Source organism: Spirillospora sp. NPDC048911 (assembly GCF_043198015.1).
Taxonomy (GTDB): Bacteria; Actinomycetota; Actinomycetes; order Streptosporangiales; family Streptosporangiaceae; genus Spirillospora.
In genome coordinates, this window is record NZ_JBICUD010000005.1 from 509,486 (window position 1) to 622,352 (window position 112,867).

Annotated in this window: 105 protein-coding genes (2 of these 105 cut by a window edge); 46 read left to right on the forward strand and 59 right to left on the reverse strand. The window is 71.4% G+C overall.

Going from position 1 to position 112,867, the window contains the following annotated elements; all coding sequences use genetic code 11:
• On the reverse strand, window positions 1–532 hold the 5' portion of the coding sequence (locus tag ACGFNU_RS25150; protein WP_392597288.1) for a hypothetical protein. The gene continues 497 nt to the left of window position 1, outside the view; the window shows 532 of its 1,029 coding nt (coding positions 1–532); it begins with the start codon at window positions 530–532; its stop codon lies beyond the left edge, outside the window.
• 234 nt (window positions 533–766) lie between these two features.
• Between ACGFNU_RS25150 and ACGFNU_RS25155 the strand changes: the two genes are divergently transcribed.
• From ACGFNU_RS25155 to ACGFNU_RS25200, 10 genes are all read left to right on the forward strand, one after another.
• Window positions 767–1,888: a glycosyltransferase family 4 protein gene (locus tag ACGFNU_RS25155; RefSeq protein ID WP_392597290.1), complete on the forward strand. Its 1,122-nt coding sequence runs from the start codon at window positions 767–769 to the stop codon at window positions 1,886–1,888.
• Window positions 1,889–1,988: 100 nt separating this feature from the next.
• Entirely contained in the window at window positions 1,989–2,579 is a 591-nt protein-coding gene (locus tag ACGFNU_RS25160; RefSeq protein ID WP_392597292.1) for an HD domain-containing protein, read from the forward strand.
• Window positions 2,580–2,601: 22 nt separating this feature from the next.
• Complete coding sequence (locus ACGFNU_RS25165; RefSeq protein ID WP_392597293.1) at window positions 2,602–3,087, forward strand: SRPBCC family protein; 486 nt, start codon at window positions 2,602–2,604, stop codon at window positions 3,085–3,087.
• 50 nt (window positions 3,088–3,137) lie between these two features.
• On the forward strand, window positions 3,138–3,833 hold the full coding sequence (locus tag ACGFNU_RS25170; RefSeq protein ID WP_392597295.1) for an acetoacetate decarboxylase family protein: 696 nt from the start codon (window positions 3,138–3,140) through the stop codon (window positions 3,831–3,833).
• Window positions 3,830–4,675, forward strand: coding sequence for an SDR family NAD(P)-dependent oxidoreductase (locus tag ACGFNU_RS25175; RefSeq protein ID WP_392597297.1), 846 nt, complete (start codon window positions 3,830–3,832; stop codon window positions 4,673–4,675). The genes ACGFNU_RS25170 and ACGFNU_RS25175 overlap by 4 nt, the downstream gene beginning before the upstream one ends.
• Window positions 4,676–4,749: 74 nt before the next feature.
• On the forward strand, window positions 4,750–7,263 hold the full coding sequence (locus ACGFNU_RS25180) for a HelD family protein (protein WP_392597299.1): 2,514 nt from the start codon (window positions 4,750–4,752) through the stop codon (window positions 7,261–7,263).
• A gap of 97 nt (window positions 7,264–7,360) precedes the next feature.
• Window positions 7,361–8,002: a TetR/AcrR family transcriptional regulator gene (locus ACGFNU_RS25185; protein ID WP_392597300.1), complete on the forward strand. Its 642-nt coding sequence runs from the start codon at window positions 7,361–7,363 to the stop codon at window positions 8,000–8,002.
• A 101-nt stretch (window positions 8,003–8,103) separates the two neighbouring features.
• Window positions 8,104–8,946, forward strand: a complete 843-nt coding sequence (locus ACGFNU_RS25190) for an endo alpha-1,4 polygalactosaminidase (protein ID WP_392597302.1) — start codon at window positions 8,104–8,106, stop codon at window positions 8,944–8,946.
• Window positions 8,947–8,970: 24 nt separating this feature from the next.
• Complete coding sequence (locus ACGFNU_RS25195) at window positions 8,971–9,408, forward strand: nuclear transport factor 2 family protein (RefSeq protein WP_392597304.1); 438 nt, start codon at window positions 8,971–8,973, stop codon at window positions 9,406–9,408.
• 55 nt (window positions 9,409–9,463) lie between these two features.
• A complete protein-coding gene (locus ACGFNU_RS25200; RefSeq protein WP_392597305.1) occupies window positions 9,464–9,955 on the forward strand; it encodes a metallophosphoesterase family protein in 492 nt (163 codons plus the stop codon).
• 4 nt (window positions 9,956–9,959) lie between these two features.
• On the opposite strand, the gene ACGFNU_RS25205 is transcribed toward ACGFNU_RS25200, so the two are convergent.
• From ACGFNU_RS25205 to ACGFNU_RS25230, 6 genes are all read right to left on the reverse strand, one after another.
• The gene (locus tag ACGFNU_RS25205) at window positions 9,960–10,814 is read right to left on the reverse strand and encodes a glycosyltransferase family 2 protein (protein WP_392597748.1); all 855 of its coding nucleotides are present in this window, start codon (window positions 10,812–10,814) and stop codon (window positions 9,960–9,962) included.
• A 138-nt stretch (window positions 10,815–10,952) separates the two neighbouring features.
• Window positions 10,953–11,903, reverse strand: coding sequence for a CDP-alcohol phosphatidyltransferase family protein (locus ACGFNU_RS25210; protein WP_392597306.1), 951 nt, complete (start codon window positions 11,901–11,903; stop codon window positions 10,953–10,955).
• A gap of 7 nt (window positions 11,904–11,910) precedes the next feature.
• A complete protein-coding gene (locus ACGFNU_RS25215) occupies window positions 11,911–12,984 on the reverse strand; it encodes an iron-containing alcohol dehydrogenase family protein (RefSeq protein WP_392597307.1) in 1,074 nt (357 codons plus the stop codon).
• Window positions 12,985–13,111: 127 nt separating this feature from the next.
• Window positions 13,112–13,843: a sugar phosphate nucleotidyltransferase gene (locus ACGFNU_RS25220; RefSeq protein ID WP_392597308.1), complete on the reverse strand. Its 732-nt coding sequence runs from the start codon at window positions 13,841–13,843 to the stop codon at window positions 13,112–13,114.
• Between the two features lie 2 nt (window positions 13,844–13,845).
• The gene (locus ACGFNU_RS25225) at window positions 13,846–14,502 is read right to left on the reverse strand and encodes a DUF5941 domain-containing protein (RefSeq protein WP_392597309.1); all 657 of its coding nucleotides are present in this window, start codon (window positions 14,500–14,502) and stop codon (window positions 13,846–13,848) included.
• Window positions 14,499–16,157: a CDP-alcohol phosphatidyltransferase family protein gene (locus tag ACGFNU_RS25230; protein ID WP_392597311.1), complete on the reverse strand. Its 1,659-nt coding sequence runs from the start codon at window positions 16,155–16,157 to the stop codon at window positions 14,499–14,501. Before ACGFNU_RS25230 ends, ACGFNU_RS25225 begins: the two co-directional genes overlap by 4 nt.
• Before the next feature lie 126 nt (window positions 16,158–16,283).
• On the opposite strand from ACGFNU_RS25230, the gene ispD reads away from it, so the two are divergent.
• Window positions 16,284–17,003, forward strand: coding sequence for a 2-C-methyl-D-erythritol 4-phosphate cytidylyltransferase (ispD, locus tag ACGFNU_RS25235; protein WP_392597313.1), 720 nt, complete (start codon window positions 16,284–16,286; stop codon window positions 17,001–17,003).
• A complete protein-coding gene (locus ACGFNU_RS25240) occupies window positions 17,000–17,809 on the forward strand; it encodes a glycerophosphodiester phosphodiesterase (RefSeq protein ID WP_392597315.1) in 810 nt (269 codons plus the stop codon). Before ispD ends, ACGFNU_RS25240 begins: the two co-directional genes overlap by 4 nt.
• Window positions 17,810–17,816: 7 nt before the next feature.
• Here the strand turns inward: ACGFNU_RS25240 and ACGFNU_RS25245 are convergent, their stop codons facing one another.
• Window positions 17,817–18,668, reverse strand: a complete 852-nt coding sequence (locus ACGFNU_RS25245) for a hypothetical protein (RefSeq protein WP_392597316.1) — start codon at window positions 18,666–18,668, stop codon at window positions 17,817–17,819.
• A 115-nt stretch (window positions 18,669–18,783) separates the two neighbouring features.
• Complete coding sequence (locus tag ACGFNU_RS25250; RefSeq protein WP_392597318.1) at window positions 18,784–19,782, reverse strand: glycosyltransferase family 2 protein; 999 nt, start codon at window positions 19,780–19,782, stop codon at window positions 18,784–18,786.
• A 292-nt stretch (window positions 19,783–20,074) separates the two neighbouring features.
• Between ACGFNU_RS25250 and ACGFNU_RS25255 the strand changes: the two genes are divergently transcribed.
• Window positions 20,075–21,748: an LCP family protein gene (locus tag ACGFNU_RS25255; RefSeq protein ID WP_392597320.1), complete on the forward strand. Its 1,674-nt coding sequence runs from the start codon at window positions 20,075–20,077 to the stop codon at window positions 21,746–21,748.
• A gap of 87 nt (window positions 21,749–21,835) precedes the next feature.
• Here ACGFNU_RS25255 and ACGFNU_RS25260 read toward each other — a convergent pair whose 3' ends face one another.
• Genes ACGFNU_RS25260 through ACGFNU_RS25275 form a run of 4 tightly spaced genes read right to left on the reverse strand, consistent with a single transcriptional unit; the run spans window position 21,836 to window position 23,808 of the window.
• Window positions 21,836–22,207 (reverse strand): hypothetical protein, encoded by a 372-nt coding sequence (locus ACGFNU_RS25260; protein ID WP_392597322.1) that lies wholly within the window; start codon window positions 22,205–22,207, stop codon window positions 21,836–21,838.
• A 14-nt stretch (window positions 22,208–22,221) separates the two neighbouring features.
• Window positions 22,222–22,620 carry a roadblock/LC7 domain-containing protein gene (locus ACGFNU_RS25265; protein ID WP_392597324.1) on the reverse strand — a complete coding sequence of 133 codons (399 nt, stop codon included), beginning with the start codon at window positions 22,618–22,620 and terminating at the stop codon, window positions 22,222–22,224.
• A 47-nt stretch (window positions 22,621–22,667) separates the two neighbouring features.
• The gene (locus tag ACGFNU_RS25270; RefSeq protein WP_392597325.1) at window positions 22,668–23,426 is read right to left on the reverse strand and encodes a hypothetical protein; all 759 of its coding nucleotides are present in this window, start codon (window positions 23,424–23,426) and stop codon (window positions 22,668–22,670) included.
• A gap of 1 nt (window position 23,427) precedes the next feature.
• Complete coding sequence (locus tag ACGFNU_RS25275) at window positions 23,428–23,808, reverse strand: hypothetical protein (RefSeq protein ID WP_392597327.1); 381 nt, start codon at window positions 23,806–23,808, stop codon at window positions 23,428–23,430.
• A gap of 343 nt (window positions 23,809–24,151) precedes the next feature.
• On the opposite strand from ACGFNU_RS25275, the gene ACGFNU_RS25280 reads away from it, so the two are divergent.
• The 8 genes from ACGFNU_RS25280 (at window position 24,152) to ACGFNU_RS25315 (ending at window position 34,060) form a co-directional block, all read left to right on the forward strand.
• Window positions 24,152–25,513 carry an aromatic acid exporter family protein gene (locus ACGFNU_RS25280; RefSeq protein WP_392597329.1) on the forward strand — a complete coding sequence of 454 codons (1,362 nt, stop codon included), beginning with the start codon at window positions 24,152–24,154 and terminating at the stop codon, window positions 25,511–25,513.
• Window positions 25,514–25,639: 126 nt separating this feature from the next.
• On the forward strand, window positions 25,640–27,079 hold the full coding sequence (locus ACGFNU_RS25285; RefSeq protein WP_392597331.1) for an MFS transporter: 1,440 nt from the start codon (window positions 25,640–25,642) through the stop codon (window positions 27,077–27,079).
• Window positions 27,080–27,083: 4 nt separating this feature from the next.
• Complete coding sequence (guaD, locus tag ACGFNU_RS25290) at window positions 27,084–28,472, forward strand: guanine deaminase (protein ID WP_392597332.1); 1,389 nt, start codon at window positions 27,084–27,086, stop codon at window positions 28,470–28,472.
• A gap of 55 nt (window positions 28,473–28,527) precedes the next feature.
• Window positions 28,528–29,124 carry a 2Fe-2S iron-sulfur cluster-binding protein gene (locus tag ACGFNU_RS25295; protein ID WP_392597334.1) on the forward strand — a complete coding sequence of 199 codons (597 nt, stop codon included), beginning with the start codon at window positions 28,528–28,530 and terminating at the stop codon, window positions 29,122–29,124.
• Window positions 29,121–30,092, forward strand: a complete 972-nt coding sequence (locus tag ACGFNU_RS25300) for an FAD binding domain-containing protein (protein WP_392597336.1) — start codon at window positions 29,121–29,123, stop codon at window positions 30,090–30,092. The genes ACGFNU_RS25295 and ACGFNU_RS25300 overlap by 4 nt, the downstream gene beginning before the upstream one ends.
• Entirely contained in the window at window positions 30,089–32,101 is a 2,013-nt protein-coding gene (locus ACGFNU_RS25305; RefSeq protein WP_392597338.1) for a xanthine dehydrogenase family protein molybdopterin-binding subunit, read from the forward strand. Before ACGFNU_RS25300 ends, ACGFNU_RS25305 begins: the two co-directional genes overlap by 4 nt.
• Window positions 32,102–32,247: 146 nt before the next feature.
• Window positions 32,248–32,544: a hypothetical protein gene (locus tag ACGFNU_RS25310; protein ID WP_392597340.1), complete on the forward strand. Its 297-nt coding sequence runs from the start codon at window positions 32,248–32,250 to the stop codon at window positions 32,542–32,544.
• Window positions 32,545–32,581: 37 nt separating this feature from the next.
• Entirely contained in the window at window positions 32,582–34,060 is a 1,479-nt protein-coding gene (locus ACGFNU_RS25315) for a hypothetical protein (RefSeq protein WP_392597341.1), read from the forward strand.
• A 32-nt stretch (window positions 34,061–34,092) separates the two neighbouring features.
• On the opposite strand, the gene ACGFNU_RS25320 is transcribed toward ACGFNU_RS25315, so the two are convergent.
• The 4 genes from ACGFNU_RS25320 to ACGFNU_RS25335 all read right to left on the reverse strand — a co-directional run bounded on the left by ACGFNU_RS25320 (window position 34,093) and on the right by ACGFNU_RS25335 (window position 36,937).
• Window positions 34,093–34,926, reverse strand: a complete 834-nt coding sequence (locus tag ACGFNU_RS25320; protein WP_392597343.1) for a hypothetical protein — start codon at window positions 34,924–34,926, stop codon at window positions 34,093–34,095.
• 21 nt (window positions 34,927–34,947) lie between these two features.
• A complete protein-coding gene (locus tag ACGFNU_RS25325; RefSeq protein WP_392597344.1) occupies window positions 34,948–35,226 on the reverse strand; it encodes a hypothetical protein in 279 nt (92 codons plus the stop codon).
• On the reverse strand, window positions 35,223–35,645 hold the full coding sequence (locus ACGFNU_RS25330; RefSeq protein WP_392597346.1) for a hypothetical protein: 423 nt from the start codon (window positions 35,643–35,645) through the stop codon (window positions 35,223–35,225). Before ACGFNU_RS25330 ends, ACGFNU_RS25325 begins: the two co-directional genes overlap by 4 nt.
• Before the next feature lie 122 nt (window positions 35,646–35,767).
• Window positions 35,768–36,937: an acyl-CoA dehydrogenase gene (locus tag ACGFNU_RS25335; protein ID WP_392597348.1), complete on the reverse strand. Its 1,170-nt coding sequence runs from the start codon at window positions 36,935–36,937 to the stop codon at window positions 35,768–35,770.
• 65 nt (window positions 36,938–37,002) lie between these two features.
• On the opposite strand from ACGFNU_RS25335, the gene ACGFNU_RS25340 reads away from it, so the two are divergent.
• From ACGFNU_RS25340 to ACGFNU_RS25355, 4 genes are all read left to right on the forward strand, one after another.
• The gene (locus ACGFNU_RS25340) at window positions 37,003–38,346 is read left to right on the forward strand and encodes a UDP-glucose dehydrogenase family protein (RefSeq protein WP_392597350.1); all 1,344 of its coding nucleotides are present in this window, start codon (window positions 37,003–37,005) and stop codon (window positions 38,344–38,346) included.
• A gap of 84 nt (window positions 38,347–38,430) precedes the next feature.
• Entirely contained in the window at window positions 38,431–39,081 is a 651-nt protein-coding gene (locus ACGFNU_RS25345; RefSeq protein ID WP_392597352.1) for a DUF2975 domain-containing protein, read from the forward strand.
• A 23-nt stretch (window positions 39,082–39,104) separates the two neighbouring features.
• The gene (locus ACGFNU_RS25350) at window positions 39,105–39,332 is read left to right on the forward strand and encodes a helix-turn-helix domain-containing protein (protein ID WP_392597750.1); all 228 of its coding nucleotides are present in this window, start codon (window positions 39,105–39,107) and stop codon (window positions 39,330–39,332) included.
• A gap of 25 nt (window positions 39,333–39,357) precedes the next feature.
• Window positions 39,358–39,780 carry a CoA-binding protein gene (locus tag ACGFNU_RS25355; RefSeq protein WP_392597751.1) on the forward strand — a complete coding sequence of 141 codons (423 nt, stop codon included), beginning with the start codon at window positions 39,358–39,360 and terminating at the stop codon, window positions 39,778–39,780.
• A 164-nt stretch (window positions 39,781–39,944) separates the two neighbouring features.
• Here ACGFNU_RS25355 and purE read toward each other — a convergent pair whose 3' ends face one another.
• Both purE and ACGFNU_RS25365 read right to left on the reverse strand, forming a co-directional pair.
• Entirely contained in the window at window positions 39,945–40,439 is a 495-nt protein-coding gene (purE, locus tag ACGFNU_RS25360; protein WP_392597354.1) for a 5-(carboxyamino)imidazole ribonucleotide mutase, read from the reverse strand.
• The gene (locus tag ACGFNU_RS25365; RefSeq protein ID WP_392597752.1) at window positions 40,436–41,623 is read right to left on the reverse strand and encodes a 5-(carboxyamino)imidazole ribonucleotide synthase; all 1,188 of its coding nucleotides are present in this window, start codon (window positions 41,621–41,623) and stop codon (window positions 40,436–40,438) included. Before ACGFNU_RS25365 ends, purE begins: the two co-directional genes overlap by 4 nt.
• Before the next feature lie 276 nt (window positions 41,624–41,899).
• Between ACGFNU_RS25365 and ACGFNU_RS25370 the strand changes: the two genes are divergently transcribed.
• Entirely contained in the window at window positions 41,900–42,511 is a 612-nt protein-coding gene (locus ACGFNU_RS25370) for a GtrA family protein (RefSeq protein WP_392597356.1), read from the forward strand.
• A gap of 33 nt (window positions 42,512–42,544) precedes the next feature.
• Here the strand turns inward: ACGFNU_RS25370 and ACGFNU_RS25375 are convergent, their stop codons facing one another.
• From ACGFNU_RS25375 to glgX, 5 genes are all read right to left on the reverse strand, one after another.
• Window positions 42,545–43,822 (reverse strand): ATP-binding protein, encoded by a 1,278-nt coding sequence (locus ACGFNU_RS25375; RefSeq protein ID WP_392597358.1) that lies wholly within the window; start codon window positions 43,820–43,822, stop codon window positions 42,545–42,547.
• Window positions 43,823–43,928: 106 nt separating this feature from the next.
• A complete protein-coding gene (locus tag ACGFNU_RS25380; RefSeq protein WP_151558558.1) occupies window positions 43,929–44,600 on the reverse strand; it encodes a response regulator transcription factor in 672 nt (223 codons plus the stop codon).
• A gap of 262 nt (window positions 44,601–44,862) precedes the next feature.
• A complete protein-coding gene (gene treZ / locus ACGFNU_RS25385) occupies window positions 44,863–46,761 on the reverse strand; it encodes a malto-oligosyltrehalose trehalohydrolase (protein ID WP_392597360.1) in 1,899 nt (632 codons plus the stop codon).
• Between the two features lie 4 nt (window positions 46,762–46,765).
• Window positions 46,766–49,027 (reverse strand): malto-oligosyltrehalose synthase, encoded by a 2,262-nt coding sequence (gene treY / locus ACGFNU_RS25390; protein WP_392597361.1) that lies wholly within the window; start codon window positions 49,025–49,027, stop codon window positions 46,766–46,768.
• The gene (gene glgX / locus ACGFNU_RS25395) at window positions 49,020–51,140 is read right to left on the reverse strand and encodes a glycogen debranching protein GlgX (protein ID WP_392597362.1); all 2,121 of its coding nucleotides are present in this window, start codon (window positions 51,138–51,140) and stop codon (window positions 49,020–49,022) included. The genes treY and glgX overlap by 8 nt, the downstream gene beginning before the upstream one ends.
• Before the next feature lie 166 nt (window positions 51,141–51,306).
• On the opposite strand from glgX, the gene ACGFNU_RS25400 reads away from it, so the two are divergent.
• Window positions 51,307–51,615 (forward strand): bacterioferritin-associated ferredoxin, encoded by a 309-nt coding sequence (locus tag ACGFNU_RS25400; protein WP_392597364.1) that lies wholly within the window; start codon window positions 51,307–51,309, stop codon window positions 51,613–51,615.
• Between the two features lie 106 nt (window positions 51,616–51,721).
• Window positions 51,722–52,219 carry a bacterioferritin gene (bfr, locus tag ACGFNU_RS25405; RefSeq protein WP_392597366.1) on the forward strand — a complete coding sequence of 166 codons (498 nt, stop codon included), beginning with the start codon at window positions 51,722–51,724 and terminating at the stop codon, window positions 52,217–52,219.
• 183 nt (window positions 52,220–52,402) lie between these two features.
• Here the strand turns inward: bfr and ACGFNU_RS25410 are convergent, their stop codons facing one another.
• Window positions 52,403–53,392, reverse strand: a complete 990-nt coding sequence (locus ACGFNU_RS25410) for an adenylate/guanylate cyclase domain-containing protein (RefSeq protein WP_392597368.1) — start codon at window positions 53,390–53,392, stop codon at window positions 52,403–52,405.
• Between the two features lie 105 nt (window positions 53,393–53,497).
• A complete protein-coding gene (locus tag ACGFNU_RS25415) occupies window positions 53,498–54,343 on the reverse strand; it encodes a biotin--[acetyl-CoA-carboxylase] ligase (RefSeq protein ID WP_392597369.1) in 846 nt (281 codons plus the stop codon).
• Between the two features lie 89 nt (window positions 54,344–54,432).
• Here ACGFNU_RS25415 and ACGFNU_RS25420 point away from each other — a divergent pair, with 89 nt between their 5' ends.
• Window positions 54,433–55,212 (forward strand): enoyl-CoA hydratase/isomerase family protein, encoded by a 780-nt coding sequence (locus ACGFNU_RS25420; protein ID WP_392597370.1) that lies wholly within the window; start codon window positions 54,433–54,435, stop codon window positions 55,210–55,212.
• Here ACGFNU_RS25420 and ACGFNU_RS25425 read toward each other — a convergent pair whose 3' ends face one another.
• Complete coding sequence (locus ACGFNU_RS25425; RefSeq protein WP_392597754.1) at window positions 55,213–57,861, reverse strand: phosphoenolpyruvate carboxylase; 2,649 nt, start codon at window positions 57,859–57,861, stop codon at window positions 55,213–55,215.
• Window positions 57,862–58,016: 155 nt separating this feature from the next.
• Between ACGFNU_RS25425 and ACGFNU_RS25430 the strand changes: the two genes are divergently transcribed.
• The 4 genes from ACGFNU_RS25430 to ACGFNU_RS25445 all read left to right on the forward strand — a co-directional run bounded on the left by ACGFNU_RS25430 (window position 58,017) and on the right by ACGFNU_RS25445 (window position 62,480).
• Window positions 58,017–59,618, forward strand: a complete 1,602-nt coding sequence (locus ACGFNU_RS25430; protein ID WP_392597371.1) for an acyl-CoA carboxylase subunit beta — start codon at window positions 58,017–58,019, stop codon at window positions 59,616–59,618.
• Window positions 59,619–59,674: 56 nt separating this feature from the next.
• Window positions 59,675–59,926, forward strand: a complete 252-nt coding sequence (locus ACGFNU_RS25435; RefSeq protein ID WP_392597756.1) for an acyl-CoA carboxylase subunit epsilon — start codon at window positions 59,675–59,677, stop codon at window positions 59,924–59,926.
• Window positions 59,927–60,067: 141 nt separating this feature from the next.
• On the forward strand, window positions 60,068–61,120 hold the full coding sequence (locus ACGFNU_RS25440; protein ID WP_392597373.1) for an NYN domain-containing protein: 1,053 nt from the start codon (window positions 60,068–60,070) through the stop codon (window positions 61,118–61,120).
• An 88-nt stretch (window positions 61,121–61,208) separates the two neighbouring features.
• Complete coding sequence (locus ACGFNU_RS25445; RefSeq protein ID WP_392597375.1) at window positions 61,209–62,480, forward strand: YncE family protein; 1,272 nt, start codon at window positions 61,209–61,211, stop codon at window positions 62,478–62,480.
• An 18-nt stretch (window positions 62,481–62,498) separates the two neighbouring features.
• On the opposite strand, the gene ACGFNU_RS25450 is transcribed toward ACGFNU_RS25445, so the two are convergent.
• From ACGFNU_RS25450 to ACGFNU_RS25500, 11 genes are all read right to left on the reverse strand, one after another.
• On the reverse strand, window positions 62,499–65,600 hold the full coding sequence (locus tag ACGFNU_RS25450; RefSeq protein ID WP_392597377.1) for a BTAD domain-containing putative transcriptional regulator: 3,102 nt from the start codon (window positions 65,598–65,600) through the stop codon (window positions 62,499–62,501).
• Window positions 65,601–65,730: 130 nt separating this feature from the next.
• Window positions 65,731–66,189, reverse strand: coding sequence for a TadE family protein (locus tag ACGFNU_RS25455; RefSeq protein WP_392597378.1), 459 nt, complete (start codon window positions 66,187–66,189; stop codon window positions 65,731–65,733).
• Window positions 66,186–66,635, reverse strand: coding sequence for a TadE/TadG family type IV pilus assembly protein (locus ACGFNU_RS25460; RefSeq protein ID WP_392597380.1), 450 nt, complete (start codon window positions 66,633–66,635; stop codon window positions 66,186–66,188). Before ACGFNU_RS25460 ends, ACGFNU_RS25455 begins: the two co-directional genes overlap by 4 nt.
• The gene (locus ACGFNU_RS25465; RefSeq protein WP_392597382.1) at window positions 66,632–67,021 is read right to left on the reverse strand and encodes a TadE/TadG family type IV pilus assembly protein; all 390 of its coding nucleotides are present in this window, start codon (window positions 67,019–67,021) and stop codon (window positions 66,632–66,634) included. The genes ACGFNU_RS25460 and ACGFNU_RS25465 overlap by 4 nt, the downstream gene beginning before the upstream one ends.
• 26 nt (window positions 67,022–67,047) lie before the next feature.
• Window positions 67,048–67,254: a hypothetical protein gene (locus tag ACGFNU_RS25470; RefSeq protein WP_392597384.1), complete on the reverse strand. Its 207-nt coding sequence runs from the start codon at window positions 67,252–67,254 to the stop codon at window positions 67,048–67,050.
• 33 nt (window positions 67,255–67,287) lie between these two features.
• Entirely contained in the window at window positions 67,288–68,205 is a 918-nt protein-coding gene (locus tag ACGFNU_RS25475) for a type II secretion system F family protein (protein ID WP_392597385.1), read from the reverse strand.
• Window positions 68,202–69,182 (reverse strand): type II secretion system F family protein, encoded by a 981-nt coding sequence (locus tag ACGFNU_RS25480; protein WP_392597387.1) that lies wholly within the window; start codon window positions 69,180–69,182, stop codon window positions 68,202–68,204. The genes ACGFNU_RS25475 and ACGFNU_RS25480 overlap by 4 nt, the downstream gene beginning before the upstream one ends.
• Before the next feature lie 16 nt (window positions 69,183–69,198).
• The gene (locus ACGFNU_RS25485) at window positions 69,199–70,500 is read right to left on the reverse strand and encodes a CpaF family protein (RefSeq protein WP_392597389.1); all 1,302 of its coding nucleotides are present in this window, start codon (window positions 70,498–70,500) and stop codon (window positions 69,199–69,201) included.
• Window positions 70,501–71,466: a hypothetical protein gene (locus ACGFNU_RS25490; protein ID WP_392597390.1), complete on the reverse strand. Its 966-nt coding sequence runs from the start codon at window positions 71,464–71,466 to the stop codon at window positions 70,501–70,503.
• 2 nt (window positions 71,467–71,468) lie between these two features.
• Complete coding sequence (locus ACGFNU_RS25495) at window positions 71,469–72,401, reverse strand: hypothetical protein (protein WP_392597392.1); 933 nt, start codon at window positions 72,399–72,401, stop codon at window positions 71,469–71,471.
• Window positions 72,402–72,634: 233 nt separating this feature from the next.
• Window positions 72,635–73,336 carry a TetR/AcrR family transcriptional regulator gene (locus ACGFNU_RS25500; RefSeq protein WP_392597394.1) on the reverse strand — a complete coding sequence of 234 codons (702 nt, stop codon included), beginning with the start codon at window positions 73,334–73,336 and terminating at the stop codon, window positions 72,635–72,637.
• Window positions 73,337–73,468: 132 nt separating this feature from the next.
• On the opposite strand from ACGFNU_RS25500, the gene ACGFNU_RS25505 reads away from it, so the two are divergent.
• Entirely contained in the window at window positions 73,469–74,386 is a 918-nt protein-coding gene (locus ACGFNU_RS25505; protein ID WP_392597396.1) for an NAD-dependent epimerase/dehydratase family protein, read from the forward strand.
• Between the two features lie 120 nt (window positions 74,387–74,506).
• On the forward strand, window positions 74,507–79,216 hold the full coding sequence (locus ACGFNU_RS25510) for an FtsK/SpoIIIE domain-containing protein (protein ID WP_392597398.1): 4,710 nt from the start codon (window positions 74,507–74,509) through the stop codon (window positions 79,214–79,216).
• 184 nt (window positions 79,217–79,400) lie between these two features.
• On the opposite strand, the gene sigJ is transcribed toward ACGFNU_RS25510, so the two are convergent.
• Both sigJ and ACGFNU_RS25520 read right to left on the reverse strand, forming a co-directional pair.
• Window positions 79,401–80,279, reverse strand: a complete 879-nt coding sequence (gene sigJ, locus ACGFNU_RS25515) for an RNA polymerase sigma factor SigJ (RefSeq protein ID WP_392597399.1) — start codon at window positions 80,277–80,279, stop codon at window positions 79,401–79,403.
• A gap of 222 nt (window positions 80,280–80,501) precedes the next feature.
• Complete coding sequence (locus ACGFNU_RS25520) at window positions 80,502–81,209, reverse strand: TetR/AcrR family transcriptional regulator (RefSeq protein WP_392597401.1); 708 nt, start codon at window positions 81,207–81,209, stop codon at window positions 80,502–80,504.
• Between the two features lie 87 nt (window positions 81,210–81,296).
• Here ACGFNU_RS25520 and ACGFNU_RS25525 point away from each other — a divergent pair, with 87 nt between their 5' ends.
• Both ACGFNU_RS25525 and ACGFNU_RS25530 read left to right on the forward strand, forming a co-directional pair.
• Window positions 81,297–82,763 (forward strand): MFS transporter, encoded by a 1,467-nt coding sequence (locus tag ACGFNU_RS25525; protein WP_392597402.1) that lies wholly within the window; start codon window positions 81,297–81,299, stop codon window positions 82,761–82,763.
• The gene (locus ACGFNU_RS25530; protein WP_392597404.1) at window positions 82,760–83,110 is read left to right on the forward strand and encodes a nuclear transport factor 2 family protein; all 351 of its coding nucleotides are present in this window, start codon (window positions 82,760–82,762) and stop codon (window positions 83,108–83,110) included. The genes ACGFNU_RS25525 and ACGFNU_RS25530 overlap by 4 nt, the downstream gene beginning before the upstream one ends.
• A gap of 50 nt (window positions 83,111–83,160) precedes the next feature.
• On the opposite strand, the gene ACGFNU_RS25535 is transcribed toward ACGFNU_RS25530, so the two are convergent.
• Window positions 83,161–84,360 carry a pyridoxal-phosphate dependent enzyme gene (locus ACGFNU_RS25535; RefSeq protein ID WP_392597406.1) on the reverse strand — a complete coding sequence of 400 codons (1,200 nt, stop codon included), beginning with the start codon at window positions 84,358–84,360 and terminating at the stop codon, window positions 83,161–83,163.
• 80 nt (window positions 84,361–84,440) lie between these two features.
• Here ACGFNU_RS25535 and ACGFNU_RS25540 point away from each other — a divergent pair, with 80 nt between their 5' ends.
• Window positions 84,441–84,905, forward strand: a complete 465-nt coding sequence (locus ACGFNU_RS25540; protein ID WP_392597408.1) for a VOC family protein — start codon at window positions 84,441–84,443, stop codon at window positions 84,903–84,905.
• A 19-nt stretch (window positions 84,906–84,924) separates the two neighbouring features.
• Here the strand turns inward: ACGFNU_RS25540 and ACGFNU_RS25545 are convergent, their stop codons facing one another.
• From ACGFNU_RS25545 to ACGFNU_RS25560, 4 genes are all read right to left on the reverse strand, one after another.
• A complete protein-coding gene (locus tag ACGFNU_RS25545) occupies window positions 84,925–85,686 on the reverse strand; it encodes an MOSC domain-containing protein (RefSeq protein WP_392597410.1) in 762 nt (253 codons plus the stop codon).
• A 657-nt stretch (window positions 85,687–86,343) separates the two neighbouring features.
• The gene (locus tag ACGFNU_RS25550; RefSeq protein WP_392597412.1) at window positions 86,344–88,359 is read right to left on the reverse strand and encodes a hypothetical protein; all 2,016 of its coding nucleotides are present in this window, start codon (window positions 88,357–88,359) and stop codon (window positions 86,344–86,346) included.
• A gap of 10 nt (window positions 88,360–88,369) precedes the next feature.
• The gene (locus tag ACGFNU_RS25555) at window positions 88,370–88,612 is read right to left on the reverse strand and encodes a hypothetical protein (protein WP_392597414.1); all 243 of its coding nucleotides are present in this window, start codon (window positions 88,610–88,612) and stop codon (window positions 88,370–88,372) included.
• A gap of 149 nt (window positions 88,613–88,761) precedes the next feature.
• Entirely contained in the window at window positions 88,762–89,034 is a 273-nt protein-coding gene (locus ACGFNU_RS25560; RefSeq protein WP_151558621.1) for a WXG100 family type VII secretion target, read from the reverse strand.
• A 524-nt stretch (window positions 89,035–89,558) separates the two neighbouring features.
• Here ACGFNU_RS25560 and ACGFNU_RS25565 point away from each other — a divergent pair.
• Window positions 89,559–90,344 carry an SAM-dependent methyltransferase gene (locus ACGFNU_RS25565; RefSeq protein ID WP_392597416.1) on the forward strand — a complete coding sequence of 262 codons (786 nt, stop codon included), beginning with the start codon at window positions 89,559–89,561 and terminating at the stop codon, window positions 90,342–90,344.
• On the opposite strand, the gene ACGFNU_RS25570 is transcribed toward ACGFNU_RS25565, so the two are convergent.
• Complete coding sequence (locus ACGFNU_RS25570; protein WP_392597418.1) at window positions 90,341–90,880, reverse strand: hypothetical protein; 540 nt, start codon at window positions 90,878–90,880, stop codon at window positions 90,341–90,343. The two genes, ACGFNU_RS25565 and ACGFNU_RS25570, sit on opposite strands and share 4 nt — an antisense overlap.
• Window positions 90,881–91,075: 195 nt before the next feature.
• Between ACGFNU_RS25570 and ACGFNU_RS25575 the strand changes: the two genes are divergently transcribed.
• Window positions 91,076–91,330 (forward strand): type B 50S ribosomal protein L31, encoded by a 255-nt coding sequence (locus ACGFNU_RS25575; protein WP_392597420.1) that lies wholly within the window; start codon window positions 91,076–91,078, stop codon window positions 91,328–91,330.
• Window positions 91,331–91,379: 49 nt separating this feature from the next.
• Here the strand turns inward: ACGFNU_RS25575 and ACGFNU_RS25580 are convergent, their stop codons facing one another.
• Together ACGFNU_RS25580 and ACGFNU_RS25585 are read right to left on the reverse strand one after the other, a co-directional pair.
• Complete coding sequence (locus tag ACGFNU_RS25580) at window positions 91,380–91,676, reverse strand: hypothetical protein (RefSeq protein WP_392597421.1); 297 nt, start codon at window positions 91,674–91,676, stop codon at window positions 91,380–91,382.
• Between the two features lie 4 nt (window positions 91,677–91,680).
• Window positions 91,681–92,715, reverse strand: a complete 1,035-nt coding sequence (locus ACGFNU_RS25585; RefSeq protein ID WP_392597423.1) for an SPFH domain-containing protein — start codon at window positions 92,713–92,715, stop codon at window positions 91,681–91,683.
• 204 nt (window positions 92,716–92,919) lie between these two features.
• Here ACGFNU_RS25585 and ACGFNU_RS25590 point away from each other — a divergent pair, with 204 nt between their 5' ends.
• From ACGFNU_RS25590 to ACGFNU_RS25600, 3 genes are all read left to right on the forward strand, one after another.
• Window positions 92,920–94,695, forward strand: a complete 1,776-nt coding sequence (locus ACGFNU_RS25590; protein ID WP_392597425.1) for an acetyl/propionyl/methylcrotonyl-CoA carboxylase subunit alpha — start codon at window positions 92,920–92,922, stop codon at window positions 94,693–94,695.
• Between the two features lie 164 nt (window positions 94,696–94,859).
• Window positions 94,860–96,173, forward strand: a complete 1,314-nt coding sequence (locus ACGFNU_RS25595; protein WP_392597427.1) for a hypothetical protein — start codon at window positions 94,860–94,862, stop codon at window positions 96,171–96,173.
• A 57-nt stretch (window positions 96,174–96,230) separates the two neighbouring features.
• Window positions 96,231–96,539: a DUF5313 family protein gene (locus ACGFNU_RS25600; protein WP_392597429.1), complete on the forward strand. Its 309-nt coding sequence runs from the start codon at window positions 96,231–96,233 to the stop codon at window positions 96,537–96,539.
• Window positions 96,540–96,580: 41 nt separating this feature from the next.
• Here the strand turns inward: ACGFNU_RS25600 and ACGFNU_RS25605 are convergent, their stop codons facing one another.
• Window positions 96,581–97,966, reverse strand: coding sequence for an NAD(P)H-quinone dehydrogenase (locus tag ACGFNU_RS25605; protein WP_392597431.1), 1,386 nt, complete (start codon window positions 97,964–97,966; stop codon window positions 96,581–96,583).
• 149 nt (window positions 97,967–98,115) lie between these two features.
• On the opposite strand from ACGFNU_RS25605, the gene ACGFNU_RS25610 reads away from it, so the two are divergent.
• Genes ACGFNU_RS25610 through ACGFNU_RS25620 form a run of 3 tightly spaced genes read left to right on the forward strand, consistent with a single transcriptional unit; the run spans window position 98,116 to window position 101,088 of the window.
• A complete protein-coding gene (locus ACGFNU_RS25610) occupies window positions 98,116–98,568 on the forward strand; it encodes a gamma-glutamylcyclotransferase (protein ID WP_392597433.1) in 453 nt (150 codons plus the stop codon).
• 34 nt (window positions 98,569–98,602) lie between these two features.
• Window positions 98,603–99,403 (forward strand): purine-nucleoside phosphorylase, encoded by an 801-nt coding sequence (locus ACGFNU_RS25615; protein ID WP_392597435.1) that lies wholly within the window; start codon window positions 98,603–98,605, stop codon window positions 99,401–99,403.
• A complete protein-coding gene (locus ACGFNU_RS25620; protein WP_392597437.1) occupies window positions 99,400–101,088 on the forward strand; it encodes a phospho-sugar mutase in 1,689 nt (562 codons plus the stop codon). Before ACGFNU_RS25615 ends, ACGFNU_RS25620 begins: the two co-directional genes overlap by 4 nt.
• Before the next feature lie 73 nt (window positions 101,089–101,161).
• Here ACGFNU_RS25620 and ACGFNU_RS25625 read toward each other — a convergent pair whose 3' ends face one another.
• From ACGFNU_RS25625 to ACGFNU_RS25670, 10 genes are all read right to left on the reverse strand, one after another.
• Window positions 101,162–101,815 (reverse strand): PH domain-containing protein, encoded by a 654-nt coding sequence (locus tag ACGFNU_RS25625; protein WP_392597439.1) that lies wholly within the window; start codon window positions 101,813–101,815, stop codon window positions 101,162–101,164.
• Between the two features lie 35 nt (window positions 101,816–101,850).
• On the reverse strand, window positions 101,851–102,924 hold the full coding sequence (locus tag ACGFNU_RS25630; RefSeq protein WP_392597441.1) for an adenosine deaminase: 1,074 nt from the start codon (window positions 102,922–102,924) through the stop codon (window positions 101,851–101,853).
• A gap of 77 nt (window positions 102,925–103,001) precedes the next feature.
• On the reverse strand, window positions 103,002–104,300 hold the full coding sequence (locus tag ACGFNU_RS25635) for a thymidine phosphorylase (RefSeq protein ID WP_392597442.1): 1,299 nt from the start codon (window positions 104,298–104,300) through the stop codon (window positions 103,002–103,004).
• A gap of 13 nt (window positions 104,301–104,313) precedes the next feature.
• A complete protein-coding gene (locus ACGFNU_RS25640; protein WP_392597444.1) occupies window positions 104,314–104,751 on the reverse strand; it encodes a cytidine deaminase in 438 nt (145 codons plus the stop codon).
• 116 nt (window positions 104,752–104,867) lie between these two features.
• Entirely contained in the window at window positions 104,868–106,190 is a 1,323-nt protein-coding gene (locus ACGFNU_RS25645) for an ABC transporter permease (protein ID WP_392597445.1), read from the reverse strand.
• The gene (locus ACGFNU_RS25650; protein ID WP_392597447.1) at window positions 106,187–107,299 is read right to left on the reverse strand and encodes an ABC transporter permease; all 1,113 of its coding nucleotides are present in this window, start codon (window positions 107,297–107,299) and stop codon (window positions 106,187–106,189) included. The genes ACGFNU_RS25645 and ACGFNU_RS25650 overlap by 4 nt, the downstream gene beginning before the upstream one ends.
• Window positions 107,296–108,840, reverse strand: a complete 1,545-nt coding sequence (locus ACGFNU_RS25655) for an ABC transporter ATP-binding protein (protein ID WP_392597449.1) — start codon at window positions 108,838–108,840, stop codon at window positions 107,296–107,298. The genes ACGFNU_RS25650 and ACGFNU_RS25655 overlap by 4 nt, the downstream gene beginning before the upstream one ends.
• Before the next feature lie 127 nt (window positions 108,841–108,967).
• Window positions 108,968–110,014, reverse strand: a complete 1,047-nt coding sequence (locus tag ACGFNU_RS25660; protein ID WP_392597451.1) for a BMP family protein — start codon at window positions 110,012–110,014, stop codon at window positions 108,968–108,970.
• Window positions 110,015–110,390: 376 nt separating this feature from the next.
• Window positions 110,391–111,926, reverse strand: a complete 1,536-nt coding sequence (locus ACGFNU_RS25665) for a M20 family metallopeptidase (protein WP_392597453.1) — start codon at window positions 111,924–111,926, stop codon at window positions 110,391–110,393.
• A protein-coding gene (locus ACGFNU_RS25670) for a glutamate--cysteine ligase (protein WP_392597455.1) crosses the window boundary here: on the reverse strand, window positions 111,913–112,867 show its 3' portion. It continues 212 nt past the right edge of the window; the window shows 955 of its 1,167 coding nt (coding positions 213–1,167); its start codon lies beyond the right edge, outside the window; its stop codon occupies window positions 111,913–111,915. The genes ACGFNU_RS25665 and ACGFNU_RS25670 overlap by 14 nt, the downstream gene beginning before the upstream one ends.

Sequence of the window (112,867 nt, forward strand, 5' to 3'; positions counted from 1 at the left end):
CGGGGACCGGCAGCGCGGTGAAGACGATCACGCGGCCCGCCCGGCCGAGGGCGCGCAGGCGGGTGGCGGCCGCCAGCCCCAGCGCCTGCCGCGCCACCGTGGGCTGCGCGCGGGCCCGGACCAGCGGCCGCGGGTCCGGCGCGGCGAGCAGTTCGAGCAGATGGATGGTGGCCAGGCCGTCGTCGGCGATGATCAGGCCCTGCGCGCGGAGCGTCAGCAGGCGCCGCTGCACGGTGCCCGAGAAGGCGTCGCCGATCACCAGCGTCCCCGTGCCCGCCGGCACCGGCACCCGCGAGCCGGCGTGCAGGCCCGCCAGCCCCTCGTGCGGTCCGAGGCGTTCGACCTCGGCGGCCGTCGCCACGAGCGGGTCGACGCCCGACCGCAGCACGACCTCGGTGCCGTGGCCGAGCAGGCCGGCGTGGTGGGCCTCGAACGCCGACAGCAGCTGCAGCGGCGACTCGGCCCAGACCTTGGTCACGGGCGGCCGCCGGAGCGCGGGCGGCGACGGTGCTGGTGCGGACACTCTGCGCATTGTGGTTCGGCTTCGCAACGGGAAGGTGAACCTCCGTACAACGGCACGGGGACATTCCCGCAAAGCGGCTTCCTTCCGACGAGCGGCCGACGTTCACCCGAGGTCACCCTCCCGTACGGCCGGAATTCGCACGGCGCGCCCACAATCGCCCAGAAGAACAGCGTCTTCCTCGATCGTCCCCAGTCTTCCTCGATCTTCCCCAGTCTTCCTCGATCTTCCCCCAGGAGAGAGCCAATGCGGGTCTGCGTGTGCACCATCGCACGTCATCCCGAGGACGCCCGGGTCCTGCACCGCCAGATTCGTGCCCTGCTCGACGCGGGCCACGAGGTCACCTACATCGCGCCGTTCCGCGCGTGCAACGTGACGCCCTGGCGGGAGATCAGCCCGGTGGACGTGCCGCGGGCGACGGGCCGGCGGCGGCTGCACGCGCTCCGCGCCGCGCGCCGCGCGCTGGCCGAGCACGCCGCGTACGCCGACGTGGTGCTGCTGCACGACCCGGAGCTGCTGATCGCGCTGCCCCGCGCGGTGCGGCGGCGGACCGTGGTCTGGGACGTCCACGAGGACACCATGGCCGCCCTGACCGAACCCGGGCATCTGCTCCGCCCCGCGCGGCCGCTGCTGCGCCCGTTCGTGCGGCGGCTGGAGGCGCGCGGCGAGCGCCGGCACCGGCTGCTGCTCGCGGCGGAGGGCCACCGGTCGCGGTTCGGCAGGCCGCACCCGGTGGTGCCGAACACCGCGTACGTCGCCGCGGAGCCGCCCCCGCCGCCGGCCGCCGGCCGCGCCGTATACGTCGGGCGGCTCTCGCCCGGACGCGGCGCCCACGAGATGATCGGCCTGGCCCGGCTGCTGGCCGCCGCGGGCGTCATGGTCGAGCTGATCGGCCCGGCCGACCCGCAGGTCAGGCCCGCGCTGCGGGAGGCGCAGCGGGAGGGCGTGCTGCGCTGGTACGGCTTCGTCCCCAACGACCGGGCCCTGCGGATCGCCGAGGGCGCCACCGCCGGGCTCGCCCTGCTGCGCGACGAGGGACAGAGCGGCGGCACGGTGCCCGCCAAGGTCATGGAGTACATGGCCCACGGCGTGCCGGTGGTCGCCACGCCGCACCCCGCGACGGTGTCCGCGGTGGAGCTCTCGGGCAGCGGGATCGTCGTCCCGTTCGGCGATCCGCGGGCGGCGGCGGACGCCGTCCTCGAACTCTCCAAGGACGCGAGCCTCCGCGCCGAGATGGGCAAGCGGGGCTACGAGACGGCCCGCGCGCGCTTCCACTGGGCCGTTCACGCTCAGGAGTTCGTCTCCCAGCTGGAGGCCTGGGCCGGGCGATCCCCCACCCCGGCCCCCGTCTCCGAACCGCTCGGCTGACCGCAGGCCCGCAAGCCGCAGGCCCGCAGGCCGTGAGCGCTTCCGGCATGCCCTGTGTAAGGCTGGAGGCCGGCTGCAACAGGCGGAACGGAGCGCACGAGTGGAGACCTTCACCTCCTGGCGGACCTGGGACGAGGCCCGGGTGGACCTGGCGGAGCTGCCCGTGGACCTGCCCGCCGTCGAGAAGGCGGCGGTGGCGGCGCAGCGCTGGCACGGCGATCAGCAGCGGCCGACGGGCGTCCCGTACGTCGAGCACCTGCTGGAGGCCCTCGAAGTGCTCGTCCGCGGCCGCGGGGTGACCTCCACCGAGCTGCTCGCCGCGGTCCTGCTGCACGACGTCGTCGAGGACACCGAGGCGACCACCGGCGACGTGGAGGCCGAGTTCGGGCCGGTCGTCGCCGAGCTGGTCGACTGGGTCACCAAGCCTCCGACGGCGGGCGCGGGGCGGCAGCAGAAGCGCGCGGCCAAGGCTGCGTACCTGCGGCGGCTCGGCGAGGCGCCGCCCGAAGCGGTGCTGGTCAAGCTCGCCGACCGCGTCAGCAACGTGCAGCGCCTCTACCAGATCGCGCCCGACAAACAGCGGAGCTACTACGCCGAGACGGTGACGTACATCCTGCCGCTGGCCGCGGCCGATCCCTGGTTCGCGCGCTGGTACGGCGAATGGCGCGAGCGGTTCGCCCATCTGCGCTGACCGTCCTGAGATGATCGGGCCCATGGACAGGGAATGGGTGGTCGAGGAGAGCGTGGCCATCAAGGCCGAGCCCGCGCAGGTGTACGCGGCGATCTCCGACCTGCGGCGCATGCGCGAGTGGAGCGAGGAGACGTTCGCCCTGTGGGTGCGCGGGCGCTCCGTCGAGACCGGCACCAGGTTCGTGGGCTTCAACCGGATCGGCTGGCGGGTCTGGTTCACCAACTGCCAGGTCAGCGCCGCCGTTCCGGGAGAGGTCTTCGCGTTCCGGGTGGCGACGTTCGGCATGCCGGTGGCGCTGTGGGGCTACCGGATCGAGGGCATCGGCGACGGCTCGACCCGGCTGACCGAGTACTGGGAGGACCTGCGGCGCGACAACCGCGCCGCAGGCGTGGTCTCCCTGCTCGGCAAGGTCTTCACGGGCGTCGCCGCCGAGAAGCGTGCCTCGGTCAACCGGGCGGGCATGCGCGCCACCCTGGACCGGTTCAAGGCGGCGCTCGAATCCGCGTGATCGACACCCCTGTAGTGACAGGAAAATAAGAACCTGTTCTACTTATCGGTGTGAGCCATGTGATTCAGGGTGAGCGCGTCACCATGCCCGTGCGCATCCGGGACGCCGCGGTCGCCTCGGCCATGTTCGCCGTGCCCGCGACCTCGGCGCAGGCCGTCATCGACTACTCCGGCCTGCGGGTGGCCACACCGATCCCGGCCGGCCGCCGCCGCGCCATCTGCTCGCTGGCCTTCATCCGCTACGCGGACGGCGATCTGGGCCCGTACCACGAGTTCGCGGTGGCGTTCCTCGTCCAGGGCGAGGAGCGGATGGGCGCGTTCATCCACTGGCTGCCGGTGAACCAGGAGTTCACGCTCGACGCGGGCCGGACGATCTGGGGTTTCCCCAAGGAGCTCGCCGACATCCCCATGGATCTCACCGGCCGGATCAAGCGCTGCGCCGTGCGCCTGGGCGGCCGTACCGCACTCGAACTGGCCGTCAAGCCCGGCCTGCCGACGCCGAGCGGGGCCGGGGCACCGAAGGTCGACGCATACTCCTGCCTGGACGGGATCACCCGCCGGACGCCCTGGACGATGTCGCCTTCCGGAGTCCGGCTCCGGCCCGGCGGCGCGAGGCTCACCCTGGGCGATCATCCGGTGGCCGGCGAACTCCGCGGGCTCGGGCTCCACCGCGCCCGCGCGCTGAGCAGCAGCACGGTCGCGCACCTCACGATGGAGTTCGCGGACGCCGAGGAGGCAGGGCGATGACAGAGGACGGCGAAGCCGCGCGGGGGGTGTGGGGGGTCGTCCCCCCTCGGACGGCACAGGCTACGCGGACGGCGCTGGTCACAGGGGCGGGCAGCGGGCTGGGGGCGCTCGCGGCGCAGCGCCTGGCTGCCGCGGGCTGGGACGTCGTCGGCGTGGACGTGGACGAGGCGGGTCTCGGCCGTACGGCGGCGCGCTCCCCCAACATGCACACGCGCATCTGCGACGTCGCGGACCCGAAGGCCGTCGAAGCCGTCGTGGCCGAGACGGGCGAGCCGCACCGGGTCGTGCACGCGGCCGGTATCAGCCCGCTCGGACCTGCCCTGGAACAGCCCCTGGACGAGGTCGAACGCGTCATCCGGATCAATTACCTGGGCACCGTCCACGTCGTCCGGGCGACGCTGCCGGGCATGCTGGCCCGGGGCCACGGCGAGCTGATCCTCTTCTCGTCGCTCGCCGGCTGGCTGAGCGTCCCCCTGACCTCGGCGTACGCGGCGGCCAAGGCGGCGGTGAACGCCTACGCCGAGACGCTCGTCCACGAGCACGGCGACAGCGGCGTGAAGATCCGCTGCGTGTGCCCCGCCCAGGTGGACACCCCGATGCTCCGCCGGATCGTGGCGCGGTACCCGGCGGTCGGCCGGACCCGGATCATGGAGCCCCGGCTGGTCCTGGACGAGATCGACCGGTCGCTGGCCCGGCCGGCCCGTGACCTCTACGTCCTGCCCGGCGGCCGGGCCAAGGCCGCGGTGTTCGTCCAGCGGCACGCTCCCCGGCTGCTGGGGCTCGCGCTGCGGCAGGCCGCGGGCCGGGCCGGCGGCACGCCCGAGGCCGCCCGAACCGCATAAGCTGTCTCTTTCGCCCCTGCGTGGGGTACGGGGATGAATCACCCCGAGGAGCACAGTCGCGAGGAGCAGCCTGCATGTCGTCCCCGGTCACGGGCCGGCCGGCCACGGCGAAGGACACGGCCAAGGCAACGGTCAAGGACCAAGAGATCGCCACCGAGCAGCGGTACGTCGACGTCGCCTACGAACGGCTCGACGAGATGCGCGCGGACGCCCAGGCCATGATCCGCGAGGGCTACCGGCAGGCCCTCGCCGGCACCAAGGGCTCGCTCGTCGACCGGGACGCCATGGTCCACCAGGCCGCGCTGCGCGCCCAGGCGCTCGACATCGCCGACGACGGCCTGGTGTTCGGCCGGCTCGACCTCGCGAGCCGCGAGATCCGCTACGTCGGGCGCATCGGCGTCCGCACGCCCGAGCACGACTCGCTCGTGATCGACTGGCGGGCCCCCGCCGCCGAGGACTTCTACCGCGCCACCCCCGAAGACCCGCGCGGCGTGGTCCGCCGCCGGGTCCTGCACTCGCGCGGCCACGCCGTCGTCGACCTCGAGGACGACCTGCTCGATCCGGAGGCCGCCGACGGGCTCACGATCGTCGGCGACGGCGCGTTCCTCGCCTCGCTCGCCCGCACGCGCGAGGGCGCGATGCGCGACATCGTGGCCACCATCCAGCGCGAGCAGGACGAGGTGATCCGCGCGCCCGCCGACGGCACGGTGCTCGTCCGCGGCGCCCCCGGCACCGGCAAGACGGCCGTGGCCCTGCACCGCGTCGCCTACCTGCTCTTCCGGCACCGCCGCCGGTTCGGTTCCCGCGGCGTGCTGATCCTCGGGCCCAACCGCCGCTTCACCGCCTACATCGAGCGGGTCCTGCCGTCGCTCGGCGAGGGGTCGGCGAGCCTGCGCTCGCTCGGCGACCTGGTCGAGGGCGTGACGGCCACCGGCCACGACTCCCCCGCGCTGGCCCGGCTCAAGGGCGCCGAGAGCATGGTGCGGGTGTTGCGCCGCGCCGTCGCCGACCAGGCGCCCGGCGCGCCCGACGAGCTGCGCGTCGTCTACCGGGGCGTGGTCGTCCGGCTGGATCGGCAGCGGCTCGACAAGCTGCGCAACGAGGTGCACCGGCGCAGCAGGGGCAGCGTCAACGCCGCCAGGGGCCGTGCCGCCGAGCTGCTGCTGGAGGCCCTGTGGCAGCAGTACACCGACATCGGCGGGCACGAGGAGCCCGCGCCACCCGGCCAGGAGAACCTCGCGCTCTGGAACGACCTGCTCGCCGCCGACGGCCTCGGCGAACTCGACGCGGCAGGCGGCAGTGACAACGGCAACGGCTCCGGTCCGGCCAAGAAGCCGGAGGGCAAGCAGGGCGAGTTCACCGCGCGCGTGCGCGAGCAGCGGGCGTTCACCGACTTCCTGATGGCGTGGTGGCCGATCCGCCGCCCGTCCGACGTGCTGGCCGCCCTCGGCGACGACGACCGGCTGCGCCGTGCGGCCGCGCGCGACCTCGACCGCGACGCCGTCACCCTCCTGGCGGCCTCATGGGCCGACCCCGGCACGCTCAGCTACCAGGACGTCGCGCTCCTCGACGAGATCGACGCGCTGCTCGGCTCGCCGCCCCGGCCCGCCCGCCGCAAGGCCAAGAAGGCCGACGACGACCCGTACGTCGTGGACGGCGTCAACATCCTCACCGGCGAGGAGGTCGCGGACGACGACTGGGAGCCGGAGATGCGCGAGCTCACCACCTCGATCGAGCGCCTCGAACAGGCCCGCCGCGTCGACGACGGCGTGGTCGAGGAACGTCCGGAGTACGCGCACATCGTGGTCGACGAGGCGCAGGACCTGTCGCCGATGCAGTGGCGCATGCTCGGCCGCCGCGGCCGGCAGGCCAGCTGGACGATCGTCGAGGACCCGGCGCAGAGCGCCTGGGAGGACCTCGACGCCGCCCGCACGGCGATGGAGGCCGCCCTCGGCACCGCCCAGCCCGGCGGCGCCCGCTCCGCCCGGTCGCGCCGGGGCAAGGGCCGGTCCCGCAAGCCGTCCACCGCCCAGCGGGCGCGCTACGAGTACGAGCTGACGACCAACTACCGCAACTCGACCGAGATCGCCGCGGTCGCCACCCGCGTGCTCGCCCTGGCCCTGCCCGAGGCCCGCCCGGCCCGCGCTGTGCGCACGTCCGGCATCGACCCGGTCGTCCGCGCCGTACCGGAGCGCGAGCTCGCCACGGCGGCCCGCGCGGCGGTCGAGGAGCTCCTCGACCAGGTCGAGGGCACGATCGGGCTGATCGTCCCGCTGCCCACGGCGCCGCCCCGGCCGGGCGGCGCGCAGCCCGACCTCTTCTCGCCGGACGGCGGGGCCGAGGGGGCCTGGAGCGCCGCCGAGCGTGACCGGCTCGCCGCGGGCCTGCCCGAACGGGTCCAGGTGCTGGACGTGCTGGAGGCCAAGGGCCTGGAGTTCGACGCGGCGGTGATCGTCGCGCCCGAGACCGTGGCGGCCCAGTCGCCGCGCGGCCTGCGCGTCCTCTACGTCGCCGTCTCCCGCGCCACCCAGCGCCTGACGGTGCTCACCGGCGACCCCAAGTGGACGTCGATCCTGACCACCGGCTGACGATCCTGCCCACCGGTTGACACTGTGGGAATCGCGGGGCGGCGGTTAGGCTGACAAGAGACCTGACCGCTTTGTGGCATGCGACGACCGGAGATGTATGAGCGGCCGCAATCCCGCCCCCCGGCGCAGTTACGGAGGCCGCACGGCGGAAGAGCGCCGCGCTGAGCGGCGGGAGCGGTTGCTGGGCGCGGGTCTGGAGCTCTTCGGCAGCCAGGGGTACGCCGCGACGTCCATCGAACGGCTGTGCTCGGCCGCGAGCGTGTCCACACGCAACTTCTATGAGGAGTTCAGCGGCCGCGAAGAGCTGCTCGCGGCGCTCCACCTCCGGCTGAACGAGCGCGCTCACGCCGCGCTGACCGAGGCCTACGCCGCCGCGGCGGACGAGGATCTGGCCACCCGGATCGAGACCGCGGTGCGCGCCTACGTCTCGGTCACGGCCAGCGACCCGCGCTGGGCCCGGGTCAGCTTCGTCGAGGTCATCGGGGTCAGCTCCGACCTGGAGGCGCTGCGGCTGGAGTGGCGGGAACGCTGGGCCGACATGATCGTCGGCCTGGCGGACGAGGCGGTCGCGCGGGGCGAGGCCGTCGCCCGCGACTACCGGCTGACCGCCATGGCGATCATCGGTGCGGTCAACAACCTGGTCCACCACTGGTCGGTGCGCGGCCAGGACATCCCGCTGGACGCCATCACCGCCGAGCTCACCCATCTGATCTTCGCGGTCGCCACCGCCCCCGCCTGACGCGCTCGTCCGGACGCCCCGGCCTGCCATGATCTTTGATCTTGCGCGGGAGCCGGGCGGCATCTGCCATGCTCGGCATTCCTTGGACGACGGGAGTGACGATGGCTCGGAACGTTGTACGGCTCGGTGCCGCGATGGTCGGCTTGGTGGCGGCGGCCTCGGCGTGCAGCGGATCGGGGGGCTCGGCGCGGCCGGTGTCCGCGCCCGCGTCGGCCACGGCGACCGGAACGGCGGCGGCGAAGACCTGGTGGAAGCCGAAGGCACGGCTGACATGGCAGTGGCAGCTCAGCGGCAAGGTCAACACGTCCGTCAAGGCCCAGGTGTACGACGTGGACCTATTCGAGACGTCCGCGGCGACCGTGGCGACGCTGCACAAGGCCGGCCGCAAGGTCATCTGTTACACCGCGATCGGATCCGCGGAGACCTGGCGACCCGACTTCAAGGAGTTCCCCAGGTCCGCGCTGGGCAAGAAGGTGCAGGGCTGGGAGGACGAGCGCTGGGTGGACATCCGCCGGATCGAGGTCGTCCGCAAGATCTGGGGCGCGCGCCTCGACCAGTGCAAGAAGAAGGGCTTCGACGGGGTCGAGCCGGACTGGATGGACGGCTACAAGCACGACACCGGGTTCAAGCTGACCGCCAAGCAGCAGCTCGCGTTCAACCGGATGCTGGCGCACGAGGCGCACAGGCGCGGCCTGGCCATCGGGCTGAAGAACGACCTGGACCAGATCCCGCAACTGGTGAACGTGATGGACTTCGCGGTGAACGAGGAGTGCGCGCAGTTCCGCGAGTGCCACCGCCTGACGCCGTTCATCAAGGCGAACAAGCCGGTCTTCCACGCCGAGTACGAGCTGCCGCTGAAGAAGTTCTGCGCCCAGTCGAAGAAGCTCGGCCTCAGCTCCATCCGCAAGCACGTCGACCTGCCCGCCGCCCGTCAGGCTTGCTGACCAAGCGCTTGCTATAGTCACGGCATGCCCATGTCGCCCGTGGAGCTCTCCGACCGCTTCGAGATCGGCGAGGTTCTGGCCCGCTACGCGCTGGCGGTCGACTCCGGCCGCTGGGAGCTGCTGGACACCGTCTTCACCGAGGACGCCACGCTCGACTACAGTTCCGCTGGCGGCATCACCGGCTCGCTGGCCGAGGCGAAGGACTGGCTGGCCAAGATGCTCCCGAGCTGGCCCGGCCGCCAGCATCTGATCGGGCCGCCGCTGATCGCGTTCGACGATGACCGCGCCGAGGTCACCGCCCCGTTCAGCGACACCCTCGCGCCGAGCCGCGACACGATCAGGGCGGACACCAAGGGCCTCGTCCAGGGCGGCGGCTGGTACCACCACCGGATGGTCCGCACCGCGGGCGGCTGGCGCAGCCGCGCGCTCGTCCTGGAGCAGCTCTGGCGCACCATGCAGTGAGCGGGCGCTCCGGGCGGGGCAGCATGCCCTGACGAGACGTGGGCAGAATGCCCTGATGAAAGTCGTCGCGATCTCGGACACGCACGCGCCGCGCCGCTGGAAGGCCTGCCCGCCCGCGGTCGCCGAGCACCTGCGGGACGCCGACCTGATCCTGCACGCCGGTGACGTCTGCACGGCCGGTGTCCTCGACGAACTCGCCGCCTACGCCCCCGTCCACGCCGTGCTGGGCAACAACGACGGCCCGGACGTGGCGGCATGGGGCGCCCCCGAGACCCTCCGGCTCGACCTGGACGGCCTGAAGGTCGCGATGATCCACGACAGCGGCCAGGCCCAGGGCCGCACCGCCCGGATGCGGCGACGGTTCCCGGACGCCGACCTGGTGGTCTTCGGCCACTCGCACATCCCCATGGACGAGACCGGCGACGGGATCCGCGTCTTCAACCCCGGCTCCCCCACCGACCGCCGCCGCCAGCCGCACGGCACCATCGGCCTTCTCGACATCGAGGACGCCCGCCTGCTGAAGGCCGAGATCGTCCCGGTGACCTAGCGGCTCAGATGATCGGAGGACGGCCGGTGCGGGTCATGCGCCAGGCGGTGCGCCAGGAGATGGGGCGGCGGGGGCCGGCGGGCTTGCGCCAGCCCTCGACGAAGCCCCTGAACCACGGCTTGAGCGCGCTCGGCTTGCGCTCGCGCAGCAGGGTCATGCCGACCCAGACCGCGAGGTAGGTGAACGCCAGGAGCCACGGCAGGTTGCGCCGGGCCAGCCAGACGCGGTTGCGCGCGTTGTAGCGGTAGAACATGTCGTGCCGGGTGGGCAGCACGGCCGGGTGGAACATCACGGCGGACGCGTCGTACACGATCCGGTAGCCGGCGTTGAGCACCTGCCAGGCCAGATCGGTCTCCTCGTGCGCGTAGAAGAAGTCCTCCGGGAGGCCGCCCGCGGCGTCCCAGGCGGCGCGGCGGACCGCGCAGGCGCCGCCGAGGAACGTGGTGACCTCGGAGGAACGCTCGGGGTCGCCCGCGCGGAGCCGCGGCACGTGCCGGCGCTCGCCGCGGCCGCCCTCGGGGTCGCGGACGCGGAAGGAGATGATGCCGAGGCCCGGGTCGGCGGAGAACCGGTCGCGCAGGTGGACGCCCAGCCGCGTCGACCGGTACCAGCCGTCGTCGTCCAGGAAGAGGATCACGTCGCCGCAGGAGGCCTCGACGCCGCGGTTGCGCCCGGCGGGAATGCCGACGTTCTTGGGCAGGTGGATGGGGATGACGCGCTCGTCGTCGAAGGGGGCGACGCCGGCGCGGTCGCCGACGGGATCGACGCCGTTGCCGACCAGGACGACCTCGACGTCGACGTGCTCCTGTTCGAGCGCGCTGCGTACGGACCTGGCCAGTTCTTCCGGGCGGTTACCCATCGTCAGGACGACGACCGACAGCTTCAACGAGTTGCTCCCTGCCACTCCACGATCATGCACAAGTCTGTCACTGGAAATACACCTTTGTGCAAGATCGCATTAGGCGTACCGCGATCTCCCGTTCACGGACGGGAGATCTCACTTGAGTCTCCGCGACGCCAGGATGCTGACCAGGTGCAGCAGCGTCTGCAGCACGGCGACGAGGGCGACCGCGACGGTCAGCACCCGGATCGCGGCGGGCGTGTCGTTGCCCATCACCACGTCGAGCGCGGCGGCCGCGAGGATCAGCAGCGACAGCTCGACGGCGCCGATGATGCGGTGGAAGCGCAGCATGGACGCGGCCTGGCGGGCCAGCGCGATGCCCGTGGAACGGGGGCGCAGCGCCCGGTCGCCGCCGACGGGGTCGGCGGGCAGGCCCGACTTGGCCCGGGCGACCACGACGTTGTCGGTCTCGGCCTTGATCAGCGCGGCGCCGAGGGCGGCGAGCAGCCCGAGCTCGGCCCAGCCGCCGTTCTCCCAGCCGCCCTGGGCGGCGAAGCCGAGGCCGATGAGCAGCGACACCTCGGACAGGTAGTGGCCGATGCGGTCGAGGAAGACCCCCGCCACCGAGGTCTGCCGCAGGTAGCGGGCGACCTCGCCGTCGACGCAGTCGAGCAGCAGGTAGACCTGGATCAGCACGGCCCCGCCGAGCGCCGTCCAGAGCGTGGCGGTGCCGGCGACCGGCAGCGACACGACGGCGCCCGCGACGATGCCGCTCAGCATCATCAGATAGGTGAGCTGGTTGGGGCTGAGCCCCAGCCGGAGGAAGATCCACGCGAAGTACGGGGAGAGCGTCCGCATGTAGAGGCGGCCCGCCCAGTGCTCCTCGTTGCGCCGGTCCTTGAGGCCGGGCGGCTGCCCGTACCGGCGGATGTCGGCGACCTTGGCGGACCGGCGCGAGGGCCGGTGGTCCTGATCGCCGGGCTGGGCCTGCTCGGGCGGGGCCTGCTCGGCCGGGACGCGCTCGGGCGGCAACTGCTCGAACGGGACCTGGCCGGGCGGGAAGGGGCCGGGCGAACCGTGGTCGCCGGGCGAACGCGTGTCGGCCATGGACCGCTCAGCCTCCGTGGGCTTGGACAAACTCTTCCACCGCCTTGCGGATCTCACCCTGGTCCAGGGCGAGATGCTCCAAGATCGTATAGCGGCCCGGCCGTGTCTGCGGGGCGTACAGCACGGCCTCGGTGAACTGGTCGACCGACAGCCCCACATCGCCCGGCCCCTTGGGCAGGCCGTGCCGGTCGAGGCACGCGATGATCTCGGCCAGCCGCTCGGCGCCCATGCCGAGCCGGGTCGCGCGCAGGTGGTAGCAGAACGCGGCGCCGATGCCGGCCAGCTCGCCGTGGTTGGCGGTGCCCGGATAGAGCTGGTCGATCGCGTGCAGGATCTCGTGGTCGCCGCCGCTGGCCGGCCGCGAGTCGCCGGCGAACGACATCGCCATGCCCGAGAGCACCAGGCTCTCGGCCAGCACCGTCAGGAACCGGTCGGACTCGACCGACTCGGGCTGGTGCAGCAGCGCCTCGCCCGCCGTGCGCGCGACCGTGAGCGCCATGCGGTCGACCGTCTCGCCGACCTCCTCGGAGGCCAGCAGCCAGTCGTCGACCGCGGAGAAGTTGCTCACCACGTCGCCGATGCCCGCGCGGACGAGCCGTTCGGGCGCCGCCCGCACGTAGTCCAGGTCGACGATCATGGCGAGTGGCATCACCACGCCGAACGAGCCCTTGCCCTTGTCATGGGTGAGCGAGGCGACCGGGGAGCAGATGCCGTCGTGCGACAGGTTGGTGGCCACCGAGACCATCGGGATGCCCGACAGCGTCGCCGCGTACTTGGTCGCGTCGATCGTGCGCCCGCCGCCGATGCCGACGACCGCCTCGTACGAGCCGGCCCGCAGCTTGGAGCCCAGGCTGACCGCCGCGTCGACGGTGCCGCCGTCCACGTGGAACACCTCGCAGGCCGCCAGCGACGGCCGCACGTGCTCGGTGATCTGGTCGCCCTGCCCCGGGCCGACCGCGATCGCCACCCGCCCCTCGGTGGCGATCCGCTTGTCGGCCAGCAGCTCGCCGAGGGCCGCGATGGCACCGCGGCGGACGTCGATGGACAGCGGCGCGTTGAGCATCCGCGTCAGCAGGGGCATATGCCTTCCTTTTCCGGCGGGCGCGGCGGTGACGCGGGGGCGCCGCCGCCGGCCCCGGCGCCGGAGCGCCGGACGGGCCGGAGGTCGGGTGTCCGATCAGGGCAATGAAGCGGGCGAAGCGGGCGTATCAGTACGTCTTGGCGATCCGGCGAGCCTTCTCCAGGTCGTCGTGATTGTCGACCTCCACCCAGTCGACGGCGCCGATGGGGGCCACGGAGATCGTGCCGCCGCGGTTGACCAGTTCCTGGTAGCCGTCCTCGTAGTAGAGGTCGGGGTCGCGCTCGAAGGTGGCCTTGAGCGCGTCGGCGAGGGGCTCGGCGGCGGCCGGCTCGATGAGCGTGGCGCCGATGTACTCGCCGGCCGCGCTGGCCGGGTCCATCAGCTTGGTGATGGTCGCCAGGTTGCCGGTGTCGTCGAGGATGACCTTCATCTCCTCGTCGGCCAGATTTTTCACGTTGTCCACGGCGAGGAGGATGTCCGGGCCGCGGTTGCTCAGTAGCGTCTTCTCCACGCTCACCGGATGCACGGTGTCACCGTTGACCATGAGGACGCCCTTGGAGAAGTGCTCGCGCGCCAGCCACATGGAGTAGGCGTTGTTCCACTCCTCGGCCTTGTCGTTGTGGACGAGGGTGATGGAGACGCCGTAGCGCTCCTCCAGGGCCGCCTTGCGCTCCTCGACCGCGCCCGCGCAGTAGCCGACGACGATGACGACGTCGGTCAGCCCGACCTCGGCCAGGTTGCCCAGCGCGATATCGAGGATGGTCGTCTCACCGTCGACCGGAACCAACGCCTTGGGCAGCGTGTCGGTGTACGGCCGCAGCCTTCTGCCCGCGCCCGCCGCCAGCACCATCCCGATCATGCTTAATCTTCCTCCAGGTCGACGATCACGCCACTACCGCGTCCGGTCCGCAGCCACGTCGTGACGCTCTCGATGCCGAACAACACGCCAAGGTAGGCGGCCAAGGCAGCGTACGCGAACGGGAGAAACCCGGAGAGGCCCACGAACGCCACAATGAGCATGCGGCCCTCCCAGCCGAGGCCGGCCCGGAAGACCCAGTCCTGTGGCCAGAGCCGCTGGCGGGTGCGGTACACGGTGTCGTAGTGGTGGTACGCGAGCACGGCGATCAGCGCGAAGATCAGTGGCGCCGGCACGCCCTGTGCGAACCCCAGTACGGCGAGGTAACCATACTCGATCGTGCGGATGATCGGCGGGACAAGCCAGTCAAGTCGCCCGTTGTGCGGGTGGCCGCTCGCGGGCCCGGTCAGCAGCAGCGCCGCCACCGGCGCGAACAGCGTGCGGGTGTCGCCGGCGCCGGCACCCGCCACCAGCAGGACGCCGGTGACCACCAGCGCGATCACTGCGCCAGGCAGCGGCGGCAGGTGGCCGCGCACCGGCCGGCCCAGGCCCATGGCGATCGGCCCGTCGTCGCGGTAGGCCCGCAACTGCCGGGTGGCGAACGCGCGGGCGCCCCGGGCGCCGGCGTCCTGGATCATCGATTCCTCGGCCACGGCGGTCATCGCGCGATCGACCTCATCACCCGTCCGGTCAGCGTGTACATGGCGGCGACCCCGCCCCACAGGAGCAGCGCGAGGAAGGTCACCCGGGCGTCGAACAGCGCGGCGGTGATCGCGATCAGCGCGAACCGCTCGCCGATGGGCAGGACGATGATCTTCTTGGCCCAGTGCAGCAGCCGGACCTGCGACGTGCTCCCGGACAGCCGCGCCACGAACCCCCCGGGCCGGGCCGTCGCCTTCTGTCCCGTCGCGTTCGGGGCCGCCGCGTTCGCGACGACGGGCTGCTCGGCGGACGCCGGCGCGGGTGGCGGCGCGGCCGGGGGCGCGCCGTCGTCCACCGAGGTGAGGGGCACCTCGGGCAGCGGCCGCACCGCCCGGACGCGGTTGCTCGCGCCGTACGCGAAGTCGATCATGTGCCGGATGGTCTGCAGGGCCAGGGCGGCCACCGCGAGCCCCCAGACGTCGCCACCGTGCACGCCGCTGCCGGCCGCGGCGGCGGTGGACCCGACCGCCAGCCCCGCGAACACGACGTACTCCTTGGCCCGGTCGAAGACGGCGTCGAGCCACGCCCCGAGCGTGCTGAACTGCCGGGTGTAGCGGGCCAGCTGCCCGTCCACGCAGTCGAACACGAAGGCGAAGTAGAAGAGCACGCCGCCGACGACCATGCCGGTGCGGGTGCCCGCGGCGAACCAGACGGCCGCCACCACGGCGACGCCCATCGAGATCGACGTCACCATGTTGGGCGTGAGCCCGCGCCGCGCCGCCCAGCGGGCGATGTGGCGGGAGTAGGTGCTGACCGCGAACGTGGTGAAGAAGCCGTCGTTGCTCTTGACCGCGGCCGCGAGCCGGACCTCGTCCTCGTCCACGGCGTCGAGCGCCGACACGGCGGCGGCCACGCCCTCCTCGCTGTCGGCGCGCACGCAGACCAGCTGCGAGTCGCCGCACCGGGTCACCGGAACGCCGCCGCGCACCAGGCCGACGAGGAGCAGCTCGATCGCCTCCGGCGCCCGCACCGGCGCCGGGCCGGCCAGCGCGGGACCGCCCCGCGCCGGACAGCCCGGCACCGGCTCGGGGAGCGGGCGTCCGGGCGCCTCGGGATCACCCAGGAACAGCACCAGGCTCTCGACGATCTCCGCGAGCGCGGCGGTGCGCGGCGGGGAGACCCGCAGCGCGCCCGGGAACCCGGCGTCCGGCTCGGTCACCCGGTGGTACGGGGAGCCCGCGGAGGCGATCCGGCCGCGTTCGGACCGGACCGGGGTGGCCGCGCCGGCGAGCGGGCCGGTCAGCGCGGCGACGGACCCCTTGGCGTCGATCAGCAGCCGGGCCAGCGGCTCGTCCCCGGTGACGAGGTCGCCCGCCAGCACCACGACCGGCCCCCGCGCCCGGCCGGCCAGCCGGGCGATCTCGTGCAGGTCGCCGGCGGTGTCGTCGGACTCGATGACGTCGTGGCCGTCCTTGCGCAGCGCGGGCGCCAGCTCCGGCCGGGTGATGACGTGGTGGTCCGGTACGTTGAGCGTGGCCAGCTGGGCGCGCAGCCGCGCCAGCAGCGTCGGCCGCTCGGCCTCACCGGTCGCTCCGGGACGGGGCAGGACCGCGGCGGGGCACGGATCGTGGCTCCCGGCGATCCGCCCGGTCGCGAGGATTACCGCTACGGTCATCGGCGCCTCCGGCGGCGTGGTACGGGGTGTGCGATGGGTGGCGCCCAGGGCCGTGCGGACGGCACCATGGGACGGTTGCCCAGCGTAGCGGCTTGACGACAATTTGAAGTGGAAAGGGGAACGGCGATGCGGACGATCGCGGTGGTCCTCGCGGGCGGCACCGGGCAGCGCATGGGCGCCGCACGGCCCAAGCAGCTCATCGAGGTCGGCGGGCGGCCGATCCTGGCGTACGCGATCGAGGCGTTCAACGGCCATCTGGGCGTGGACGAGGTCCTCATCGTCATGGCCGCCGGGCACGTGCGCACGGCCGCCATGATCGCCGCTCCGTTCCACAAGGTGACGGGCCTGGTGGAGGGCGGTGACACCCGTACCGCCTCGACCGTCGCGGCGCTGACGGCGCTGGCCGGGCGGTCCGGCGACACCCGCGTGCTCTTCCACGACGCCGCCCGCCCGTTCGTCGACCACGGCGTGATCGACCGGGTGCTGGAGGCGCTGGTGACGCACGAGGCGGTCGCGGTGGGCGTGCCCTCCGCCGACACGATCGTCGCGGTCGAGGACGGCGTGGTGCTGTCGATGCCGCCGCGCGAGTCGCTCGCGCGGTTCCAGACCCCGCAGGGCTTCCGGCTCGGCACGATCCGCAAGGCCTACGAGCTCGCCCTGGCCGATCCGCTGCTCGCCGCCACCGACGACTGCGGGATCGTCCACCGCTACCTGCCGGACGTGCCCATCCGGGTGGTGGCGGGCAGCGAGCGCAACCTCAAGGTCACCCATCCGCTCGACGTCGTCATCGCCGAGCATCTCGCCGCCGAACCCGACGGCGCCGCCGACTCCCCGGAGAGCAGATGATTTTCGAGAACGCGCCCGCCGTCATCGGCCACCGCGGCTTCGGCTCGGGCTACGTCCCCCGCCCCCGCCAGGAGCCGTCCCTGGCCGGCCGGCGAGAGCAGGAGGAGGCCGACGGCGAGACTCTCGCCGAGAACACGATCCCCTCGATGCTGGCCGCGCTCGACGCGGGCGCGTCGTGGATCGAGATCGACGTGACCCGGACGGCCGACGACGATCTCGTCCTGCGCCACGACCCCACCCTTCCGGACGGCGCCTTCCTGATCGACACCGCGGCGGCGGACAGCGGCCTGCCGCGGCTGGTGGAGGTGTTCGACGCGCTTCCCGCCGGGGTTCCGGTCGACGTCGACGTGAAGACGATCCTCGAGGACGCGGTGGACGCCCCGTCCAGGCGTACCGGAGCACTGCTGGCGCCCCTCCTGCGCCGTGAGGCCGGCCGCCGGCCGCTTCTCGTGACCTCGTTCGACCCCTCCTTGTTGCTCTACCTGCAGGAGGAGTTGCCAGGCGTGCCGCTCGGGCTGCTCACGTGGCTGCGCTTCCCGTTGTGGCATGGCGTCCCGGCGGCGGCGGGCCTCGGCCTGCAGGCGATCGGCGTGCACACGGAGTCGTGCGGCTTCGGCCACCCCGACACCCGCCTCCGCCCGCTGGAGCAGATCGTGAACGTCGCGCACAAGGCGGGCCTGGAGTTCATCGCCTGGTGCCCGGCGCCGCAGGACGTCCACGCCTACGCGGAGGCGGGCGTGGACGCGCTCGTCGTCAACGACGTTCCCGGAGTCGTCGGCGCCCTCGAAGGAGCGCCGAAGTCGTAGGGCGCCCCTAGCGGGAGCCTCCGCCGTCCTTGAGATCGTCTCCGCCGTACATCCGGGTCCACTCCCCGGGCTCGTCGTCCGAGGGCTGCTGAGAGGACTGAGACGGCTTCGGCGGGGGCGGCGGGGGCGGCTGCGACGGGCCCGGCGCGGGGATTCCGCCGAAGCCGGGGCCGGCGCTCGGACTCGGGGTGGGGATCCCGCCCGGGCCGGGGCTGGCACTCGGGCTCCCGCTCCGGCCGGCGCCGGGACTCTGGTGCTGCCCGTACGGCGACGGAGGCCCGGCCGGGCCGCGGCCGTACTGCTGCTGCTCGCGCCCGTACTGCTGCTGCTCGCGTCCGTACATCGGGCTCGGCGCCCCGGGCATGGCGGGCGGCGGTCCGCCCGGTGTCCCGGGCGGCGGTCCGGCCGGGTGACGGGGCGCCGCCGTCGCGGGCGTGCGCGCGCGCCAGCGCGACGGCACCAGCGAGCCGGCCAGGAGCACCACGCCGATGAGGAACGGCACGCCGAAGACCGACATGGTGATGACCGAAAGCCGGTAACGGTCGGGCAGGCCGTCGACGTGGTCGCCGGCCCAGATCGGCTTCAGCAGCCAGAGCAACCCGTACGCGGTGAGGACCGCTCCGGGGATGAGCGAGGCCAGCGGCGACAGCCGCGAGCCCACCAGCACCGCGACCACCACGGCGGTGAAGGCGAGGACCGCGCCCGCGACCAGGCCCGTGGACGTCGTCGAGGCGAACTGCACGTAATGCCGGCGGTACTCATCGATCCGTTCGAACCCGAGCGTGAGTCCCGCGCCGACCAGGGGCGTGGCGATCACCCCCGCCACGACACCCAGGCCGTGACGCGCACCGTTCGACATGGCCACCTCCTCATCCGGCCGGCGGCATGATCCGCCAACCTAATCCTGAGACGTGGCTTTATCTACCCGGGTTCACCCGTTAGGTCTGGTTCCTCCGAATTTCGGTACGGCCGGTTCAGGGCTTGGCCGGGGTGGGCTGGCCGAGCCCGGGAGGACTCGTCAGGAACCCGACCCCCCACGAGACGTGCATGGTGGCGAACACCAGCGGCAACCGGATCCAGGCCGAGACCGGCAACCCGCGTCCCTCGACGGCGGCACCGGCCACCATCGCGAGCGCGTACCCGCCGGGCAGGAGCCAGCCCGGCCAGATGCCGAACGCGCCCGCCACGGTGCCCGCGGCCATCGCCAGGACCGCCAGCGGCGGCGCCAGGTAACGCAGGTTGAGCGTGCCCTGGTGCTCGCGGCCCACGACGCGGCGCCAGCGGCCGGTGTGGAAGTACTGCTTGGCCAGCGCGCGCAGGCTCGGGCGGGGCCGGTAGGTGACACGCATCCGCGGGGTAAAGAAGACCTTGCCGCCGCTCTGCCGGATGCGGTGGTTCATCTCCCAGTCCTGGGCGCGGACGAACGTCTCGTCATAGCCGCCGACGCGCTCCAGGGCGCTGCGCCTGAACGTGCCGAGATACACCGTCTCGACCTCGCCCGCCTCACCGCCGGTATGGAAACGTGCGTTGCCGACGCCCAGCTTGGAGGTCATCGCGCGGGCGACGGCCTGCTCGAACGGCGTGATGCCCTCGGCCGCCATGATGCCGCCGACGTTGTCCGCGCCCGTCTCCTCCATCGTCTCGACCGCGGCCCGCACATAGTCGGCGGGCAGCAGCGAGTGGCCGTCCACCCGGACGATGATGGAGTACTGGGACGCCTTGATGGCGATGTTGAGGCCCTGGGGGGTGCGCCCGGTCGGATTGGCCACCACGACGATGCGGGGATCCTCGGTCGCCAGCTTGGCGGCGATCTCCTCGGTCCGGTCCCGGGACGGTCCGATCGCGAGGACGAGTTCGAGCTCGCCGGGGTAGTCCTGGGTCACGATGCGCCGGACGGCGTCGGTCAGATGCCGTTCTTCGTTGAGCACGGGCATCACGACCGACACCGCGGGCCAGGTGCGGTCTTGTGTCATCTGCTGGGCGCCGTTCATTGGGCTGTGCGCGTGGGGAGACGGATTCATACAGTGATCTGGGCCGGTTCGGCTGGCCGGAGGGCCCTTCCTCTCTCTTGCTGGCTCCGGTCTATGACGCAGCTCACGACACCCTGGCCGGGTGTGGCCGCCTGGGAGGGAGGTCAAGACGGCGCCACGTTACTCCAAGGACACGAGTCCGAGGTAGCGAACGGACGGGTGTTCCCCACTTTAAGGTGGGGACGACGCGCGTCAGAAGGCGCCGAATCGGTCTCGGGAGGGGGCGGCGGCCAGCATGGCTGACGGTCACGACGCCGGCAAGGACGCCGGCAAGGACGCCGATCCGTTCGAGCGGTACTTCCGGCCCCGCCCCGGCGACGGTCCGGCGGGCGGCGACGACGGGACGGACGACGACGGCATCGAGGGCGTCACCGTCGACGGTTCGCCCGCGCCCCGGGTCGCGGTGCGCGCCCCGCGCGGGCCGCGCCGGCCCGGGCCGAGCCTGAGCCCCCGCGCCGCCATGAGCGCCCGGCGGCAGCGCCGCTTCCTCATGCTGACGGGCACCATGTCGGCGTTCGTGCTGCTGACCTCGGGCGGCGCCTGGGGTTTCCAGAACTACGTCACCGGCGCCCTCGACAAGGTGAAGGTCGACGGGCTCGGCAAGGACAAGGACGCACCCAAGGGCGCCATGAACATCCTCGTGGCGGGCGTCGACCGCCGCGAGGGGCTCACCCGGGCGCAGCAGAAGGCCGCGCGCCTCGGCCACGAGCCGGGCGAACGCTCCGACACGATGCTGCTGGTCCACGTCTCGCGCGGCCATGACCGCGTCACCGTCATCAACCTTCCGCGCGACTCGTACGTCATGATCCCGTCGCACAAGTCGAACGGGTCGGAGGGGGCGAAGGGCAACCGGGTGCCGGCCCGCTACGGCAAGCTGACCTGGGCCTACCAGTTCGGCGGCCGCGACCTGATGGTCAACACGATCAAGCAGGCCACCAACGTCTCGATCGACCATCTCATCGAGGTCAACTTCTACGGCTTCGTGAGCATGGTCGACGCGCTCGGCGGCGTCGACGTCTGCACCGAGGAGCCCGTCAACGACCCCAAGAGCGGCCTCAAGCTCGCCGCGGGCAAGTCCCATCTGGGCGGGCTCGAGGCACTGAGCTTCGCCCGCGCGCGCTACTCGCTCACCGGCGGCAGCGACCTCGGCCGCATCGACCGGCAGCAGCAGTTCATGTCGGCGATGATGAAGCAGGCCCTCAGCAGCAAGACGCTGAGCGACCCGGTGAAGTCCACCAAGTTCCTCAACGCGGCGCTCAAGTCGCTCACGGTGGACGAGAAGCTCGCCAAGGACCTGCCCAAGCTGGCCGACCAGATGAAGGACCTGTCCACCGACAGCCTCACCTTCGCCAAGCTCCCGCTGTCCAACCCCGGCTACAACGCGATGTTGTGGAACGCCGCGTCCCCGCAGTCGACCGTGCTGTGGGACCAGAGCCGGGCCCGGGACCTGTTCGGCAAGATCAAGCGCGACCAGCCGCTCGTCGAGCCGCCGAAGCCCGCGCCGAGCGCCTCCCCGCAGGACAAGAACGCGCCGACGGTGCCGCCCGGCGACATCCAGGTGCTGGTCCGCAACGCCGTCGGCACGCCGGGGCTCGCGCGCCGCGCCGGCCGCGATCTGGAGGGCGCCGGCTTCGACGTGACGGTCGTGTCGGGCATCGCGCGGCGCGGCCTGGCGAGCACGGTGATCCAGTACGGGCCGGGCCGCAAGGACTCCGCCAGGACTTTGGCCGCGGCCATCCCGGGCGCCAAGATCAAGCAGCTCGACGGGCTCGGCTCCCGGATCCAGGTGCTCGTCGGCGAGAACTGGAAGGGCGCCGACAAGGTCAAGGTGAGGAAGCCCGCCTCGACCGGCGGCTCCGGCGGCCCCGCCCTGGAGACCGGCACCGCCACGTCCAAGCTGTGCAAGTGAGCTGTGCTCTGCCTGCGAAGGGGCCGGACATGCCTGTGCCGCCGGCCCGGGGAAGAGGGACGACGCCACAGACGCTCAGGGGAAGGGTCAGACCTCCAGGTTCTCCTCGATGCCCTTGAGGTTGTGCCGGGCCAGCGCGAGGTTGGCGCGGGCGCGGTCGAGGGCCAGGTAGAGGAAGAGGCCCTTGCCCTTGCGGCCCGTCACGGGCCTGATCACGTGGTACTGGCCGGACAGGCTGATCAGGATGTCCTCGATGTCTTCCTTGAGGTTGAGCTGCTCCATGGTCCGCATCTTCGCCCGGACGACCTCGGTGTTGCCCGCCGCGGCGACCTGGAGGTCGAGGGCCTTGGAACTGCCCAGATGCCCCAGCGCCATGCCGCTGTTGTAGTCGACGACGGCGGCCCCGATCGAACCGTCGATCGTCATCATGTCCTTGAGCGCGAGCTCCAGGTTGGACATGCCTGCTCCTTTCACTAGCGATGGAGGATCTCTGCGATCCTGCGTGCCACCGGCCGCGACTCCAGGTGGAGCCGGCCGACGTTGACACCGGGTCCGGCCAGCACGGTGAGGGAGGCCGTGGCCCCGGCGGAGTAGATGACCACGTAGCCGTCCACGCTCCTGATCACCACCTCGTGGAAGGCCCCGCCGAGCGTCGTCTGCGTGATGCGGTGCGACAGGGCCAGCGCGGAGGCGGTCAGCGCCGCCATGCCCGCCGGCTCGATCTCGGCCGGCAGGTCGCAGGCGATGATCAGCCCGTCGCAGGAGGCGACCAGGCAGCCGGTGATGCCCGCGGTGCGCCCGCGCAGGATCGGCAGGGCGGCCGCCACCTCCGGGTCGGCCGAGGAGTTCGCTGGAGCTTCCGAGACCGTCACCTTCGCCAACCTTTCGATCAGAGTGCCCAGCCGTCCGCGTTGCGCCGTCACGTCAGGTCCTCGAGTGCCGCCCGCAACCTGGTGAGCAGGGCGAGGTCAGGCGGCTCCCAGTCAGGCCCGCCCCTGCCGGGACCCGCGCGTTCGAGCACCGCACGGCCGGGCTCGGCATGGTGGGGCTCGGAATGGTCTGGCACCGCCGTGCCGAATCCGCGCCCGGCACGGCGGTGGCATGTCGCCGGTACCGCCTCGCCCTGGAGGAGCGAGGCGGCGGCGAGATCGTGGACCGCCAGCAGGCAGGCGAAGGCGGGACGGCCGAGGTGGTGCGCCAGGTCGACGGGCGTGCGCCGCCCGTCGGCGTTCAGCAGGATCTCCGCCTCCAGCCCGGTCAGGATCACCCGCTGGCGCCGGACCCGGTGGACGGGGATCACCGGGACCCGGTCGAGCGGCTCGTGCGGCCAGCGGCTCGTGAGCAGCTCCCGCCGCCGGTCGCACTCGTGGACCAGCGTCGCCACCGTGAGCCGGCAGGGCGCGGCGGAGTCGAGCCGTTCCCCGGGGACGAACTCGGGCTCGGCGGCGGAGGCGACCAGGAAGTACGCGGCGTCGAAGGCGGCGATCAGCGCCAGCATGTCGGGGCTCGGCGCGCGGGCCTCCCCGGCGAGCCGTTCGGCGCCCGGCGCGTGCGGGCTCTCGGCGAACGTGACGACGCCGTTCACGACCTCGAACGCCCCGTCGTCCCCCACCCGGAGGACTCCGGTGGTCCGTTCCCGCTCCAGCAGCCGCAACCGCCGTGGAATCGCGCGCGACATGTCACGGACCGGCCATTTCACCGACGAGGCACTGGACGCTGCGCCGCGCCAGAGCAAGATTGCCCTTGTCGCGGTCCAGCCACAAATGGACGCAGAGCAGGCCGTCGATTTCCTCGTCGACCAGGGCCAGCAGATGATATCCCCGCGTTCCGCAAATAATGATCTCTTCGATGTCGTCGCCGGTGCGGGTCGCGCTCAGCGCGGGGCTGCCGAGCACGGCGCGGACCACCTCGGTCGACCCGGCGGCGTCCTCGTGCTGGTCGACGAGATCCTCGCGGCCGGCCGCGGCGACCGCGAGCCCGCTCGCGCAGTCCACCAGCGTCACGCCCTGGGCCCCGGGAATGGTCATCATCCGGGCCAGGCAGCCGTCAATGCCGAGCACCCATTTCCTCCGGGAATGTGAGCTGCAGGAAGTACGGACGCTACACCGGGCCAGGCGAACTCGATAGCCACATGTTGGAAAACATCCGGCATTTAAGAATGGAGTGCATAAATACCCTTCGGTATTCTTGAATGAGGCGCTCGTGGAGCAGATCCTGGACCTTGCCAAAGGGATCTCTGCGTGTCCCGGCTCACACCGTCCGCGGCCCGGCCGAAGCGCTTTGCCGAAGGTTTGCTTGAGGCTGGAATTTGTGCCCGTGGGATCGCATTGGCACAGGTCTATGGCTTTGCGATCGTTCCAGACCCTCTTGCCCCGTTCCGTCCGCTCGTCCCGTACCGTCCGCATGCCCCGTACCGTCCGGCCGCCGCTGCGCGTGGCCACCGAGACCCGGTCCACCGCCTACCGCATCACCCGGCTCACGCTCACGGCCGTCGGCGCCTACCTGCTGGCGCTCTGGCTCCTCCCCGCGGGCAGCCCGGCGCCGCTGCTGGCGCCGCTGACCGCGCTGCTCGTCGTCCAGCACTCGGTCTACGAGACGATCAAGTCGGGCATCGCCCGGGTGGCGGCGGTGACCTCGGGCGTGGTGATCGCGCTGCTCTTCGCCGGGCTCGTCGGCTTCTCGTGGTGGAGTCTCGGGCTGAGCATCCTGGCGGCCCTGGTGATCGGCCAGGTGCTGCGCCTGGGCGACCACATGCTGGAGGTGCCGATCTCCGCGATGCTGATCTACGCGCTGGGCGCGGCGACCGGCGCGGGTGCGGCCGACCGGGTCGTGGAGACGCTGATCGGGGCCGCCATGGGCCTGGTGGCGACCGTCGCGGTCCCGTCGATCCGGGTGCGCCCCGCCGAGGAGGCCGTCGGGGACCTCAGCCGACGGCTGTGCGCGCTGGTCACGACCATGGCCGACGACCTGCGGCGGGAGCCTTCGGCGGCGGACGCCGAACGCTGGCTCAAGGACGCCCAGGTGCTGTTCCGGGACATCGGCCGCACCGACCAGGCCCTGGACGCCGCCGAGGAGAGCGTCCGGCTCAACCCGCGCGCCCGCCGCCTGATCGACGCGGGCGTGGCCCTGCGCAACGCCGTCGAGACGATGGAGCACTTCACGCTCTCGCTGCGCGGGCTCGCCCGTGCCCTGGTGGACAGCGCGAAGGTCGAGAGCGGCGACCAGCTCGTCCGGGACGCCGAGATCCGCGTCCAGCTGGCCGACACCCTGGGCGAGGTCGCCGCGAGCATCGCCGCGTACGGCCGGCTGGCCCGCTCCGACCTGCGGCGCGACGCCCAGCCCGTCGACGCCGAGCGCGAGCTCGAACGGCACGTCGCGTCCGCGCGCGGGCTCCGCGACCAGCTGTTCGCGCTGCTGCGCCGGCGGCCCGTGAGCGATCTGCAGTGGCCGCTGTACGGGGAGGTCGTCACGCAGCTCGACCGCCTCACCGACCAGCTGCGCGCCGAGCACCGCTCGCGCGCCCGCGAGCAGTGGCGGCGGCAGCGCGGCGCCGCGCGGCACCTGGCCCCGCGCCAGGCCGACGCCCTCCGCCAGGCGCGGGCCCGGCTGCGCCGCGCCGCCGGGATCGCCTCCCGGGTCACGCCCGTCAACGCCGGCGGCCGTGGCGAAATTCGCCGCGAGAACGGTCGCGAACACGGCCATCGGCAGGGAGCGGGACACGTCCGGCGGAAAGCCCTCTACCTGGACGGATACCGCCGCCGTTAGGCCGTCCGGCAGGGGTCAAAGGTCGTTAACCAGACAGCCCGCACCCGGTCAGAGGATGTTTGATCCGCGCTGAATCGACGAAATTACGACCGCCCGTATGTCGTCGAGCGAGCGTGGAGGTTCGGTGTGACCGACGTGATGACCGACCGCGTCCGGACCAGGATTCCGGCGAGGCTGGACCGGCTGCCCTGGGCACGCTGGCACCTCATGATCGTCATCGGGCTCGGGACCGTCTGGATCCTGGACGGGCTCGAGGTCACCATCGTCGGCAACCTGGCCCCGCAGCTGGCCAAGTCCGGCAGCGGTCTGGACATCACGGCGCAGCAGGTCTCCGGGCTCGGCGCCGCCCTGTACGTGGCCGGATCCTGTACCGGCGCGCTGTTCTTCGGGTGGCTCACCGACCGGTTCGGCCGCAAGAAGCTCTTCATGCTCACGCTGGCGGTCTACCTGATCGGCACGGCGCTCACCGCGCTGTCGTGGACGCCCTGGTGGTTCTTCCTGTGCCGGTTCATCACCGGGCTGGGCATCGGCGGCGAGTACGCCGCGATCAACTCGGCGGTGGACGAGCTGATCCCGAGCAAGCACCGCGGGCGCATCGACATCATCATCAACGGCAGCTACTGGCTCGGCGCCGCCGGTGGCGCGCTGCTCACGGTGCCGATCCTCACGATGCTCCCGGTCGGCGTGGGCTGGCGTGCCGCGTTCGGGCTGGGCGTCGTGCTCGGGCTGCTGATCCTCGTCGTCCGCCGGCACGTGCCGGAGAGCCCGCGCTGGATGATCATCCATGGCCGGACGGAGCAGGCCGAGAAGCTGGTCGACAGCGTGGAGCACGAGGTCGAGAAGGAGACCGGGAAGCCCCTGCCGGAGCCGGACCGCAGCATGGTCATCCAGCAGCGCACGAGCGTGGGCTTCGGCGAGATCGCGGCCACGCTCTGGCGGCACTACCCGCGGCGGGCGATCCTCGGCTTCGCGCTGTTCATCGGGCAGGCGTTCCTCTACAACGCGATCACGTTCGGCTACGCGGACATCTTGAAGGCGTTCTACGACATCGACACCACGTCCGGCTACTTCTACGCGGTGATCGCGTTCGGCAACTTCCTCGGGCCGCTGCTGCTGGCGCCGCTGTTCGACTCGGTCGGCCGCAAGCCCATGATCAGTGGTTGTTACATCGGGTCCGGCGTCCTGCTGCTCGGCACGGCCTGGCTGTTCAACGCCGGGGTGCTGACCGCGGTGACACTGACCGCCTGCTGGTGCGTGGTGCTGTTCTTCGCCTCGGCGGGCGCGAGCTCCGCGTACCTGACGGTCAGCGAGATCTTCCCGATGGAGACCCGCGCGCTCGCCATCGCGTTCTTCTACGCGATCGGCACCGCGGCCGGCGGCATCAGCGGCCCGCTGATCTTCTCCACGCTGGTCGGCAGCGGGGCGCCCGGCGACACCGCGCTCGCCTTCTGCATCGGCGCCGTGCTGATGATCGCGGCCGGGCTGGTCGAGGCGTTCCTCGGGATCAAGGCGGAACGCAAGAGCCTGGAGGAGATCGCCGAACCGCTCACGGCCCGGGCGGAGTGACGGCGTGCGGGCGTACCGCGGGACCGTCCTCCACTTCAGCGGAGACCCGGCCGCCGGCAGCGGGAACGTCCATCTGCTCGACGACGGCGCGCTGGTCGTCAACGACCAGGGGCTGGTCGACCAGGTGACGCCGTGGGCGGACCTGCCCGACGACCTCCGCGACGAGGCGGTCCACGACTACCGGGACGACCTGATCCTCCCGGGCTTCGTCGACGCGCACATCCACTCGGGCCAGATCGACGCGATCGCCAGCCCCGGCGGCGATCTGGAGGAGTGGCTGAAGAGCTACGTCTATCCGGCCGAACGCAGGTTCACCGACGAGGAGTACGCGCGCCAGGCGGCCGGGGATTTCCTGGACACGCTGCTGGCGGCCGGGACGACGACCGCGTGCGTGCACACGACGACGTTCGCGTCCTCCACCGACGCGTTCTTCGCCGAAGCACACGAACGCGACCTGCGGATGGTGGCGGGCAAGGTCCTCATGGATGCGGGCGGCAAGTCGGAAGGCGGCCCCGTCCCGGATGACTACCTGGACGCCGACGTACAGCAGGCAGAGGAAGCCTGCCGCGAGCTGATCGACGCCTGGCACGGCAAGGGTCGCGGCCTGTACGCGATTACGCCGCGCTTCGGGCCGACCTCGACCGTCGAGGCGCTGCAGATGGCCGGTCGGCTCTTCCAGGAGTACGCGGATCGCGGAGAGCCCATCTGGGCACAGGCTCATCTAGCGGAGACGCGGGACGAGGTCGACTCGGTGCTCGAACGGTTCGCCGAACTCAAGCCGCGCTCCTATCTGGACGTCTACGACAAGTGCGGGTTGGTCGGGCCACGAAGCGTCTGGGCGCACTGTCTCTGGCTGGACGACGCCTACCGGTCCGGTGTCGGCGGTGGACGGGACTTGCAGGTGCTGAGCGAACGTCAGGCCGGCGTCGCGTTCTGTCCCACGTCCAACCTCTTCCTTGGGAGCGGCCTGTTTCCGCTGGAACGGACACGTGAGGCGGGTGTCCGGGTCGGGCTCGGAACAGACGTGGGGGCCGGTACCAGCTTCTCGATGCTCGAAACCCTGAACGAGGCGTACAAGGTGATGGCCCTGCAAGGCGACGCCCTGTCTGCCCTCCGTGGTTTCTATCTGGCCACCCGAGGCGGCGCGGAGGCTCTGCGTCTGGAGGACCGGATCGGCGGGTTCCAGCCCGGCGGCGAGGCGGACTTCGTGGTGCTGGATTTCACCGCGACTCCCCTCCTCGAACGCCGGACGAACACGGCCGGCGATCTCGTCGAGCGGCTCTTCGCCCTGGCGATGCTGGGCGACGAACGCGCCGTGAAGGCGACCCACGTGCTGGGCCGCAAGGTTCCAGCAGCTCAAGGTCACGACCGTCCACCCAGGTCAAAGCCTTGATCACGAACATCGGAGCGAGTGACTCGGAGCCGTGATCCGGGGTAGGAGGCCTCCCATGGACAGCGCGAAGATCTCCGGCGGGCCGCCGCCGCGCGCCGAGATCACCTTGATCGTCAACGGCCGCGAGCACCGGCTCGCCGTCGACACGCGGGCGTCCCTGCTGGACGTGCTCCGCGAGCGGCTCGGGCTCACGGGATCCAAGAAGGGCTGCGACCACGGCCAGTGCGGCGCGTGCACGATCCTGGTCGGCGGGCGGCGCGCGAACGCCTGCCTCGCGCTCGCGGTCGCCCACGACGGCGCCGAGATCACGACCGTGGAGGGGCTCGCCGACGGCGACGAGCTGAGCCCGCTCCAGTCCGCGTTCATCGAGCGGGACGCCTTCCAGTGCGGCTACTGCACACCGGGCCAGCTGTGCTCGGCGACGGCGATGCTCGACGAGGCGGCGCGGGGCTGGCCGAGCGTGGTCACCCGGGACGTGGCCGCCGAGCCGGAACTGGACGAGACCGAGATCCGCGAACGGATGAGCGGCAACGTCTGCCGCTGCGGCGCGTACGTCAACATCGTCGCCGCCGTCCAGCAAGCCGCGGGGCAGGCGGCTGCAGGGCGCGGGATCGCTGGGCACACGGTCGCCGGGCGCGAGGCGGCGCGATGAGGCCCTTCGTTTACGAGCGCGCACGGAGCGCGGACGAGGCCCTCGCCCTCCACGACGGCGAGACGCACTACCTGGGCGGCGGCACCAACCTCGTCGACCTGATGCGGCTCGGCGTCGAGACCCCGGCCAAGCTCGTGGACGTCACGCGGTTGCCGTACGACCGGATCGAGGAGAGCGGCGGCGGCCTGCTCATCGGCGCCGCGGTCCGCAACAGCGATCTGGCCGCCGACCGGACCGTTCGCGAACGCTGTCCCGTGCTGGCGGAGGCGATCCTGGCCGGCGCGTCCGGCCAGATCCGCAACCAGGCGACCGTCGGCGGCAACCTGCTCCAGCGCACGCGCTGCTCCTACTTCCAGGACGTCGCCAAGCCCTGCAACAAGCGCGAGCCCGGGAGCGGCTGCCCGGCGCGCGAGGGCGAACACCACAATCTCGCGATCCTCGGCCACACGCCGGACTGTGTCGCCACCCACCCGTCCGACATGGCGGTGGCACTGGCGGCGCTGGACGCGTCCGTACGAGTGCAGGGTGAATCAGAGGTACGCAGCATTCGCCTGGACGACTTCTACCGGCTGCCCGGCGACGACCCGTCCCGCGACACCACGCTCGATCCCGGCGACCTCATCACCGGGGTCGAGGTGCCGCCGCTCGGCATGGCGTCGCGCTACCGCAAGGTCCGCGAACGCGCCTCGTTCGCGTTCGCGCTCGTCTCGATCGCCGCCGCGCTGGACGTCGTGGACGGAACGGTCCGCGACTGCCGGGTGGCGCTCGGCGGGGTCGCCCACCGGCCATGGCGGGCGCGGCGCGCCGAGGAGATGCTGCGCGGCGCCCCGGCCACCGAGGAGAGCTATCTGCGCGCCGCCCAGGCCGAAATGGATCTGGCGCAACCACTGCGCGACAACGGTTTCAAGGTGCCGCTCGCGACGAACCTGATCGTACGCACGCTGTCGGAGCTGGGGGATGGGTCATGAGGTCGCTGGAACGCGTGGAGGCCCGTGCCAAAGTGACCGGCACGGCCCATTACGCGGTCGAGCATCCGGTCGAGGGGGCCGCGTACGCGGTGGCCGTCCAGGCGACCGTCGGCCGCGGCGAGATCGAGTCCGTGGGCACCGACGAGGCGCGGGCGCTGCCCGGCGTCCTGGCCGTGCTGTCGTGCGAGAACGCGCCGAAGCTGACGCCGGTCGACGACGCCGAACTGGAGGTCTTCCAGTCCCGCCGGGTCGCCTACCACGGTCAGCTGGTCGCGGCCGTGGTCGCCGAAACGCTGGAGACGGCGCGCGCAGCCGCCGCGCAACTGAGGATCATGTACGACACCGACGACCACAACGTGCTCCTCAAGGACGAACACGCGGACAATCCAGACTTCTCCATCGATCACGAGCAGGGTGATCCGGAGACCGCGTTCGCCGAAGCGCCCGTCTCGCTCGACGTGACCTACACGACCCCCGCCGAGCACAACAACCCGATGGAGCCGCACGCCACGCTCGCCGCATGGGACGGCGACGAGCTGACCGTCCACGACTCCAACCAGGGCCCGACGAGCGTGCGGGACACCCTCGCCCAGGTCTTCGACCTCGCCCCGTCCCGGGTGCGCGTCATCTCGCCGCACGTGGGCGGCGGCTTCGGGTCCAAGGGCACGCCGCGCCCGACCGTCGTCCTGGCCGCGATGGCCGCCCGCGCGGTGGGACGGCCGGTCAAGCTGGCGTTCACCCGGCAGCAGATGTTCGCGATGACCGGCTACCGGACGCCGACGATCCAGCGGATGCGGCTCGGCGCGAACACCGACGGCACGCTCACCGCCATCGTGCACGAGGTGATCCAGCAGTCCTCCACGATCCGCGACTTCGACGAGGGGACGACCAAGGCCACGCCGATCATGTACGCGGCGCCGCACCGGCGGGCCGCGCACCGCATCGTCCGGCTCGACGTGCCCTCACCCTCGTGGATGCGCGCGCCCGGCCACTGCCCCGGCATGTGGGCCCTCGAATCGGCGATGGACGAGCTGGCCGTCATGACCGGGATCGACCCCATCGAGCTGCGCGTCCGCAACGAGCCGGAGACATCCCCCGAAGACGGATCGCCGTGGAGCTCCCGAAACCTCCTGGCATGCTTGCGCGAAGGCGCCGAACGCTTCGGCTGGGCCGACCGCGACCCCCTGCCCTGTGCCCGCCGCGAGGGCCGCACCCTCGTCGGCACCGGCGTCGCGTCCGCCACCTACCCGGTGAACCGCGAGCCCAACAAGGCCACGGCGCACGCCGAGCCGGACGGCCGCTTCACCGTCCGCATCGCCGCCGCCGACATCGGCACCGGCGCCCGCACCGCCCTCACCCTGATCGCCGCCGAGGCGCTCAAGACCGACCCGGACCGCGTCACGGTCGAGATAGGCGACAGCCACCTGCCCAAGGCGTCCCTCGCGGGCGGTTCGACGGGCACCATGAGCTGGGGCACCGCCGTCCACCGCGCCTGCGAGGCCCTCCTCGACGGCGCCGAGGCCACCGTCGACACCGAGGACGAACTCGCGGCCGAGGAGAAGTACGCCCGCCACGCGTTCGGCGCCCACTTCGTCGAGGTCCGCGTCGACATCGACACCGGCGAGATCCGCGTCCCCCGCATGCTCGGCGTCTTCGCCGCCGGCCGGATCATCAACCCCCTGACCGCCCGCTCGCAGTTCCTCGGCGGCATGACCATGGGGCTGGGCATGGCGCTCATGGAGGAGAGCACCATGGACCGCCGGTTCGGCGACTACCTCAACCACGACCTAGCCCAGTACCACGTCCCGGTCTGCGCCGACGTCGCCGACCTCCAGGCCGTCTGGCTGGACGAGGAGGACCCGCACCTCAACCCGATGGGCGCGAAGGGCATCGGCGAGATCGGCATCGTCGGCGCCGCCGCGGCCGTCGCCAACGCCGTCCACCACGCCACCGGCGTCCGCGTCCGCGACCTCCCCATCACCCCGCCCCGCCTCCTCCCCCTGCTCTGACACCGGGACACGCCACCGCCCTGTCCTGATCCGTGGGGTGCGTGGCGCACATGACCTTCGCGGAGACGCACGTCCACTATCGTGCCGACCAGAAACCGGGCCACAGCACGCCCTAAAGGATCGCTCCCTCCCGAAAGCGGTGACACGTGACTCCCAAGCACGCCGACCCCCAGCGGATCCAGGCGCACGCCAACGACCTCCAGGCCGACGTCATTCCGAAGATCAAAGCCGCCGGCGACAAACTCAACGGCGACGGGGTCTACAACCTGGAGGGCGGCGACTTCAGCATCGCCTGCGTCATGGCCGGCTCCGCGTACCCCATCGCCCTCCAGTTCGCCTTCGAGGACATCAAGATGCTGATGAGGACCGTTCAGGGCTTCTCGGAGAAGGTCGACCAGGCCGGTGTCACCTATCTGAAGTCCGAGCAGAACAGCACCATCTGACCCGGATCGACGACGACGAACGAAAGGACGAGAAGCAGTGGGCAACGGCACCGGAGACGGTCCGGGCGGTCAGGGTTCAGACACGGGCGGCGCCCAGGGGCCGGGACGGAGCGCGGGCGGCCAGAGCCCGGGATCGGCCGGCGGGCAGAGCCCGGGAGCGACCGGCGGGCAGAGTCCAGGCGCGGGAAGCGGACCGAGCCCGGCGTCGGAAGCGCATCTCCCCGCGTCGCAGCGCACCGAGACGGCCAACGCGGGCGGTTCCAAAGGCATCAAGCAAGGCGTCGGCGCGGGTGCGCTCGGGGGCCTCGGCGCGCTCATCGCCGGCGCGTCCGGCGGCTCGGTCGTGGGCACGCACGAGAGCCTGATGTCGATCGCCACGGCCATGGCCCAGGGCGCAGGGATCGACCTTCCGCCCGCGCTCATGGTCACCTTTCTCTACAAGCAGTCCACCGGCAAGACGACCAAGCTCGAAAAGGCCGCTCAGACCTGGGACGAAGCCGCCAAGCAGCTGACGGAAGCGGTCCAGCAGCTCAACCGGCTCGTGCGGGAAATCCCCGGCGAGGCCTGGACGATGGACGACCGACCGCTCTACGAGAGCGCCGTGCAGGACTTCAGCGCGCAGGTCGACGCTCTCTCCGCCTACCTCGACGCCGTCCAGATCTCGATCATGGTGGTGGCCTGGGCCCTGTTCACCTACTCGGTGTTCGCGATGGGCATGGCGGTCTATCTGGACGCCCTCGCGATCATCGCTGCCGCCGCCCTCCTCGCCTCGGCGACCGGAATCGGCGCGCTCGGCGGCGGCCCGGCCTACGCCCAGTGCCTGGCTCTCGCCGGCACCGGCCTCACCATCACCGCGGTGGCGACCGGCATCCTCGCCACCGCCGGCACGATCGCGGCGGCGACCATGGGCGCGGGGGCGCTGATGACGGCCAACTCCCAGGAGAACAACGGGGCCACGGGCGCCTTCGACGCGTTCCAGAAGGGCGTGGCCACAGGTGCCGCGGGAGCGGCGGCCAACCTCGCGCAGGCCGGCGTCAACTCCGGTCTCAACTTCCTGAACAGGTCTGGCAAGGGCATGTTCCCCGCAGCCGAACTCGACTTCGACGCCGACCGCGACATCGACAAGACCTGGAACGTCGGAGGCGGCGCCAAGCTCACCACTCCCGGGGGCATGGGCGAGTTCGAGGGCGGCTACCACGCCAAGATCAGGAACGGCGAGGTGCAGGGGCAGGAGGTCGAAGGCAAGATCAAGGGCACCACGCCCGGCGGGATGGCCAGCGGGAGCCTCGGCGGCAAGCTCGAGTGGGACGAGAACGAGAAGCTGAAGAACAAGTCGTTCAACGCCGGAGTGGAAAGCGGCCCGCTCGGCTCCAAGGCCGAGTACGAAGGTAACTGGGACGACCAGAACAAATACAGCGACAAGTACAACATCAACACGCCGGGCTTCAACAGGACGGACGGAAGCATCCAGAAGAAGGCCGACGACCAGCCCCCGCCCTGGGAACAGAACCTGTGAGCTGAGCCGGGGGCGGTGGTCGCCGCCCCCGGCTAAGCGCTGCCGAGCCGGTGCACCCCTCGCATTTCCTTCTTGTACCAGGCGATGAATTCCTCCTGATAGCGCATGTAGAAGGAATGTACGTCGCCATATCCCGGATAGGGCTCACCCGCCAGCGGCTCCGGCGGATCAAAGGAACCCTGGATCAGGGGCAGAAGAAGCCGCTCGCCGAGCCGCCCGGCGAGCAGAATGGCGGCCAGCAGCATCCTGTGGTGTCGCGGGACCTGCGGATTGACCTCCATGACGGGTCCGATGCCCTGCCGGTCCAATCTCGCCCAGATGCTCTGGTCACGTCCCACGACGAGCACGCCTCCGTCCCCCACGGCCCCCCGGCTCGCGGCCGCCTTGTCGAGAAGGCCGACGACGTCACAAAGAACCTCATGGTCGCGGTCCCGCAGATGCTCCCGCCCGCTGATATGCGTCATGCCATTGCCGTCGACCGGCCCTTCGAACGACCGGTCGAAGAATTTGTAGTGGTCATTGGTGAAATACCCCACCACCCCACCCGCCGGGTCGACCACCGCACATTCGGGCACACCCCCGTGCCCGACCACTCTTTCCGCCCGGTCAACATAAAAAAGCGTCGCCCCGTGCCCGTCCACCACTCGAAGGGTGACACGAGGAACGGCCTGAGTCTCGCCGGGCATATGGCCGGGCGTCGACCGGAAGAACCGTTTCATTCCCGCCGGCTGCCGTACCTCTCCCACCGCCACGGGCATCGCCGTGGCCAAGACCTCACCCGCCTGCGGATCGCGCAGCACATAGTGCAGATCACCGGCCGCCTGATCAGCCTGCAGCCGCGGAGCCTCGAACAGGTTCGCCACCATCATCGGGACGCTACACCGCCCTCACAAAGTGCCCGCGGCAGCACCGATCGCCCCCTTGTTGATGTGCTTCCTGTACCACTCCACGAACTCCTCCTGGTAGGTCATGTAGAAGGAGTGAACATCGGCATACCCCGGATAGGGCTCGGTCGGCGGCGCCAGCGGATCCGGCCGCCGGTACCCGGACGTGATGAACGACGTGAGAAGCCGCTCGTCCAGGCACCCGGCGACGACCGTCATGATCACCAACGCGCGAACGTCCCGCGGGGTGCCCGGCTGGACCTCCATGACCCGATCGGTCATCCTGCCCCAAACCGTCCCGTCGGCCCCCGCGACCTGAAGTCCCCCGGCCTCCCATCCGAGATCGCCCACGACCTCATGGTCGGGATCACGCAGATGTTCCCGCTGCGCATGGGCTCGAAGATCTTGTAGTGGTCATGGGCCTTGTAGCCGATGACGCGGCCGGAAGGGTCGATGGCGGCGCACTGCGGCGTGCCTCCGTGCCCGACCACTCGTTCCGACCGGTCAACGAAAAAGAGCGTCTCGCCGTGGAGGTCCATCACCTCGACGGTGACGCGGGGAATGCGTTCGGACTCCCCGGGAAGGCTGCGCCCGGCCGACAAAGAAGATCGTCTGCCCGTCCGCGGGTCGGTCAACTGGTAATGCAGATCCGTCGGCAACTCGTCGATCCCGAGCTGGGCGACCTCGAACTGGTTCGGCACATCAATCCCAACATGCGGCGACACGGCCCCTCCGGAGGGTACATCGCCCGTCCCAGGCCGTGACCGTATGCGAGCCCCCGTCCGGACTTCGGACGGGGGGCTCGGCCGCGCGCATCACGGGCCTACTTCAGGAGTTGGCGGGCCATGACCATTCGCTGGATCTGGTTGGTGCCCTCGTAGATCTGCGTGATCTTGGCGTCGCGCATCATGCGTTCTACGGGGAACTCGCGGGTGTAGCCGTAGCCGCCCAGGAGCTGGACGGCGTCGGTGGTGACGTCCATGGCCACGTCGGAGGCCAGGCACTTGCAGGCGGACGAGACGAAGGTCAGGTCGGGGATCTTCGCGCCGTGCATGGCGCGCTCGGACTTGATGGCCGCGTGGTAGGTGAGCTGGCGGGCGCCTTCGAGGCGCATGGCCATGTCGGCGAGCATGAACTGCACGCCCTGGAAGTCGCCGATCGCCTTGCCGAACTGCTTGCGCTCCTTGACGTAGCCGACGGCGTAGTCGAGGGCGCCCTGGGCGATGCCGAGGGCCTGGGCGGCGATGGTGATGCGGGTGTGGTCGAGGGTGGCCAGCGCGGTCTTGAAGCCGGTGCCCTCGGCACCGATGATCCGGTCCAAGGGGATGCGGACGTTCTCCAGGATGACCTGGCGGGTCGGGGAGCCCTTGATCCCCAGCTTCTTCTCCTTGGGGCCGAACGAGACGCCGGCGTCGGACTTCTCGACGACGAAGGCGGAGATGCCGCGGGCCCCGGCGGCGGGGTCGGTGACGGCCATCACCGTGTAGTACTCCGACTCACCGGCGTTGGTGATCCACATCTTGGCGCCGTTGAGGACCCAGTGGTCGCCGTCGCGGACGGCCCTGGTCTTCATGCCCGCGGCGTCGGAGCCCGCCTCGGCCTCCGAGAGGGCGTAGGAGAACATGGCTTCGCCCTTGGCCACCGGAGTCAGATACTTTTTCTTCAGCTCGTCCGAGCCCGACAACAGGACCGGCACCGTGCCAAGCTTGTTGACGGCTGGGATCAGCGAGGAGGACGCGCACGCGCGGGCGACCTCCTCGATCACGATCACCGTTGCCAGGGCGTCGGCACCGGCTCCCCCGAACGCCTCCGGGACGTGCACCGCGTGCAGCTCGTTCTGCACCAGCGCGTCCAGGGCCTCCTGGGGGAAGCGGGACTCCTCGTCGACCTCCGCGGCATGCGGGGCGATCTTGGCATCGGCGAGCTCGCGGACCGTCTGGCGGAGGAGTTCGTGCTCCTCAGACGGGGCGTACGCAGGAAAGTCGGCACTCATAACACGCATGCTACCGGCCGGTACACTTCGCCGGCCTGAGCAGGTAGAAGTCGAGAGGAGACACCGTGGCCCACCGCCTCACGGTGATCGGAACCGGGTATCTGGGTGCCACCCACGCGGCCTGCATGGCCGACCTGGGCTTCGAGGTCATCGGTCTCGACATCGACAGACGCAAGATCGAGTGTCTCGCCGCCGGCGATCTCCCGTTCTACGAGCCCGGGCTGGAGCCCGTGCTGAGGCGGAACCTGGAGAACGGGCGGCTGCGCTTCACCACGTCGTACGACGAGATCGCCGAGTTCGGCGACGTGCACTTCGTGTGCGTGGGGACGCCCCAGAAGGTCGGCGAGTACGCGGCCGACCTCACGTATGTGGACGAGGCGATCGACCAGCTGGCGCCCCGGCTCCGGCGGCCGTGCCTCATCGTCGGCAAGTCCACCGTGCCGGTGGGCACCGCGGCGCGGCTGGCGGAGCGCATCGCCCGGCAGGCCCCGGCGGCGGGCGACGCGGTGCTGGCGTGGAACCCGGAGTTCCTGCGCGAGGGCTTCGCCGTCCAGGACACCCTGCACCCGGACCGGATCGTCATCGGCGTGCCCGGCGACCAGGGCGCCGCCGACCACGCCGAGAAGGTGCTGCGCGAGGTCTACACGCCGATGCTGGCCGAGGGCACGCCCTTCATCGTGGCCGACTACCCGACGTCCGAACTGGTCAAGGTCTCCGCCAACGCCTTCCTCGCCACCAAGATCTCCTTCATCAACGCGATGGCCGAGGTCTGCGAGGCGGCGCACGCCGATGTGACGAAGCTCTCCCAGGCGCTGTCCTACGACGACCGCATCGGCGGCAAGTTCCTGGGGCCGGGCCTGGGCTTCGGCGGCGGCTGCCTGCCCAAGGACATCCGCGCGTTCATGGCGCGCGCCGGCGAGCTCGGCGCCGACCAGGCCCTGACGTTCCTGCGCGAGGTGGACGAGATCAACATCCGCCGCCGGATCCGCATGGTCGACCTCGCCCGGCACCAGCTCGGCGGCTCGTTCATCGGCCGCACGGTCGGCGTCCTCGGCGCGGCGTTCAAGCCCAACTCCGACGACATCCGCGACTCGCCCGCGCTCGACGTGGCCGCGTCCATCCGCGGCCAGGGCGCGACGGTCACCGTGTACGACCCGCAGGCGATGGACAACGCCCGGCGCGCCCAGCCCGACCTGATCTTCGGCGACTCCGCCCTGGAGGCGGCCAAGGGCGCCCACGTGGTGCTCCTCCTGACCGAGTGGGCCGAGTTCCGTGACATGGACCCGATCGAGCTCGGCGCCGTCGTGGCGGAGAAGAACATCGTGGACGGCCGCAACGCCCTCGACCCCGAACGCTGGCGCGCCGCGGGCTGGAGCTACCGCGCCCTGGGACGTCCCCAGGTCCCCTAGCCCCCGGCCGCACCCGGCCATTGACATATCGATAGTCGTTGTTATCGAATAACGATACCAACGAATCTCGATATGGAGGTCGTCATGCGCCTGAAGACCGGCCGCAAGCAGCTCAGTCCCTTCGAACCGTTCGCCACGATCATCAGCGCCGTCTTCGGCCTGACGGTCGGCTTCCTGGTGCTCGCCGCCGTGATGGCCCCGTTCAGCGACAACGTGTCCTTCGCCGGCTCCGGGGACGGCAAGGCCTGCGTCGAGGATCGGCTGGGAAATACGTACGGTGTGTTCGAGGCGGCCCAGCTCAAGCCGGGCGTCAAGGTGGCTGGCGACAGCGCGGTCGAGATCTGCATGGAGGACGCGGACATCGGGCTCCTGACCCTGGACGTCCTGACCGGCCTGCCGGCGTTCGTCCTCTATCTGGGCGCGATGGCGCTGCTGTGGCGGCTCGTGCGCGGCGCCGCGGCCCTCGGCCCGTTCCACCGCACCAACGCCCGGCGGCTGCGGTTCACCGGCTGGTGGCTGCTGGCGGGCGGCGTCCTGGCCCACACGTGCGAGTACGTGGCCGAGACGTGGCTGGTCCACGAGATGTACCGGCCCGGCAAGGCACCGGACCTCCGCCTTGAGATCACCGCGCTCCTCCCCTGGAGCCTGCTGCTCACCGGCATCGGCCTGCTGACCGTGGCGCGGATCCTGGAGGTCGGCGTCCGGATGCACGAAGATCTCGAAGGCACGGTGTAGGAGTGAGCGGGGAACGCGAGACCATGGACGAGCACGCCGTCGAGGTGCATCTCGACACGATGCTGGAGCTGCGCGGGATGACGCTCGCCGAGCTGTCCGCGCAGGTGGGGGTCACCGTGGTGAACCTCTCGATCCTCAAGAACGGGCGGGCCAAGGCGATCCGCTTCACGACGCTGACGCGGATCTGCGAGGTCCTCGGCTGCCAGCCGGGCGATCTGCTGACGGTCCGCTCGGTCCCCCCGGAATCCTGATGACCAAGGAGCTGTTGTCGTGGACATGGCTGACGCGTACGCGGACCTGACGGTGATCCGGCGGCTCCTGAACGAGACGAAGACGTGGGCGTTCGTGGGGCTGGGCGACAACCCCGACCGCGAGGTCCACAACCAGGCACGGCTCCTCCAGCAGCGCGGCAAGAGGATCATCCCGGTCCATCCGGACGGACGCACCGTCCTGGACGAGCAGGGATACGCCTCGCTGGCCGACATCCCCGTCTCCGAGGGGCCCATCGACGTCGTCGGCGTCTACCGGCGAACCGAGTTCGCCGGTGCCGTCGTGGACGAGGCGATCGCCGCCGGGGCCAAGGCCGTCTGGCTGCCCCTGGACGTGATCGACGAAGCCGCCGCCAAACGGGCCCGGGAGGCGGGCCTGGACGTGGTCATGGACCGCTGCCCAGCCGTCGAATGGGCGCTGCGTAGATAGCTCTTACGGCCTCGGCCCCTCGCCTGGCGGCTCGGGACCGAACCGCAAAAGCGGCGAGCGCGACATCGCTTCGCGATCTCTCGTGAAGCTTCGCCTTCGGCTCGTTCCACGACCCGCTAGCGCGCTCGCGGTGCAGCTTGAGACGGGTGCTGAGAGGCGGCGTCTCAGAGGTTGTCGCGGAGGCGGGCGCCCTTGGCCTTCGCCTGGTCGTACAGGTCTCGCTGGAAGTCCCGCATCTTGGCCTGGAGGGCCTCGTCGGACGCGGCCAGGATCCGTACGGCCAGCAGGCCCGCGTTGCGCGCGGCGCCCACCGCGACGGTCGCGACCGGGACGCCGGCGGGCATCTGGACGATCGACAGCAGCGAGTCCATGCCGTCGAGGTACTTCAGCGGCACGGGCACGCCGATGACGGGCAGCGGGGTCACCGAGGCCAGCATGCCGGGCAGGTGGGCGGCCCCGCCCGCCCCGGCGATGATCGCGCGGAGGCCCCGATCGGCCGCGGCCTCGCCGTACTGGATCATGTCGTGCGGCATCCGGTGCGCGGAGACGACGTCGGCCTCGTACGCCACGCCGAACTCCGCCAGCGCCTCGGCGGCGGCCTTCATGACCGGCCAGTCCGAGTCGCTGCCCATCACTACCCCGACCAGCGGCGTCGTCATGCGTCTCCCTTGGTTTCCGGTCCCCGCGGGCCCCAGCGGAGGTAGTCGGCGGCGTGGCGGGCGCGTTGGCGGACCTCGGCGAGATCGTCGCCCAGCGCGGTGACGTGGCCGATCTTGCGGCCCGGGCGCGACTCCTTGCCGTAGAGGTTCACCTTCACGCCCGGATCGTGCGCCATCACGTGGATGTAGCGGGAGTAGACGTCGGGGTCGTCGCCACCGAGCACGTTGGCCATCACCACGTAGGGCGCCGTGGGCCTCGTCTCGCCGAGCGGGAGGTCCAGGACGGCCCGCAGGTGCTGCTCGAACTGCGAGGTGCGCGAGCCTTCGATCGTCCAGTGGCCGGAGTTGTGCGGGCGCATGGCCAGTTCGTTCACCAGCAGGCCCCGGTCGCCCTCGAACAGCTCGACCGCCAGCAGGCCGGTCACGCCGAGGCTCTCGGCGATCTCCAGGGCGAGCCGCTGGGCCTCCGCGGCGGTCTCCTCGTCCAGGCCGGGCGCGGGCGCGATCACCTCGACGCAGATGCCGTTCTCCTGGACGGTCTCGACGATCGGGTACGCGGCGCCCTGGCCGTGCGGCGAGCGGGCCACCAGGGCGGCGAGCTCGCGGCGGAACGGGACGTGCTCCTCGACCATCAGGCTCAGGCCGCGCGCGAGCAGGTCGCGCACCAGGCCCTCGTCCGGCCCGTCGAGCACCCAGACGCCCTTGCCGTCGTAGCCGCCGCGGGTGGCCTTCACCACCACCGGCCACCCGGTCTCCCGGCCGAACGCCTCGATGATCGCCAACGGGTCGTCCCCACCGACGGCGGCGTAGCGCGGGCAGGGCGCGCCCAGCGCGCTCAGCCGCTCGCGCATGACCAGCTTGTCCTGGGCGTGCAGCAGCGCGGCGGCCCCGGGCCTGCACGGGATCCCGGCGGCCTCGAGGGCCTCGATGTGGCTCCCGGGCACGTGTTCGTGGTCGAACGTGACGACGTCGCAGCCCTTGGCGAACGCCCTCAGATCATCCAGGGAACGGTCGTCGCCGATCCGCGTGTCGGCGATGACCTTCGCGGCCGACTCGTCCGGCGCGCCCGCGAGCACCCGCAGGGTGACGCCGAGCCCGATCGCGGCCTGCTGGGTCATCCGGGCGAGCTGCCCGCCCCCCGCCATCCCCACCACAGGCCATGTCTTCTGGGGGACGCCCCCCAGACCCCCGCGATCTCCCCAGGATTCCTCGCTTCGCTGCGGATCCTGGGGCCCCTGAGCTGGATCTCTCACGAGGAGAAGGTTATCGGCCGCCCGCGAGTGAACGAACGGGGTGCCTCGCGCGTCGGACAGGGTGTGGCCGTCTTAACGATGGGCAGGGAATCGCCCAGGTAGTGTGAAACGTTCATGTTCTGGCGCCACGGGGGCACCATACGTCTATTCTCGTTGTGCCTCCGCCGCCATCGTGCACCAGTCGCAAGCCCGGAAGGACTCCCCTTCGTGAGCCTCGTCGCCAACCTTTATCGCCGTTTCGCGCACCTTGTGCACGAACTCATGAAGTTCGGCAGCGTCGGCGCCATCGCGTTCGCCATCACGATCGGGCTCAGCAACGCCCTGCACTCCGACTCCGGCCTCGGCATGGGCCCGCTGTCGTCCAACGCGATCGCGACTGTGATCGCCACCACGTTCGCCTACCTGGCCAACCGGTTCTGGACGTTCCGGCACCGCGACCGCACCGGCCTGGGCCGCGAGTACGTGCTGTTCTTCGCGCTGAACGGCGTCGGGCTGGTGATCACCCAGCTGTTCATCGGGTTCACCCACTACGTGCTCGACCTGACCGGCGCGATCGCCTACAACGCCGCGCTGATCGTCGGTACCGGCGTGGCCACGCTGTTCCGCTTCTGGTCGTACAAGAAGTGGGTGTTCCTCCCCGTCACCGCGCCGCACGTCGACCCCGCGTCCGGCCTGCCCGAGGCGGACCACGACACCCCGGCGCCCGAATCCACGGCGCCCGCCCCCCAGCCGGTCAACGGGCACTCGCTGCAGCCGCTCGGCCGCCCGATCGACGCCCGCCAGGCCGAGGACCTCGCCGAGTTCACGCAGAGCCACTGACGCCCCGGTCAGGGAGCCGCTGAGGCCCCCGGGTCAGGTCGGGCCCACCACCACGCGCTGTTCGGCCAGTTGCGCCTCGGCGGTCTGGCGCAGGAAGACGCCGAAGGCCGCGGGCCGCGGCGAGATCAGCTCCAGCCGGCCGCCGTCCACCACCGCGAGCGACCGGGCCAGGTAGAGCCCGAGACCCGTGCCCGATCCGCCGGTGACGCTGCGCTCGAAGATCCGGGGCTCCAGATCGGGCGGGATGCCCGGCCCCTCGTCGCCGACCTCCACCAGCACCGAGCCGACGCCGGGCCTGGTGTTGATCGTGACGGTGCCCCCGCCGTGGACCAGCGAGTTGTCCAGGAGGGTGGCGATGATCTGGGACAGCCCCTCGGGATTGGTCATGCCGATCAGGCCCCGGTCGCCGAGCACCCGGATGTCGCGGCCGTCCCGGCGGAAGATCGGCCGCCACTCCTCGACCTGCTGGGCGATGACGTCGTCGATGGGCAGCGCCACGGCGCCGCCGGTGCGGTCGTGCCGGGCGCGGGCCAGCAACTGCTCGACGACGGCGACGAGGCGTTCGGTCTGGGCGACGGCCGCGGCGCCCTCCTCGCGGACCACGTCCGGGTACTCGGCCGCCTCGATCATCTCCTCCAGCCGCATCGACAGCGCGGTCAGCGGCGTGCGCAGCTGGTGGCTGGCGTCGGAGGCGAACTCGCGGCTGGCGGCCAGCAGATCGGCGATCCGGACGGCGCTGCGGTCCAGGACCTCGGCCACCCGGTCGACCTCGGGGATCCCGTACCGCCGCCGCCGCGGCCGGGCGTTGCCCGAGCCGAGCCGGTCGGCCGTCTCGGCGAGATCGATGAGCGGCAGGGTCAGCTTGCGGGCCTGGAACATGGCCAGGCCGACGGTCACGGCCATGCCGAGCGCGGCGAGGCCGCCGATGAGCAGCAGCTGCCGGAGCGCCTCGTCCTGCACCTCCACCGCCGGTCGCGAGACCTGGACGTGCACGCCCGACTGGGTGCGCGAGTCGGTCAGCAGGGAGGCGCCGTCCGGCGGCTTGGTCCCGGCGGTTATGACCTTGTTGTCCGGCAGGGTGATGACGATGTAGCGGCCGTGGTACTCCTGCGAGATCTTCTGGCTGGTGATGTCCTGCCGGGACTCGAGGCTGAAGAGCACGCCGCCGAGGATCGACGAGGCCTCGCGCTCCAGCGACTGCTGGGCCTCCTCGTAGATGAGCTTGCGCGTCGCGTACGCGAGGGGGATGCCGAGCAGCAGGATCGCGACGACCGCCACCGCGAGCGTCGAGAAGAGCAGTCGACGCCTCATCAGGGCTCCTTAAGGGGTACGGCCAGTGAGGTCATGACCGTGCAGTCCTGCACCCTCACCGCTTACGGCGGCTCGGTGCAGGACTGCTGGACCATGTCGGATCGTGCTAGTCGCCCCGCTCGAACCGGAACCCGACACCCCGCACGGTCGTGATGTAGCGCGGGCTGCCGGCGTCGTCGCCGAGCTTGCGGCGCAGCCAGGAGATGTGCATGTCGAGCGTCTTGGTGGAGCCCCACCAGTTGGTGTCCCACACCTCGCGCATGATCTGTTCGCGGGTCACCACCTTGCCGGCGTCCCGGACGAGCACGCGCAGCAGGTCGAACTCCTTGGTGGTCAGCTGGAGTTCCTGGTCGCCCATCCAGGCCCGGCGCGACTCGGCGTCGATCCGCACCCCCTGGACGATCGGGGTCTCGGTGCTGCCGCGGCGCAGCAGGGCCCGGACCCGGGCGAGCAGCTCGGCCAGCCGGAACGGCTTGGTGACGTAGTCGTCGGCGCCGGCGTCCAGGCCGACGACCGTGTCCACCTCGTCGGCCCGGGCGGTCAAGATGAGGATGGGCACCCCGTGGCCCTCCGAACGGACCCGGCGTGCCACCTCGAGCCCGTCGAGCTCGGGCAATCCAAGGTCGAGGACAATGAGGTCCACGCCGCCGCCGAGCGCCCGCTCCAGGGCCTGCGGCCCGTCCGGGCTCACTTCGACGGTGTAGCCCTCCCGCCGCAGCGCGCGGGCGAGAGGCTCGGAGATGGACGTGTCGTCCTCGGCGAGCAGTACTGAGGTCATGGGACCGATCGTATGGCCATTCATGAACGTTTCCTGGCTACCGCCGCGCTCTTGACCTGCGGTTTGCCACTCGTAGTACATCCTCGAATACGCACATACGGCGAAGAAACAGGAGGTAGTCGCCACTCTGGCCCCACCAGACCCCGTGGTTACGACCATGATCGCGGCTGCGATGTCCACCGCCGAGCCCGCCGGACCACGTCCAAATTTGTCGGGAATCGCATTAAACGCTGCGTCACGTCCGCCTTGAGCCAGGTTTCCGTTAAGCGACGATCGCGACCGAGGTGCCGGGCAGGGTCAGCCCCGCTCCGGCGGCTCCCGAGCCCGAACGATCGAGGTGGACGGCGGGATCGGAGGCGAGGATCACCCGCGTGCCGGTGACCGGTGGACGGGCCGCTCCGGTGCCGAGGTTCGCGGCGACGGTGAGCCGGCCCCGGCGGACGACCAGCCAGCGCGCCTCCTCGTCATAGGTGACGCTCATCTCGGCGAGGCGGGGGTCGGTCAGGTCCGGCCAGGTGTGCCGCAGAGCGATCAGGGAACGGTGCCATTCGAGCATCTCGCGGTGCGGGGGCTTGCCCGGCTCCGCCCAGTCGAGGATCGACCGCCGATAAGTATCCACAGCCTGTGGATCGGGAACCTCGTCCGCCCAGCCGTGCCGGCCGAACTCGCGCCGCCGTCCCTCGCTGATCGCACGGCCCAGCTCCGGTTCGGCGTGGTCGGTGAAGTAGCACCAGGGCGTCCCGGCCGCCCATTCCTCCCCCATGAACACCATCGGCGTGAACGGCGACGTCAGCACCAGCGCCGCGCCGATCTTGAGCAGGCCGGCCGGCACGGTGGCGCTGATCCGGTCACCGGTGGCGCGGTTGCCCACCTGGTCGTGATCCTGGAGGTACGCCAGGAAACGGTGGCCGGGGATCCTGTCCACGTCCACGGGACGCCCATGGTGGCGCTCGCGGAACGTCGACCACGTGCCGTCGTGCACGAACACCCGCGTGAGGGCCTTGGCGAGCGTCTCCATCGACCCGAAGTCGGCGTAGTAGCCCTGCGTCTCCCCGGTCAGGGCGGCGTGCAGGGCGTGATGGAAGTCGTCGTTCCACTGCGCGTCGAGCCCGTAGCCGCCCGCCTCCCGGGCGCTGACCAGCCGCGGGTCGTTAAGGTCGGACTCGGCGATCAGGAACAGCTCGCGGCCGAGGCTCGCGCGGAGCCCGTCCACCGCGATCGCCAGCTCCTCCAGGATGTGCACGGCCTGGTCGTCGGCGATGGCGTGCACCGCGTCCAGGCGCAGCCCGTCGATGTGGTGGTCGCGCAGCCACATCAGCGCGTTGCCGACGACGAACGCGCGGACCTCGTCCGCGCCCGCCCGGTCGAAGTTCACCGCGTCGCCCCAGGGCGTGGCGTAGAAGTCGGTGAAGTACGGCCCGTAGCTCGTCAGCCGGTTGCCGCTCGGGCCGAGGTGGTTGTAGACCACGTCGAGCACGACGGCCAGCCCGCGCCCGTGGGCCGCGTCGACGAAGCGTTTGAGCGCGTCCGGACCTCCGTACGGCTCGTGCACCGCCCACAGATGGACGCCGTCGTATCCCCAGCCCTGCTTGCCCGGGAACGAGGCCATCGGCATCAACTCGACGGCGTCCACGCCCAGGGAAACGAGGTGGTCGAGCTTGCCGATGGCGGCGTCGAGTGTGCCCTCCGAGGTGAACGTGCCGACGTGCAACTCGTACAGGACGCTTCCACGCAGCGGCCGTCCCCGCCATCCCTGGTCGGTCCAGGAGAAGCGGTCGTGCTCGTACACCCGGCTCACACCATGCGCCCCGTAGGGCTGCCAGAGCGAACGGGGGTCAGGCAGTACCTCGTCTGCGTCGTCCAGGACGAATCCGTAGTCGGTGCCGTGTCCGGCGTCCGCGATGTCGGCCGTCCAATAACCCGGCTTTCCCGGCACCGGCCGCATCGCATGCCGTTCGAGCCCCTCACCACGACGCACCGCGTCGGCGCCAAGTGCCGCGCCGCCACCGCCAGACCCTGCGCCGCCACCACCGGCCACCTCGCCGCTCGCGACCACTTCGACGCTGCTATCCGTTGCCCCGGTGCCGCCACCAGTCTCGTTGGCTCCGATTGCTACCTGCACTCGGTCGGCGTCCGGTGCCCACACCTCGAAGGTCGTCATTCGCTCACTCACTCGCGGGGAGTCGGTCAGGGATCAGCAGGGCCACCGGCAGCGGATCGAGCACCTCGGAGAGAGGCAGCCGCGGCCCCTGGTGGACCACGCCGGTGAAGACGTCGCGCCAGGCCTCGGCGGCGACCTCGACGGCGGTGCCGCCCCAGCCGCCGCGCCGTTCCAGGCCCGCGGGCAGCCGGGTCACCACGGTCACCGCCTCGCCGCGCCGGAACGCGACCGCGTGATCGGCGGCGGGACCGGCGACGGTCACCGGGTCGTACGCGCCGCCGAACCACTCCGGGTGGTCCCGGCGCACCCGCAGCGTCCGCGCCGTCACCAGGAGCTTCTCGTCGTCGGTGTCGCTCGGGGCGCGGCCGCTGTCGAGACGGGTGAGCCGCGCGCGCCGGCGGCCGTAGTCGACGGGACGCCGGTTGTCGGGATCGACCAGCGCCAGGCCGCTCAGCTCGCAGCCCTGGTAGACGTCCGGCACGCCCGGCATGGTCAGCTGGACGAGCTTCTGCCCGAGGCTGTTGGCATGGGCGTGCGGCGCGAGCCGTCCCACGAAGTCCGTGATGTCCTTGACCAGCCCCGCGTCGGCCAGGACCCGGCGGGCGAACGCGAGGACCGCCTCCTCGTACGCGGGATCACCGTCGACCCAGGACGTGCGGGTCTTGGCCTCGCGCATCGCCTTGGTCAGGAAGCCCGCCAGCCGTTCCTCGGTGATCGGCCAGGCCCCGGCGAGCGTCTGCCACAGCAGGTATTCGAGATCGGGCTCCAGCGGGACGCCCTCCGGATACCAGGTGTGCCAGTGCCGCACGGCCTCGGCCCATGCCTCGGGCAGCTCCGCGAGCACCGCCAGCCGGGCCCGCACGTCCTCCTGCCTCTTGGTGTCGTGCGTGGAGAGCGTCGTCATCGTGGCGGGCCAGTCGCGCGCGATCCGGCGGCAGTACGCGTGGAAGTCGGCGGCGCCCACCGAGAACCGCTCAGGGTCACCGCCCACCTCGTTCAGCGCCGCCATCCGCGACCAGCGGTAGAACGCGGTGTCCTCCACGCCCTTGGCCGCCAGCGGCGCCGACGTCTGCTGGAAGCGCACCGTGAACTCGCCGTCGTCCGAGGTCGGTGATTCCAACCCGAGAACGACTCGGACGACCGTTTCCAACAGTCCGTGCAGTTCGTCAGGCAGGTGTGCCCTCGCTCTGCGAGCCGCCTGTTCCATGACGTGCGCCGCCTGCGCGGGCGCCTCCTCGCCGGGAACCACGTACGCCCGGTAGACCGGCACCGCGATCAGCAACTCGGTCAGCACCCGTTCCAGGGCCTCGGGCGGCTCCGACGGCAGCGTGCGGCACAGCACCTTGTGCAGGCGCACCATCTCGGGACGCAGCGCGTGCTCCGCCACGTACCGCCGCGACGCGTCCTCCACCTCGGCGAACCCGGCCGGTCCCTCGGTGAACGCGACATAGGCGTCGGTCAGGGGCTTCTCCCCGTCAGGGTCGATGAACAGCCCGCCGACCATGCCGAGCGCGTCGTAGCCGGTCGTGCCCGCGCAGCGCCAGTCGCCGGGGAGTTCCTCCTCCCCAGTGGTGATCTTCTCGACCAGCACCCAGGCCGTGGCCGCCCGCGAGCTCAGCCGGTCCAGATAGCCGCGCGGATCGGCCAGCCCATCGGGATGATCGACACGAAGCCCGTCGATGAGCCCTTCGTCCACCAGCCGGAGCGTCAGGTCGTGGGTTCGCTCGAAGACCTCGGGGTCCTCCTGGCGTAGTCCGATCAGGCCGGAGATGTCAAAGAACCGCCGGTAATTGACCTCGCCCTCCCACGGCAGCACGACCCGGCCGCCGCCCGCCTCCCAGTCGATGTCGAACCACTTCGCCCGGGACGAGGACGGCCCCTCCGCCAGCACCGAGGCCAGCGGCCGGTTGAGATCGGCCGGCATCGGCACGGCCATGTGGTTGGGGACGATGTCGACGAGCACCTTGAGGCCGTGCGAACGGAACCGCGCCGCCATGGCCCGGAACCCGTCCTCGCCGCCCAGTTCCGCCGCGAGCCGTTCGTGATCGACGACGTCGTACCCGTGCGTCGATCCGGGCGCCGCCTGCAACACCGGCGACAGGTAGACGTGCGAGACGCCCAGCGCCACGAGATAGGGGGCGAGCGCGGCCGCCTCGCGGAACCCGAACCGCTGCCCGGGCTCGTCGCCGACCCCGCACAGTTGCAGCCGGTACGTGCCGGTGGGGAATTCGTGCGGGCCACTGGGGGGAACGGGGGCCTCAGACACGGCGCAACACCTGCACCGAGCGCTGCTCGACCAGGACCGACTCGCCGGCCTTGACCGCGGCCCCCTGGCCCTCGGCGAGCATCGGATCGGCGGTGTCGATCACCTTGATCCACATCCCGCCGTACCGTCCCGGCGGCAGCGCGAAGTCCAGGTCCTCGTGGTGGGCGTTGAACATCAGCAGGAAGGAGTCGTCGCGGATGTGCTCGCCGCGCCGGCCGGGTTCACTGATCGCGTTGCCGTTCAGGAAGACCTGCATCGACTTGGCGAACCCTGCCGACCAGTCGGAATCGGACATCTGACTGCCTCCTGGGGTGAACCAGACCAGGTCATGCAGTTCCGTCTCCGACCGCATGACGCGCTTGCCCTGGAAGAAACGGCGGCGCCGGAACACCGGGTGCTCGGCGCGCAACCGGGCCAGCCGCTGCACGAAGTCCTGGAGCGGGAAGTGGACGAGCAGGTCGTCCCAGTTGATCCAGGCGAGCTCGTTGTCCTGGCAGTAGGCGTTGTTGTTGCCGCGCTGTGTACGGCCGAGCTCGTCGCCGTGCGACAACATCGGGATGCCCTGGGACAGGAACATGGTCGCGAGCAGGTTGCGCTTCTGCCGTTCGCGCAGGGACAGGACGTCCAGATCCTCGACCATGCCCTCGTAGCCACAGTTCCAGGACCGGTTGTCGTCGGTGCCGTCCCGGTTGGCCTCGCCGTTGGCGTCGTTGTGCTTGACGTTGTAGGAGACGAGGTCGGTGAGCGTGAAGCCGTCGTGGCAGGTCACGAAGTTGATCGAGGCGAACGGCTTGCGGCCGTCGTCGGCGTAGAGGTCGCTCGACCCGGCCAGGCGCGACGCGAACTCGGGCATCATCGCGGGCTGCCCGCGCCAGAAGTCGCGGACGGTGTCGCGGTACTTGCCGTTCCACTCGGTCCACAGCGGCGGGAAGTTGCCGACCTGGTAGCCGCCCTCGCCCACGTCCCACGGCTCGGCGATCAGCTTGACCTGCGAGACCACCGGATCCTGCTGGACGAGATCGAAGAACGCCGACAGCCGGTCGACCTCGTGGAACTGCCGGGCCAGCGTGGCCGCCAGGTCGAACCGGAACCCGTCCACGTGCATCTCGGTGACCCAGTACCGCAGCGAATCCATGATCATCTGAAGCACGTGCGGGCTGCGCATGAGCAGGCTGTTGCCCGTGCCCGTGGTGTCCATGTAGAAGCGCGGATCGTCGTCGACCAGCCGGTAGTACGAGGCGTTGTCGAGCCCGCGGAACGACAGCGTCGGCCCGAGGTGGTTGCCCTCGGCGGTGTGGTTGTAGACGACGTCGAGGATGACCTCGATGCCCGCCTCGTGCAGGGCCTTGACCATCGCCTTGAACTCCAGCACCTGCTCGCCGCGCTGACCGCCGGCGGAGTACTCGTTGTGCGGGGCGAAGAAGCCGATCGTGTTGTAGCCCCAGTAGTTGCGCAGCCCCCGTTTGAGCAGGAAGTCGTCGTGCACGAACTGGTGCACCGGCATGAGCTCGACCGCGGTGACCCCGAGATCCTGGAAATACTTGATCATCACCGGATGGCCGAGCGCCGCGTACGTGCCGCGCAGCTCTTTCGGGATCTCGGGGTGCCGCATCGTGAGGCCCTTCACATGGGCCTCGTAGATCACCGTCTCGTGGTACGAGGTGCGCGGCGGCCGGTCGTCCCCCCAGTCGAAGTAGGGGCTGACCACCACCGACCGCATGGTGTGCGGCGCCGAGTCGAGATCGTTGCGCGACCAGGGATCGCCGAAGTCGTAGCCGAAGCAGGACTCGTGCCAGTCGACCGCGCCCTCGATGGCCAGCGAATACGGATCGACCAGCAGTTTGGCCGGATTGCACCGATGGCCCTCGGCCGGCTCGTACGGCCCGTGCACCCGGTAGCCGTACCGCTGCCCCGGCATGATCCCCGAGAGATAGCCGTGCCAGACGAACGCGTCCACCTCCGGCAGCGGAACGCGCTTCTCAGCGCCTCCCCCGGCATCGAACAGGCAGAGTTCGACCTGGTCGGCGGCCTCCGCGAAGACGGCGAAATTGGTGCCCGCGCCGTCGAAATGGGCCCCCAGCGGATAAGCATCACCAGGCCAGACATCCGCCATGTTCCTTCGCCTTCCGAGCCGGGGGTCCTCGTCGCGAACGGATGCTTCCCCTTGAGGGTTGGCTCACACCGAACGGGAGCCTACTGGCCAGATCGGACATTCCTAGGTACCGTTAGGCTTGCCTAACCTTATTGAGGCTGCCCTAACGAGAGAGGCCCCCCAGCTCATGTACGTCTGCGTCTGCAACGCCGTCACGGAGGACGACGTGCGCGGCTGCATGGCCGACGGTTGCATGACCACCAGGGACGTCAAGACCGCCTGCGGCATGAAGCCGGGTTGCGGCTCCTGCACCAAGCGGCTGTCCGCGATGGTCAGCGAGTACCGGACGGCCAGTGACCTGGTGGACGCCCTCACCGGCGGGCCGCTCCCGCTGGAGATCGTTCAGGAGCAGCCGGACAAGCCTCTCGCACCACCGGTTCCGGTGGCCGCGACGGAGCTCGCCCAGAGAGGAAACACCGCCACGACCGCCGCCTGAGAGCCCAGCCGCAGGGCACCCGTTCGGGGAACGTGATCGAGAAGACACGCGCCGGACGGGCCCCAGTGCTGTCCACAGGGCCTCCGACATGGAAGCATGGGGCGATATGGAAGGCGACAAGGACATCATCGCGCTGCTCAACGAGCAGCTCACCGCGGAGCTCACCGCGATCAACCAGTACTTCCTGCACGCGAAGATGCAGGACAACTGGGGCTTCACCCGCCTGGCCAAGCACACCCGCGAAGAATCCATCGAAGAGATGAAGCACGCGGAGCGCCTGACGGACCGCATTCTCTTCCTCGAGGGACTGCCGAACTACCAGAAGCTCAACACCCTCAAGATCGGCCAGACCGTCGTCGAGACGCTGAAGGCCGACCTGGAGCTGGAGCTGGAGGCGGTCACCCGGCTGCGCCCCGGCATCGAGCTCATGCGCTCCCGCGGCGACGTCACCTCGGCCCGGATCTTCGAGGACATCCTCGCCAACGAGGAGGAGCACGTCGACTATCTCGAGACCGAGCTGGCCCTGGTCCAGTCCCTCGGCGAGCAGAACTACCTGCTCCGCCTCACCGAAGGCCCCGGCGAGAGCATCTCCGAGCCTGTCTAGTCTCAATCGCTTTCGCGGCCCCGGGCCCTCGCCTGGCGGCTCGTTCCAGCTCAGGTAGCGCGTTCGCGGCGACACTCGGCCTTGCCGGTTACGTGGGACGACAGCCGAGCTCCATGGGCGATGAGCCACCCTCGCTTCGGCCCCTTGCCACCAATGGTGGCAAGGGGCCTCTGCTTGGGCGGGTCATGGGGCTCGGCGGAGGACGAATGGCTGGATGATTCCGAGGCCTCGGACGGGGCGGCGGACTATGCGGGTGATCTCGAACGCGGGGTCGTCGGTCAGTTCGGTGGCGAGGGCGTCGTCGATCACGACCGAGCCGGGGCGGGCGAGTGAGGTGAGGCGGGCGGCCAGGTTGACCGTGGTGCCGAAGACGTCGCCCATCAGGGGGAGGACGGGGCCGTAGGCCACGCCCACACGGACGTCGGGGACCTCGGTCTCGTCCTTGATCGCTTCGGCGATGGTGAGGGCGATCTCGCCGCCGAGGCGGGGCGAGTCGGCGCTGAAGAGCACCTCGTCGCCGAGGGTCTTGACCAGGCGGCCGCCGCTGGCGGCGACGATGTCGGCGGCGGTCTCCTCGAACCGCTCGACCACGCGGGCGAGTTCGAGCTCTTCGAGTTCGCGGCTCATCTGGGTGAACGAGACCATGTCCGCGAAGCCGACCGTGGTCTGCTGGCGCGCGGTGGACGACCCGTCCCGGGTGGCGACCGAGGCCATCGCGCGGGTGCCCGCGGCGGCCAGCTGGCGGCGCCAGGCGTGCACGACGAGGGGCTCGAAGTCGTCGATGTGCTTCTCGGCGATCTCGACGAGGGTCCGGACGGCGTCGTTGCCGGGGGGTTCCTGCGGATCGCTGCTGATCATGCTGCTCAGCAGGTTGACCTGCCATTCGGCGAGCCGGGTCATGGTCTGGCCGAACGCCCGGACGAGCCGGATCACGCCGTCCTCGTCGAGCACGCCGTCGTCCATGAGGCGCCTGATGCGGGTGAGCGCCGCGACGTCGCCCTCGGTGTAGGCGATGGCCTCGTCCGGCATGGAGGGATAGCCGAAAGCCCGCCAGAGGCGGGCCGAGAACTCCTTCGTCACGCCCGACAGGCGGACGGCGTCGACCCGGGTGTAGCGCAGCGCGCCGCCGAGCAGGAGTTCCTCGATCTCCTTCGGGTCTGGCAACTCGGCCATCTCCCTGCACCTCCTCCCCCGCGACATATCGTGGCAGATTAGACATCACTGGGGCATCGGTGTCCGAAACCCCACCTGCCGTTCACATGCCGTCAACCTCCATGTTCACCGCACATGCACCACGTCCCCGGCGCTCACCGGGCGGTCGCCGACGACCAGGCGGCCGGCCCCGTCGACGTCGCTCGCCACGCCGCTCAGCGTCTCGTCGCCGGGGAGGTCGATCCGGACCGTCCGGCCGAGCGTGGCGCAGAGATCCTTGTAAGCGGTGCGCAGCCCGCTGGTCTCCGGATCGCCGCCCAGCTCCGTCCATTCGCGGTACCAGCCCTCGAAATGGCGCAGGATCGCGCGGAGCAGCGGCGCCCGGTCGCTGAGGGGCGCGCCCTCGATCGCCAGGGAGGTGGCGGTGGGCACGGGCAGCTCGTCCTCGCGGAGGCCCACGTTGAGCCCGACGCCCACGACCACGGCGTCGTCCACCTTCTCGGCCAGGATCCCGGCGAGCTTGCGTTCGCCGACGAGCAGGTCGTTCGGCCATTTCAGGCGGACGTCCACGGCGACATCGCCGCGCGCCTCGCCGAAGTGGCCGGCCTCGACCCGCGCGGTCATCCGCCGTACGGCCGAGGCCACCGCCACCCCGGTCAGCAGCGGAATCCAGCCCAGCCGTTCGACGGGCAGGGCGGGCCGCAACAACATCGAGAACATCAGGCCCGACCGCGCGGGCGCCGTCCACTGCCGGCCCTGCCGGCCCCGGCCGGCCGTCTGCAGCTCGGTGGCCAGCACCGTCCCCGCCGGGGCGCCCTCGCGCGCCGCCGCCGCGAGGTCGGCGTTGGTGGACCCGGTCTCGGCCACCACGCGGACGTCCCGCCAGAGCCCGCCGGCCCTGACGAGCGCGCGCCCCAGCGCCGTCTCGTGCAGCGGCGGCCGTTCAAGATCGCCATACGCTGACTCGTTCACCCGTCTATCCAACCCCACGGCCGGTTTGCGGCGATGCGCCGCCCCTCCCCCGATGGCGGGCGGCCGAGGGCGTGCCTAGAGTGGCTGGCGTGGATGGAGTGACGCTGCGGCGCGACGACCAGAACGACCATGTCGCCGAGATCGTGCTGGACCGGCCGGAGGCGCTGAACGCGCTGTCGACGGCGATGGCGCGGCGGCTGGCCGATGTCTGCGCGGAGATCGCGTCCGAACGTTCGGTGCGGGCGGTCGTGCTGAGCGCGGCGGGTGAGAAGGCCTTCTGCGTCGGGGCTGACCTCAAGGAACGCAACTCCATGAGCGACGACGAGCTCATGGCACAGCGCCCGGTGTTCCGAGCCGCGTTCGGTGGGGTGCTGGGCCTGCCGCAGCCGGTCGTGGCCGCGGTGCACGGCTACACGCTCGGCGGCGGCTGCGAGTTCGCGCTGTCCTGCGACCTGATCGTGGCCGACGAGACCGCGGTGTTCGGGCTGCCCGAGGTGGGGGTGGGCCTGGTGCCGGGCGGTGGCGGCACGCAGCTGGCGACGCGGCGGCTCGGGCCCGGCCGGGCGGCCGATCTGGTGCTGACCGGCCGCCGGCTGAGCATCGACGAGGCGGAGTCGTACGGGCTGGTCGACCGGCGCGTCCCGGCCGGCACGGCCCGCGAGGCGGCGCTGACGCTGGCCGGAGTGATCGCGCGCAACTCCCCGGCCGCCGTCCGGGCCGCCAAACGCGCCATGCGCCTGGGCGCGGGCAAGGATCTCCCCTCGGCGCTGGACCTGGAGGAGAACGCCTGGCGCACGGTCGCGTTCTCGCCCGACCGCCGCGAGGGCATCGCCGCGTTCAACGAGAAGCGCCCGCCGAACTGGCCCTGATCAGCCCGTGTTCTGGAGGCCCGCCGCCACGCCGTTCACCGAGAGGAGCAGCAGCTCTTCGAGGCGGCCGCGTTCTGCCTCGTCGGTGACGCCGTCCCGCAGGGCGGACAGGGCGCGGAGCTGGAGGTGCGAGAGCGCGTCCACGTACGGGTTGCGCAGCTCGACCGCCCGCGACAGCACCTTGCGGTTCTCCAGCAGGCGCTGGTGTCCGGTGACGGCGAGAACGAGCGATCGCGTGCGGTCGTACTCGGCGAGGACGGTCTCGGCCATCTCGGGACGCCCGCCGAGCGCGAGATAGCGCTCGGCGATGGCACGGTCGGACTTGGCCAGGCTCATCTCGGCGTTGTCGAGCAGGGTGGCGAACAGCGGCCACGCCTCGTACGCCTCCTGGAGCTCGGCCAGGTCCGCGCCGTCGCCCGAGACGGCCGCGAGCCCGCTGCCCAGGCCGTACCAGCCGGGCAGGTTGACGCGGGTCTGCGTCCAGGCGAACACCCACGGGATGGCGCGCAGGTCCTCCAGGCCGCGGGCGGCCTTGCGCCGGGCCGGGCGGGAGCCGATGCGCAGCTCGGCGATCTCCTCCAGCGGGCTGACGCGGGCGAACCACTCCGCGAACCCCTCGGTCTCGATCAGCGTGCGGAACGCGGTGCGGGCGGCGTCGCTGATCTTGTCGGCGAGCGGCCGGAACCGGGCGGCGGCCTCGCGGGCACGGTCCTGCACGGCGTCGGTGGACGCCAGCAGCACGGCGTTGGTGACCTGCTCGACGTGCCGGCGGGCGATCTGCGGGTGCCCGTACCGGGCGAAGATGACCTCGCCCTGCTCGGTGACCTTGAACCGGCCCGCGACCGAGCCCGGCGCCTGGGCCAGGATCGCCCGGTTGGCGGGCCCGCCGCCGCGGCCGAGCGAGCCGCCCCGGCCATGGAACATGGTCAGCTTGACGTCGTTGCGGGCCGCCCAGGCGGTCAGCGCCTCCTGCGTGTCGTAGAGCCGCAGGGTGGCGCTCGTCGGGCCGAGCTGCTTGGCCGAGTCGGAGTAGCCGAGCATGACCTCCAGGCGCCGCCCGGTGCCGTCCAGCCGCCGCTGCACGGCGGGGATCGCCAGCATGCCCTCGAGGACGGCGGGCGCCCGCTCCAGGTCCTCGCCGGTCTCGAAGAGCGGGATCACATCGAGCACGGGCGCGTGGTCGCCGAGCGAGGCCGCCAGCTCGTGGACGTTGGCGATGTCCTGCTCGGAACGGGTGAACGAGACGACGTAGCGGCTGCAGGCCCGCACGCCGAAGCGCTGCTGGATCCACGCCACCACGCGCAGGGTGTCGAGGATCTCCTCGGTCATCTCGCTGCGCTCGCCGCCGCCCTTGAGCTCGGCGAGAGCCTTCTCGTGGAGCTCGCTGTGCTGGCGGATCTCCAGCTCGGCCAGGTGGAAGCCGAACGTCTCGACCTGCCAGATGAGGTCCTGGACCTTGCCGTACGCCTGGCGCTCGGCCTTGGCCTCGACCAGGGAGTCCTGGACGAGGCGCAGGTCGGCGAGCAGGTCGTCGGGGGTCGCGTAGGCCAGGTCGGCGTCGCGGCGGCGGGTCGCGGCGATCCGTTCCGCCGCGTACAGCAGGAACTGCCGGTGCGGCTCCTCCGGCGACCGCTTGGCGATCTCGCCGATCCGGCCGGGCTGGCCCGTCCGCGCCGCCGCGAGCGCGGTGCGGAGCATGGCCGAGGCCGGCGTGGTCGACTCGTGCGCGGTCAGCTCGCGGCCGATCCGGACGCAGGCGCTCTCCAGGCCGAGCAGCACGTGGTCCGCCTGGATCATCATGGCCTTCTGGGTGACCTGCGCGGTCACGTACGGGTTGCCGTCGCGGTCGCCGCCGATCCAGCTGCCGAACCGCAGGTAGGCGGGGGCCACCGGCGGGCGGGCCCCGGTGTCGGGCGCCATCGCGGCGTCCAGCGTCCGGTAGATGTGCGGGACGACCCGGAAGATCGTCTCGTCGAAGGCCGCCATCGCCGTCCGGACCTCGTCGAGGGGGTCCATCTGCAGGTGGCGGCGGAGGGCCGTGCGCCAGAGCAGGTCGATCTCCTCGCGCAGCCGCCGTTCGAGCTCGGCCTCCTCGCTCGTGCCGGGCCCGGCGTTCAGCCGCGCCAGCAGGTCGCTGATCCGCTGGATGGCGGTGACGACCGCGCGCCGGCGGGCCTCGGTGGGATGCGCGGTGAAGACCGGCCGGAACTCCAGCCCGGCCACCGCCTCGTAGACCCGCGTGTCGGGGTCGTCGGCCCCCTCGGATCCGCCGGGTGCGCCGGGAGCGCCGGGAGCGCCGGCCCGCGCGGACCGGAGGGCCTCGACCGCGGCCTCGACCGAGCTGCGCACCGGCTCGGCGTCGCGGGTGTCGCGGTCGCGGAGGGTGCGGATGCGGTGGTGCTCCTCGGCCAGGTTGGTGAGGTGGAAATACACGGTGAACGCCCGCGCGACCTGCTCGGCACGTTCCAGCGACCAGCCGTCGACGAGGGCCGCCACGTCCTCGATGCCGGTCTCGCCGCGGCGGGCCGCGATCACGGCGTGCCGCAGCCGCTCGACGTCGTCGAGCAACTCCTGGCCGCCGTCCTCGACCAGGCTGTCGCCGAGCATGGCGCCCAGCAGCCGGACATCGCGGCGGAGCGGTTCGGGCATGTCCTGCCGGAGGGTGTCGCGCGTGTTCGTAGCCACGCGGCCAGCCTAGTGAGGAGCGGGAACGCCACCCGACACCGCGTCCGCCGCCGCGCCGCCGCCGCGACTCAGCCACCCGGGAGACGACCTGGAATCAGCGGGCGGTTACTCTGACCCGCATGGCGATGGAAGCTCCTGAACCCGCTGTGGACATCGACATCCACACGACGGCCGGAAAGATCGCGGATCTGGAACGGCGCCGGTATGAGGCCGTGCACGCGGGCTCCGCGCGCGCGGTCGAGAAGCAGCACGCCAAGGGCAAGATGACCGCCCGGGAGCGGATCGACGCGCTGCTCGACCCCGGCTCGTTCGTGGAGTTCGACGAGCTGGCCCGGCACCGCTCGACGACCTTCGGCATGGCGAAGAACCGCCCCTACGGCGACGGCGTGGTGACCGGGTACGGCACCGTCGACGGCCGGCCGGTGGCGGTCTTCAGCCAGGACTTCACCGTCTCCGGCGGGTCGCTCGGCGAGGTCTTCGGCGAGAAGATCTGCAAGGTCATGGACCATGCCCTCAAGACCGGCTGCCCGATGATCGGGATCAACGACTCCGGCGGCGCGCGGATCCAGGAGGGCGTGGTGGCCCTCGGCCTCTACGCCGAGATCTTCAAGCGGAACGTGCACGCCTCCGGCGTGATCCCGCAGATCTCGCTGGTCCTCGGCCCCTGCGCGGGCGGCGCGGTGTACTCTCCCGCGATCACCGACTTCATCGTCATGGCCGACCAGACCTCGCACATGTTCATCACCGGGCCGGACGTGATCAAGACGGTCACCGGCGAGGAGGTGACGATGGAGGAGCTGGGCGGCGCGCACTCGCACAACTCCCGCTCGGGGGTGGCGCACTACCAGGGTTCCGACGAGGACGACGCGATCGAGTACGTCAAGGCGCTCCTGTCGTACCTGCCGTCCAACAACCTCGGCGACGCGCCGGTCTTCGACAACCCGGCCGACCCGAACGAGGTGTCGGACGAGGACGCCGCGCTCGACTCCCTGATCCCCGACTCGCCCAACCAGCCGTACGACATGCACACCGCCATCGAGCACGTGCTGGACGACGGCGAGTTCCTGGAGGTGCAGGAGCTCTTCGCGCCCAACATCATCGTCGGCTTCGGCCGGGTGGAGGGCCGTTCGGTCGGGGTGGTCGCCAACCAGCCGATGCAGTTCGCCGGCACGCTCGACATCGACGCCTCGGAGAAGGCGGCGCGCTTCGTGCGCACCTGCGACGCGTTCAACATCCCGGTGCTGACGTTCGTGGACGTGCCCGGCTTCCTGCCCGGCACCGACCAGGAGTGGAACGGGATCATCCGGCGCGGCGCCAAGCTCCTGTACGCCTACGCCGAGGCGACCGTGCCGCTCGTCACGGTGATCACCCGCAAGGCGTACGGCGGCGCGTACGACGTCATGGGCTCCAAGCACCTCGGCGCCGACATCAACCTGGCCTGGCCGACCGCGCAGATCGCCGTCATGGGCGCGCAGGGCGCGGTCAACATCCTCTACCGGCGCGAGCTGGCCGCGGCCGACGACACCGACGCCCGCCGCGCCGAACTGATCACCGAGTACGAGGACACGCTGGCCAACCCCTATATCGCGGCCGAGCGCGGCTATGTCGACGCGGTGATCAAGCCGTCGGAGACGCGCGGCCAGGTCGTCAAGGCACTGCGGTCGCTGCGCGACAAGCGCAGGAACCTGCCGCCCAAGAAGCACGGGAACATCCCGCTGTGAGCGCCGCCGCAGAGGACCGCACCGCGGAGAGCCACGCCGCCGGAGGGAGCCACGCCGTGGAGCGGGCCGCACCACCGTTCCTGCAGGTCGTCAAGGGTGAGCCGACGGCCGAGGAGATCGCCGCGCTGGTCGCCGTCCTCACCGCCCGGGCACAGGCCGCCGCGGTCGCCCGGGCCCGGGCGGCGGAGGGCGGCGCGGGGCGGGCCTCGCGCTGGGCGGACCGGTCCCGGCAACTGCGCGGGCCGGGGACCGAGGCCTTCCGTGAACGCGGCCCGGGGGCGTGGCGGGCGAGCGCCCTCCCGCGCTGACGCGGCCGGCGCCGGCGCTCACCTGGCGGCCCCATGGGCGGGACGACCAGGTGTGCCGAACGGGTTAACGGAAATCATCCGAGGACATGTAACCGTGGTTCACACCCTCGAACGGCCTCTGCACGAATAAGGTGAAAGGCCATGGCCACCTCGGAGTTCGTCCCTCAGCCCGCTCGATACGCCGTCTTCGTCGACGCGGGGTACCTCTACGCGGCCTCCGGTGCGCTGCTGCTCGGTTGCGGTTCCAGACGCGAGTACCGGGTGGCCGCCGAGAAATTGATCAAGGCATTGACGACCCATGCCGACGACAAGTTGCTGGGCGAACTGTTGCGCGTCTACTGGTTCGACGCGGCGCCCAAGCGGCAGCCGACGGTCGACCAGCGCGTGATCGCCAACCTGCCGCTGGTGAAGCTGCGGCTGGGCAATCTGAACGCGCAGGGCCAGCAGAAGGGCGTGGACGCGCAGTTGCGCGCCGACCTGGAGGCCCTGGCGCGGCATCGTGCGATCACCGACGCGGTGTTGCTGGCCGGCGACGAGGACATGCTCCCCGCGGTGGAGGCGGCGCAGCGCTACGGCGTGCGCGTCCACCTCTGGGGCGTGGAGCCGACGCACGGCTCCAACCAGGCCGAATGGCTGGTCTGGGAGTCCGACACCGTCGAGGTCCTGCCGGCCGATTTCTTGCGCCCGTACTTCACTAAAGCCAAGGTGCTGTCCGTTCCCACCGCCGCGGCCGCTGCCGCCGCCGTCCGCGACGCCGCCGCCGTCGCGCAGGTCGGCGCCCGCACCGCTCCGGTGCCGTCGCCCTCGCAGGTGTTCGCCGGCCGTGCCCCGGCGGTCAAGCCCGTCCCCGCCGCGGCCATGAAGAACGCGGTGCCGCACGCCGGGCACCATGTGATCCCTGCCGCCACGACGTCCACGACCGACGGCAAGCTGGGGCCCGACCGCGACCACATGCTGGAGATCGGCGAGCATGTCGCGCAGAAGTGGATCTTCGAGCGGGGCCGGGACAACATCCGCGACCTGCTCCCCGGCCCGATCCTGCCGCCCGTCATCGACAAGGAACTGCTGATCGAGGCGGAGAAGGAGCTGGGCAGCTCGCTGCGCCCCTACCAGGAGGCCCGGACGTGGCTGCGGGACGGCTTCTGGGAGCGCGTCTACCGCGAGTTCGGCATCGGGATCGGCAAGTCCGACTGATCCGGCTGTCCGGACGTACCAGGGCAACTCGAAGACTTTTTGTGATGAGTCCGACACGCGGAGTGGGGAAACCGATACAGTCCCGGCCGTGAGAAAGGGACACCGCACCGCCTCCGCGACCATGGCCGTCATGGTGGTCGCCGGGCTGCCGGTCGCGGCCTGCGAGTCACCGGTGCCGTTCTATCCGCCGGGCCAGGGCTCACCGGACGATCCGGTGGTCGGCCTCGGCGGGCACGCCCCGTACCTCCAGAGCCCCTCTCCGCACCGCCGGTCGGCACCCGACTCGGCGACCTCCGAAACGACGGCGCGCGAAGGAGCGGCGGCCGGCGCGGCCGGCATGGCGTCCGCCGGCGCCGGCCTTCCGGTCACCGGCGGCGTGTACACGGCCACCCGCCCCGGCCTGATCGATCCCGCCGTGCGGCGGCTGCCCGCGCGGCTGTACGTCCCGAACGGGCGTGACGGCACGGTCGACGTCGTCGACCTGCGGACGCTCAAGGTCACCGCCCGCCTGCACGTCGGCGGCGTCCCGCGCCGGATCGTGACGTCCTGGGACCTGCGCCGGCTGTGGGTCACCGACGCGCGGGGCGGCACCGTCGTCCCGGTGAGCCCGCGCACCGGCCGCCGCGGCCGGTCCGTCCGGCTCGGCGACCGGGGCGGCCGCCTGTACTTCACCCCGGACGGCAGCGAGGCACTCGTGCTGGCCGGGCGGCAGCGGCAGATCGACGTGCGCGACCCGCACACCATGCGCCCCCGCGGCCGGATGGCGCTGCCGTGCGCCGGGGCCGAGCACGCCGACTTCTCCGCGACGGGCACGTTCATGGTGGCCAGCTGCACCCCGTCCGGGCGGATGGTCCGCGTCGACCCCGCGCTCCGCGAGGTCACCGGCACGCTGGCGCTCCCGCGCGGCTCGGCTCCCGGCTCGGTACGGCTCGCGCCGGACGGCCGCACGTTCTATGTCGCGGACCACGCCAGGGCCGGGGTCTGGACCATCGACTCCATCGCGTTCACGGTCACCGGGTTCGTGCCGACCCGGCCGGGCGCGTACGGGCTCACCTTCAGCCGCGACTCGCGGCGCCTCTTCGTCCTGGGCACCGGAACGCTGTCGGTCGTCGATCTCGCGGCCGGGCGGGCGACGAGCCACTGGCGGCTGCCCGGCGGCGGTTCGCCGGAGCCGGGCGGAGTGTCCGCCGACGGCACCGAGCTGTGGCTGTGCGAGCCGCGGACGGGCATGACGTACGCGCTGTCGACGCAGACGGGACGGCTCGTCCGCACGTTGCGGGTCGGTGGCGTGCCGCAGGGCATGGTCGTCCATCCGCAGCCGGGCCGCCACTCGCTGGGCGGCACGAGCATCTTCCGCTGACTCGCGGAAACGGCGGGCTCAGCGGGACGGGACCTGATGCCACTGGGGGATCAGTTCTTCCACCAGGGCCTCTGTCTCGGGCTGGAGCTGGTCCAGGAGGGGGTCGCGAGCCACGCGTGAGCGCAGCTCGTCGACGACCACCTGCACCTGGGCCTCGTCACCGGTGGCATGGGTGGCACGGAGGAGGTCGCGCCACAGCCCCTCGTCCTCGGGGGCCAGGCGGAGGCCCGCCCGGGCCGCGCCGACGGCGCCTCGAACATCGCCCTCTTCGAGGCGGAGGACGACGAGGCGGTGGGCGACGTCGATGACGCGGGCGCTCGCCTCGTACTCCAGCTCGTCGGCGGCCAGCCAGCCGTAGCGGCCGCGCGGGCGGTCGGCCAGGACCGGGCCGCGGACCAGGTCGAGGGCGTAGGACATGTAGGCGGTCTCGGACGACGGCTCGGCCGCGGACCGCCAGACCAGCCACCGGAAGACCGCCCAGTCGACCCTGACCTCGGAGCCGAGGCGGATGCGGCCGCGGTCGTCGTAGTAGAGGTTGGGACGGCCGCGCGCGTCACGTCCCAGCCAGTCGGACACGCGGGCGACGCAGGCGTCGCGGACGCCGGTGGTCACGCCGCGCGGCCAGATCGCGCCGCTGAGGACCGTGGGATGCACTCCGCCGGGATGGGACGCCAGGTAGATCAGAACCTCGGTGCACAGGGCGCGGCGGCTCTCGTCCATCGGGCCCGGGGCGTCGACCTCGATCGGGCCGAGGATGCGGATGTCGACCGAGGACTGGCGGGTGCCGGGCGGCTCGGCGCCGGCGATGTCGGACGGGTCGGAGAGCGGCACCGAGTCGAGGCGCCTGGTGGTGCGGAAGAGCTCGAACACGCCCCGGTAGTGCTCCTCGGGGATCAGCTGGGCGTCCACCTGGAAGCCGAGCACCCCGGCCTGGAGGCGCGCGTGCGCGTCGACCTCCCACGTCCAGGTCGCGCCCTGCACGTCGCCGGGGACGATGTAGCCCGCCGCCATCCGGGTGCCGGTGCGGGCGAGCGCGACGAGGCGGTCGGCCTCCCGTTCGGAGGGCTGGTCGGCCATGATCAGGTAGTGCGGCATCCACGCCTCGCCGAACACCCCGCGGCAGCGGCCGGTGAGCACCGAGTCGACGCCGGAGGCGGCCAGCGCCTGCCGCACCTCCTCGCTGCGGCCTTCGAGCTCGGGCAGTGCCTGGTCGAGGGACTCGACGGTACGGACGCGGTCGGGCGCGATGTCGGCGAGTCCCTCGCCCAGCTCGGCGCCGAAGCCGACGAGGGTGATGCGCATGTGGTCGGACCAGCGGTTGGTCGCCAGCTCCAGCGCGAGGGCGGCGAGCACGGCCCGGCGGGTCTCCTCGTCGCCCTGCAGGGCGATCAGCCCGTGCGCGGCCTCCAGGTCGACCAGGATGCGGCCGTTCTGGTTGGTGCCGATCGAGACGAGGCCGGGGTACGGGGCGAGGACGTCACCGAGGTCGGCGGCCCGCAGCCCGGTCGTCGCGTCGCCGCGCAGCCGCCACACCTGGCCGTCGTCGTAGGCCTCCCACGGCGCGGGCGGGTTGCGGTCGGCCGGAGCGATCCACAGGTCGAGGCTGTCGGTGCCCAGGTGCACCCCGTACACCGTGGGCAGCGCGCGGCCCTGACCGCCGCCTTCGGCGGCCATGGACTTGGACAGGTGCCGCAACCCGAGGTCGAGGAGTTCGACGGCGGCGGTGTCGGCCCCGACGCGCAGCGCCTGCTCGGCCTTCGCGGCCCGGCCCTCCGGCCGGGCGATCCGCTGCCCGAACGCGCGGTGCCACATCTGCGTGCGGCGCCGCCTGCCCAGCGCGCTGAGCAGCCCGGCGGCGACGAGCGATGCCGCCGCCAGGCCCTGCGGCCATTCGAGGTCGAACGGGAGGGGCGACTGGTCGTCCTGATGCTGGGCCGAGTCGTGGTGCTGGGCCGAGTCGCGTCCGGGAACGGTCGCGCCGCCGGTGCCCGCGCCGCCGCCGAGCTCGTCGCCGGGACGGGGCGCGGGGGCCTGCGGGGCCGGGGCCTCGTGGCCGGGCTTCTCCGGAGCGGGCTTCTCCGGGGCCGGTGCTTGCGAGGCGGGCGGCTGGGGAGCCGGGGTCGCGGGCGCCTGGGACGCCGGCGGCGGCGTCGCGGGGGCCTCCGTGGCAGGTGGCTGCGCCGCGGCCGGAGGTCGCGTCGCGGCGGGCGGCTGGGGGGCCGGTGTCCGCAGCGGTGGCTGCTCGGGCGCGCGCTGCTGGGGCACGGGCTCCGGAGGGCCCGCGTGACCGGTGCGGAAGTAGTCGTCGAGGTCCTTCACCGGAACGACCTGGGCGCCCGTCGCGTCGGCGGGCATCTCCAGGATCCAGCCCGGCCGGATCAGGCTGGCGATGTTGAGCTTGGTCCCGTCGGGCTGCACCCGGCCCTTGTTGAGCGCGAAGATCTCCTTGTAGCGGCGGCCCTCGCCCAGGCACTTGTCGGCGATCTCCCAGAGGCTCTCGTGATGCCGCCCCTCCGGCGGCTGGACGCGGTAGATCTTTGTCGTCGGCGACTTGGCCATGGGCTGGACGGCCGGCTCGGCGGCCTGTTCGGGTGCGACCGGCTGCACGACGGAGACCGCCGCGACCGGGCGGAACTCCTGGGCCTGCGTCTGCGCCGGCCGCTGCGCGTGCAGCTCCCGGCCGCTGAACGCGGGCATGATCGCCGAGGTGGCCGTGAACAGCAGCAGCGCCGCGACCACGAGCCGGTGGACGAGGGACTGCGTGCCGCCCGCCAGCGGCACCCGGACCGGGACGCCCACGCCGCGGATCCCCGCGTACACCTCGACCAGCACGCACAGCGCGAGCTGGAGCCACGCCAGCCAGACCAGCGCGACCAGCACGGTGACGAGCGCGCCCGGCCCGATCTGCTGGGTCAGGTCCGACGCCGTCGGCACCCGATCGGGGATCGGCGGCTCGAAGAACGTCAGCAACGCGTACGGCACACCGCCGACGAGCGCGAGCAGCGCCGTGATCGCGCCGACCCCGGCGGCGATGTCGCCGAAGCCGCGACGCCCTCGTACCCGCACCGGCGGCTTGGGTCCCCGCCCGGTGCCCGTACTTCCGGGCCCTCCTGTCAGCATCGCACCCCTTGCTCGCCCGTCCGGTGGTGCTCACCGGTCCGTGCCTGCACAGACGTCGCCCTTGTCATCGTAGACAGCCACGACCCGCGCGCAATGCCCGCGCGGTGACTATCTCGCGTGCCACCGGCCGTCACGGCTCGGCTCCCGTGATCGGCTGGGCGGAGGCGGTGGACCGCATCGTGAACGAACCCAACCCGGGGACGATGCTGAGGAACTGGGGGTTGACCGTCAGCTCCACGGTGACCTCCACCTCCTCCTCGGTGGCCCCGCACGAACTCGCGGTGATGTTATCGTCGTAGTCGCCGAGCAGCCCGCACGCGGCGGACTCGGCCCGGCCCGGATCGATCACGGGCTCGCCGGTCTCCCGCAACGTCGCCTCGTCGATCTGGTTGGCCCCGGCGCGCGCGGCCTGCTCGGCCATGTCCGCGGCGCGCTGGCGGGCGTGGATCGCCAGGCCGCCGTCGACGAGGAGGCCCGCGAGGACGAGGACGGCGGGAGTGAACAGCACGACGTACATCGAGACCGTCCCCCGGTCCCGGTGCCGGTCATCGCGATCGTCGCGACCGTCGCGCGCCCGCCGCCAGATCATTGCTGATCACCGCCGTCACCGTCGTCGCCGGTGTCGCCGCCCCGGTAGGTATAGGTGTCGATCGGCGCCACGGAGGTGCCGCTCAGCTGCTTGCTGCCGGGGAACCCGATGAACGACAGATCGCCCAGGTCGACGTCGCACACCACGGTCACCGAGACCCTCCCGCCGGGCCCCCAGTCGCCGGTGTCGGTGGTCACGGTCGGCCCGCCGGCGCACCACTTGTTGTTCTGGAGGTTGGACGCCGCGGTCTCCTGCGCGAGGCCCTCGGCGGCGCCCGCGCTGCGCGCCACCGAGGCGGCGCGCACGGCGTCCCGTGCGGCGCCGTCGATCTGGCTCTTCGCGTCGACCATCCGCCCGGCTCCGGCGAGCAGCAGGAGGAACGCCACGAAGAGCGGCGTGACCAGCACCATCTCCAGCGACATCGAGCCGCGGTCCCGGCCGTTCATCCGCCCGCGCCCTGACATGCGACACCGCCCTCGACGTCCGGGCGGAAACATTCGACCGGTCCCTGGGACCGCTGGGTGACGCGGAAGGTCATGAACGGGATCACCCGGACGGCGGTGCCGCTCACCTCGATGCCGCGTTCGTCGGCGCCCTGCAGCGGGGTCACCCGCCGCCCGCCGAGCAGCTCCGGCCCGATCTTGTCGATGTCGCCCGCCGCCCTGGCGACCGCCGGCCCCTCCCAGTCGGCGCCGACGGGCTGGGTGCGGGCGACCCGGGCACCGGCCTGCGCCGCGGCGAGCGCGACATGGCGGGCGTGGAAGACCATCGCGAACTGGACGACGACCAGCAGCACCAGGATGAGGACGGGGGTGAGCAGCGCCCACTCCATCGCGGACGCGCCCCGGTCCCGCCGGTTCAGCCGGTGTTGATGCTGTTGGCCTTGTCGCTGACCTTCTTGATGATGATCGCGCCCACGGCGATCGCGATGCCGGCGAGAAGGGCGGTGATGATCGCCCACTCGATCGCGGAGGCGCCCCGGTCCGTTTCGGCGCGGGCCCGGTCCAGCCTGACGCCCAGCAGGGCGCGCAGGTAGGCGATGGTCGGGTCGTTCAGGGGATTCACTGTTTCTCCTTCGCGGGACGAGGGGTGCGGTGATCATGAGACCATCACCCGCATGACGGCCGGGTAGACCAGGAAGACGAGGAAACCGGCACAGAGGAAGAGCTGCGCGACGAGCATCGACTGGGAGCGTTCGCCGGCCTTGCCCTCCAGCTCCGACAGCTCCCGGCTGCGCATCGAGGCGGCGCGGGCCGCGAGGGACTTGCGGACCTGGGCGCCGTCGTCGGCGACGAGCGCCAGCGCGCCGGCGAGGTCGCGCAGCTCGGCGATGTCGAGCTCGTCGCCGAGGCCGCCGAGGGCCTGCCAGGGGGTCTGGCCGGTGATGCGCGCGTTGGCCAGCGCGTCGCGGATGCGGAGCATCGCCCAGCCCTCGCCGACCGCCGAGGCGGTCATGAGGGCCTCGGGGACGCCGCGGCCACCGGCGAGGTTCATCGAGACCAGGTCGAGGAACGCGCCCACGACGTGCCGGAAGTCTTGCCGCCGGGCGGTGGCCTCCTGGCGGAGCTGCATGTCGGGGAGGAAGAAGAAGAGGATGGCGAAGATCGCGCAGAGCCAGACCGGTATCTGGATCGACGCCCCCAGGCCGAGCAGCGCGAAGTAGGCGACGACGACCGGGATGAACAGCAACGCCGCGGCGGGCAGCATGAACTTCGTCGCGAGGAAGCCTTCGAGCGACTTGTCGGTGATGGCGAGGTCGGCGCGGATCGAGCGGAGTTGCCAGCCGCGTGCCTCGCAGAGGCGCACCAGTTCGCGGCCGACCTTCGCGCGGATGCCGCCGACCCGTTCGAGGGTGGGCGACATGCGGCGGGCCCGCGCGTCCTCCTGGTCGCGGCGGCGGGCGGCGTCGTAGGCGGCGAGGCGTGCCGCCAGGCCGGGCCGGGGCGGGAAGAGGGCGCGGACGAGCAGGTAGAGCCCGAGGCCGGCGAGCGCGCCGGCGAGCATCGCTCCGTTCACGAGGCACCGCCTCCGCCCGCGTCCATGGTGTGGCGTCCGCGCAGTGTCGACTGCTCCTTGTCGGCGGCCGCGCGGTCGCCCTGCCAGCCGGCGACGGTGCGCGGCATCTCGCCGGGCACGCCGGGGCGCGTCTCGCTGGTGAGGAACCGGCCGGGCAGCTCGTGCTTGGAGAGCCTGCGCAGCCACAGGAACCCGGCGGCGTAGAGCGCGATGACCAGGCAGAGGACGAGCTGCCCGAGGAAGTCGTCGTACGGCTCCACGTACGAGTGGTTGAAGATCGCCAGCAGCAGCGCGGTGCCGACCGAGACGCCGACGACGATGCGGACGCTGCGCCGGGTGGACCGCCGGTCGGCCTCGACGCGGCGGCGCATGTCGAGCTCGGCGCGGGCCGACGTCGACAGCGCGCCCAGCATGTCGCGCAGGCCGGGGCCGCGCAGCTTGGCGTTGAGGATGAGCGCCGCGATGACCAGGTCGGCGGACGGGTCGTCGAGATCGTCGGCGAACCGCCGCAGCGCCTCGGGCATCGGCACGCGGGTGTGCAGCCGGTCGACGAGCGTGCGGAGCGGCTGCTGGAGGGCGGGCGCGGCGGCGCGGAGCGAGGCCGGGATGGCCTGCTCCAGGCCGACGGCGCCCGCGATGGTGTCGCGGAGCGACTCGGTCCAGGCCGCGAGCCCTTCGAGGCGGACCATGGCCTTGCGCTCCTCGGCGGCGCCGCCCGCCAGGCCGTTCCAGGCGAGGACGAGGACGCCGGTGCCGATCGCGGCGATCGGCCAGCGGGTGAAGACGAGGACCAGCAGGCCCACGATGATCGCGACGGCGGTACGGGTCGTCAGCGTCTTGACCAGATCTTCGCGGCTGCGGCCGCGGACCGGCCCCGGACGGCGCGGCAACCCGCGGATGGCCACGACGAGCAGCAGTATCCCGCCGCCGACCAGAGCTCCGGCGACGACGGCGAGAAGCACGTCCGGCGCGTACATCAGCCTCCCCCGAAGCTCACCAGACACCTCCGAGCGAGGTGTCGTAACCGAACTCGGCCAGCTCGTCGGCGCACGCGATCGGCGCGGCGGGCAGCGCGTAGCCCTCCGGGCCGAGCGCGAAGATCTCGGACGAGAGCACCCGGTTGTCGACGCCGGTGACCTCGCGGACGCTCGCCACGTACCGGCGCAGGCGGCCGCCGCTGGCATAGTCGTTGCGCTTCTCGATGAAGACCACGAAGTCGATGGCGCCCGCGATGAGCATGTGGGTGGCCTCGACGGGCAGGCGCTCGACCGACTGGATCGCGTACGTGGCGATGCGGTTGAACACCTCCATCGAGGAGTTGGCGTGGATGGTGGAGAGGGAGCCGTCGTTGCCCTGCGTCATCGCGTTCAGCATCGTGACGATCTCGTCGCCGAGCACCTCGCCGACGATGACGCGGGAGGGGTTCATGCGCAGCGAACGGCGGACCAGCTCGGCCATCGAGATCGAGCCCTGGCCCTCGGAGTTGGGCAGCCGCTGCTCGAACGCGACGCAGTTGGGGTGCAGCTCGGGGAAGGCGTCCAGGCCGAGCTCCAGAGCACGTTCCACGGTGATGAGGCGTTCGTGCGGCGGGATCTCGTTGGCGACGGCGCGCAGCAGCGTGGTCTTGCCGGCGTTGGTGGCCCCGGCGATCATGATGTTCTTGCGGGCGAGCACGGCGGCCTTGAAGAACGCGCCCAGCTCGGAGCTGAACGTGCCGTTGCCGACCAGATCGCTCAGGAACACCTTGCCGAGGCGGGCACGGCGGATCGACAGGGCGGGCCGGACGGCCACGTCCATCACCGCCGACAACCGGGAGCCGTCGGGAAGCCGCAGGTCGAGCTGCGGGTTGGCGGTGTCGAACGGGCGGGACGACAGCCCGCTGTAGGCGGCCAGTATCTGGATGAGCTCGACGAGCTCCTCGTCGGTCTCGGCCACCGGCTCGCCCATGACCTCGCGGCCGTCGGCGTAGCCGATGAAGACGCGGTCGCAGCCGTTGATGTCGATGTTCTCGATCTCGGGATCTTCGAGCAGCGGCTGGAGGCGGCCGACCCCGAAGAGCGCGGCGTGCACGCCGGCGGCGAGCGCCTCCTCCTCTTCGGCGTTCGGCGGACGGCGGCCGGCGGTCAGCTCGCCGCGCGCGAACTCCTCCAGCACCTGGCCGATGAGCGCCCGGGCGAACTGCCGCTCGTCCTCGCCGGACATCGGCGCGAGCCCGCTGGCGGCGTCGAGCCGGCGCTGCTGGGCCAGCCGGTCACCGACCTCCTGGCGCAGCCGCTTGACGAGGCCGTGATCCACCTACCGACTCCCCTCCTCGACGTGCCCGACCTGGCCGGCATGGCCAGCCTGGCCGATCTGTCCGGCCTGCCCGATCGGGACCTGCGCGGCCGGGGGAAGCTGCGGCGCGCCGTTGTGGGCGGCGTGCCTGCCGACCGTCCCGGCGTGGAGCGCGGCGAGGCGGCCGACGAGCTCTCCGGCGACCTCGCGGGCGGAACGGATGAGCAGCGAGCGGTCGAGCCGGCCGCCCCAGCTTCCCGCCAGCAGCTCCGCGCCCTTGGGGTCGAGCGCCAGCCCGCCGAGCACGGTGACCGCCGGGGGCGGCGGCCCGGCGGGGCCTGCCAGGGTGTCGGCGGCGTGCCGGCCCTGCGCGCTGGTGATGACGCGGTCGACCTCGGCGACCTGCGCGCGGAAGTCGCGCGGGTCGGCGAGCACGATGACGCCGATCGGCGGGCCGCCGCGCAGCTCGGCCGACAGCGCCGCGACGCGCTCGCGCAGGTGGGCGACCTGCTCCAGCGTCGCCCGCGTGAACAGCAGCACCAGATCGGCCTCGCGCATGAGGTCGAGGACCGGGGTGCCCGCGCCGAGCCGCCCGCAGTCGGCGAGGACGTCGACCGGGTCGAGCCCGGCGAACGCGCGGCCCAGCGGCCCCCACAGCCAGGTCATGCCCTGGGCCTGCTCGGCGCCGGTGATGCCGACGAGCACGTCGAGACCCCCGACGAGCCGCTGGCAGTGCTCGGCGATCTGGTCGGAGCGCAGCCCGCGCCGGGCGGTCGCGGCCAGGCTGAGGAGCCCGCGCGACGGGTTGAGCATGCCGCCCGGCTGGGCGTCGCCGGCGGCGGCTGCGGGCAGCCGGTAGACGAGGTCTCCCCCGGCCTGGTCGCATTCGGCGACGAGCACCGGACGCGGCCAGACGGCGCCGAGGGCGACGGCGGCGGTCGTGACGCCCGGCGCCCCCTTGTCGGCCGCGAGCGCGATGAGTGCCACGGTCAGTTCCCGCCCGGTCCAGTGCTGTTGTTGTTGCCCGTCCCGGAGCCGTTCCCGTTGCCCGCGCCGTTCCCGGTGCCGTTGCCGGGCCCTGGATTCTGGGTGCCGTTGCCGTTGCCGTTGTTCGGGGTCTGCTGCTTTTCGGGGCCGGGGTTGGCGGGCTGCTGGGGCGCCGGCTCGGTGCCCGGGGGGAGCAGGGCGATGGCCACCGCCCCGGCCGAGGCCGCCTGCGCGATCGCCGCCACCTCGTTGGGCGGCACGGCGACGTCCACCGAGGTCTGGTCGCCGCGCAGCCGGTCGCCCTTGCCGGCGGCGCCGATGGTCACGACGATCGCGTTCGTCGAGAGCACGGTGCCGGGACGAGGGCCGCTCGATCCCGCACCGGTGCCCACCGCGTACAGGCTCACCCGCGCGCCGCTGACCAGGCCCTTCGCCGTCGGAAGCTGGCCGGGCTTGAGCGCCAGGCCCACCACGACCCGGCCGCGCTCGGCCGCCGGGGTCTTGCTGACCATGCCGTTGGTGAGCAGCGCGCCCCTGACCAGCGGAACGGCCGCGTACGTGCGCGCCACCTTGGCGCGCTCGGACCACCGGATGTAGTAGTCGACGCCGGTGTCGCCGACCTGCACCTCCTGGAGGGCGGTCAGCGGGATCGGCTGGCCCGCCGCGACCGGCTGGACGATGCGGATCGCCGACACCCGCTGGCCGCTGGCCATCACGAGGTAGGCGCTGGCGAGCGCGCCGCCGAGGATCAGGAGGACGGCGAGCGCCGCGAGCGCCGGTTTGCGCTCCCGCGGCGCGACCGGAAGCCGCTGCCCGCCGGAAGCACCCAGCCCGGACTGGCCGAGACTCGGCCGGCCCGGGGCCGCATTGCTCGCGGTACCTGCGGAGACTCCACCCGCGACGGCCGATTGATTGCCCTTCATCGCCCTCGCCACGTGCTCCTTCCCGTCCCCCGTGGACTCTCGCGTCTCGCGAGATCCCACATCACCGGGGCGATCCATGCTCGCGGGGGGCGCGACGCCACGTCAATGGATTCGGTGAGGTGAAGCCGCAACGTGACTCGAAACCGCAGCGTGACCAGGCACTTCGTCAATCACTTCCGTTCTTACATCCGGTCACAGGAATCACTGACAGCTAGCGGCAAGGCCAGTTTCTTAATACCGAAAGGTCAGAGCTTGAAGCCGATGAGGCGTCCAAGCGTCATCGCCGTGTGGTCGAAGTAGCCGATCCGGTTCTCGATGACGGGCCCGAACTGCCCGAAGAGCTCGAAGCTGACCGTCCCGTAGAGCGCCGCCCAGGCCATCAGCGCGCGCGCCACGACGTCGTCCGGGACGTTCAGCTCGACGGCGGCCCGCCCGCGTCCGAGGTCCGGCCCGATCGAGGCGGGCACCGGCGGCAGGCCGGCGGGCGGGTCGAGCTCGCCGGCCTCGTGCGCCTCGGTGACGATCCGCGCGAAGACGACCGTGTCGCGGAGCGCGGCGGGCACGGTGTCCTGGGGCGCCGCATAGCCCGGCACCGGAGAGCCGTAGATCAGTGCGTACTCGTGCGGGTGCGCGACCGCCCACTCGCGGATGGCGCGGCAGACGGCCAGCCACCGTGCCGCGTAGTCGTCCTGGGGGCTCTCCGCGTCGGCCCGTTCGACGACCTCGCCGACGGCGTTGTAGCCGTCGGTGATCAGCGCCGTCAGCAGGTCGTCCCGGCTGGGGAAGTACCGGTAGATCGCCGAGGAGACCATGCCCATCTCGCGGGCCACCGCGCGCAGTGACAGGCCGGTCGCGCCCACGGTGGCGAGCTGCCTGCGGGCGATCTCGGTGATCTCGTTGATCAACTCTGCCCGGACGCGTTCCCGGGCCGTACGGCTCGCACTCATGGAAGCGAGGCTACCAGAGCACCGAAATAAAACGAGAGCACCGCTCTTGACGAATACCGCTCTCTTGGGAGAGCATTACTCTCGAAGCGGAGCGGCAGACTCGGCTCGACACGATCAACGGAGTTGGTTCTCATGGGCAAGCACGTCATCGTCGGTGCCGGACAGGTCGGCGGGCAGCTCGCCGAGCTCCTGACGGCGCAGGGCCACGACGTCACCGTCGTCACCCGGTCGGGCTCCGGCCCGGACGGCGTCCGCAAGGTCGCGGCGAGCGCCGCCGACCGCGACCGGCTGATCGAGGTCACGCGGGACGCGGACACGCTCTACAACTGCATGAACCCGCAGTACCACCAGTGGGCGGAGGTCTGGCCGCCCGCCTCCGCCTCGCTGCTGGCCACCGCCGAGCGGACCGGCGCGGCCCTGGTGACGCTGGGCAACCTGTACCCGTACGGCCCGGTCGACGGCCCGATGACCGAGGACCTGCCGCTGGCGGCCCCCGGTCACAAGGGCCAGATCAGGGCGAAGATGTGGGACGACATGCTCGCGTCGCACCAGGCCGGGCGGGCCCGCGTCACCGAGGTGCGCGCCTCCGACTTCTACGGCCCCGGGAGCAGCGAGAACTCCTACATCGGCTCCGTCCGGTTCGTCCGGCCGCTGCTCGCGGGCAAGCGCGTCACGTTCCTCAGCGACCCGGCCCAGCCGCACAGCTGGACGTACCTGCCGGACGTCGCGCGGGCGCTGGCCATCGCCGGGACGGACGAGCGCGCCCTCGGCCGCCCTTGGCACGTCCCCACGGCACCCGCGTTCGCCGCCCGGGAGTTCGGCGAGCGGCTCTGCGAGCTGGCGGGCGTCCCGGCGCCGCGCATCGGCACGATGCCCCGGCCCCTCTTCAACGCGATCGGGCTCGTCAACCCGATGATGCGCGAGCTGCGGGAGACCCGGTACCAGTTCGACGCGCCGTACATCCTCGACTCCTCGGCGTTCCAGGACACCTTCAAGGTCGCGCCGACCTCCCTGGACGAGGCTCTTAAGACCATCATCGCCACGGCTTAAGGCCGGGGTCGTGTCGTCCCGAGCCTCCCGGCGGGCGCCAGTAATTAAGCTGGCCCGAGCGGCAGCGCCGCCCCCGACCCGGCGACAGGGCACGGGGCGGCGCACTCTGGAGGGGCTTGAATGCGGATCTCGTTCACGGCGCTGACCGGCCAGGGACCCCGGGATGTCGTGATCAATGTCGACACGGACGTGACCGTGGACAGCGTCGCCCAGTCGCTCTTCGCCACCCTGGACACCACGGACACCACGGCACCGGCGAAGGACGTCCCGGTCGCGCACACGCCCCGCTTCTCGAAAGAGGCGACACGGGCGCAGGGCGGCCTGACGGACACCCGTGCCGAGGCCCGGACCGGCGGCGGGACCGGCGGCGGGACCGGCGGCGGGACCGGCGGCGGGACCGGCGGCAAGGTCGGTGGCGGGGTCGACACCCGCAAGGCCGAGCGGCGGACGTTGTGGATGAACGGGCGGATGCTCGACCCGCAGGCCCCCGCCGTCAGGGAGCTGCGGGACGGCGCGGTCGTCGCCGTGGAGCAGCGGGCGGCCGCCGCGACCGTGCTCGCCGAGCCGACCGGCCTGATCGAGGTACGGGTGGTGAGCGGCCCGGCGGCGGGCTCGGTGCACCGGCTCGGCCTGGGCGTCTCCACGCTCGGTTCGGGCGCGCCGGACGAGGACGTGGACGTGGCCCTCGACGATCCGCTCGTCCCGGCCCGGTCGCTGCGGATCACCGTCGAGCCGCACGCCGTCCACGTCGAGCCGTCCGCCCAGACGCTCGCCCGGGGCGTGCTCCTGGACGGGGCCCCGCTCGCCGCGAAGGCCACGTGGCCGCTCGGCGGCATGCTGGCGATCGGCGGCAGCATCCTCACGCTCGCGCAGAGCTCCGCCCCCGACACCCATCTGGAGCCGCTGCCCGAGGGCGGCCTCGCGTTCAACCGCCCCCCGCGCCTGAACCCCGCGCACCGGACACGGCGGCTGGAGGTGCCCAAGCGGCCCGAGCGCAACCCGAAGGAACGGCTGCGGCTCTTCGGCGCGCTGCTGTTCTCGGCGTTCGGCCTCGTCATGGCGTTCGGCCTGGGCCAGTGGTGGTGGGCGCTGTTCGCGCTGGCCTGGCCGGTGATGACGGTCGGCGAGTGGATCGGCGACCGCGTCCACGGCCGCAAGTCGTACAAGAAGGCGCTGAAGGAGTACCAGCGGAAGACCGCCGAGTTCGGCGGCGAGCTCGACCGGCTGTGCCGCGAGGACCAGGAGGAGCGGCGGGCCGTCCATCCCGATCCCGCCGAGGTGCTGCTGACGGCGACCGGGCCGCGGCGGCGGCTGTGGGAGCGGCGCTCCACCGACCCGGACGTGCTGCACCTGCGGTTCGGCCTCGCCGACCTGCCCGCGCGGATCGAGCTCGCGGGGCTGGAGGCGGCGGGCCCCGAGGCGGCGGACCTCAAGGTGCCGACCGCGCGGCTCGTCCCGGTCACGCTGCCGCTGCCCGAGCTGGGCGTCATCGGCATCACCGGCACCGCCGCCCGCGCGTCGCGCCCGGCGTCGCGGGCGCTCGCGCGCTGGCTGGTGGCCCAGGCCGCCGCGCTGCACAGCCCGCGTGACCTGGCGATCGTCGTGCTGTGCGCCGACCCGGAGGCCGAGGCGGAGTGGAACTGGGTCCGCTGGCTGCCGCACGCGGCGCCGCGCGAGGGCGAGGAATGCACGGCGCTGGTGGGCACCGATCCCGAGTCGGTCCTGCACCGCGTCACCGAGCTGGCGATCCGCGTCACCGAGCGGCGGCGCACGGCGCAGGCGGCTTCGGCGTCGGGTCTCTTCGGTCAGGACAAGCCGGCCGACCTGATCCCGTACAACATCCTCATCGTGCTCGACGGCGCGCGGCAACTGCGGCGCGTGCCGGGCATGCCGATGCTGCTGCAACGCGGCGCCGAATACGGCCTGAACGCCATCTGCATCGACGACGAGGAGCGGCTGCTGCCGGAGGAGTGCACGGCCGTCGCCGCCTGGGACCCGGAGAGCCCCGAGACGTTGCGGCTGCGCGGCCAGGGCCTCGACGTGATCGGCCCCGTCCTCGCCGACCAGGTGCCCGCCGCGTGGACCGACCGGGTCGCGCGTGCGCTCGCGCCCGTCCGGGACGTGTCGCGGGAGGACTCCGAGGAGGCCGTTCCGGCCGAGGCCCGGCTGCTGGACCTGCTCGACCTCCCTGACCCGACCGCCGATCACGTGGCACGGGCGTGGAGCGTCACCGGCGGGCGTTCGACCCGCGTCCCGATCGGTATCGGCACCGACGGCGTCTACGAGGTCGACCTGCGCACGGACGGGCCGCACGGCCTGATCGCGGGCACGACCGGCGCCGGCAAGTCCGAACTGCTCCAGACGCTGATCGCCTCGCTCGCCCTCACCAACCGGCCGGACGAGATGACGTTCGTGCTCATCGACTACAAGGGCGGCGCCGCGTTCAAGGACTGCGCCAAGCTCCCGCACACCGTCGGCATGGTCACCGACCTGGACGGCCACGCGACCGAGCGCGCCCTCGAATCGTTGTCGTCCGAGCTGCGGCGCCGCGAAGAGATCCTGCTGAACGTGGGCGCCAAGGACATCGAGGACTACAACGACCTGCGCGGCATGAAGGCCCACCCCGAGGAAGGCCACTCGTTCGTCCGCAGCGATCTCGCGCCCATGCCGCGCCTCGTCCTCGTGATCGACGAGTTCGCGGCGATGGTCACCGAGCTGCCCGACTTCGTCACCGGCCTGGTCGACATCGGCCGCCGGGGCCGCTCGCTCGGCGTGCACCTCATCCTCGCCACCCAGCGGCCGGCGGGCGTCGTCACCGCCGACATCCGCGCCAACACCAACCTGCGGATCGCGCTGCGCGTCACCGACCCGGACGAGTCGACCGACGTGCTCGACTCCCCCGAGGCGGCGCAGATCTCCAAGGCCACGCCCGGCCGCTGCTACATCCGTTCCGGCGCGTCGTCGCCGCACGCGGTGCAGTCCGCGCGGATCGGCGGCCGCCGTCCCGGCTCCGGACCCGCGGCCTCCGCCGCACCCGCCACCGTGCTGACCGTGCCGTGGCAGGGCCTCGGCCGGCCGCTGCCCGCGCCCCGCGAGTCCCTGGACGACGCGGACACCGGAATGGTCACCGACCTGGCCGTCCTCGTCCAGGCGATCGCCGAGGCGGCCCGCCGCGAGGGCATCGAGCGGCAACCGTCGCCCTGGCTGACCCCGCTCCCCGACAAGGTCCGGCTGGCACCGCGCACCGCCGCGGGCGGCTCGGTCGTGGACGTCCCGCCGATCGCGTTCGGCATCACCGACCTGCCCGCCGTCCAGTCGCGCGAGCCCCTGACCCTGGACCTCGCCAGCGGCGGCCACCTTTACCTGGCCGGTGCGTCGCAGTCCGGGCGCTCGACCGCGCTGCGCACGATCGCGGGCTCGCTCGCCGGCGCATGCTCGCCGTACGACGCGCACCTCTACGCGATCGACTGCGGCGCGAACGCGCTGCTGCCGCTGGTGTCGCTGCCCCACTGCGGCGCGGTCGTCGGCCGCGACCAGCTCGACCGGGTCGAACGCCTCATCACCGCGCTCGCGGCCGAGGTCGCGCGGCGCCAGCAGCTCCTCGCCGAGGCGGGCTTCGCCTCGCTCGCCGAGCAGCGCGCCGCCGTCGCCGCGCCGGACCGGCTCCCGTGGATGGTGCTGATGCTCGACCGCTGGGAGGGGTTCGTCGGCGCGTTCGAGCACTACGACTACGGCCGCCTGGTGGACGCGGCGCTGCGGCTGCTGCGCGAGGGCGCGGCGGTCGGGCTGCGCGCGGTCTTCACCGGCGACCGGTCCGGGCTGAGCGGCCAGGTCTCGACGGTGTTCGACCGCCGCCTCGTCCTGCGCATGGCCGACCCGAACGACTACGGCTACGCGGGACTGCAGGAGAAGCAGGTGCCCGCCGAGATGCCGCCCGGCCGCGCGCTGGAGATGGCCGGGCCCGGCGTGCCGCCGCGCGAGTCGCAGATCGGGCTGCTCGGCGACGACCCGTCGGGCACCGCGCAGGTCGCCGCGCTGCAGGAGATCGCGCGCATGTGCGTCACGCGCTACGGGCGGCTGCCGCGCAGGCAGCGGCCCCTGCACGTCGACGAGCTGCCGGTCCGCGTCACGTACCGGGAGGCGATGGCGCTCGACCAGGAGTACATGGCCCCCTCGGCGCTGTGGGCGCTGGTGGGCGTCGGCGGCGACACCCTCGCGCCGGTCGGGACCGACCTGCTGAACGAGGGGCCCGGGTTCGTGGTCGCCGGTCCGCCGCGTTCGGGCCGCTCCACAACGCTCCGCACCATCGTCGAGTCGCTCCTCGACCCCGCGGTGGCGGGCGGCCTGGTGCCGGTCGTCCTCATCACGCCGCGCCGCTCGCCCCTGCGCCTGCTGACGGGCCGTCCGGGCGTCCTCGGCCTGCTGTCGGCCGACTCCGAGGAAGAGGACCTGACCGAGGCGATCGGCGACGAGCACCGCTACGTCGTGGTGGTCGACGACGCCGAACTTCTGGACGAGTCCGAGCTGGACGACGCCCTCCGCAACGTCCTGCGCACCGCGCGCGACGGCGAGCACGCGGTCGTCATCGGTGGCACGACCGAAGACCTGGGACGCGGCTACCGAGGCTTCCTCTCCGACACCCGCCGCTCACGATCGGGACTCCTCCTGTCGGTCGACAGCCCGGAGGACGGCGACCTCTTCGGCCTCCGCCTCCCCCGCAACGCCACGCTGGGCGGCCCGACCGGCCGGGGCCTCTTCGTGGCCGCCGGTGTCACCACCCAGATCCAGGTGGCCCTCCCACCCCCGGTAGGCGGCGACCGCCCCGAATAACCTCCGCGCGCCGCAGACCCCACGCGCAGGCCAAGCAGTCGGAGCCGGGGGCCCGCACCCAAGCCAGGAGCGCGGCCCCGAGCCAAAGGCGAGTGCCCGAACCACCGCCGGGCGCCCGAACCAGAGGCGGGCGCCCGGAGGCAGGGCGGGTGCCCGGAGGCCGGAGGCCTCCGGGCGGGGGCGGTCAGGGGGCGGGGAGGTGGATGTCCAGCGCGGCCAGGCGGGCGTCGTCGGCGAGGATGTGGATCTCGGTGATCCGGCCGTTCGTGATCGTGAACGCCTGGACGGCGACCACCCGGCCGTCCATGACCCTGACGAGGCCGAGCATGCCGTTGATCATCGCGGGCTCGGTGTACTTCGCCATGCTCTGGAACATGAGCGCCTGACCGGCCACGGCGGCCGCGCCGAAGACCGGCTTGCCGGCGGCGCCGATGTCGGCGCGCAGCACGACGTCCGGGTCGAGCACGGCGACGAGCGCCTCGAAGTCGCCGCCGCGGGCGGCCGCGATGAAGGCGTCGACGACCTCGCGCTGGCGGGCCGGGTCGGTGTCGGGGGCGGGGGCGCTCTGGACGCGGCGGCGGGCCCGGCTGGCCAGCTGCCGGGTCGCGGCCGGGGAACGTTCCACGATCGGCGCGATCTCCTCGAACGGCACCGCGAACATGTCGTGCAACACGAACGCCAGCCGCTCGGCCGGGGCCAGCGTCTCCAGCACGACCATCAGCGCCAGGCCGACCGAGTCTGCCATGAGCACTTCCTGCTCAGGATCGACAGGAGTGGCGCCGTCGGCGCGGCTGACAATGGGGTCCGGCACGTACACGTCGAGCGGGTCCTCACGGCGGGACGACCGGGACCGCAACATGTCGAGGCACATCCGCGAGACGACCGTCGTCAGCCAGCCGCCGAGATTGTCGATCTCGGAGGTGTCGGAGCGGCTGAGGCGGAACCACGCCTCCTGCACGGCGTCCTCGGCCTCGGCCAGCGAGCCGAGCATCCGGTAGGCCACCGACTTCAGATGGGAACGGTGGGCCTCGAAGCGCTCCGCCAGCTGGTCGTTGTCGTTCATGGGTCCTCCGTCACGAATGTCCTGCGATCGTAACGGGGCCTCCGCGTGCCCATCCGGGGGGCGCACTCTCGCGATCTTGCCACGTCTCGATTCAGCTCTGAGCGAACGTGATCAAGGAGTGTACGGCTCATCCCGGCGGCATGGCGGCTGCCTGCGCCGCTCGGCTCAGCGGCGGGACGCCTCGTTCAGGGGATTACCTGGCGCGGACGAACGGGATCGCGGTCACTTCGGCGGGGTCAGGCCGAGTGACTTCGTCAGGTCGAGCATGTCCTCGCGGTAGAGCGACGCGGTCTTGTGGATGAGCGGGCGCAGGTGGCCGTAGATCTCCAGGGCGATCAGGCCGTGCATGCGTCCCCAGACGCGCAGGGCGAGCGCCACGGCGGCGGGCGGGAGACCGGGGAACTGCTCCCGCGTGGCCGCGGCGAGGCCGTCCTCGAAGTCGGACCAGTCGTAGGCGCCGGCCTGCCGGGACTCGGCCCGCGGCCAGGCGGCGGCGACCAGGCCGGTGAGGCCGGCGCAGGCGCGGTGGGCGGCGTCTCTCGCCGGGCCGCCCTCGGGCGGCTGGTAGCCGGGCACCGGGTCACCGTAGATCAGCCGGAAGCCCTCGGGGTTGGCGAGCGCCCACGCGCGAACGGTCTCGGCCCAGGCGAGCACCCGGCCGCCCGGGTCGCTCTCCGGCACGGCGTCGCGCGCGGTCTCCACGGCGTCGACCAGCTCGCCGTACACGTCGTCGATCAGCGTGGTGATCAGGTCGTCGCGGGTGGCGTAGTAGCTGTAGATCGCGCCCGCCGTCATCCCCATCTCGCGGGCGATCGCGCGCAGCGAGATGGCGTCCGGGCCACCCGTGGCCATCAGCTTCAGCGCGATCGCCTTGATCTCGGCGCTGGTCTCCGCGCGCAGCCGGGCCCGTCGGCTCGTCGTCTCACTCACGCTTGACAGTCTACAGCGTTGCGCTACTGTGCAGCGTGGCGAATCTGAACGCCGTGTAGTAAACCAACGCCGTATAGGAGATGGACCGTGGGAAGAGGTTCCCCCAGGCCCGCACAGGCCGGGCCGAAGTTGGCCCTGCTCGCATTCACCCAGCTCATCGTCGCCCTCGACTACAACATCGTGTACGTGGCGCTGCCCGACATCGGGTCGGCGCTCGGTTTCACGGCCCAGTCCGTTCAATGGGTCGTCAGCGCCTACGCCGTCGGGCTCGGCGGGCTGCTGCTGTTCGGCGGGCGGGCCGTCGACCGGATCGGCGCCCGGCGCATGTTCATGCTGGGCCTGCTGCTGTACGGGATCGCGTCGCTGGCCGGCGGGCTCGCGACGGACACCGGACTGCTGGTGGGGGCGCGGGCCGTCCAGGGAGCCGGCGGCGCGCTGCTCACGCCCGCGACGCTCGCGTTGATCTTTGGCGGGTTCGCGGAGGGGCCCGAGCGCAACCGCGCGCTGGGTGCCTGGGGCATGGCCGGGAGCGCCGGATTGGCCGCCGGGTCGTTGCTGGGCGGGGTGCTCACCAACTATCTGGGCTGGGAGTCGGTCTTCTTCGTGAACGTGCCGCTCGCCCTTGGCGCCGCCGCGGCCGCCCTCCGGTTGCTCCCGGCGGACCCGCCTCGTTCCGGCGGGTGGGCAGACTTCGACCTGCCGGGCGCGGTCCTCGCCACCGCCGGATCGGTGTCGCTGGTCTTCGGGCTGGCGAGCGGGCCGGAGGCCGGGTGGGGTTCGGCGCGCGCGGCGGGCTCGCTGGCGGCGGGGGCGGTGCTGATGGCGCTCCTGCTCGCCGTCGAGTCCCGGACGCGTGACCCGCTCATGCCGCTCCGGCTCCTGCGCACCCGCTCGCTGGCCACGACGATGGGCGTGATCGCCGTCTTCCAGGGCACGCTCGGCGCCGGGTACTACGTGCTCACGTCGTACCTTCAGCCCGTCCTCGGCCACAGCTCGCTGGAGGCCGGACTGGCGTTCCTGCCGCTCACCCTGACCTGCATGGTCACCGCCGTGAAGATCGTCCCCGTGATGCTCGGACGGTGGGGCGTCAGGACCACTCTCGTCACCGGGATGTTCGGCGCCGCGGCCGGGATCGCGACCCTCGTGGCCGGCATGTCGGTCAACGGCTCGTTCTGGGCGCTGATCCCCGGCAGTGTCATCTGGGGCGTCTTCGGCGGCATCGCGTTCGTCGCGCTCTTCGCGTCGGCCGGAACGGGCATCGCCCCCCACGAGCAGGGCGTCGCGTCCGGGGCCGCCACCAGCGCGAAGGAGATCGGCGGGGCCATGGGCCTGGCCGCGTACGTCGCGATCGCCACCGCGACCATCGACACGGGCGCGACAGCCGTACCTACCGCCGACATCCTCGACGGCCTGCGGACCGCCGGATGGGCGGCCGCTGCCGCGACCGCCGCCGGCGGAGTCCTGGCCCTCATCCTCAAGCGCGACCCGGCACCGGCCTCACCCAAGCCGGTATCCAGCGAGATCACCAATTCCCTTGAAGGAGCAACGCCATGAACACCCTTGAGCTCGTCCACCGGTACCTGGCCGTCTGGAACGAACGCGACGCGGCACGCCGGGCCGACCTGATGGCGTCGGCGCTGACCGAGGACTCGATCTACAGCGACCCCGACTACGCCGGTCTCCGGGGGCACGGCGAGCTGGCCGCCGCGATCGAGAAGGCCCAGGGGCAGTTCGGCGCCATGGTCTTCACCCTGGGCACCTTGATCAACGTCCATCACGACAAGGCGCTCTTCAGCTGGCGGCTCGGCCCGGCGGGAGCCGGCTCGCCGGTGGCGACGGGCTACGATTACGCGGAATTCGCGGACGGCCGTATCAGCCGCATCATCGGTTTCTTCGAGTGACCTAGATCAGAGGGGCCGCCTCGTTGGACGAGGCGGCCCTTGTGGCCGGCTCAGGCGCCGGGAAGCCCGGCGGACTTCAGACGGCGGAGGACGGAATCCCAGGCGGGGTCGATGCGCTCGAGCGGGCGGGCGCCGACGCCGGTGTCCTTGAACCCGCTGGACGTGGCGACGCACACCACCGGGCCCGTGCCGTCACGTCCTCCGACCTGCCGGAACCCGGCCAGGCTGCTGGCGGAGGAGAGCTCGTACCAGAGGCCGGTCCGGGACAGTTCGCGCTGCGCGGCGCGCATCTCGTCGTCGGTGAGGCTCAACGCGGCGCCGTCGCTGTCCTTGACGGCGAGCACGCCGCGGTAGCCGTTGAAGTCGCAGTCGATGGCGTACGCGTCGGTCGGGCCCGCCTTCAGGTGCACGGCGGGGAGCCCCTGGGCGACGGCGCGGGCGAGCGGCGCGCCGGCGGCGGGCTCACACGAGATCATCCGGGGAACGAGCTCCGTCAGGCCGAGAAGGCGGAGCTCGGTGAAACCCTTCCAGACACCGAACAACAACTCGCCGTACCCCGTCGGGACGAAGACCGCCGACGGGATGCCGATCTCGCTGAAGATCTCGTACGCGATGGTCTTGTAACCCTCGGGGCCGTACGCGTGCCCGGTATGCGTCTCGGTCAGGTTGCTGAGCGGGTGGAACCCCAGCTCGTCCACGATGCGGCGCATCAGCGGCCGGCGCTCCTCCTTGGCCACCGGCAGCACATGAGCGCCGTAGGCACTCACGAACGAGCCGACCGCCGGGGGCGTGTCCGCCGTCGCCAGCACGACGCACGGCAAACCTGCCCGCGCGGCGAACGCGGCAGCCGACGCGCCGTGATTCCCAGACGAAGCCACGACCACGCCAGGCGCACCGATCGCCGCGGCAGCGCTGACCGTGCACCGGTTGATCCGATCCTTGTGGCTCCAGGTCGGATTGCGCGACTCGTCCTTGACGAAGACGCCGTCCTCAAGCTGGATCAGCGGCGTCCCGCCCTCGCCCAGACCCGGCGCCGCCAGCGGCGGCAGGATCGGCGCCCACTGATCGAGATCGCCCGGGCGCTGCTCGAACAGCTCGCGCGGCACCCGGTCGTAGTCATAGTCGACCTCGACCGGGTAGGCGATCTCCTCGGTGCTCGTCTCCGGGCACCCGCTCGTGAGGGGCGGGGACAGCGGATACCGGACGGACGTGTCGAAGAGGGAACGCTGGCCGATGGCAAGAGAGGTCATGTGATCCGAGTCTATGGCGGCGATGAGTTCCGGCCGCGGGCGTGGTCTACACGGGCACAACGACAGCGAGGGAGAACGCCATGCAGAAGATCACGACCTACCTGTGGTTCGACGACCAGGCCGAAGAGGCGGTCAACCTCTACACGTCGGTCTTCAAGGACTCGCGCGTCGTCGACGTCCAGCGCTACGGCCCGGCGGGCCCCGGCCCCGCGGGCTCCGTGATGGTGATGAAGTTCGTGCTCGCCGGCCAGGAGTTCATCGCGCTGAACGGCGGGCCGGAGTTCAAATTCAACGAATCGGTCTCGCTCTATGTCGACTGCACCTCGCAGGAGGAGGTCGACGAACTCTGGGAGAAGCTCACGGCGGACGGCGGCCAGGAAGGCCCGTGCGGCTGGCTGAAGGACAGGTTCGGCCTCTCCTGGCAGATCATCCCCAGAACGCTCACCGACCTGCTCGCCGACAAGGACCCGGCCCGTTCCGAACGGGTCATGAAGGCCATGTTCGAGATGAAGAAGATCGACATCCAGGCCCTGCGCGACGCCTAGGAAACCTTCCACCCGAGCGTCAGGAACACACCGCCGCCTCGCCCACCCGCAGGGTGCCGAGCCCGCTCGGCACCCCCAACCGCCCGAACATGATCGACCGGCTGCCCTCAAAGGTCTGCGTCCGATACTTGGCCAGGGTCCTCAATGGCTCCCGTGACCTGCGCGCGGTGTCCTGATCGGTATTGACGATGAGACACCGCCCGCAGGGCCGGATGAGCTCGATCTCCACCTCGCCCACCCGGATTCTGGAAACGGCATCCTCGCCATACGCCCCGAGCCCCGCCAGAACGATGTTGGGCCGGAACCGTTCCATCGGCAGCGGCTCCTCCAGCCGCCCGTTCAGGTCATCCAGCGACTCCACGGACAGCACCGAGATGGGCTCTCCATCCCCGTACATCATCGACCCACCCCGCTTGAGGACCCGCACCCCGGCGAACCGCACCAGCCGCACGTCCTCGTCCAGCGTCCTACCGAGCCACTCCGCCACGTCATCGCCCTGATCGACCCCCAGGCACACCTGCCCGTGCACGGTCACCTCCCGGACAAGCCCGGGCTCGCACACCGGCGCCGACTCAAATGTCAGCTTGACCCCGTCGAACGAGGGCCGCAGCAGAGCGAGCCGGGGCACCTCCCGCTGCGAGAGATGCCGCCCGTCCGGCCGGATGACCATGAACTCCCGGTCATGCCTCAACCCGGTCCCGAGCACCTCGACGTCGTCCACCGACACCCCGCCCGCGCTCTTCACGGGAAACACGTTCAACTGCCGCACAACCACCGTCACAGCCCGGACGCTACGTCCCCACCACCCGCGAACGCCACAAAACCAACCCCAACCTGACACAGATCCGTCAACTTCGCCCCAACGGCTGGGGCCTACACCCGTGAATCACCCCAAACCGCTTCTCAGCGATCCGCATGAACGCCACCATGTCCCGCACCGCATCCCGCCCCCGCACCACCGGCGCAAAATCAATACTGATCCAAGGCTTCCTACCCCCACACCCAAACAACGCGATCACATAATTGGGCCTGGGGATGCCACCAGCCGTAGGAATGACAACCGCCAGTCCGCGGCCTAGGTCAGACGGGAGAGGATGAGTGGCTTCCTTGGCCCACTTCTGCCCCTGAAAGCGAATGGTGCTCTCACCTTTGTTGTACGACCAACTCAGGCCTAGCGGCGCCTCCCGTCCCGACGCATAGGCCAAACAGAGGCCATTATCCGTTTGCCCGCCGTCCCATTTGGGATTCAGTGGAGCCGCCCATCCGGTGACCAGGCGAAAACTTCGTTCCGAGACAAGCTCGCATAGGTACGGGGCTCCATCTCCTACAGTCTGGCGACCAGGATCCGAGGGCGTACTCCTTGGAGACGGCCTGTCGCATGCGACAAGAAGGCTCAGCGGGACCATCAGGGTGGATATAAACACGCGCCGCATTGATGTCACCGCTGGAATGTTGGGAGGACGTTCTTTCCGTCGGAATCTTTGTAGTGACCGGCCGTCTGCGCGTGCCCGTTCTGGATGGAACTCTGCATCTCATTACCGAACTTAGAGATACCCATCTTGTTGTCCGCCCATCTCAGGAACGCCTCGATCTGCTCACCGTTCATCGAGTCGAAGGAACGAATTCTGGGCGGCTCACCGACTGCAAAGGAACGACCCGCAAGGTCCTCTATGGGATAGCGGCGATGGGTGATGAGGGAGGTGGCGATCATTTGGTTGAAGATTTTCTCTACTGCTTCGGTGTTGGATTGGGGGGCAAGAATCGCGGCGTTGGGCTTTTCGGCCATGCGGCGGGCCAGCCAGGCGGTGAGGGTGTTCATCACCTCGCCGACTGTGACCTTGTAGGCCTGGCCAGCGCCGGGGACCCATTGAGAGAGACCTTGTTCGGCCTTGTCGGAGGCGAAGCCGACGCCCAGCGAGACATAGCCCTGCATTTGCTTTAAGTCGGCGTCCAGGCGGGCGTTCTCGCCCCAGACGGACTGGTTGCGGGCTTCGAGGAGGTGGCCGAACGTCCAGCCCTCGGAGACGATCTTGGCTTCGAGGTGGTCGGAGTCTCCGGCTACCGCCTTGTCGATCGTGAGCTTGGCGTGCGCGATCTGGGCCCTCAGGAGGATGTCGAAGGACTTCGCGTCGCGGGCGATCTCCAGGAGGAGGTAGTCGAGGTCCGCGTCGTTCACGGGTGTGCTGCCGCTGTCCGTGGTGTAGCGAGACGCCTGGTAGATGTCGTTGATCTTGGTGATGTGGGCGGCGAAGATCTGGGCCAGGTAGGGACGCAGGGCGGAGAGGGCGTCGAGTCTCTGCTGGTCCTTGATGACGGCGTGGCGGTCTTCCACTCCGAAGAGGTCCCTGGCGTCGGTGGCGAGGAGTTTGGCGGCTGCGAAGGCTAGGTCTTGGGAGGCTTGATCTTGGCCTGAGGCCGCTGTTTTCAGGGCCTTGCCCAGGGCGGCGCCGTGATCTGTCTGGCCCCAGAGGTCGCGGCGGTCTCGCAGGAGGTATTCGAGGTTCGACAGCCTCATGTTGGGCGGGGCGTCTGGAGCGTGGGGACCCGTGGGTCTGTGGTTGAGGAGGGCTTGCGCTGCCTCGCGGCTTGATGCGGCGGCGTTGAGAAGTGGGATCAGGAAGTCTCCGCCGGTGCCCAGGTTGAACTTGCCGGTCAGGTCGGGGAGCGGAGCGGGGATGCTTCGGGCGTAGTCGGTCATGTCGCCGCCTACGACCTTGATGAAGCGGACGGAGAAGCGGGTGTCTGCGGCGGCGATGAGGCTCGACAGGGACTGGTAGCCGGTGAGGCCGTTCGGCGGTCTGGTCCCCGGCGGGAACGTGGTGCGCCCGGCTTTGATGAGCTCGGTCAAGAAGTCATCCCCGGCGTAGCCGCTGCGGTCGGGGTTGGTGGTAAGGGCAAGGCTGCGGCCTAGCAGGGCGAGGATGTCGTGGGTTTCGCCAGCCAGGGCGTGGTCGACGGCGAGTTTTTGGGTGTACTTGGCGGGGAGCTTGAGGAGGGCCTCGGCGCCTAGCGTTTCGACGAGGGTCTTCGCCAGGGCCGGCGTGATGTCGCTCGGGTGGTAGCGGCGAACGGCTTCCAGCGCTTTGCGGTCACCGTCGGCGGCGCGCTGCAGGAGCGGCGCCAGGCGGCGGCCTTCGGCGTAGGCGACCTGATCGGTGTAGCGGTCGGGCAGGGTGATGAAGCTGCCCGTTTTGGACGTCAGTTGCCGACGGTCGAGATCGTGTGCCAGCACGTTGCGGCGGCGCAGGTCCGCGGCGGCCTCTTGTGCCCAGGCGCTGATTCTTTTGATCTCCTGGGCGGGAGCCGTGCTGACGCCGGCGCCGTTGAGTGCCTGCCAGAGCTGGTCGGCCAGCTCCGCCAGTTGCGGGCCGACCTTGGTCATGTCCTGCGTCATCCGCTCGAACTGCGCGAGCTTCACACCGCATGTGTCGGGCCCGAGCCAGTTGTCGGCCACCGTCCACCTCTCAGCCGGCCAGGGGACGGCCGATCTTCTCCTGAACGAGATCCAGTGCCTTGCGGATCTGCGCGTGGAGCTCGGCGTCGCTGCGTTCGAGCCGCTGGTCGAACGACTTGGCGGAGGCGCCGCCGACCCAGGCGTGGTCACCCATCGCCTGGCGTGGCCGCCTGAACGCGTGCCAGTGGTCGTTCGACAGTTGCTGAATACGGCCCAGCAGGAATTGCAGCCTGACGCGCTCGGCCTCGTCCACGTCCGCCTCCGAATCTCTCGGACGAGGCTGGCATGTGGCGGCTTGGACCGAGAGTGATAGTTACACTCTGCAATCGGACCGTTACAAAAAAGGCGCGGGCCCCGACCTCGGGGGGATGGGTCGGGACCCGCGGTCTCAGTGAGGCGGCGTCAGCGCGTGGCCGCCTCGATGTTCTGCTGGGAGCGCTTGATGTCCTGGCTGCCCTGCTCGAGGGCGACGGCCATCTTGTCGAAGGCCGTCTTGGCCTCCATCCACGCACTGCGGAACCGGTCGGCGCCCGGGCCCCACCAGATCTCGGTGCTGCTGACCGTCCGGCCGTTGAGGTCCTTGATCAGGGCGTCGAGGTTCTTGGAGTGCTTGCTGAACATGCGGGACAGGTCTTCCAGTGCCCCGATGCTGGCGCCGCGCTTGTCACCGCTCATTGCACCGATCCCTTTCGCCGCACTGCCGTGAAGAATGGCTGCCAGCCTACGCCCCACGGATCACAGTAATCCACCCGTACGACCGCCCGCACCTGCCGATTCGGGAGATTTCCGGTAGGCGGAACGTGGCCGGAACCGGCCACGGCGCGGGGCCGTGGTCGTCACGCTCCGCAGTTGGTTGACGTTCATTATTACCCAACGTCAATCCATGTGCAGAGCACGCGCCTTTTGTGTGGGATTTCAATTCCCAGTGGAATAGAGAAGCATTCCCATTTCCTGGGAATACACACCTCGCCATTGAAATCGCGGCGCGGGCCGTCGGCTGCGGGGCGCACCGGCTCGCTGGGGAGACGGGAGTCGCCCGGCGCGGGCCAAGGTGAAGAACGACTTCTGAGGGGTGGAGGAGCAGGTCAGGAGGGGCGCACCGGGGGGCGGGTTTCGGCCGGGGACGGCCAAACGGGAGTGGCGGGCGGGCGGGAGTGCGAGGATCTCGGAGCATTGCGTCATGAGAGTGAGAACCATCGATGAGCACGCCTCTCGAGATCGATAGCACGGTGCCGCACTCGGCCCGGGTCTGGAATTACCTGTTGGGAGGGAAGGACTACTACCCGGTCGACCAGCGGGCCGCCGAGATGGTGTGCGGCGTCTTCCCCGGCATGGTCGATCTGAGCCGGCAGTCCCGTCACATGCTCGCCCGCGTCGTGCGGTGGCTCGCCGGCGAGGCGGGCATCCGGCAGTTCCTCGACGTCGGCACGGGGCTCCCCGCGACCGACAACACCCATGAGGTCGCTCAGCGCGTGGCTCCCGACTCCCGGATCGTGTACGTCGACAACGATCCGCTGGTGCTCACCTACGCCCAGGCGCTGCTCACGAGCACCCCGGCGGGGGCGACCGGCTACATCCAGGCGGACGCGCGCGATCCGGAGCAGATCCTGGCGTCGGCCGCCCGGACCCTCGACTTCGACCGGCCCGTCGCGCTCATGCTCATGGGCATCCTGGGGCTGGTCGGCGACTACGACGAGGCGCGTTCGATCGTGGAGCGGCTGCTGGCGGCGCTCCCCCCGGGCAGCTACCTGGCGCTCTACGACGGCACCGACACGGACCCGGCGTACGTCGAGGCGATCAGGCGCTACAACGCCGGGAGCCGCGTGATCCCCTACACCCCGCGCGGCCGGGAGCTGATCACCCGCTACTTCGACGGTCTGGAACTCGTGGAGCCCGGCATCGTCCCGGTGTCGAGGTGGCGGCCGGAACCCCTGAGCGACCCACCCGAGGTCGCCTGCGCGGGCGGAGTCGCGCGCAAGGGTTAGTGATGGTCCGGGTCGTTGAGGGGGTGGACGGCCGGGTCCAGGACTCGTTCGGCCACCAGGGTGATCTGCTCACCTTGGGTCGTGAACTCGAATCGGCGGCGTACCGACTGGGTGAGACGCCCGTTCTCGTAGCGGACCTCGGTGTGCTCGGTGGCTTCCAGCGTGATGCGGTCGCCCGTCCGGACGGCGCGGTCGGCCTTGAGGCGGGTGCGGGCGCCGGTGTACGCGGGGCCGCCTTCGACAGGGGCGCGGTTACGGTTCGCCAGCTCCCGCAGGGCCCGGTCCTGGTTGCGCACGACCATCGGCGAGATCCGGACGCCGAGCACCTCGGAGGGGCTCTGCTTGGCGTGGCGCCGGGGCTGTTCCACGAGCGCCTGCGAACGGCGCTCCAGTAGCGACCGGGCGGCGACGGTCAGCTGCTGTTTGGTCTCGTCGTCCACGGTCGGCCGGCTGCTCGCCGGGGCGGACGACGGCAGCACCACACACGCGGCGATGACGAGGGCCATCGCCAGGCCGGAACGTGTCCCGCGGGCCATCGGTCTCCTCTGGTGATCAATCGCGAAGATACACCGGCGGAACCCCCTCACGGGAGGGCGAATCGGTCCACAGATTCGCCCCCACACTAGCGCCCCGGAACCACCGCTTCCGGCCGTTCGGCCGGGCCGTCCGCTCACTGGAATGAAAACGGTTATCGTTGCGTTGACACGGGTACCGAGCTACCGGGAGGAACGATGAAGAACTCCATTCACCCCGGCTACCGTCCGGTCGTCTTCCGCGACCGCGGTGCCGGCTTCGCCTTCCTGACCCGTTCGACGGTCGTCTCCGACCAGAAGGTCGAGTGGGAGGACGGCAACAGCTACCCCGTCGTCGACGTGGACGTCTCGTCCGCGAGCCACCCGTTCTACACGGGCAAGAGCCGCGTGATGGACTCCACCGGCGCCGTGGAGAAGTTCAACCGGCGCTACGCGCAGCGCCGGTCGGGCTGAGGCCTCAGCCCGCGCGTGCCGGATTCGTCCCCGGCACGCGCGGGTCTTTTCAGTCCGCCTGGCTCTCCAGAGCGGCCACACGGGACCGGGCCTGCGCCATGGCCTCGTGGTAGCGCGTCTCCCAATCCGCATCGTCGTCCGGGATGGACGCGATGACCTGGCGGCCGGACTCGCTCTGCCCGGTCACCTGGCGGACGATGATCGTGGTGATACCGCCGTTCGCCTCGGTGTGCGTCTCCCATTTGGCGCTCGCCGGTTTCGACGCGGTGCCGCGCAGCCCGTACAGCAGCAGAACGATCACCGCGGCCAGCAGGGCCAGGGCGGCGAGCATGATCAGGAATCGCACCGGGTCACCTCCGCGGGAGCAGGGCACCGTTGGGGTTGCCGGGCGCGTAGACCGTGATGCCCTGCGGCAACGCCCGCAACTCCTCGATCCTCGCGCAGGTCGGGCACTTGTTGTAGCCGTCCTGCCGGGCCTTGTTGGCGGCGGCCTCCGCCTTCGCCGTGGCGACGCGCGCCTGCGCCTCGCTCACCTGGGCGAACGCGGCCTGCGCCCGGTCGACGGCGTCCTGCACCTTCCCCGGCAGCGTCACCCGCACCAGGTTGAAGTGGATGTTGGTGACGAACTTGCCGCCGAGCGTGCTGTCCAGGTCGGCCGCGAGACTCGTATTGATCGCCTGCTGCACCTTGGCGATGTTGGCGTTGTTGCTCTGCGCCGGCGCGCCCGTGCCCGACTGCGGCTTCGCCGCGGACGCCGGGGACGACGCGTTCTGGACGAGGGCGCAGGACGACACCAGCTCGGCACAGCGGAAGCTGTTGATCTGGCTGCGCAGGTCGTTGTCGATCACCGGGCGGACGATCTGGCCGAGGAACGCCGACCAGCCCTTGTCGCCCTCCCAGGCGAAGTAGGAGCCGCCGCTCACACCGCGGAACTTCCGGGTCCCGAACTTGTCGTCGAACGTCTTCAACGTGGCGTGGTCGAGGTTGAGCGTGAAGTAGAGCGTGCCCTCGATGCCCATGTTGACGCCGTCGGAGCTGGGCACGGTGACGACGTCCACGCCCTCGCGCTCGCCCTGCGAGGCGTTCGAGGTGATGGTGTAGAAGCGCTGCTGCGCCGGGTACTTGTGGACCTTGGAGTAGAGCCCGATCCAGGTGCGGCTCGACCCCGGGTCGACGACCTGCCGGATCCTGTTGTTGTCGAAGAATCCCCCGTTGCGGACGATCGCGATCTCACCGCCGCCCGTCCGCTCGTACCCGCTGAGCAGGCCGTTCAGCAGCGGCCCGCCGATCAGGACCAGCGCCACCGCCAGGATGATCGCGTTCCGGCGGCTCGGCGCCCGGAACCGTCCCGCGCCATGGGCGCCGGGTTCGCTCTTCTTCGCCACGAGCACTCTCCTCTCAGCCGCCGGGCGGATCGGTCCCGGGGGGTTGCCGATCAGACGTCCGGCGCGCCGCGGCGGATCCGGACCGCCCGCCGGAAAACCCGGTCGAGCCGCCTGACCAGGGCGCGGCCGCAATAAGGAGGGGCTTACGAACTCGCTCGAGCGCGGTTATCTAGACTGCGTGCCAGGTTGAGGGAGGAGACCCACGTGCGCAAGGTCCTGATCGCCAACCGCGGTGAGATCGCGGTACGTATTGCCCGTGCCTGTCGTGATGCCGGGCTGGGGAGCGTCGCCGTGTACGCCGAACCGGATCTGGACGCGCTGCACGTTCGGGTCGCCGACGAGGCCTACGCGCTCGGCGGGTCGACCGCGGCCGAGTCGTACCTGGACATCGACAAGCTGCTGAAGGTCGCCGCCGACGCGGGGGCGGACGCGGTGCATCCCGGATACGGGTTCCTGGCCGAGAACGCCGACTTCGCCGACGCGGTGCGGAACGCGGGGCTGACGTGGATCGGTCCGCCGCCCGCCGCCATCACCGCGCTGGGCGACAAGGTGCAGGCCCGGCACATCGCGCAGAAGGTCGGCGCGCCGCTGGTGGCCGGCACCAAGGACCCGGTGTCGGGTGCCGACGAGGTGGTCGCGTTCGCGCGCGAGCACGGCCTGCCGATCGCGATCAAGGCCGCGTACGGCGGCGGTGGCCGCGGGTTGAAGGTCGCCCGCACGCTGGACGAGGTCCCGGAACTGTACGAGTCGGCGGTACGCGAGGCGGTCGCCGCGTTCGGACGGGGCGAATGCTTCGTCGAGCGGTATCTGGACCGGCCGCGGCACGTCGAGACCCAGTGCCTGGCCGACACCCACGGCAACGTCGTGGTCGTCTCCACCCGCGACTGCTCGCTGCAGCGCCGCCACCAGAAGCTGGTCGAGGAGGCGCCCGCTCCGTTCCTGTCCGACGAGCAGATGGAGCTGCTGTACACCTCGTCCAAGGCGATCCTGCGCGAGGCCGGATACGTCGGGGCGGGGACGTGCGAGTTCCTGGTCGGCCAGGACGGCACGATCTCGTTCCTTGAGGTCAACACCCGCCTGCAGGTCGAGCACCCGGTCACCGAAGAGGTCACCGGCATCGATCTGGTCCGCGAGATGTTCCGCGTCGCGGACGGCGAGGAGCTGGGCTACGGCGACCCGGTGCCGCACGGCCACTCCATCGAGTTCCGCCTCAACGCCGAGGACGCCGGGCGCGGCTTCCTGCCCGCCGTCGGCACGCTGACCAGGTGGGAGCCGCCGTCGGGCCCCGGTGTCCGGCTGGACTCGGGCTATATCGAGGGCCAGACCGTTCCGCAGGCCTTCGACTCGCTCATCGCCAAACTGATCGTCACCGGCGCCACCCGGCAGCAGGCCATCGAACGCTCCCGCCGCGCCCTGGCCGAGTTCGTGATCGAGGGCATGCCCACCGTCCTCCCGTTCCACCAGACCGTCCTCACCGACCCTGCCTTCGCGCCCGCCGCCCAGGACGAGCCGTTCACCGTCCACACCCGGTGGATCGAGACCGAGTTCGACAACCAGATCCCGCCGTACGACGCGGGCGTCGCCACCGACGAGGCGGAGACCGCCGAACGTGAGCGAGTGACCGTCGAGGTCGGCGGCAAGCGCATCGAGGTCGTGCTGCCCGCCGGGCTGGGCGCCTCGGTGGCCGCCGCCCCCGGCAAGGCGGGTGCCCCGGCCAAGCGGCGCGGCGGCAAGAAGGGCGGCGGCGCCCAGGCGTCCGGCGACTCCCTGGTCAGCCCCATGCAGGGCACGATCGTCAAGCTCGTCGCCGAGGACGGCGCGACCGTGGCGGCCGGCGACACGATCGTGGTGCTGGAGGCCATGAAGATGGAGCAGCCCCTCACCGCCCACAAGGCCGGCATGATCACCGGCCTCGCGGCGGAGGTCGGGCAGACCGTCTCCAGCGGCGCCGTCATCTGCGAGATCAAGGGCGACGGCTGAGCTCTCGCGAACACGAGCACCCCCGCCGATCGGCGGGGGTGCTTCCCGTTTCGCTGGGTATGGCCTGACCCACGCCGCTGACCCACGCCGCTGACCTGCGGCGACGCGGGACCGGAACGGAGCGTGCCGTGAACTCGTCTTACCAGGTGAGGAGGCTGACTGCCATGAGTTCCGAGCTTGCGACCAGGCGTCCGGCACGCCGCTTCGCGGTACCGGCGACGATCGCCGCCGTCCTGCTGCTGCTGTTCGGTTTCGCCGCGCCGGCCCAGGCCGACGACGTCTCACAGATCGCCAAGGGCCTGACCGATTCCCGGCTGTACGTGACGTCCGATTCCGGCGCGTCGTTGTCGGCAGCGGACAAGGCCGAGATCAACACCGCGCTGGCCGATGACGGCGACGCCGACGTCCGCGCCGTCGTGGTCAAGCCCGGCCACTCCCAGCAGGCGCTGGGCCAGATGCTCAAAGCCGTCGGCAACCGGGTCGGCAAGGGCAAGACCTACATCGCGATCGACGCCGACGGCCGCGAGATGACCGGCATCTCCAAGGACCTGTCCAGCGACGAGATCAACCAGCTGATCACGCGGACGTCCGGCGGCGGCATCAAGTCCCGGCTCACGCAGTTCGGGTCGCTCGCCGAGAAGAAGGCCGACGACAAGGCCCGGTCCAGCATGATCGGCGCGTTCGTGACGCTCGGCGTCGTCATCCTGCTCCTGGCCGCCGCGTTCGCCGCGTTCCTCGTCGTCCGGAACAAGCGCCGCAAGCGCGAAGAGCAGCAGATGGCCGAGCTCAAGCGCGGTGTCGAAGAGGACGTGACGCTCCTCGGCGAGGACATCGCCGAGCTGGACCTCAACGTCATGGACCAGAAGCTCGACCCCGACACCCGTTCTGATTACGAGCGGGCCATGAACTCCTACGACGCGGCCAAGACCGCCACGGTCCGGGCGGCCAAACCACAGGACATGCAAGCGGTCACCACGGCGCTGGAAGACGGCCGCTACTACATGACCGCGACGCGCGCCCGCCTCGCCGGTGAACCTGTGCCGGAGAAGCGCGCGCCCTGCTTCTTCAACCCCAACCACGGCCCGTCCACGCAGGACGTCATGTGGGCCCCGCCCGGCGGCGCGCCCCGTTCCGTCCCCGCCTGCGAGGCCGACGCGCAGGCCGTCCTGAGCGGCGGCAACCCTGACATCCGCATGGTCCCGTACGGCGACGGCCGCCGCCCCTACTGGGACGCGGGCCCCACCTACGGTCCCTACGCGGGCGGCTACTACGCCTCGTACGGCGGCCTGGACCTCCTCAGCGGCATGATGATCGGCACCATGCTCGGCTCGATGATGGGCGGCTGGGGCGGCGGCTACGGCGACCTGGGCGGCGGTGACCTCGGCGGTTTCGGCGGCGACGGTGGCGACATCGGCGGCGGCTGGGACTTCGGCTCCGGCGACTTCGGCGGAGGCGGCGGAGACTTCGGCGGCTTCTGACCGCACGGGTTCGCGGCACCGGCGAATCGGGTCGGGTCTGGGGGGAATGACACCTGGATGACCCGGTTGGTGGGTGATCCGGGGGCGTGGCGATGGGCCCGGTATGCGCTCGGCTTCCGGTTGCCCGCGGAGAACCGGGACTGGGTGCGGCACGACCTGACGGACGCGGGGTGGCGGGGGCGGATGCTGCTCCGCCACCTGGCGGTCATGGTCCCGGTGTGCGTCGGGCTCGGGTCGCTGCCCGCGGAGTGGTGGATCCGCGTCATGGTCGGCATGCTGGCATTGGTGACCAGCACGTTCACCGTGGCGATCAGCGCCGAGGATCTGCGGCGGTCACGGCTGCGCCAGCACGGGTTCGATCGGTAGGCGTGCCGGCCGGCACCCGCGTTCGGTCAGCGCGCGGCCGATCAGTAGGCGTGTTCGGTCATCAGGCGGCGGGCGGCTTCGGTGATGCTGCCCGAGAGCGACGGGTAGACGGCGAAGGTGTGCGCCACCTGGTCGACCGTGAGGTGCTGCTGGACGGCGATCGAGAGGCCCAGGATCAGCTCGCTCGCGCGGGGCGCCACGATGACTCCGCCCAGGACGATGCCCGTGGAGGGGCGGCAGAAGAGCTTGACGAAGCCGTCCTCGAAGCCCTGCATCTTCGCGCGCGCGTTGCTGAAGAGCGGGAGCATGACGGTGCGCGCGTTAACCTCGCCCGCGTCGACCATCTTCTGGGAGACGCCGACCGAGGCCACCTCGGGATCGGTGAAGATGTTGGACGACACCCAGCCCAGCTTGAGCGGCTGAACGGCTTCGCCGAGGGCGTGGTACATGGCGATGCGGCCCTGCATGCCCGCGACGGAGGCCAGCATGAGCACGCCGGTGCAGTCGCCCGAGGCGTAGATGTGGGGGACGCTGGTACGGGAGACCTTGTCGACCTCGACGAAGCCGTGCGAGTTGAGGCGGACGCCGGTCTTCTCGAGGCCCATGCCGCGCGTGTTGGGCACCATGCCGACCGTCATCAGGCAGTGCGAGCCCTCGATCTTGGTGCCGTTCTCCAGCGTGACGATCACGCCGTCGCCGGAGCGCTCGACGGCGCCGGCCCGCGACCGGGACATGACCTTCATGCCGCGGCGCAGGAAGACCTCCTGCAGGACGGCCGCGGCGTCGGCGTCCTCGGTGGGCAGGATGCGGTCGCGCGATGAGACGAGCGTCACCTTGGAGCCGAGGGACAGGTAGGCGCCGGCGAGCTCGGCACCGGTGACACCCGAGCCGACCACGATCAGGTGCTCGGGAAGCTCCTGCAGGTCGTACAGCTGCCGCCAGTTGAGGATGCGCTCGCCGTCGGGCTCCGCCCCCGGGAGCACGCGAGGCGTGGCGCCGGTGGCGACCAGGATGATGTCGGCCCGCAGATGACGGTCGCCCACCGCGACGACATGCGGCTCGATCAGCCGCGCCTCACCCCGGACGATCTTGACCTCTTCGTAGGCCAGCCGCTCGGCGACGTCGAAGGACTGGGCCCGCGCCAGATCCTTGACCCGCTTGTTGACGATGGAGATGTCGGCCTCGAGGCCGCCGACGATCCCGTCGGGGCCGCCGCTGAAACGGAGTCCGAGACCCGCGGACTCCGACATCACCGCCATCCGGGTCGAGGTGGCGATGAGCGTCTTGGAGGGGACGCAGTCGGTGAGCACGCACGCCCCGCCGGGACCGTCGCGTTCCACCACGGTCACGTCGGCGCCGAGCTGCGCCGCGACGAGGGCGGCCTCGTAGCCGCCTGGGCCTCCTCCGATAATCACGATGCGGGTCACCGCTTCATTGTTTCCTACGCGAGGTAGTGGCCTGACCGGTTCCCCCCGTTCAGGAGGTTCTGCCCGTCCCGCCCGCCCCGCCGGTGGCCGTGCTCCCGGCGTGGCCCAACTGCCTGCGGTCGCGGGAAATGCGCGTACGCTAGGCGACCGTGGCACTGTACGCGGCGTACGCCTCCAACATGGACCCGGAGCAGATGGCTTCCCGGGCTCCGCATTCGCCCATGCGCGGCACCGGCTGGCTGTCGGGCTGGCGGCTCACCTTCGGCGGCCAGGACGTCGGCTGGGAAGGGGCCCTGGCGACCGTCGTCGAGGACGACGGCGAGCAGGTCTTCGTGGTGATGTACGACGTCCCGGCCTGGGACGAGAAGGAGCTCGACGCCTGGGAGGGCGCGGCCCTCGGCGTCTACCGCAAGATCAGGGTCCGGGTCGAGACCCTGGACGGCGACGCGCTCTGCTGGCTGTACGTCCTCGACGACTACGAGGGCGGGCTGCCGTCGGCGCGCTACCTGGGGATCCTCGCGGACGCCGCCGAGGCCGCGGGGGCGCCGGACGACTACGTGAAGGGGCTCCGGACCCGGCCCTGCAAGTCGCTGGGCGACTGAACGCGGCTGATGACCCGGCGGTAGTGTCGGCTGGGTGAGCAACGACGCTTTTGCATTGGCGCAGGCCGCGGCCGGCGAGCTGCGCGCCCGCACCTCCATCGACTCCTTCGACGTCGCCCTGGTGATGGGCTCCGGCTGGGTCCCGGCCGCCGACATGCTCGGCACGCCGGTCGCCGAGCTGGCCGTGACCGACCTGCCGGGGTTCGCGCCGCCCGCCGTGGAGGGCCACGCAGGGAAGATCCGCGTGGTCGAGATCGGCGGCCGCCGCGCGCTGGTCTTCCTCGGGCGTACGCACCTGTACGAGGGCCGGGGTGTTGATCCCGTCGTCCACGGCGTCCGGACCGCCCTGGCCGCCGGAGTGCGGACCGTCGTCCTCACCAACGCCGCCGGCGGCCTGCGGCCCGAGCACCAGAGCGTCGGCGACCCGGTGCTGATCGCCGACCATCTCAACCTCACCGGCGCGAACCCGCTGACCGGCGCGACGTTCCTGGACCTGACCGAGGCCTACTCGGCCCGGCTGCGCGCGCTGGCCCGGGAGGTCGACCCGACGCTGGCCGAGGGCGTGTACGCGGCGTTCCGCGGCCCCACCTACGAGACCCCGGCCGAGATCCGCATGCTCCGGACGCTGGGCGCCGACATGATCGGCATGTCGACCGTGCTGGAGACCATCGCGGCCCGGCAGGGCGGCGCCGAGGTGCTCGGCGTCTCGCTGGTCACCAACATCGCGGCCGGCCTGTCCGACCAGCCGCTGGACCACGAGGAGGTCCTCGCCGCGGGGCGCGCGGCCGCCGGCCGGATGGGCACGCTCCTGCACACGGTGATCACCAAGCTATGAACGACTACCGGGACGCCGCGCGCGCATGGCTGGCCCAGGATCCGGACCCCGAGACCCGCGCCGAGCTCCAGGAGATCCTGGACGCCGGCGACCCGGCGGCCCTGGCCGACCGGTTCGGGGCCCGGCTGGAGTTCGGCACCGCCGGTCTGCGCGGGGAGCTCGGCGCCGGTCCCAACCGGATGAACCGCGTCACCGTCATGCGCGCCGCCGCCGGCCTCGCCACTCGCCTGACGGCCCAGGACGAGCACGGCGCCGCGCGGGACGAGCGGGCCGGGGTGGTGATCGGGTATGACGCTCGTCACAACTCCGAGCGGTTCGCGCTCGACACGGCCGCGGTGATGACCGGGGCGGGGCTGCGCGCGTGGGTGCTCCCCCGGACGTTGCCGACGCCCGTTCTGGCCTATGCCGTCCGGCATCTGGGCGCGGTGGCCGGGGTCATGGTGACGGCCAGCCACAACCCGCCCCGCGACAACGGCTACAAGGTCTACTGGAACGACGGCGCCCAGATCGTCCCGCCGGTCGACGCCGCGATCTCCGCGGCCATCGACGCGGTGGGCCGGGTGGACGAGCTTCCCCTCGGCGACGACTACGAGCGGCTCGGCGAGGAGATCGTCGAGGCCTACCTGCACGCGCTGGCCCATCTCCCTCTCGGCGACGCGCGCGACGTCAACGTGGCGTACACGCCGATGCACGGGGTCGGGGGCGAGACGCTCCTCCGCGCGTTCGAGTGGGCGGGCTTCCCGGCGCCCACGGTCGTGACCGAGCAGGCCGAGCCGGATCCGGACTTCCCCACCGTCGCCTTCCCCAATCCGGAGGAGCCCGGCGCGATGGACCTGGCCCTCGGCCTGGCCGCCGCCGCGGACGTCGACCTGGTGATCGCGAACGATCCGGACGCCGACCGTTGCGCCGTCGCGATCCCCACCTCGGCCGGCTGGCGGATGCTGACCGGGGACGAGGTCGGCGGGCTGCTCGCCGAGCAGACCCTCCGGCAGACCAAGGGCGACGACCGCCTGGTCGTCACCACGATCGTGTCCTCGTCCCTGCTGGGCGCGATCGCCCGGGAACACCGCGTCCGGTTCGCCGAGTCGCTCACCGGCTTCAAGTGGATCATGAAGGCGGGGGCGCCGGGCGACCGGCTGGTGTACGGCTACGAGGAGGCGCTCGGCTACAGCGTCGGCGGCGACGACGGTGTCATCGTCCGCGACAAGGACGGCATCGGGGCGGCCCTCACGGTCGCCGCGCTCGCCGCCGCGGCCAAGCGGGACGGCCGGACGATCCAGGACCTGCTGGACGACCAGGCCCGCCGCCACGGCCTGCACGCCACGGGCCAGCTCTCCGTCCGCGTCGACGACCTGGCGCTCATCACCGGCGCGATGGCCCGCCTGCGGGCCGACCGGCCGGCCCGCCTGGGCGGCCGCACGGTCGAACGCGTCGACGACCTGGCCGAGGGAACGGGCGGCCTGCCGCCCACCGACGGCCTGCGCTTCCAGCTATCGGCCGGGGTCTCCGGCGGCGGCGCCCGGGTGGTCGTCCGCCCGTCGGGCACCGAGCCCAAGCTCAAGTGCTATCTCCAGGTCGTGCTCCCGGTCGGCCCCGACGGCGATCTCGCCACCGTCCGGGCCCAGGCCGCAGACGATCTAGAAGCCCTCCGCACCGACCTCGCCACAACTTTGGGCCTCGGCTGACGCCCCCGCGGCGTCTTCGTTCACTTCCTGCCGCGCCGCTGGGCGGGCGGCGTGGCGGGGCACGGCGTTCAGGTCAGGTGAAATTGGCGACCAGGATGGCGGCGATCACGGCGATGGCGGGGACCGCCAGGGCCGCCAGGGCGGTCGACGACCACGTCACCGCGCCGGCGGGCTTGGCGTTCACCTGCTCGGCGGCCTTGCTGGGGTTGCCCGACTTAACGGTCTTGGGACGGTGCCGGTCGGCCAGCTCGGTGAGCTGCTGGGCGGCGTAGGCGGTCGGGGTGCGGGTCTTCAGCGCCTCGGCCGCGCCCGCCGGGAGCCGCTGGGCGTCGCGGTGGGCGCGGGCCTGCGCCCTGGCCTGGGCGCGCGGCGAGCTCTGCAGCGTCCAGGCCCGCGAGGTGAACTCGGCGCCCCCGGCGCCCAGGTAGCGGACCTTCACCGAGTCCGTGCCCTCGATCTTGCGTACGGCCCCCCAGGGGACGCGCACGTCGCGGAGCGGGTTGCGGAAGGTCAGGCCCTTCTCGTTGCCCACGATCGCGGGCCGCAGCCCGAGGACGTAGGCGATGCCGCAGCCGAGGACCAGGACCGCGCCCATGACCACGGCGGTCATGTTCCGGCCCCGCCACACGATGTCGGCGAGGTTGAGCGCGGCGAACGCCACCCACGCCCACGCCCCCACCCGTGCGGCGGTGGAACGGAACTTCAGCTGCGGAGACCCGGTCGTCATGGTCTGATCATGCCAGGGAAAGCAGGTTCCCCAGGTCAACCCTGCTTGAGCTCCTCGTAACCGGGCTTGATCACCCGGTTGATGAGCTCCAGCCGCTCGTCGAAGCCGAGGAACGACGACTTCATCGCGTTCACCGTGAACCAGCGCAGGTCGTCCCAGCCGTAACCGAACGCCTCGACCAGCTTGGCGAACTCCTCCGAGAGGGTGGTGCCGCTCATCAGCCGGTTGTCGGTGTTGACCGTGACCCGGAAGCTGAGCTGCCGGAGCAGGCCGATCGGGTGCTCGGCGATCGACTTGGCGGCGCCGGTCTGGATGTTGGACGTGGGGCACATCTCCAGCGGGATGCGCTTGTCGCGCACGTACGCGGCGAGTCGGCCCAGCTCCGGCACCCCGCCGTTCACGGTGATGTCGTCGATGATCCGCACGCCGTGGCCGAGCCGGTCGGCGCCGCACCACTGGATCGCCTGCCAGATCGACGGGAGCCCGAAGCCCTCGCCCGCGTGGATGGTGAAGTGGGCGTTCTCGCGCTGGAGGTATTCGAAGGCGTCCAGGTGCCGGGTGGGCGGATAGCCGGCCTCGGCGCCGGCGATGTCGAAGCCCACCACGCCCTCGTCGCGGTAGCGCACGGCGAGCTCGGCGATCTCCATGCTGCGGGCCTGGTGCCGCATCGCGGTCACCAGCGTCCCGACCCGGATGCCGTGGTCGCGGCCGCCGGCCGCGAAGCCCGCCAGGACGGCCTCGACGACCTGCTCCAGCGAGAGCCCGGTGCTGGTGTGCAGCTCCGGCGCGTACCGCACCTCGGCGTACACGATGCCGTCCTTGGCGAGGTCCTCGGCGCACTCGTACGCGACGCGCGTGAGCGACTCGGCGGACTGCATCACCCCGACGGTGTGCGAGAACGTCTCCAGGTAACGCTCCAGCGAGCCCGAGTTGGACGCCTCGGCGAACCACGTCCGCAGGCTGTCGGGATCGGTGGTGGGCAGATCCGCGTATCCGCCGTCACGGGCGAGGTCCACGATGGTCTCGGGGCGCACCCCGCCGTCGAGGTGGTCGTGCAGGAGCACCTTGGGCGCGCGCCGGATGGCTTCGAGAGTGGGACGTTCTTCCATCTCCTGAACTTACCTCCAGTCAGAAGGCCCGATCGCCGTCAACACTTGCCAAGGCCCGGGCGGGGCCGCGCGCCGGGTCAGGCGATGCGGTCGATGATGAGCGGCAACTGGTCGGGGCTGCCCGCCTCGTCCACCGCAGTGCTTCCTTCGACAATCTCGAAAGCGCCCTCCAGGGACTCCAGGGCCCGCTCGAACCGGGTCACGTCGTCGGCGTGCAGGGTGAGGAGCGGCTGCCCGGCGGTGACCTTGTCGCCCGGCTTGGCGTGACAGATGATGCCCGCGCCGAACGAGACCGGGTCCTCCTTGCGGGCCCGGCCCGCGCCGAGGCGCCAGGCCGCGACGCCGACGCCGTAGGCGTCGAGGCGGGTGAGGACGCCGGACGCGGAGGCGGTGATCTCGTGCGTCTCGGCCGCGACCGGCAGCGCGGCGTCGGGGTCGCCGCCCTGAGCGGAGATCATCCGGCGCCAGACGTCCATCGCGGAGCCGTCGCGGAGGGCGTCGGCCGGGTCCCTGCCACCGTCGAGGCCCGCCGCGGCGAGCATCTCCTGGGCGAGCCGCACGGTCAGCTCGACCACGTCCTCGGGCCCGCCGCCGGCCAGCACCTCGACCGACTCGGCGACCTCGACGGCGTTGCCGACCGCGCGGCCGAGGGGCCGGTCCATGGCGGTCAGGAGGGCGACCGTGCGCAGGCCGTGGTCCGAGCCGATGCCGACCATGGTCTCGGCCAGCTCGCGGGCGTTCTCGACGGTCTTCATGAACGCGCCGGAGCCGACCTTGACGTCCAGCACCAGCGCGCCGGTGCCTTCGGCGATCTTCTTCGACATGATCGAGGAGGCGATCAGCGGGATCGACTCGACGGTGCCGGTCACGTCGCGCAGCGCGTACAGCTTGCGGTCGGCCGGGGCCAGCCCGGTGCCCGCCGCGCAGATGACCGCGCCGGTGTCGCGCAGCACGCCCAGCATCTCCTCGGGCGAGAGCGACGCGCGCCAGCCGGGGATCGACTCCAGCTTGTCGAGCGTGCCGCCGGTGTGGCCGAGCCCGCGTCCCGACAGCTGCGGAACGGCGGCGCCGCACGCGGCGACGAGCGGCGCCAGCGGCAGCGTGATCTTGTCGCCGACCCCGCCGGTCGAGTGCTTGTCGGTGGTGGAACGATCCAGCACGGACCAGTCCATGCGTTCGCCGGACCGGATCATCGCCTCGGTCCAGCGGGCGACCTCGGCGCGGTTCATCCCGTTCAGCAGGATCGCCATCGCCAGCGACGACATCTGCTCCTCGGCGATGGCCCCGCGGGTGTAGGCGTCCACCGCCCAGTCGATCTGCTCGGGCGTGAGCTCCCCGCCGTCCCGCTTGGCGCGGATGACATCGATGGCGTCCACGGATACCTCTCGTTCAGGCTCGGTTGATCAGGTCGTCGGGGCCGAAGGCGTCCGGCAGCACCTCCGACATCGGCAGGACGCCGCGGGCGGTCTCCAGCAACATCGCCGGGCCGCCGTGCTCCCACAGCAGCTGCCGGCAGCGCCCGCAGGGCATCAGCGGGTCGCCGTGCCGGTCGACCACCGCCACGGCCACCAGCCGCGGCCGGTCGCCGTCCACGGCCTTGTCAGCGCCGTGCAGGGCGCTCACCAGGCTGCACTCGGCGCACAGGCCCAGGCCGTACGAGGCGTTCTCCACGTTGCAGCCGGTGAGCACGCGGCCGTCGTCGGCGAGCCCGGCGGCCCCTACGGGGAAGTCGGAGTACGGCGCGTACGCCCGCCTCATCGCCCCCTGGGCCGCCGCCCGGAGCGATTTCCAGTCGATCTCGTTCATCGTGTCCCCCCAAACGGACATGCCCCGCTCGATTCACCCATCTTCGCCGAGCCGTAGACGTGGTCTGGCCCGCGCAAGACGGCGTCAGGCACGCGCAGGACACCTTCAAACGGCCCTGCGCGTGCCTGACGGTGACGTCAGTGACCCTCGCCGCGGCGGTAGCGCAGCCCGTCGGCGGCGGGCATCCGCAGCCGCTGGGAGGCGAGCGACAGCACTAGGAGCGTCGTGAGGTGCGGGGTGTAGGTGACGATCTCCTTCGGCAGCGCGTCCGTCGCCAGGTACCAGGTCAGCAGCAGACCGCCCACGACGATCGCGGCCGCCGCCTGGTAGTACCCGCGACGGCGGCGGTCGCCTGCCGTCTCCAGGTCGACCTGCGCGGCCAGGCCCCTGCGTCCGGGGACCAGCCGCCACATGGCGTACCCGAACAGGGCCACCGCGACGACCAGGAGGAGCGCGTGCACGGCGCCGGTGGCGCCGCGCTGCTGGAGCGCGTCGGTGTAGCCGAAGAGGCCGGTGCCCGCGGCCAGGCCGCCGGGGCGCCAGTTACCGAAGATCATCGCGGCGAGGCCGATGAAGCCGCGGCCGCCGGTCTGGTTCTCCTGGTACTGCGACGACCCGACCATGGCCAGGAAGACGCCGCCCAGGCCCGCCAGCCCGCCCGAGATCGCCACCGCGACGTACTTCATCGTGTAGACCCGGACCCCGAGCGACTCGGCGGCGTACGGGTTCTCCCCGCAGGACCGGATGCGCAGCCCGAAGGCGGTGCGCCACAGCAGGAAGTAGGTCAGCGGGATCAGCGCCAGGGCGATGATCGTCAGCGCGGACAGGTTGGTGGTGAGCCCGCGCACCAGCCCGGCGAGGTCGGAGACCAGGAACCAGTGGTGCGCCTCCAGGTCGCCGAGCGGCCCGTCGACCCCCGGCACGCTGACGGTGGGGAAGTCCGGCAGCGGCGGTGACTGGGTGGCCCCGCCGCCCTGCTCGCCGACGAAGAACATCGTGGACAGGTAGCGCGCGACGCCGGGCGCGAGGATGTTGAGCGCCACGCCCGACACGATGTGGTCGACGCCGAACGTCACGGTGGCCAGCGCGTGCAGGAGCCCGCCGATCACGCCCATCGCCACGCCCATGGCGAGCCCCGCCCAGGCGTTGCCGCTGAAGTAGGAGCCGTACGCGCCGCCCCAGGTCCCGAAGATCATCATGCCTTCGAGCCCGATGTTGACCACCCCGGCCCGTTCGGCCCACAGGCCGCCGAGCGCGGCCATGCCGATCGGGATGCCGAGCGCGAGCGTGGTGCCCACGGTCCCGCTGGCGGTGATCGCGTCCTCGCCGGTGAGGGCGCGCAGCAGCACCAGCCCGCCGAAGATCGCGGCGAGGATGATCGCCACCCGGACGGCCGGATGCCGGCGCGCGGCCGGCCTGGGCTTGTCGCCGGTCGGCTGGGCTTCGGTCAGCGTCGTCACGCCGCCACCTCCTTGCCAGTGGGGCTACGGTCGGCCAGTTCGGCGGCCACCGCCTGCTGCTGCCAGCGCAGCCCGAAGCGGCGGACGATCTCGTAGACCACCACGACCGACAACAGCACGGCCGCCTGGGTGATGGCCACGATCTCCTTGGGGATCTCGTTGAACTCCAGGATCTGCGAGCTCTGGTCGAGGAAGGACCAGAGCAGCGCGGCGAACGCGATGCCGATCGGGTTGTTGCGCCCGAGCAGCGCGATCCCGATGCCGATGAATCCCAGCCCGCCGGGGAAGTCCAGGCCGTAGGAGTGCGACGAGCCGAGCAGCTGCGGCATGCCGATCAGGCCGGCCGCCGCACCGGACAGCACCATGGCCACCACGACCATGCGCTTGGCGTCCACGCCGCTGGCGACCGCCGCGCTGGACGAGAGCCCGGTGGCGCGCAGATCGAAGCCGAACCGGGTCCGGTTGATCACGATGTGGAACGCCACGCCGACGACGACCGCCAGGATGATCAGTCCGAAGATCTCCAGCTTGGCGCCCGGATAGGGGATCCCGGCGACCTGCCCGGAGGAGCCGATCGGCTCGGTCCCGATGTTGTCGCTGCCCGCGACCTGCGTGCCGAGCCGCTCCTTCTGGAGCAGGTAGGCGATGATCCCGGTGGCGATGAAGTTCAGCATGATCGTCGAGATGACCTCGCTGACGCCGCGGGTCACCTTGAGGATGCCGGCGATGCCGGCCCACATGGCGCCCACCAGCATGGCGGTCCCGATGATCACGATCTGGTGCAGGACGACCGGCAGCGTCACCGCGCCGCCCACCGCCGCCGCGAGCATCGCCGCGAGCCGGTACTGGCCGTCCACGCCGATGTTGAAGAGGTTCATCCGGAACCCGATCGCCACCGCGACGGCCGCCAGGTAGTAGGTCGACGCCCGGTTGAGGGTGTTGACCACGCTGTCGGGCTCGGTGCCGAACTCGAACATCGCCTGGAACGTCGACGGCGGGTTGAACCCGCTGATCGACAGCACCAGCGAGGTGACGATGATCGAGAAGGCCAGGGCCAGCGCCGCCGCGATGACGGTCAGCGCCAGGGGCGAGGTCTTCAGCCTGGTCACGAGTCCCCCTCCAGCGACGCACCGGTCATCGCCGAGCCGAGCTGCTCGGGCGTGACGGTCGCCGGGTCCGCCTCGGAAACGATCTTGCCGCGCAGGATGACCCGCAGGGTGTCCGACATCCCGATGAGCTCGTCCAGGTCGGCGGAGATCAGCAGCACCGCCAGGCCCTCCGCCCGGGCGTGCCGCAGGTGCTCCCAGATCGCGGCCTGGGCGCCGACGTCGACGCCACGGGTCGGGTGGGAGGCGATCAGGAACTTCGGCTCGCCCGACATCTCCCGGCCGACGATGAGCTTCTGCTGGTTGCCGCCCGACAGCGCCACCGCGGTGACGTCGATGCCGGGCGTCCGGACGTCGTAGTCCTGGACGATCCGCTCGGTGTCGGCGCGCGCGCCGGAACGGTCGATCCAGGGGCCCTTGACGTTGGGTTTGCGCGTCTGGTGGCCGAGGATGCGGTTCTCCCAGAGGGACGACTCCAGGAGCAGCCCGTGCCGGTGCCGGTCCTCGGGGATGAATCCGATGCCGGTCTCCCGGCGCCGCCGGGTCGTCCAGCCGGTGATGTCCTGCTCGCCGAGGCGGATGGTCCCCGCGTCGGGAGAACGGATCCCCATGATCGCCTCGACCAGTTCCGCCTGGCCGTTGCCCTCGACCCCGGCGATGCCGAGGACCTCGCCGGCGTGGATGGTGAAGCTGACGTCGTCCACCACCGGACGGCCGCCCGCGCCCCGCACCGTCAGGCCGGCCAGCGTCAGGACCGGCCGGTCGGTGATCGTCGACTCGCGCAGCTCCGGCACCGGCAGCTCGCTGCCGACCATCAGCCGGGCCAGCTCCCGGGCGCTCGTCTCGCGCGGGTCGACGCAGTCGCTGACCGTGCTGCCGCGCCGGATCACGGTGATCGCGTCGGCGACCGAGAGCACCTCGTCCAGCTTGTGCGAGATGAACAGGACGGTGAGTCCCTCGCGCTTGAGGTCGCGCAGGTTGTCGAAGAGCTCCTCGACCTCCTGCGGCACCAGCACCGCGGTCGGCTCGTCGAGGATGAGGATCCGCGCGCCCCGGTAGAGCACCTTGAGGATCTCGACGCGCTGCCGGTCGCCGACGCCGAGGTCCTCGACCAGCCGGTCGGGGTCCAGGCGCATGCCGTACCGCTGAGCCAGCTCCTGGATCCGGCGCCGTGCCTTGCCGCCGATGCCGTGCAGCTTCTCGGCTCCGAGCACCACGTTCTCGAGGACGGTCAGGTTGTCGGCCAGCATGAAGTGCTGGTGCACCATGCCGATGCCCCGCCCGATGGCGTCGGCGGGCGAGGCGAGGCTCACCGGCTCGCCGGAGACGCTGATGGTGCCCTCGTCCGGCCGCTGCATGCCGTAGAGGATCTTCATGAGCGTCGACTTGCCGGCGCCGTTCTCCCCCACGATCGCGTGCACCGTGCCGGCGTTGACGGTGAGGTCGATGTCGCGGTTGGCGACGACGCCGGGAAAACGTTTGGTAATGCCGCGGAGCTCGATGGCGGGTGCGGCGGCGGCCACCGGCCGCTCAGTGGTGGACATCCCCTGCTCTCCTACGCGGTGTCCCCGGGACCGGCGGTCCCGGCGGACCGGCGCCCGCGCACGTCCGGCCCGGTCGGGGGACCCAGCGGGCCACCCTCCCGGGCCGGACGCGTGCGGACCGGAACCGTCACTTGCTGGGAACGGTGATCTTTCCGTCGATGATCTGCTGCTTGAGCTCGTCCAGCTTGGCCTGCACGTCCTTGATCTCGGCGGCGTTGGCCGTCGAGTAGGCGATGCCCTCGTTCTTGAGGTCGAAGGTCACCGGGCCGGACTGGGCGCTGCCCTTGCTCGCGCTCTCGACGAAGTTGTACACCGCGGTGTCGACGCGCTTGAGCATCGAGGTGATGATGTACGGCTTCTGCGCGGCCTCGGCCGTGAGGTACTGGTCGGAGTCGACGCCGATGGCGAACTTCTTCTTCGCCGCGGCGGCCTGGAAGAGGCCCACGCCCGACAGCCCGGCGGCGTGGTAGACCACGTCGGCCCCGCCGTCGAACTGGCCCTCGGCGATCGTCTTGCCCTTGGCCGGGTCACCGAAGCCGGAGAAGTCGGTGCCGCGCGAGATGTACTTGATGTCGATCTTGACGCCCGGCTTCACCTGCTTGGCACCGGCCACGTACCCGGCCTCGAACTTCTTGATCAGCGGGGTGTCGACACCGCCGATGAAGCCGATCTTGCCGGTCTTGGACTTCAGCGCCGCGGCGGCGCCGACCAGGAACGAGCCCTGCTCCTCGGCGAAGACGAGGTTGGCGACGTTCGGGGCCTTCACCGAGCTGTCGTCGACGATGGCGAACTTGGTGTTGGGGTAGGTCTTGGCGACCTTGCCCAGCGGGCCGGCGTAGGCGAAGCCCACCGCGATCACCGGGTTGTAGCCCGACTTGGCCAGCAGGTCGAGCCGCTGCACCTTGTCGTTGTCGCTCTCACCCTTGGTGGCCTCGATGTCCTTGATGTCGAGGTTGAGGGTCGACTTGACCTTCTCCAGCCCGGCGAACGCGGCGTCGTTGAACGACTTGTCGCCCCGGCCGCCGATGTCGTAGGCCAGGCCGACCTTGACGGTCTTCTTACCGTCGCCGCTGCCGCCGCCGGTCTCCGCCTTCTTGCCACCGCAGGCGGAGGCGCTCAGCGTGAGCGCGGCGCCCGTCACTGCGACGAGCGAAATCTTGAGTCCACGGCGCAAGGTAGCGCTCCTTCCATTCCCCACCCAGGCATAGCGGCCCAAACCGGCCACTCAAATCGACTGGACGCTACCTCGCGTGCGGACCAAAACATCCCACGTGCACCGTTTCGCAATGCGGTCGTTACCAAGGCGTACGCATATCGCCACAGGTCACAGCAGTGAAACGGAACTCGATCATGGCAACATCCATGATCGACAAGGCGGTCACCCGCAGCTTACCGGGGCCGCCCCGGACCAGGGCCCTAGGCGCGCCCGGACCCTGGTCCGGAAAACCTCCGGACCAGGGTCCCGGCCGGACCGGGGCGTCCAGACCAACGACACCGGCCCGCACGCGAACGCGCTACCTGAGTGGGAGCGAGCCGCAAGGCGAGGCTTCCTACGAAGATCGCGAAGCGATGTCGCGTTCGCCGCTTTCACGGTTCGGGTCCGAGCCGCCAGGCGAGGACTCGAGGCCGCGAAAGCCATCCCACAGCGCGGTCAGGGCGGTGGCGGCCATGACCCGGATGCCGACGCCGATGCAGCTCTCGTCGACGTCGAAGTCGCCCCGGTGCAGGTCGTACTCCGCCGCCGAGCCCGGCGTGCGGACGCCGAGCCGGGCCAGCGCGCCGGGGATCGACTCCAGGTACCAGCCGAAGTCCTCGCCGCCGAGGCTCTGCGGCGTGGGCACCGCGGCCTCCTCGCCGAGCACCTCCGCCGACGCGTCGCGGAACATCTGCACGCTGGTCGCCTCGTTGACCGTGGGCGGGACGCCGCGGACGTACTCCAGCGAGGCCTCCACGTCGTACGCCGCGGCCACCGACTGCAGCAGCGCCTTCATCATCTCGGGCGCCCGGTGCCAGGCCTCGTCGTCCAGGCACCGCACGGTGCCCTCGGCGATGCCGTCGTCGGGGATCGCGTTCGCGACCGAACCGGCCGAGACCCGGCCCCACACGAGGGACAGGCTGGACCGCGGGTCGACCCGCCGGGACAGGGCGGCGGGCAGCTCGGTGACGATCTTGGCGAGGGCGTAGACCAGGTCGGCGGTGAGGTGCGGCCGGGCGGTGTGGCCGCCGGGCCCGGTCACCTTCACGTACACCTTGTCGCAGGCCGCGGTGATCGGGCCGGTGCGCAGCCCGAGTTGGCCGACCTCGATGCGGGGGTCGCAGTGCAGGGCGAACACGCGGTCGACCCCGCAGATGCCGCCGGCCGCCATCACGTCCAGGGCGCCGCCGGGGGTCTCCTCGGCGGGCTGGAAGAGCAGCCGGACCCGGCCGGGCAGCAGGCCCGCCGCGGCCTGCTGGGCCAGGAAGAGACCGGCGCCGAGGACCATCGTGGTGTGCACGTCGTGGCCGCAGGAGTGGGCGACGCCCGGCACCGTCGAACGGTACGGGACGTCCTTCTCGTCCTGGAGGGGCAGCGCGTCGATGTCGGCCCGGAGGGCGACGGTCGGGCCGTCCTCGGGGCCGATGTCGCAGAACAGCCCGGTGCCGCGGGGCAGCACCTGCGGGCGGAGCCCGGCGGCGGTCAGCCGCTCGACGATCCGCTGGGTGGTGCGGTGCTCGGCGTATCCCAACTCCGGGTGCATGTGCAGATCGCGCCGGAAGAGGGTGAGGTCGTCCTCGTGCCCGGCCAGGAAGGAGTCGAGCTGCAGCTGCAGCGCCTCCCCGCCCAGCGTGATCGCCGAGGCGAGCCCGGCGGACGACGTCTCGCGCTGGTCGGCCGCCCCCGGGGCGGTCGGTGGTTCAAGGCCGGGCATCACCCCGGGTCCCGGTTTCGTCATATGCGCCCCCTGCGCCATGGCGGAGCCGAACGGCGTCCGCCCAGTGGTCTGTTCGTTGTCGGCTCCGGCGCCGGACGTACCGTCGCGCGGAGCACCCGATGGAGTGGTACGGGGCAGGTGCGGGTCGCCGGGCTGCTCGTCAGGTCCCGACATGTGCGACCTCCCCCAGAGTGACGAACCGGTCCTCCGCGAACTCCGTGATCGCGGCTCCGACCACCTGCTCCAAGGTGCCGCCCTCCGCGCGGATCGCGCGCTGGCGTTCGTACGGCGCCCCGTGTTCGAGGACCTCCCCGGCGACCTTGAGCTCCTCCGCGCAGCCGAGGCGGTCCGCCACCGGCTCCAGTTCGCGGATCAGCTCGTAGAGATCGTCGCGGAGCGGGGCGGTGCTTCCAGTGTCATCGGTAATGACGATGGCGTCGAGGCCATAGCGGGTGGCGCGCCACTTGTTGTCGCGCACCACCCAGGCGGCCGGCCGCGGCAAGGTGTAGCCGCGGTCCAGCTGCTGGTCGAAAAGCGTGACGAGACTCTGGCACAGCGCGGCGGCCATGCCCACCTCCCGCATGGTGGGAATCCCGTCGAACATCCGGATCTCGATCGTGCCGAAGTCCGGATGCGGGCGGATGTCCCACCACACCTCTTTGATGCTCCGGATGGTCCCGGCGCGCAGCAAGGTGTCCATGTAATCCTCGAACGCCGCCCAGTCGTCCAGCAAGTGGGGAGGACCGGCCGTCGGCAGCTGACCGAAGACGACGGCGCGGCTGGACGCCAGGCCGGTGTCGCTGCCGCTCCAGAACGGGCTGGAGGCGGTCAGCGCGAGGAAGTGCGGGAGGTACGCGGAGAGCGCGTTGACGATGGGAATCGCCTTGTCGACGTTTCGCACACCGACATGGACGTGCACGCCGAACGTCTGGATCCGGCGGGCGAGCCACTGCATCTGCTCGATCAGCTCGGCGTAGCGCTGGATCGGCGCCGTCACCGCGTCCCGCCAGTCGCTGATCGGATGGGTTCCGAGGCAGGCCAGCGCGATGCCCTGCGCGTCCGCGGCGGCGCGCAGGGCGGCGATCGTGCCGGCCAGGTCGGTCTTGGCCTCGCCG

What these genes read in the sequence shown, in the direction of transcription:
- ACGFNU_RS25155 (WP_392597290.1), top strand. Translation starts at nt 767, where the DNA reads ATGCGGGTCTGCGTGTGCACCATCGCACGTCATCCCGAGGACGCCCGG.
- ACGFNU_RS25165 (WP_392597293.1), top strand. Translation starts at nt 2,602, where the DNA reads ATGGACAGGGAATGGGTGGTCGAGGAGAGCGTGGCCATCAAGGCCGAG.
- ACGFNU_RS25175 (WP_392597297.1), top strand. Translation starts at nt 3,830, where the DNA reads ATGACAGAGGACGGCGAAGCCGCGCGGGGGGTGTGGGGGGTCGTCCCC.
- ACGFNU_RS25180 (WP_392597299.1), top strand. Translation starts at nt 4,750, where the DNA reads ATGTCGTCCCCGGTCACGGGCCGGCCGGCCACGGCGAAGGACACGGCC.
- ACGFNU_RS25185 (WP_392597300.1), top strand. Translation starts at nt 7,361, where the DNA reads ATGAGCGGCCGCAATCCCGCCCCCCGGCGCAGTTACGGAGGCCGCACG.
- ACGFNU_RS25190 (WP_392597302.1), top strand. Translation starts at nt 8,104, where the DNA reads ATGGCTCGGAACGTTGTACGGCTCGGTGCCGCGATGGTCGGCTTGGTG.
- ACGFNU_RS25195 (WP_392597304.1), top strand. Translation starts at nt 8,971, where the DNA reads ATGCCCATGTCGCCCGTGGAGCTCTCCGACCGCTTCGAGATCGGCGAG.
- ACGFNU_RS25200 (WP_392597305.1), top strand. Translation starts at nt 9,464, where the DNA reads ATGAAAGTCGTCGCGATCTCGGACACGCACGCGCCGCGCCGCTGGAAG.
- ACGFNU_RS25205 (WP_392597748.1), bottom strand. Translation starts at nt 10,814, where the DNA reads ATGGGTAACCGCCCGGAAGAACTGGCCAGGTCCGTACGCAGCGCGCTC.
- ACGFNU_RS25210 (WP_392597306.1), bottom strand. Translation starts at nt 11,903, where the DNA reads ATGGCCGACACGCGTTCGCCCGGCGACCACGGTTCGCCCGGCCCCTTC.
- ACGFNU_RS25215 (WP_392597307.1), bottom strand. Translation starts at nt 12,984, where the DNA reads ATGCCCCTGCTGACGCGGATGCTCAACGCGCCGCTGTCCATCGACGTC.
- ACGFNU_RS25220 (WP_392597308.1), bottom strand. Translation starts at nt 13,843, where the DNA reads ATGATCGGGATGGTGCTGGCGGCGGGCGCGGGCAGAAGGCTGCGGCCG.
- ACGFNU_RS25225 (WP_392597309.1), bottom strand. Translation starts at nt 14,502, where the DNA reads ATGACCGCCGTGGCCGAGGAATCGATGATCCAGGACGCCGGCGCCCGG.
- ACGFNU_RS25230 (WP_392597311.1), bottom strand. Translation starts at nt 16,157, where the DNA reads ATGACCGTAGCGGTAATCCTCGCGACCGGGCGGATCGCCGGGAGCCAC.
- ispD (WP_392597313.1), top strand. Translation starts at nt 16,284, where the DNA reads ATGCGGACGATCGCGGTGGTCCTCGCGGGCGGCACCGGGCAGCGCATG.
- ACGFNU_RS25240 (WP_392597315.1), top strand. Translation starts at nt 17,000, where the DNA reads ATGATTTTCGAGAACGCGCCCGCCGTCATCGGCCACCGCGGCTTCGGC.
- ACGFNU_RS25245 (WP_392597316.1), bottom strand. Translation starts at nt 18,668, where the DNA reads ATGTCGAACGGTGCGCGTCACGGCCTGGGTGTCGTGGCGGGGGTGATC.
- ACGFNU_RS25250 (WP_392597318.1), bottom strand. Translation starts at nt 19,782, where the DNA reads ATGACACAAGACCGCACCTGGCCCGCGGTGTCGGTCGTGATGCCCGTG.
- ACGFNU_RS25255 (WP_392597320.1), top strand. Translation starts at nt 20,075, where the DNA reads ATGGCTGACGGTCACGACGCCGGCAAGGACGCCGGCAAGGACGCCGAT.
- ACGFNU_RS25260 (WP_392597322.1), bottom strand. Translation starts at nt 22,207, where the DNA reads ATGTCCAACCTGGAGCTCGCGCTCAAGGACATGATGACGATCGACGGT.
- ACGFNU_RS25270 (WP_392597325.1), bottom strand. Translation starts at nt 23,426, where the DNA reads ATGTCGCGCGCGATTCCACGGCGGTTGCGGCTGCTGGAGCGGGAACGG.
- ACGFNU_RS25280 (WP_392597329.1), top strand. Translation starts at nt 24,152, where the DNA reads ATGCCCCGTACCGTCCGGCCGCCGCTGCGCGTGGCCACCGAGACCCGG.
- ACGFNU_RS25295 (WP_392597334.1), top strand. Translation starts at nt 28,528, where the DNA reads ATGGACAGCGCGAAGATCTCCGGCGGGCCGCCGCCGCGCGCCGAGATC.
- ACGFNU_RS25300 (WP_392597336.1), top strand. Translation starts at nt 29,121, where the DNA reads ATGAGGCCCTTCGTTTACGAGCGCGCACGGAGCGCGGACGAGGCCCTC.
- ACGFNU_RS25305 (WP_392597338.1), top strand. Translation starts at nt 30,089, where the DNA reads ATGAGGTCGCTGGAACGCGTGGAGGCCCGTGCCAAAGTGACCGGCACG.
- ACGFNU_RS25320 (WP_392597343.1), bottom strand. Translation starts at nt 34,926, where the DNA reads ATGGTGGCGAACCTGTTCGAGGCTCCGCGGCTGCAGGCTGATCAGGCG.
- ACGFNU_RS25325 (WP_392597344.1), bottom strand. Translation starts at nt 35,226, where the DNA reads ATGACCGATCGGGTCATGGAGGTCCAGCCGGGCACCCCGCGGGACGTT.
- ACGFNU_RS25335 (WP_392597348.1), bottom strand. Translation starts at nt 36,937, where the DNA reads ATGAGTGCCGACTTTCCTGCGTACGCCCCGTCTGAGGAGCACGAACTC.
- ACGFNU_RS25345 (WP_392597352.1), top strand. Translation starts at nt 38,431, where the DNA reads ATGCGCCTGAAGACCGGCCGCAAGCAGCTCAGTCCCTTCGAACCGTTC.
- ACGFNU_RS25350 (WP_392597750.1), top strand. Translation starts at nt 39,105, where the DNA reads ATGGACGAGCACGCCGTCGAGGTGCATCTCGACACGATGCTGGAGCTG.
- ACGFNU_RS25355 (WP_392597751.1), top strand. Translation starts at nt 39,358, where the DNA reads ATGGCTGACGCGTACGCGGACCTGACGGTGATCCGGCGGCTCCTGAAC.
- purE (WP_392597354.1), bottom strand. Translation starts at nt 40,439, where the DNA reads ATGACGACGCCGCTGGTCGGGGTAGTGATGGGCAGCGACTCGGACTGG.
- ACGFNU_RS25375 (WP_392597358.1), bottom strand. Translation starts at nt 43,822, where the DNA reads ATGAGGCGTCGACTGCTCTTCTCGACGCTCGCGGTGGCGGTCGTCGCG.
- ACGFNU_RS25380 (WP_151558558.1), bottom strand. Translation starts at nt 44,600, where the DNA reads ATGACCTCAGTACTGCTCGCCGAGGACGACACGTCCATCTCCGAGCCT.
- treZ (WP_392597360.1), bottom strand. Translation starts at nt 46,761, where the DNA reads ATGACGACCTTCGAGGTGTGGGCACCGGACGCCGACCGAGTGCAGGTA.
- glgX (WP_392597362.1), bottom strand. Translation starts at nt 51,140, where the DNA reads ATGGCGGATGTCTGGCCTGGTGATGCTTATCCGCTGGGGGCCCATTTC.
- ACGFNU_RS25400 (WP_392597364.1), top strand. Translation starts at nt 51,307, where the DNA reads ATGTACGTCTGCGTCTGCAACGCCGTCACGGAGGACGACGTGCGCGGC.
- bfr (WP_392597366.1), top strand. Translation starts at nt 51,722, where the DNA reads ATGGAAGGCGACAAGGACATCATCGCGCTGCTCAACGAGCAGCTCACC.
- ACGFNU_RS25410 (WP_392597368.1), bottom strand. Translation starts at nt 53,392, where the DNA reads ATGGCCGAGTTGCCAGACCCGAAGGAGATCGAGGAACTCCTGCTCGGC.
- ACGFNU_RS25425 (WP_392597754.1), bottom strand. Translation starts at nt 57,861, where the DNA reads ATGCCCGAACCGCTCCGCCGCGATGTCCGGCTGCTGGGCGCCATGCTC.
- ACGFNU_RS25430 (WP_392597371.1), top strand. Translation starts at nt 58,017, where the DNA reads ATGGCGATGGAAGCTCCTGAACCCGCTGTGGACATCGACATCCACACG.
- ACGFNU_RS25440 (WP_392597373.1), top strand. Translation starts at nt 60,068, where the DNA reads ATGGCCACCTCGGAGTTCGTCCCTCAGCCCGCTCGATACGCCGTCTTC.
- ACGFNU_RS25450 (WP_392597377.1), bottom strand. Translation starts at nt 65,600, where the DNA reads ATGCTGACAGGAGGGCCCGGAAGTACGGGCACCGGGCGGGGACCCAAG.
- ACGFNU_RS25455 (WP_392597378.1), bottom strand. Translation starts at nt 66,189, where the DNA reads ATGATCTGGCGGCGGGCGCGCGACGGTCGCGACGATCGCGATGACCGG.
- ACGFNU_RS25460 (WP_392597380.1), bottom strand. Translation starts at nt 66,635, where the DNA reads ATGAACGGCCGGGACCGCGGCTCGATGTCGCTGGAGATGGTGCTGGTC.
- ACGFNU_RS25465 (WP_392597382.1), bottom strand. Translation starts at nt 67,021, where the DNA reads ATGGAGTGGGCGCTGCTCACCCCCGTCCTCATCCTGGTGCTGCTGGTC.
- ACGFNU_RS25480 (WP_392597387.1), bottom strand. Translation starts at nt 69,182, where the DNA reads ATGTACGCGCCGGACGTGCTTCTCGCCGTCGTCGCCGGAGCTCTGGTC.
- ACGFNU_RS25500 (WP_392597394.1), bottom strand. Translation starts at nt 73,336, where the DNA reads ATGAGTGCGAGCCGTACGGCCCGGGAACGCGTCCGGGCAGAGTTGATC.
- ACGFNU_RS25505 (WP_392597396.1), top strand. Translation starts at nt 73,469, where the DNA reads ATGGGCAAGCACGTCATCGTCGGTGCCGGACAGGTCGGCGGGCAGCTC.
- ACGFNU_RS25510 (WP_392597398.1), top strand. Translation starts at nt 74,507, where the DNA reads ATGCGGATCTCGTTCACGGCGCTGACCGGCCAGGGACCCCGGGATGTC.
- sigJ (WP_392597399.1), bottom strand. Translation starts at nt 80,279, where the DNA reads ATGAACGACAACGACCAGCTGGCGGAGCGCTTCGAGGCCCACCGTTCC.
- ACGFNU_RS25530 (WP_392597404.1), top strand. Translation starts at nt 82,760, where the DNA reads ATGAACACCCTTGAGCTCGTCCACCGGTACCTGGCCGTCTGGAACGAA.
- ACGFNU_RS25535 (WP_392597406.1), bottom strand. Translation starts at nt 84,360, where the DNA reads ATGACCTCTCTTGCCATCGGCCAGCGTTCCCTCTTCGACACGTCCGTC.
- ACGFNU_RS25540 (WP_392597408.1), top strand. Translation starts at nt 84,441, where the DNA reads ATGCAGAAGATCACGACCTACCTGTGGTTCGACGACCAGGCCGAAGAG.
- ACGFNU_RS25560 (WP_151558621.1), bottom strand. Translation starts at nt 89,034, where the DNA reads ATGAGCGGTGACAAGCGCGGCGCCAGCATCGGGGCACTGGAAGACCTG.
- ACGFNU_RS25565 (WP_392597416.1), top strand. Translation starts at nt 89,559, where the DNA reads ATGAGCACGCCTCTCGAGATCGATAGCACGGTGCCGCACTCGGCCCGG.
- ACGFNU_RS25570 (WP_392597418.1), bottom strand. Translation starts at nt 90,880, where the DNA reads ATGGCCCGCGGGACACGTTCCGGCCTGGCGATGGCCCTCGTCATCGCC.
- ACGFNU_RS25575 (WP_392597420.1), top strand. Translation starts at nt 91,076, where the DNA reads ATGAAGAACTCCATTCACCCCGGCTACCGTCCGGTCGTCTTCCGCGAC.
- ACGFNU_RS25595 (WP_392597427.1), top strand. Translation starts at nt 94,860, where the DNA reads ATGAGTTCCGAGCTTGCGACCAGGCGTCCGGCACGCCGCTTCGCGGTA.
- ACGFNU_RS25600 (WP_392597429.1), top strand. Translation starts at nt 96,231, where the DNA reads ATGACCCGGTTGGTGGGTGATCCGGGGGCGTGGCGATGGGCCCGGTAT.
- ACGFNU_RS25620 (WP_392597437.1), top strand. Translation starts at nt 99,400, where the DNA reads ATGAACGACTACCGGGACGCCGCGCGCGCATGGCTGGCCCAGGATCCG.
- ACGFNU_RS25625 (WP_392597439.1), bottom strand. Translation starts at nt 101,815, where the DNA reads ATGACGACCGGGTCTCCGCAGCTGAAGTTCCGTTCCACCGCCGCACGG.
- ACGFNU_RS25630 (WP_392597441.1), bottom strand. Translation starts at nt 102,924, where the DNA reads ATGGAAGAACGTCCCACTCTCGAAGCCATCCGGCGCGCGCCCAAGGTG.
- ACGFNU_RS25640 (WP_392597444.1), bottom strand. Translation starts at nt 104,751, where the DNA reads ATGTCCGTTTGGGGGGACACGATGAACGAGATCGACTGGAAATCGCTC.
- ACGFNU_RS25655 (WP_392597449.1), bottom strand. Translation starts at nt 108,840, where the DNA reads ATGTCCACCACTGAGCGGCCGGTGGCCGCCGCCGCACCCGCCATCGAG.
- ACGFNU_RS25665 (WP_392597453.1), bottom strand. Translation starts at nt 111,926, where the DNA reads ATGTCGGGACCTGACGAGCAGCCCGGCGACCCGCACCTGCCCCGTACC.